The sequence below is a fragment of the Pseudoxanthomonas helianthi genome, from assembly GCF_017939625.1.
Taxonomy (GTDB): domain Bacteria; phylum Pseudomonadota; class Gammaproteobacteria; order Xanthomonadales; family Xanthomonadaceae; genus Pseudoxanthomonas_A; species Pseudoxanthomonas_A helianthi.
Genome location: NZ_JAGKTC010000001.1, coordinates 590,519 through 705,861, shown reverse-complemented (window position 1 = coordinate 705,861; position 115,343 = coordinate 590,519). Strand labels below are relative to the sequence as shown.

97 protein-coding genes and 3 pseudogenes (1 of these 100 cut by a window edge) are annotated in these 115,343 nt (G+C 66.4%); 64 read left to right on the top strand and 36 right to left on the bottom strand.

Annotation, left to right across the window (positions count from 1 at the left end):
- The 7 genes from J5837_RS03295 to J5837_RS03265 form a co-directional block, all read left to right on the top strand.
- On the top strand, positions 1–1,181 hold the final stretch of the coding sequence (locus J5837_RS03295; RefSeq protein ID WP_210535290.1) for a TonB-dependent receptor plug domain-containing protein. It extends 1,654 nt beyond the left edge of the window; only the last 1,181 of its 2,835 coding nucleotides appear in the window; its start codon lies beyond the left edge, outside the window; its stop codon occupies positions 1,179–1,181.
- Between the two features lie 159 nt (positions 1,182–1,340).
- Complete coding sequence (locus J5837_RS03290; RefSeq protein ID WP_244755568.1) at positions 1,341–5,627, top strand: Ig-like domain-containing protein; 4,287 nt, start codon at positions 1,341–1,343, stop codon at positions 5,625–5,627.
- Positions 5,628–5,680: 53 nt separating this feature from the next.
- Positions 5,681–7,261 carry a family 43 glycosylhydrolase gene (locus J5837_RS03285; protein WP_210535289.1) on the top strand — a complete coding sequence of 527 codons (1,581 nt, stop codon included), beginning with the start codon at positions 5,681–5,683 and terminating at the stop codon, positions 7,259–7,261.
- Between the two features lie 136 nt (positions 7,262–7,397).
- Positions 7,398–8,216 (top strand): hypothetical protein, encoded by an 819-nt coding sequence (locus J5837_RS03280; protein WP_210535288.1) that lies wholly within the window; start codon positions 7,398–7,400, stop codon positions 8,214–8,216.
- 308 nt (positions 8,217–8,524) lie between these two features.
- Complete coding sequence (locus J5837_RS03275; protein WP_210535287.1) at positions 8,525–11,485, top strand: TonB-dependent receptor; 2,961 nt, start codon at positions 8,525–8,527, stop codon at positions 11,483–11,485.
- Positions 11,486–11,627: 142 nt separating this feature from the next.
- Positions 11,628–14,018: a glycoside hydrolase family 127 protein gene (locus tag J5837_RS03270; protein WP_210535286.1), complete on the top strand. Its 2,391-nt coding sequence runs from the start codon at positions 11,628–11,630 to the stop codon at positions 14,016–14,018.
- Positions 14,019–14,088: 70 nt separating this feature from the next.
- A complete protein-coding gene (locus J5837_RS03265) occupies positions 14,089–15,666 on the top strand; it encodes a glycoside hydrolase family 27 protein (RefSeq protein WP_210535285.1) in 1,578 nt (525 codons plus the stop codon).
- 68 nt (positions 15,667–15,734) lie between these two features.
- On the opposite strand, the gene J5837_RS03260 is transcribed toward J5837_RS03265, so the two are convergent.
- The 5 genes from J5837_RS03260 to J5837_RS03240 all read right to left on the bottom strand — a co-directional run bounded on the left by J5837_RS03260 (position 15,735) and on the right by J5837_RS03240 (position 21,122).
- Complete coding sequence (locus J5837_RS03260; RefSeq protein ID WP_210535284.1) at positions 15,735–17,372, bottom strand: family 43 glycosylhydrolase; 1,638 nt, start codon at positions 17,370–17,372, stop codon at positions 15,735–15,737.
- Positions 17,373–17,535: 163 nt separating this feature from the next.
- Positions 17,536–18,450, bottom strand: coding sequence for a 2-dehydro-3-deoxygalactonokinase (locus tag J5837_RS03255; protein ID WP_210535283.1), 915 nt, complete (start codon positions 18,448–18,450; stop codon positions 17,536–17,538).
- Positions 18,447–19,346, bottom strand: coding sequence for an SMP-30/gluconolactonase/LRE family protein (locus J5837_RS03250; RefSeq protein ID WP_210535282.1), 900 nt, complete (start codon positions 19,344–19,346; stop codon positions 18,447–18,449). The genes J5837_RS03255 and J5837_RS03250 overlap by 4 nt, the downstream gene beginning before the upstream one ends.
- A 4-nt stretch (positions 19,347–19,350) precedes the next feature.
- Complete coding sequence (gene dgoD, locus J5837_RS03245; RefSeq protein WP_210535281.1) at positions 19,351–20,502, bottom strand: galactonate dehydratase; 1,152 nt, start codon at positions 20,500–20,502, stop codon at positions 19,351–19,353.
- A complete protein-coding gene (locus tag J5837_RS03240) occupies positions 20,499–21,122 on the bottom strand; it encodes a 2-dehydro-3-deoxy-6-phosphogalactonate aldolase (RefSeq protein WP_210535280.1) in 624 nt (207 codons plus the stop codon). Before J5837_RS03240 ends, dgoD begins: the two co-directional genes overlap by 4 nt.
- 256 nt (positions 21,123–21,378) lie before the next feature.
- Here J5837_RS03240 and J5837_RS03235 point away from each other — a divergent pair, with 256 nt between their 5' ends.
- The 10 genes from J5837_RS03235 to J5837_RS03190 all read left to right on the top strand — a co-directional run bounded on the left by J5837_RS03235 (position 21,379) and on the right by J5837_RS03190 (position 41,574).
- Complete coding sequence (locus J5837_RS03235; RefSeq protein ID WP_210535279.1) at positions 21,379–22,332, top strand: LysR substrate-binding domain-containing protein; 954 nt, start codon at positions 21,379–21,381, stop codon at positions 22,330–22,332.
- Positions 22,333–22,578: 246 nt separating this feature from the next.
- On the top strand, positions 22,579–25,602 hold the full coding sequence (locus J5837_RS03230; protein WP_210535278.1) for a TonB-dependent receptor: 3,024 nt from the start codon (positions 22,579–22,581) through the stop codon (positions 25,600–25,602).
- Between the two features lie 103 nt (positions 25,603–25,705).
- A complete protein-coding gene (locus J5837_RS03225; RefSeq protein WP_210535277.1) occupies positions 25,706–27,919 on the top strand; it encodes a WD40/YVTN/BNR-like repeat-containing protein in 2,214 nt (737 codons plus the stop codon).
- A 187-nt stretch (positions 27,920–28,106) separates the two neighbouring features.
- Positions 28,107–29,951 carry a sialate O-acetylesterase gene (locus J5837_RS03220; RefSeq protein ID WP_210536116.1) on the top strand — a complete coding sequence of 615 codons (1,845 nt, stop codon included), beginning with the start codon at positions 28,107–28,109 and terminating at the stop codon, positions 29,949–29,951.
- Positions 29,941–31,632, top strand: coding sequence for a GH35 family beta-galactosidase (locus J5837_RS03215; protein ID WP_210535276.1), 1,692 nt, complete (start codon positions 29,941–29,943; stop codon positions 31,630–31,632). The genes J5837_RS03220 and J5837_RS03215 overlap by 11 nt, the downstream gene beginning before the upstream one ends.
- 15 nt (positions 31,633–31,647) lie before the next feature.
- Complete coding sequence (locus J5837_RS03210) at positions 31,648–34,476, top strand: TIM-barrel domain-containing protein (protein ID WP_210535275.1); 2,829 nt, start codon at positions 31,648–31,650, stop codon at positions 34,474–34,476.
- Between the two features lie 54 nt (positions 34,477–34,530).
- Entirely contained in the window at positions 34,531–35,868 is a 1,338-nt protein-coding gene (gene xylA, locus J5837_RS03205; protein ID WP_210535274.1) for a xylose isomerase, read from the top strand.
- Positions 35,869–35,976: 108 nt separating this feature from the next.
- Positions 35,977–37,416, top strand: coding sequence for a sugar porter family MFS transporter (locus J5837_RS03200; protein ID WP_210535273.1), 1,440 nt, complete (start codon positions 35,977–35,979; stop codon positions 37,414–37,416).
- Positions 37,413–39,971 (top strand): glycoside hydrolase family 3 protein, encoded by a 2,559-nt coding sequence (locus J5837_RS03195; RefSeq protein ID WP_210535272.1) that lies wholly within the window; start codon positions 37,413–37,415, stop codon positions 39,969–39,971. The genes J5837_RS03200 and J5837_RS03195 overlap by 4 nt, the downstream gene beginning before the upstream one ends.
- A gap of 40 nt (positions 39,972–40,011) precedes the next feature.
- Positions 40,012–41,574: a sodium/sugar symporter gene (locus J5837_RS03190; protein ID WP_210535271.1), complete on the top strand. Its 1,563-nt coding sequence runs from the start codon at positions 40,012–40,014 to the stop codon at positions 41,572–41,574.
- Between the two features lie 12 nt (positions 41,575–41,586).
- Here J5837_RS03190 and J5837_RS03185 read toward each other — a convergent pair whose 3' ends face one another.
- The 5 genes from J5837_RS03185 to J5837_RS03165 form a co-directional block, all read right to left on the bottom strand.
- Positions 41,587–42,207, bottom strand: coding sequence for a DUF2894 domain-containing protein (locus tag J5837_RS03185; protein WP_210535270.1), 621 nt, complete (start codon positions 42,205–42,207; stop codon positions 41,587–41,589).
- Positions 42,197–42,847, bottom strand: a complete 651-nt coding sequence (locus J5837_RS03180; RefSeq protein ID WP_210535269.1) for an OmpA family protein — start codon at positions 42,845–42,847, stop codon at positions 42,197–42,199. Before J5837_RS03180 ends, J5837_RS03185 begins: the two co-directional genes overlap by 11 nt.
- A complete protein-coding gene (locus J5837_RS03175; RefSeq protein ID WP_210535268.1) occupies positions 42,844–44,940 on the bottom strand; it encodes a DUF802 domain-containing protein in 2,097 nt (698 codons plus the stop codon). The genes J5837_RS03180 and J5837_RS03175 overlap by 4 nt, the downstream gene beginning before the upstream one ends.
- On the bottom strand, positions 44,937–45,557 hold the full coding sequence (locus J5837_RS03170; RefSeq protein WP_425504811.1) for a DUF3348 family protein: 621 nt from the start codon (positions 45,555–45,557) through the stop codon (positions 44,937–44,939). Before J5837_RS03170 ends, J5837_RS03175 begins: the two co-directional genes overlap by 4 nt.
- 171 nt (positions 45,558–45,728) lie before the next feature.
- On the bottom strand, positions 45,729–46,082 hold the full coding sequence (locus tag J5837_RS03165) for a hypothetical protein (protein ID WP_210535266.1): 354 nt from the start codon (positions 46,080–46,082) through the stop codon (positions 45,729–45,731).
- A gap of 193 nt (positions 46,083–46,275) precedes the next feature.
- On the opposite strand from J5837_RS03165, the gene J5837_RS03160 reads away from it, so the two are divergent.
- The 3 genes from J5837_RS03160 to ligD are packed head-to-tail and all read left to right on the top strand — an operon-like array spanning position 46,276 to position 50,252.
- Positions 46,276–46,725 (top strand): hypothetical protein, encoded by a 450-nt coding sequence (locus tag J5837_RS03160; RefSeq protein ID WP_210535265.1) that lies wholly within the window; start codon positions 46,276–46,278, stop codon positions 46,723–46,725.
- 41 nt (positions 46,726–46,766) lie between these two features.
- Complete coding sequence (gene ku / locus J5837_RS03155; RefSeq protein ID WP_210535264.1) at positions 46,767–47,675, top strand: non-homologous end joining protein Ku; 909 nt, start codon at positions 46,767–46,769, stop codon at positions 47,673–47,675.
- 51 nt (positions 47,676–47,726) lie between these two features.
- A complete protein-coding gene (ligD, locus tag J5837_RS03150; protein WP_210535263.1) occupies positions 47,727–50,252 on the top strand; it encodes a DNA ligase D in 2,526 nt (841 codons plus the stop codon).
- A gap of 10 nt (positions 50,253–50,262) precedes the next feature.
- Here ligD and J5837_RS03145 read toward each other — a convergent pair whose 3' ends face one another.
- Complete coding sequence (locus J5837_RS03145; RefSeq protein WP_210535262.1) at positions 50,263–51,261, bottom strand: DNA topoisomerase IB; 999 nt, start codon at positions 51,259–51,261, stop codon at positions 50,263–50,265.
- Between the two features lie 3 nt (positions 51,262–51,264).
- Positions 51,265–51,555 (bottom strand): hypothetical protein, encoded by a 291-nt coding sequence (locus J5837_RS03140; RefSeq protein ID WP_210535261.1) that lies wholly within the window; start codon positions 51,553–51,555, stop codon positions 51,265–51,267.
- Between the two features lie 169 nt (positions 51,556–51,724).
- Here J5837_RS03140 and J5837_RS03135 point away from each other — a divergent pair, with 169 nt between their 5' ends.
- The 5 genes from J5837_RS03135 (at position 51,725) to J5837_RS03115 (ending at position 55,573) form a co-directional block, all read left to right on the top strand.
- Positions 51,725–52,699, top strand: a complete 975-nt coding sequence (locus J5837_RS03135) for a magnesium transporter CorA family protein (RefSeq protein ID WP_210535260.1) — start codon at positions 51,725–51,727, stop codon at positions 52,697–52,699.
- Between the two features lie 153 nt (positions 52,700–52,852).
- Positions 52,853–53,062 (top strand): KGG domain-containing protein, encoded by a 210-nt coding sequence (locus J5837_RS03130; protein ID WP_210535259.1) that lies wholly within the window; start codon positions 52,853–52,855, stop codon positions 53,060–53,062.
- Between the two features lie 72 nt (positions 53,063–53,134).
- Positions 53,135–53,644, top strand: a complete 510-nt coding sequence (locus tag J5837_RS03125) for a ferritin-like domain-containing protein (protein WP_210535258.1) — start codon at positions 53,135–53,137, stop codon at positions 53,642–53,644.
- Entirely contained in the window at positions 53,641–54,780 is a 1,140-nt protein-coding gene (locus J5837_RS03120) for a DUF3182 family protein (RefSeq protein ID WP_210535257.1), read from the top strand. Before J5837_RS03125 ends, J5837_RS03120 begins: the two co-directional genes overlap by 4 nt.
- Positions 54,770–55,573, top strand: coding sequence for an alpha/beta hydrolase family protein (locus tag J5837_RS03115; RefSeq protein ID WP_210535256.1), 804 nt, complete (start codon positions 54,770–54,772; stop codon positions 55,571–55,573). Before J5837_RS03120 ends, J5837_RS03115 begins: the two co-directional genes overlap by 11 nt.
- 69 nt (positions 55,574–55,642) lie before the next feature.
- On the opposite strand, the gene J5837_RS03110 is transcribed toward J5837_RS03115, so the two are convergent.
- Positions 55,643–56,509 (bottom strand): SDR family oxidoreductase, encoded by an 867-nt coding sequence (locus J5837_RS03110; RefSeq protein ID WP_210535255.1) that lies wholly within the window; start codon positions 56,507–56,509, stop codon positions 55,643–55,645.
- Between the two features lie 160 nt (positions 56,510–56,669).
- On the opposite strand from J5837_RS03110, the gene J5837_RS03105 reads away from it, so the two are divergent.
- The 4 genes from J5837_RS03105 to J5837_RS03090 are packed head-to-tail and all read left to right on the top strand — an operon-like array spanning position 56,670 to position 59,923.
- Entirely contained in the window at positions 56,670–57,278 is a 609-nt protein-coding gene (locus J5837_RS03105) for a ferritin-like domain-containing protein (RefSeq protein ID WP_210535254.1), read from the top strand.
- Positions 57,279–57,321: 43 nt separating this feature from the next.
- Positions 57,322–57,831 carry an MgtC/SapB family protein gene (locus J5837_RS03100; protein ID WP_210535253.1) on the top strand — a complete coding sequence of 170 codons (510 nt, stop codon included), beginning with the start codon at positions 57,322–57,324 and terminating at the stop codon, positions 57,829–57,831.
- Positions 57,806–58,219, top strand: coding sequence for a CBS domain-containing protein (locus J5837_RS03095; protein ID WP_210535252.1), 414 nt, complete (start codon positions 57,806–57,808; stop codon positions 58,217–58,219). The genes J5837_RS03100 and J5837_RS03095 overlap by 26 nt, the downstream gene beginning before the upstream one ends.
- A gap of 24 nt (positions 58,220–58,243) precedes the next feature.
- On the top strand, positions 58,244–59,923 hold the full coding sequence (locus J5837_RS03090) for an ABC1 kinase family protein (protein ID WP_210535251.1): 1,680 nt from the start codon (positions 58,244–58,246) through the stop codon (positions 59,921–59,923).
- A gap of 30 nt (positions 59,924–59,953) precedes the next feature.
- On the opposite strand, the gene J5837_RS03085 is transcribed toward J5837_RS03090, so the two are convergent.
- From J5837_RS03085 to J5837_RS03065, 5 genes are all read right to left on the bottom strand, one after another.
- On the bottom strand, positions 59,954–61,117 hold the full coding sequence (locus J5837_RS03085) for a zinc-dependent alcohol dehydrogenase (protein ID WP_210535250.1): 1,164 nt from the start codon (positions 61,115–61,117) through the stop codon (positions 59,954–59,956).
- A 15-nt stretch (positions 61,118–61,132) separates the two neighbouring features.
- Entirely contained in the window at positions 61,133–61,711 is a 579-nt protein-coding gene (locus tag J5837_RS03080; protein WP_210535249.1) for a hypothetical protein, read from the bottom strand.
- Positions 61,712–61,716: 5 nt separating this feature from the next.
- Positions 61,717–62,988 (bottom strand): BON domain-containing protein, encoded by a 1,272-nt coding sequence (locus J5837_RS03075; RefSeq protein ID WP_210535248.1) that lies wholly within the window; start codon positions 62,986–62,988, stop codon positions 61,717–61,719.
- A 160-nt stretch (positions 62,989–63,148) separates the two neighbouring features.
- Complete coding sequence (locus tag J5837_RS03070; RefSeq protein WP_210535247.1) at positions 63,149–63,424, bottom strand: hypothetical protein; 276 nt, start codon at positions 63,422–63,424, stop codon at positions 63,149–63,151.
- 1 nt (position 63,425) lies between these two features.
- Complete coding sequence (locus tag J5837_RS03065; RefSeq protein ID WP_210535246.1) at positions 63,426–63,872, bottom strand: RES family NAD+ phosphorylase; 447 nt, start codon at positions 63,870–63,872, stop codon at positions 63,426–63,428.
- 103 nt (positions 63,873–63,975) lie between these two features.
- Between J5837_RS03065 and J5837_RS03060 the strand changes: the two genes are divergently transcribed.
- The 6 genes from J5837_RS03060 to J5837_RS03035 all read left to right on the top strand — a co-directional run bounded on the left by J5837_RS03060 (position 63,976) and on the right by J5837_RS03035 (position 67,419).
- Positions 63,976–64,239: a hypothetical protein gene (locus J5837_RS03060; RefSeq protein WP_210535245.1), complete on the top strand. Its 264-nt coding sequence runs from the start codon at positions 63,976–63,978 to the stop codon at positions 64,237–64,239.
- 35 nt (positions 64,240–64,274) lie between these two features.
- Entirely contained in the window at positions 64,275–64,937 is a 663-nt protein-coding gene (locus J5837_RS03055) for a DUF6766 family protein (RefSeq protein WP_210535244.1), read from the top strand.
- Positions 64,938–65,019: 82 nt separating this feature from the next.
- Positions 65,020–65,391 (top strand): response regulator, encoded by a 372-nt coding sequence (locus tag J5837_RS03050; protein ID WP_210535243.1) that lies wholly within the window; start codon positions 65,020–65,022, stop codon positions 65,389–65,391.
- Positions 65,392–65,394: 3 nt separating this feature from the next.
- The gene (locus J5837_RS03045) at positions 65,395–66,420 is read left to right on the top strand and encodes a sensor histidine kinase (protein WP_210535242.1); all 1,026 of its coding nucleotides are present in this window, start codon (positions 65,395–65,397) and stop codon (positions 66,418–66,420) included.
- Between the two features lie 128 nt (positions 66,421–66,548).
- Positions 66,549–66,908, top strand: a complete 360-nt coding sequence (locus tag J5837_RS03040; protein WP_210535241.1) for a BON domain-containing protein — start codon at positions 66,549–66,551, stop codon at positions 66,906–66,908.
- 16 nt (positions 66,909–66,924) lie between these two features.
- On the top strand, positions 66,925–67,419 hold the full coding sequence (locus tag J5837_RS03035; protein ID WP_210535240.1) for a hypothetical protein: 495 nt from the start codon (positions 66,925–66,927) through the stop codon (positions 67,417–67,419).
- A 43-nt stretch (positions 67,420–67,462) separates the two neighbouring features.
- Here J5837_RS03035 and J5837_RS03030 read toward each other — a convergent pair whose 3' ends face one another.
- The 5 genes from J5837_RS03030 to J5837_RS03010 form a co-directional block, all read right to left on the bottom strand.
- Positions 67,463–67,813: a hypothetical protein gene (locus J5837_RS03030; RefSeq protein WP_210535239.1), complete on the bottom strand. Its 351-nt coding sequence runs from the start codon at positions 67,811–67,813 to the stop codon at positions 67,463–67,465.
- Between the two features lie 46 nt (positions 67,814–67,859).
- Positions 67,860–68,198, bottom strand: coding sequence for a hypothetical protein (locus J5837_RS03025; RefSeq protein WP_210535238.1), 339 nt, complete (start codon positions 68,196–68,198; stop codon positions 67,860–67,862).
- A 198-nt stretch (positions 68,199–68,396) separates the two neighbouring features.
- Positions 68,397–68,603, bottom strand: a complete 207-nt coding sequence (locus J5837_RS03020; protein WP_210535237.1) for a hypothetical protein — start codon at positions 68,601–68,603, stop codon at positions 68,397–68,399.
- Positions 68,596–69,909: a sigma-54-dependent transcriptional regulator gene (locus tag J5837_RS03015; protein WP_210535236.1), complete on the bottom strand. Its 1,314-nt coding sequence runs from the start codon at positions 69,907–69,909 to the stop codon at positions 68,596–68,598. The genes J5837_RS03020 and J5837_RS03015 overlap by 8 nt, the downstream gene beginning before the upstream one ends.
- 129 nt (positions 69,910–70,038) lie before the next feature.
- On the bottom strand, positions 70,039–70,503 hold the full coding sequence (locus tag J5837_RS03010; protein WP_210535235.1) for a DUF4142 domain-containing protein: 465 nt from the start codon (positions 70,501–70,503) through the stop codon (positions 70,039–70,041).
- A 336-nt stretch (positions 70,504–70,839) separates the two neighbouring features.
- On the opposite strand from J5837_RS03010, the gene J5837_RS03005 reads away from it, so the two are divergent.
- Positions 70,840–71,118 carry a hypothetical protein gene (locus tag J5837_RS03005; RefSeq protein WP_210535234.1) on the top strand — a complete coding sequence of 93 codons (279 nt, stop codon included), beginning with the start codon at positions 70,840–70,842 and terminating at the stop codon, positions 71,116–71,118.
- Between the two features lie 130 nt (positions 71,119–71,248).
- On the opposite strand, the gene J5837_RS03000 is transcribed toward J5837_RS03005, so the two are convergent.
- Positions 71,249–71,623: a sensory rhodopsin transducer gene (locus tag J5837_RS03000; RefSeq protein ID WP_210535233.1), complete on the bottom strand. Its 375-nt coding sequence runs from the start codon at positions 71,621–71,623 to the stop codon at positions 71,249–71,251.
- 99 nt (positions 71,624–71,722) lie between these two features.
- Between J5837_RS03000 and J5837_RS02995 the strand changes: the two genes are divergently transcribed.
- Both J5837_RS02995 and J5837_RS02990 read left to right on the top strand, forming a co-directional pair.
- Entirely contained in the window at positions 71,723–72,679 is a 957-nt protein-coding gene (locus tag J5837_RS02995; protein WP_210535232.1) for a TIGR03885 family FMN-dependent LLM class oxidoreductase, read from the top strand.
- 5 nt (positions 72,680–72,684) lie between these two features.
- Positions 72,685–73,206 (top strand): hypothetical protein, encoded by a 522-nt coding sequence (locus J5837_RS02990; RefSeq protein WP_210535231.1) that lies wholly within the window; start codon positions 72,685–72,687, stop codon positions 73,204–73,206.
- A 3-nt stretch (positions 73,207–73,209) separates the two neighbouring features.
- On the opposite strand, the gene J5837_RS02985 is transcribed toward J5837_RS02990, so the two are convergent.
- The 3 genes from J5837_RS02985 to J5837_RS02975 form a co-directional block, all read right to left on the bottom strand.
- Positions 73,210–74,736, bottom strand: a complete 1,527-nt coding sequence (locus J5837_RS02985; protein WP_210535230.1) for an FAD-dependent oxidoreductase — start codon at positions 74,734–74,736, stop codon at positions 73,210–73,212.
- A gap of 141 nt (positions 74,737–74,877) precedes the next feature.
- Entirely contained in the window at positions 74,878–75,486 is a 609-nt protein-coding gene (locus tag J5837_RS02980) for a mechanosensitive ion channel family protein (RefSeq protein ID WP_210535229.1), read from the bottom strand.
- 168 nt (positions 75,487–75,654) lie between these two features.
- Positions 75,655–77,235: an alpha-amylase family protein gene (locus tag J5837_RS02975; protein ID WP_244755542.1), complete on the bottom strand. Its 1,581-nt coding sequence runs from the start codon at positions 77,233–77,235 to the stop codon at positions 75,655–75,657.
- A 155-nt stretch (positions 77,236–77,390) separates the two neighbouring features.
- On the opposite strand from J5837_RS02975, the pseudogene J5837_RS02970 reads away from it, so the two are divergent.
- The 3 genes and pseudogenes from J5837_RS02970 to J5837_RS02960 form a co-directional block, all read left to right on the top strand.
- Positions 77,391–77,561, top strand: a pseudogene (locus J5837_RS02970) (HupB); the annotation flags it as partial.
- A 100-nt stretch (positions 77,562–77,661) separates the two neighbouring features.
- Complete coding sequence (locus J5837_RS02965) at positions 77,662–78,918, top strand: PQQ-dependent sugar dehydrogenase (RefSeq protein ID WP_244755781.1); 1,257 nt, start codon at positions 77,662–77,664, stop codon at positions 78,916–78,918.
- 101 nt (positions 78,919–79,019) lie between these two features.
- Complete coding sequence (locus J5837_RS02960; RefSeq protein WP_210535225.1) at positions 79,020–79,529, top strand: DUF6496 domain-containing protein; 510 nt, start codon at positions 79,020–79,022, stop codon at positions 79,527–79,529.
- On the opposite strand, the gene J5837_RS02955 is transcribed toward J5837_RS02960, so the two are convergent.
- A complete protein-coding gene (locus tag J5837_RS02955; protein ID WP_210535224.1) occupies positions 79,530–79,991 on the bottom strand; it encodes a BON domain-containing protein in 462 nt (153 codons plus the stop codon).
- Positions 79,992–80,240: 249 nt separating this feature from the next.
- On the opposite strand from J5837_RS02955, the gene J5837_RS02950 reads away from it, so the two are divergent.
- A complete protein-coding gene (locus tag J5837_RS02950) occupies positions 80,241–80,636 on the top strand; it encodes a hypothetical protein (protein ID WP_210535223.1) in 396 nt (131 codons plus the stop codon).
- 151 nt (positions 80,637–80,787) lie between these two features.
- Here J5837_RS02950 and J5837_RS02945 read toward each other — a convergent pair whose 3' ends face one another.
- Positions 80,788–81,267: a DUF305 domain-containing protein gene (locus tag J5837_RS02945; protein ID WP_210535222.1), complete on the bottom strand. Its 480-nt coding sequence runs from the start codon at positions 81,265–81,267 to the stop codon at positions 80,788–80,790.
- Between the two features lie 172 nt (positions 81,268–81,439).
- Between J5837_RS02945 and J5837_RS02940 the strand changes: the two genes are divergently transcribed.
- A complete protein-coding gene (locus J5837_RS02940; RefSeq protein ID WP_210535221.1) occupies positions 81,440–81,661 on the top strand; it encodes a hypothetical protein in 222 nt (73 codons plus the stop codon).
- A 66-nt stretch (positions 81,662–81,727) separates the two neighbouring features.
- On the opposite strand, the gene J5837_RS02935 is transcribed toward J5837_RS02940, so the two are convergent.
- Positions 81,728–81,937 (bottom strand): hypothetical protein, encoded by a 210-nt coding sequence (locus J5837_RS02935; RefSeq protein WP_210535220.1) that lies wholly within the window; start codon positions 81,935–81,937, stop codon positions 81,728–81,730.
- Between the two features lie 347 nt (positions 81,938–82,284).
- Between J5837_RS02935 and J5837_RS02930 the strand changes: the two genes are divergently transcribed.
- The 7 genes and pseudogenes from J5837_RS02930 (at position 82,285) to J5837_RS02905 (ending at position 90,966) form a co-directional block, all read left to right on the top strand.
- Entirely contained in the window at positions 82,285–82,983 is a 699-nt protein-coding gene (locus J5837_RS02930) for a TorF family putative porin (protein ID WP_210535219.1), read from the top strand.
- 120 nt (positions 82,984–83,103) lie between these two features.
- Entirely contained in the window at positions 83,104–84,918 is a 1,815-nt protein-coding gene (gene kdpA / locus J5837_RS02925) for a potassium-transporting ATPase subunit KdpA (RefSeq protein ID WP_210535218.1), read from the top strand.
- Between the two features lie 10 nt (positions 84,919–84,928).
- Entirely contained in the window at positions 84,929–86,983 is a 2,055-nt protein-coding gene (gene kdpB, locus J5837_RS02920) for a potassium-transporting ATPase subunit KdpB (protein WP_210535217.1), read from the top strand.
- 9 nt (positions 86,984–86,992) lie between these two features.
- Positions 86,993–87,607, top strand: coding sequence for a potassium-transporting ATPase subunit KdpC (gene kdpC / locus J5837_RS02915; protein ID WP_210535216.1), 615 nt, complete (start codon positions 86,993–86,995; stop codon positions 87,605–87,607).
- Positions 87,576–88,628, top strand: a pseudogene (locus tag J5837_RS16605) (histidine kinase); the annotation flags it as partial. The gene kdpC and the pseudogene J5837_RS16605, both read left to right, overlap by 32 nt.
- Before the next feature lie 219 nt (positions 88,629–88,847).
- A pseudogene (locus J5837_RS16600) lies at positions 88,848–90,269 on the top strand (sensor histidine kinase); the annotation flags it as partial.
- Positions 90,259–90,966, top strand: coding sequence for a response regulator (locus tag J5837_RS02905; RefSeq protein ID WP_210535214.1), 708 nt, complete (start codon positions 90,259–90,261; stop codon positions 90,964–90,966). The pseudogene J5837_RS16600 and the gene J5837_RS02905, both read left to right, overlap by 11 nt.
- Here J5837_RS02905 and J5837_RS02900 read toward each other — a convergent pair.
- The 3 genes from J5837_RS02900 to J5837_RS02890 are packed head-to-tail and all read right to left on the bottom strand — an operon-like array spanning position 90,950 to position 92,345.
- Positions 90,950–91,474 carry a DinB family protein gene (locus tag J5837_RS02900; protein ID WP_210535213.1) on the bottom strand — a complete coding sequence of 175 codons (525 nt, stop codon included), beginning with the start codon at positions 91,472–91,474 and terminating at the stop codon, positions 90,950–90,952. The two genes, J5837_RS02905 and J5837_RS02900, sit on opposite strands and share 17 nt — an antisense overlap.
- A 34-nt stretch (positions 91,475–91,508) precedes the next feature.
- A complete protein-coding gene (locus J5837_RS02895; RefSeq protein ID WP_210535212.1) occupies positions 91,509–91,955 on the bottom strand; it encodes a hypothetical protein in 447 nt (148 codons plus the stop codon).
- 48 nt (positions 91,956–92,003) lie between these two features.
- Positions 92,004–92,345 carry a cupin domain-containing protein gene (locus J5837_RS02890; protein ID WP_210535211.1) on the bottom strand — a complete coding sequence of 114 codons (342 nt, stop codon included), beginning with the start codon at positions 92,343–92,345 and terminating at the stop codon, positions 92,004–92,006.
- Between the two features lie 105 nt (positions 92,346–92,450).
- Between J5837_RS02890 and J5837_RS02885 the strand changes: the two genes are divergently transcribed.
- Both J5837_RS02885 and J5837_RS02880 read left to right on the top strand, forming a co-directional pair.
- Positions 92,451–93,074, top strand: coding sequence for a TetR/AcrR family transcriptional regulator (locus J5837_RS02885; RefSeq protein WP_210535210.1), 624 nt, complete (start codon positions 92,451–92,453; stop codon positions 93,072–93,074).
- 304 nt (positions 93,075–93,378) lie between these two features.
- Positions 93,379–94,617, top strand: a complete 1,239-nt coding sequence (locus tag J5837_RS02880) for a sugar MFS transporter (RefSeq protein ID WP_244755540.1) — start codon at positions 93,379–93,381, stop codon at positions 94,615–94,617.
- A gap of 193 nt (positions 94,618–94,810) precedes the next feature.
- On the opposite strand, the gene J5837_RS02875 is transcribed toward J5837_RS02880, so the two are convergent.
- Both J5837_RS02875 and J5837_RS02870 read right to left on the bottom strand, forming a co-directional pair.
- Positions 94,811–97,255, bottom strand: a complete 2,445-nt coding sequence (locus J5837_RS02875; RefSeq protein WP_210535208.1) for a glycoside hydrolase family 2 TIM barrel-domain containing protein — start codon at positions 97,253–97,255, stop codon at positions 94,811–94,813.
- Between the two features lie 105 nt (positions 97,256–97,360).
- Positions 97,361–97,651: a hypothetical protein gene (locus tag J5837_RS02870; protein WP_210535207.1), complete on the bottom strand. Its 291-nt coding sequence runs from the start codon at positions 97,649–97,651 to the stop codon at positions 97,361–97,363.
- A gap of 60 nt (positions 97,652–97,711) precedes the next feature.
- On the opposite strand from J5837_RS02870, the gene J5837_RS02865 reads away from it, so the two are divergent.
- The 11 genes from J5837_RS02865 to J5837_RS02815 all read left to right on the top strand — a co-directional run bounded on the left by J5837_RS02865 (position 97,712) and on the right by J5837_RS02815 (position 114,365).
- A complete protein-coding gene (locus tag J5837_RS02865; protein WP_210535206.1) occupies positions 97,712–98,032 on the top strand; it encodes a hypothetical protein in 321 nt (106 codons plus the stop codon).
- Positions 98,033–98,122: 90 nt separating this feature from the next.
- On the top strand, positions 98,123–99,757 hold the full coding sequence (locus J5837_RS02860; protein WP_210535205.1) for an alpha-L-fucosidase: 1,635 nt from the start codon (positions 98,123–98,125) through the stop codon (positions 99,755–99,757).
- On the top strand, positions 99,754–102,717 hold the full coding sequence (locus J5837_RS02855) for a glycoside hydrolase family 31 protein (protein ID WP_210535204.1): 2,964 nt from the start codon (positions 99,754–99,756) through the stop codon (positions 102,715–102,717). Before J5837_RS02860 ends, J5837_RS02855 begins: the two co-directional genes overlap by 4 nt.
- A 16-nt stretch (positions 102,718–102,733) precedes the next feature.
- Complete coding sequence (locus tag J5837_RS02850; RefSeq protein WP_210535203.1) at positions 102,734–104,653, top strand: glycoside hydrolase family 97 protein; 1,920 nt, start codon at positions 102,734–102,736, stop codon at positions 104,651–104,653.
- A 49-nt stretch (positions 104,654–104,702) separates the two neighbouring features.
- Positions 104,703–107,129, top strand: a complete 2,427-nt coding sequence (locus J5837_RS02845) for a glycoside hydrolase family 127 protein (RefSeq protein ID WP_210535202.1) — start codon at positions 104,703–104,705, stop codon at positions 107,127–107,129.
- A gap of 5 nt (positions 107,130–107,134) precedes the next feature.
- On the top strand, positions 107,135–107,296 hold the full coding sequence (locus J5837_RS02840; RefSeq protein ID WP_210535201.1) for a hypothetical protein: 162 nt from the start codon (positions 107,135–107,137) through the stop codon (positions 107,294–107,296).
- A 35-nt stretch (positions 107,297–107,331) separates the two neighbouring features.
- Complete coding sequence (locus tag J5837_RS02835) at positions 107,332–108,672, top strand: alpha-L-fucosidase (RefSeq protein ID WP_210535200.1); 1,341 nt, start codon at positions 107,332–107,334, stop codon at positions 108,670–108,672.
- A gap of 87 nt (positions 108,673–108,759) precedes the next feature.
- Positions 108,760–109,968: a glycoside hydrolase family 27 protein gene (locus tag J5837_RS02830; RefSeq protein WP_244755538.1), complete on the top strand. Its 1,209-nt coding sequence runs from the start codon at positions 108,760–108,762 to the stop codon at positions 109,966–109,968.
- A gap of 137 nt (positions 109,969–110,105) precedes the next feature.
- The gene (locus tag J5837_RS02825) at positions 110,106–111,656 is read left to right on the top strand and encodes a GH39 family glycosyl hydrolase (protein ID WP_210536114.1); all 1,551 of its coding nucleotides are present in this window, start codon (positions 110,106–110,108) and stop codon (positions 111,654–111,656) included.
- Positions 111,656–112,714, top strand: a complete 1,059-nt coding sequence (locus tag J5837_RS02820) for an alpha/beta hydrolase (RefSeq protein WP_210535199.1) — start codon at positions 111,656–111,658, stop codon at positions 112,712–112,714. The genes J5837_RS02825 and J5837_RS02820 overlap by 1 nt, the downstream gene beginning before the upstream one ends.
- Before the next feature lie 127 nt (positions 112,715–112,841).
- Positions 112,842–114,365, top strand: coding sequence for an alpha-N-arabinofuranosidase (locus J5837_RS02815; RefSeq protein WP_210535198.1), 1,524 nt, complete (start codon positions 112,842–112,844; stop codon positions 114,363–114,365).
- A gap of 7 nt (positions 114,366–114,372) precedes the next feature.
- Here J5837_RS02815 and J5837_RS16595 read toward each other — a convergent pair whose 3' ends face one another.
- Complete coding sequence (locus J5837_RS16595) at positions 114,373–114,723, bottom strand: phage integrase N-terminal SAM-like domain-containing protein (protein ID WP_425504826.1); 351 nt, start codon at positions 114,721–114,723, stop codon at positions 114,373–114,375.
- Positions 114,724–115,013: 290 nt separating this feature from the next.
- Here J5837_RS16595 and J5837_RS02805 point away from each other — a divergent pair, with 290 nt between their 5' ends.
- Positions 115,014–115,340: a hypothetical protein gene (locus J5837_RS02805; RefSeq protein WP_210535197.1), complete on the top strand. Its 327-nt coding sequence runs from the start codon at positions 115,014–115,016 to the stop codon at positions 115,338–115,340.
- Positions 115,341–115,343: the final 3 nt, after the last annotated feature.

The window sequence follows — 115,343 nt, the reverse complement described above, 5'->3', positions numbered from 1 at the left end:
TCCTCAACCAGGGTCGCGAAGAGTTGGTCAAGGAAGCCTATGCGGAATTCCTGATCCCGCTGCTCAAGGGCGCGCCGATGGCCGATACGTTGAACCTCAACATCGGCTCCCGCTACTCGAAGTACAACGCCTGGGGCAGCACCACCAACAGCAAGGTCGCCATCGAATGGCGGCCCATCTCCAACCTGCTGGTACGCGCGACGGCGTCGGAAGTGTTCCGGGCGCCGGCACTCGGCGATCTGTACGGCTCTCCGTACAACGGCATCATGGATCCCGCCGAGGAATACTACGATCCCTGCGCCGGCTACACCGGCGGCGGCAATCCCGCGGCGTGCGTCAACGTCCCCACCGACGGCAGCTTCGTAAACACCTCGCAGGTGACGGTGATCACCTCCGGTTCCGCGAACGTCGGCTTCGACATCCAGCCGGAGAAGGGGCGCTCCTATGACGTTGGTTTCGTCTACGACCCGGGTTGGGCCGAAGGCCTGTCCGTCAACATGGACTGGTGGAAGGTCGAACTGGAAGACATGATCAACGGCACCTGGTATGCCGAAGTGCTGGACAAGTGCTATGCCGGCGACAACGCATTCTGCGGATTGATCGAGCGCGATGCGAACGGCCAGCTCGTCACCATCTCGGTGCCCTATGCGATCAATACCGGCAAGGTCGACGTGCGCGGCATGGACGTGGGCTTGCGCTACAAGCTCGCGGAAACGCGTTACGGCGACTTCCGCCTGGGCCTGGACGCCACCTTCATGCAGCAATACCGCATCGCCGGCATCGACCACAACTACGTCGGCGAGTCGTCCAGCCAGGGCAACCTGCCGCGCTGGCGCGGTTCGGTCAACCTGGGCTGGGACCGCGGCCCCTGGCATGCGTCGTGGAATTCCCGCTATATCGGCACCACGACCACCAGCAGCCCCTTTGAAGGGTATTGCGACAACACCGCGGCCGACGGATCCTGCGTGTACTTCGACGTCGGCTCGGTCGTCTATCACGACCTCTCGGTGGGCCGGAAGATCGAAAGCCTGCACCTGAATCTCTCCGGTGGCATCAACAACGTGTTCGACCGCAAGCCGCCGGTGTTCTACGGCTGGACCTCCAGCGCCGCGAATACCGATGCCAGCACCTACGACACGATGGGCCGCTACCTGTGGGTCAAGGCCCGCCTGGAGTTCTGATGGCGCTGCCCCCGGGCGCGACCGGCACGCATGTCGGTCGCGTCCCCGGGACCGGGGAAAGGCCTTTCGGCTCGCCGCATGGTTCCGGCAAGCCGCGCTTTTCGCGAGGGTCTGCTTGAAGCTTGTTCGGGATGTCGGGTGTCAGTGGCGATGATGCGTATGGGCCGGGTACACAAACATGCGCTGTTCGTCGCGATCGGCATCCTGGGGCTAACACTGTCTGCAGGGCCGAGGTCAGCGCAAGCCGAATCGTCGGCGAACAGCAACGCGCAGATCGGCTACCCCGTGTTCAAGGGGCTGGCCGAACCCGTGCCCGATACGGGCGTGGCATTCGTGCCGGGCGCCCATCTGGCGAGAATATTCGCCCTGGACCAGGCCCACGGGGCCGGCCAGCTGCCCGGCAACGATTTCTGGATCGACCGCATGCTTGCGCGTGAAGGCAGCGCGGGCGGTTTCGGCGACGACAACAACTGGCTGTTCACCCGCGGGCGCGCGGCCTACCTGTACACGCATAAGCCGGAACAACCGGGCTTCGTCGGCGAAGCCGCCTATTGGCACAAGACCGGCCACGATGCGTTGTTCAGGCTGCAGGTCGAGCAGGACGGCAAGACGCTGGTACTCCGGGAACTGGCGGCGCAGCGCCGGCAGACGCCGAGCTACTTCAGCAGCATCTACGAAGATGCCGCTGCAGGCGTGCGTCTGCGACTGACCAAGTTCATCACCCGGGAAAACGTGGCGGTGGCGAATGCAGTCTTGTTTTCGACGGATGGGAAGGCCCGCACGCTGACATTGAAGGCATGGTCGCCGATGGCCACCCACGCCGACGGCAACGAGCTTACCGGCGCCTTCGCGGCGCGCAACGGCATCACCACGGTCTTCCCGCGCCTGTCGGGCGATGGCTTCAAGGTCGACGGCGCGGCCATCGTCCGCAGCGTGCGGGTGCCGGCGAACGGTGTCGCGCCGGCCGTGAAGGTGCAACTGGGCCTGGTCACCCGCGAAATCCCGGCCTCGCTGGACGAATACCGCCGTACCGTCGCGCAGGCGCCGCAGCAGGCCTACGCGCGCCACGTGACCGACTACAACCGCTGGTGGGTAGACAACATCCCCTGGCTGGATACGCCGGAAGACAACATCGACAAGACGTTGTTCTATCGCTGGTGGCTGCTGCGCTTCAACTTCCTCGATGCCGACGTGCCGGGCAACGACTACCAGTTCCCGGTGGCGATCGAGGGCGTGCTCGGCTACAACAACGCCATCGTCCTGACCACGTGCATGTTCATCGACGACCTGAAGTACCTGCGCGACCCGACCTACGCCTACGGGTCGTGGATCGGAGCGGGCGAGGTCGCGGCCGGCGGCAAGTACGTGGACAACCCCGGTTCTCCGGAGAACTGGTCCAATTCCTACGCGCAGTACATCACGGCCGCGGCCTGGCGTTCGTACCAGGTGCATGGCGGCCCGGCGGCGATCGCGGCGAAGCTCGCCCGCTACGGCCGCGACGACGTCGATGGCCTGCTGAAGGCCTACGACCGTAACGGCAACGGACTGATCGAGTACGACTGGGCGGCGATGACCGGCAACGATGCGGACGCGGTGTCGTTCGACTGGGCCAAGCGCCACGGCATGGCCCGGATGGACCGCACCGAAAGCGCCTACGTCTACGCCAATGCGGTGGCCGCGGCGCAGGCGGCGCGTCTTTCCGGCGATCCGGAGATGGCGGCGGAATTGGAGGCGACGGCGAGCCGGATCCGGGACGCGGTGCTGAAGGTGCTGTGGCAGGACGAAACCCGCGCGCCGGATTCGATGGGCTTGCGCGGCAACCTGCTCAAGCATCGCCAGGCCGCAGGCCCCGGCTCGCTGGTGGACTGGAAAGAAACCAACAACTATTACCCGTTCAGCGTCGGCCTGATGCCGAAGGTCGGCGACCCGGACTACGACCGCAAATACAGGGAAGCATTGCGCTTGTTCGCCGATGCTGGCCAATACCCTGTGTTCCCGTTCTACACGGCCAACCAGGCGGACAAGCATGCCCGTGGCGAGGAGGGCAGCAACAACTTCTCCGTGATCAACTCAACCGTCGCGTTTCGCCTGTTCGCCTCGGCGCTGCGCGACTATCCGAGTCCCTACCTGGACGCACAGTCGTACCGCAAGCTGCTGTACTGGAACGCGTGGGCGCATTACATCGACGGCGACAACCGTTATCCCGATCAGAACGAGTTCTGGGCCAAGGGCAGCGCCGGCCGGGGAGGCAGCATCGGCTACCGGTCATGGATCCACCACACGCAGCTGGGTGCGACCAACTTCACCATGATCGAGGACGCGATGGGTTTGCGCCCGCGCAGCGACGCGAAGATCGAACTGTATCCGGTCGATATCGGCTGGGACCATTTCGCCGCGGACAATCTGCGCTATCACGGCCACGATCTGTCGATCACGTGGGATCGCGACGGCCGCCATTATGGCGGAGCGATCCCGCGAGGCTATTCGGTTTTCGTCGATGGCAAGCTGGCGTTCACCGTCGATCGCCTGGCGCACGTGGTCTACGATCCTGCGACCGGCGAAGTCGAGACGGCAGCGGATGCCATCAATCCGTCGCAGGCGCGGATGGTTTCGGCACGGCCCGTTAAATTGGAAAGACCGGAACAGGTGGCAATCGCGCCGGACGCGCGTGTTGCCGACGTTCTGGGCAAGGCGGGGATCGGCGTCGACTTGCGGCAAGCCGACGATCGCAACCTGGCCCAAGGTGCGAAGGCCTCGGCGAGCTACGCCGCACCGGGTTTTGCGCCGGAGACAGCGGTCGACGGCAGCACCGCCAACGAGCCGTTCTGGGGCAGCGCCGGTTCGCCATCGCCCCAGGACTGGGTCGAACTCGACTTCGGCCAGCCTCGTTCCTTCGACGACGTGCGCGTGTACTTCTATCGCAGCTCGTCGCCGGCAGGCGAACAGCATGGCTTCTTTTCCGGAACCCGCGCGGCTTATGCGCCACCGTGGATGTATTCGTTGCAATACCTCGACGGGACGCAATGGAAGGCCGTCCCAGGTCAGTTGCGCGACGACCCGATCGTGCAAGGCAACCTCAATCGCGTGCGCTTTCCGGCAATCACCGCCTCTCGCCTGCGCCTGCTGGTAACCCATGCCGGAACCATGCGCACCGGCATCAAGGAAGTCCAGGTGCGGGCGACGGGAGCGAAGGTTCCCGCGCGCGCCGCGAACCTGGCGCCTCGCGTCGAGGCCTGGCAGGAAGATCGCCCGGGCGCCGCTGCCGCAGTGCGCGTGGTCGGTCGCATCGGCGACGATGCCCTGCCGCGTGGAACGTTGGCGTTGCGCTGGTCGATGGTTTCGGGACCGAAGGAGGGCGAGGCGATCTTCGAGGATGCCGCCGCGGCCACTGGCACCGTCCGCTTCACGCAGCCGGGCGACTATGTGCTAAGGCTGACTGCGGACGACGGCGCGTTGCAGGGCCATGCGGATGTTCGCGTAAATGCGCCGGCTCCGGAATCCGGGCGTGAGGTCGAGATACAGGGCGAAGCCGTCGCCAGCGCCGAGTTCACCGCCTCGCACCACCGCGTGCAGGCCTTGAACGATGGAATCGTGCCGACGCCGGGCAACGAGCTCTCCGCCGATCGGCGTTGGGGTAGTTGGGGGCGGCAGCAACCCGCGACGGTATGGCTGCAATACGAATGGCGGAAGCCCGTGCGGATATCCGCCAGCGCACTGCATTTCTGGGACGACCAACCGGAAGGCGGCGTCGCGCAGCCGGTTGCATGGCGACTGCAGTATCGCGCTGGAGGCCAATGGGTCGATATCGTGCCCAAGGGCGGCTATGCGATCGCGGACAAGGACAGGGCCAGTCTCGCGCGTTTCGCGCCGATCACGACCGACGCGTTGCGCGCCGTCGTCGCGACGGCCAGCCATGATGGCGGCCACGCGGCATTGGGCGTGGACGAGTGGCGGGTCTTCGCCGATGTGCCGGTATCCGTGGCTTCGGTCGACGTGCGTACTGGAATCGGCCGAGCGCCAAACCTGCCCCGGCAAGTGGACGCACGTTACGCCGACGGCACCACGATGAAGATCGACGTGATCTGGCCGCAGGTGGATGCGTCTCAATTGAAAACCGACGGGCGCATCGACGTGCACGGCCTGGCCGATGGCGGCCTGCCGGTATCGGCGAGCGTCTGGGTGCGCGCGGCCGAGCCGGGACAGATCAACACCGTCGACGCGTTGCCGCCGGTGAAGACGCTCGTCCGCCGCATGCCGACGCTGCCGGACCTGGCCACGGTCCAGTACAACGACGGTTCGCGCGAATTGCGCGGCATCGAATGGGCTCCGGTCGCGGCGAACAGCTATGCCCGCGCCGGCCGCTTCGTCGTGGAGGGCCATGTGGCGGGCCGGGGTGGCAGCGGGCGACTGCCGATCCGGGTCGAGGTCCTGGTCGAAGGCGAATGAACGCGCCGCGAAGCGTCGTGCACCAGAAAGTCCATCGTTACGGGAAAGCCAGCATGCCGTCGTTGCAGAACAAATTCCTGGCGTTGTGCACTTGCCTCGCCACCCTCGTGCCTGCCGCTTCCGCGAAGGCGCCGGCGCGAGCCCTCCATGCAGAACGCAATCCGATCCTGTCCGATGGCGAGTACTACTCGGCCGATCCGGCGCCGCTGGTGGCCGATGGTCGGCTCTACATCCTGGCCGGACGCGACGAGGCGCCGGAGGACGTCAACGATTTCATCATGAAGGAATGGCAGCTGCTGGAGACCGCGGACGTCGCTGGCGGAAACTGGACGCACCATCCTTCATTGCTGCGGCCGGAGCAGGTGTTCGCCTGGGCGGCTCCGGGACGGGCCTACGCCAGCCAGATCGTGCGCGGGTCGGACAAGCGCTACTACCTGTATGCGCCCGTGGAAGAGCGCGATTCGTCGAACAAGGATCCATTCGCCATCGGCGTGGCCGTCGCCGACAGTCCGCTCGGGCCGTGGCGGGATGCGCATCCGCAAGGCCCGATCGTGTCGCAGTCCCTACCAGAACCGAACCACATCCAGAACATCGATCCGACCGTGCTGCTCGATGACGACGGCCGCGCCTACCTGTACTGGGGAACCTTCGGTCAGCTGCGCGGCATCGAGCTGGACCGCGACATGGTCACGCCGAAAGGCAAGACAGTGACTGTATCGACGCTGGACGGCTTCTTCGAAGCGCCCTGGCTGTTCAAGCGCAACGGCGTCTATTACCTGGCCTATGCCGGCAACAAGGCGGGTCCCGATTCCGAATGCACACCGGCGCTGTATCACGCCTGCGTCGCCTACGGTACTGCGCCTTCGCCAATGGGACCGTGGACCTATCGCGGCGTGGTCCTGGCGCCGGTCTCCTCGACCACGTCGCATCCGGGCATCGTGCAGTTCAAGGGACAGTGGTATCTCGTCTATCACACCGCCGATGCGAAAGGCGGTGGCCATTTCCGCCGCAGCGTGGCCATCGACCGGCTCGAATGGGACGACAGTGCGTCGCCCGCGCGCATGCTCCCGGTGACGCCGACGCGTCCTCCCACGCCGCCGCAGGCCGCCACGCGCAACGTCGCGCCGGCGGCATGGGCATCGGCTTCCAACAGTCCGGATGTTCCGGTGCAGTACTGGATCCGCGCCTTGAACGACGGAATCGTCAGGAAATCGCCGTTGCCGCCGGACATGTGGGGCAGTTGGACGCCACACAATCCGCCACGGCAATGGATCCAGTACAGCTGGGATCGGCCGGTCGCCATCGATGCCACGCGGATCATGTTCTGGGCCGACCAGCCGGCTGGCGCCAACGTCGGCGTCGCGCCGCCCAAGGCCTGGCATCTCGAATATTTCGACGAGGGATCGTGGCGGCCGGTACGCGATGCCAGCGCCTACGCCAGCCGGCCCGGCCGTTTCGAGCAGACGACCTTCGCCCCCGTGACCACGCGTTGCGTGCGTGCGGTCTTCGACGCGTCGGGCGACGACAAGGGCCATGCCGCTATCGCGGTACAGGAATGGGAAGTGCTGGCGGTCGAGCCGCAACGGCTGCTCACGGTTTCATCCTCAGCGGCACGGCACTGCGATGCGCATTGAACGCGTTCGATCGCACAAGCGGCGCCCGGGAAGATCGGCGGGTGCGGCCATCTGGCCGAAGCGGTTGCTTGCACTCGCGGCGCTTGCCACTGGCTGCGCATGGGCAGGGGAGTCGGCTCAGGCCCCGCATGCCCTGGTGCGCTCGTATGCCTCGTTCACCGTCGCCGCGCCACCGGCGGCGCTTGGCCTGGATCCGTTCTACGCCAAGCACGTCGATGCCGGCGGCATCCCGGTGGTGTCCTCGGCCAGGGTTTCGGACGACGCATTGCTGATCGCCCGCGACATCGTCGACGCCATGCTCGCCCATCGGCCCGACGTGCGTGTGGACATGGTCGGTCGCGGCGTGCGCGTGGGCGTGATGGCGATCGACGAAGGCACGATGGATCTTCCCGAGCAGCGCGACTGGAAGAAACCGGCCAAGGACGATCCGCGCCTGACCTTTTGCGAACGCAAAAACTACGCACGCATCGCGGCGATGACCGACGCGCAATACTGGAACGGCCGCGCACGCGGCATGGGCGGTGATTACACCACGGTCGGCGAAGAGAACCTGCTCGGCGTGGCGGGCTCCCGTTACTTCGGCGAAAGCATCCTCGTGCACGAGTTCTCGCACAACATCCTGTCCACCCTGCAAAGAATCGAGCCGGATTTCCATCGCGAAGTCGAAGCTGCCTACGGGCAGGCGATGCGCAAGGGTTTGTGGGCCGACTCGTATGCGATGACGACGGTGCAGGAGTACTGGGCCGAAGGCACGCAATTCTGGTTCGACTCCAACATGGCGTATGCGAACGGCGCATCGACCATCGCCGACGATCAGGATCTCGCCCGATACGATCCCGTGCTTCATCGGCTGCTGGGCAGGGTCTACGGCGACACGCATCGCATCCCCGCGGACGTGTTCCACATGAGTCCGGCGCGATTGCTCGTGCATCCCGTCGGGTCGGGCGGTTGTTGATCGGCCGGGACGCTTTGGGGCAGCGTCTTACTAATACGTATAAAAATATCGATATATGCCTAAATAATAATTTTTGCATATATCAGCGTGGAAGCTGATTGATTTCCGCAAGACGCTTGAAGGCCCTTGGGTGACGCTTGGTTCAAGACAGGCTTCCGGCCTGCTTCGGGGGAGTAAGCGGTGTCAGCCGCCGGTCGAGTGCATAGCTGGGGAGGGTGCCCGGGCATGCGGCCCCTGGATTGTTCTTTTACCCCGTCACGAGGTCATTCATGAGCAGATCCAGTCAGCTTCAACCCCGGGGCAGCCGCATGCGACCCGCATTGTTGTGCGGCGCCGTGCTCGCGGCCCTTTTGCCGATGCTGTCCGCCCAGGCGCAGGACGCAACGGGTGGCATCGGCGGCTCGGTCGCCGGTGCCGTGCCCGCCGACGCGCGCATCGTCATCCGCAATCTCGGCACGGGCGCGTCGCAGGAAAGCCGGCCCGATGCCTCCGGTGCCTACGTCCGCGAAGGCCTGAATCCGGGCGAATACGAAGTGGTGCTGATGAGCGGCGATCGCAGGCTCTCGTCCCGCCGCGTCAGGATCGAAGCGGGCAAAGTCGCCTCGTTGGCCTTGTCCGCCAGCGGCGCGATGCCGAGCGACGCGGACGCGCAGGAAATGGACAAGGTCGTGGTCAAGGGCATTCGCGGCAGCCTGGAATCGGCGCAGGAAAAGAAGCGCAACGCGAAGAACATCGTCGACGCGATCGTTTCCGAAGACGTCGGCAAGTTGCCCGACAACAACGTCCCTGAGGCATTGTCGCGAGTGACGGGCGTGCAGCTCGACCGCATCCATGGCGAGGGCTCGGGCGTCTCCATCCGCGGCCTCACCGACATCCAGACGACGATCAACGGCAACATGTCCAGCGTCGGCGAAGGGCGTGCGACCAACCTGGCCGACATCCCTGCCGAATTGCTGAAGTCGGTGGAAGTGCACAAGAACCGTACCGCCGACCAGGTGGAGGGTGGTATCGCCGGCACCGTCAACGTGGAATTGCGCCGCCCGCTAGACCTGCCCAAGGGTTCGACGGTCGCCGGCAGCCTGCGCACGGTCTACAGCGACATCGGCAAGGACTGGAGCCCTTACGGCAGCGTGCTGTGGTCGAACCGGTTCGACACCGGGCACGGCGAATTCGGCGTCCTGCTCAACGCCTCGTATACCGAGAACAACTACGAGGAGAATTTCGTAGACAGCGAATCGCCCAGCCTGTTCTTCGCCGAGACGTACGACAACATGCCGGCGAACTTGCGCGATGTCGCCATTGCGCCCTATGCGGTGAACTACGGCGTCGAGAAAGGTTCGATCAAGCGCCCCTCGTTGAATGCCGCACTGCAGTGGAAACCGTCCGAGAACCTGGATTTCCTGCTCGAAGGCTCGTATTTCGGCAGCAACGAGAAGCGCCAGCGCGACCGCCTGCACCTGGTGGTCCGGGAATGGAACTACGATCTTTCCGACATCCAGCTGGCGCCCGATGGCCAGACCGTGCAGTCGGTGACCGTGTCGCGCCCCGATGGGGTCAATGGCGGGCCCGAGTCCTATTTCGAGATGGTGGACTCTGACAACTACACCACAAACTTCGAAACCCACTGGCACAACGAATCGTTCAAGGTCGATGGTGGCCTGCAATACAACTGGAGCAAGACCCAGTACTACGGCATCCTGCAGATCATGCGGTTGGCCGGCGCGACCAGCGCCAGCATCGACGTGAATTCGCCCAACGTTCCCGGCGGCGGGCCGTACATCGATTTCATCGGGGCGGATCTGGACGACTTGAGCAGCTATCGGTTGCTGCAGTTGCACGACGAACTCGCCCGCGCCAAGTCCAATGAACTGATCGGTCACCTGGACCTGACCTATACGCCCGCCGGCGACGGGTTCGTCCGCTCGGTGCAGACGGGCGTTCGTTTCACGGATCGGGATACTGAACGCTTCTATGGCTATCGGGATGCGATACCGATGCAGGACGGGCAATCGCCTTCCCTGGTCGATTTCCCCACGGGCGGCAACATCCTGACCACCCAGCTGAACCTCGACGGAGCGGCCAACCTGCCCAGTTGGTACCACCTGTCGGGCGCGGACTTGTACTCGCAATGGGGCTCGGTGCTGTCGTACCTCGCCACCAACTATCCGGGGCAATGGTGGTCTTCCGAATGGAGCAGTTACCGTCCCCAGGCGAATCGTGGCGGCAGTTACGTCTCCAACGAAAAGACTGCGGCGGCCTATGTGAATTTGAACTTCGGCTTCGACGCAGGCGTGCCGGTCGATGGCACAGCCGGCGTTCGTGTGGCCAGAACGGAGGGCGTGAGCACCAGCGCCAACTACCGGCCGGATACGGTCAATGGCGGTCCCGATATCATCCAGAATGCGACCGGCAAGGGCAGCTACACCGATGTGATGCCCAGCATCAACGGCATCGTTCATTTCACTGACAAATTACAGTTGCGCCTCGCGTATACCAAGAATGTGGAGCGGCCACCGTTCTATGAGCTTCGCCCATTCGCCTATTACGAAACCCGCGCCAATCCGCCAGCCGTATACGCGGGGAACCCGGATCTCAGGCCGAATCGCGAGAGCAGCTACGACATGTCGCTGGAGTATTACTTCGGTCGGGCGGGGTCCGCCAGCCTCGCTACGTTCGTCAAGAAGCCGGATGGCTTCATGTATTACGGCGTCGAGGAAGAATATGTGCCGGAGCTTGGCACCAACGCCCTGGTCTTCCAGAACCGCAATGCGGGCCCTGGCGAATTCCGCGGTTACGAATTCTCGGTGCAGAGCTTCTTCGACTTCCTGCCGGGCAAATGGTCCAACTTTGGCGCCAGCGCCAATTTCACCTATCTGGACAAGTTCGAGATCCTGTTCCCGTTCAGCGAGGAGGAAGCGCAGATCCCGGGCATTTTCGATGCCCCGGGTACATCCAAATCAACCATGAACCTGGCGCTGTACTACGACACCCCGAAGTTCAGTGCGCGACTGGCCTACAACCAGCGTTCCAAGCGCAAGGATTTCGTCTGGACCGAGCAACCGGCCTATTCGCCCTACACCATGGAAACATCGCGGCTCGACGCGGCGCTCAACTACACTCCGTACAAGTTCGTCACCTTCAGCCTGGAAGCGACCAACCTGCTGGGCGACAGGACCGAGCGTTACTTCGGCAACACCAAGTATCTGCCGCTGGGGCCGCGTTACGAGGCCAAGACCTACCAGTTCAGCGTGCGCATGCGCTGGGATTGAGGAAGGGCGCCTGAGCCGATAAGACGATTGAACCAGTATGGGACGCTGCCTCTCCCTCCCAATCGTCCTGGCCCGGCCGGGCGTTGAGGCAGCGTCCACTTTTCTTTCCGGTATGACCGGGCCGTAGCCGAGGCGCAACACGATGACGAAACCCCACACGTGCCCCCATTCTCCCGCCGATTCGTCGATCGAAAACGCCGCGCGCCGCCGCTTCATGCAATGGAGCGCGCTGGCCGTGGCCGCCGGCTTGCTGAAATTCCCGCTTGAGGCCGCCGCGTCGGAAGCGGGGAAAGTCACGGCGGTGCCGCTGCAGGCCGTTCGGCTGAAGCCGTCGCTGTTCCTGGATTCCCTGCTGGTCAACCAGCGCTATCTGTTCGAGCTGGAGCCGGACCGGTTGCTGCATACCTTTCTCAAGTATGCCGGGCTGGAGCCGAAGGGCGCGATCTACGGCGGCTGGGAAGGCGACACCATTTCCGGACATACCCTGGGCCATTACCTGAGCGCGTTGGCCAAGCTGCATGCGCAGACCGGCGATGCCGAAGCGAAGACGCGGATCGACTACATCGTGTCCGAACTGGCGCGCGCGCAGGCGCGCGACGGCGACGGCTACGTCGGCGGGTTCTCGCGCAAGAACGACAAGGGCGAAATCGAAGGCGGCAAGGTGGTGATGGAGGAAGTGCGCCGCGGCATCATCAAGGGCAGCGCCTTCAACCTCAACGGCAGCTGGTCGCCGCTGTATACCGAGCACAAGTTGTTCGCCGGCCTGCTCGATGCGCACGAACTGGCGGGCAACCGGCAGGCGCTGGAAGTCCTAGAGAAAGCGGCGGCGTATTTCGCCGGCGTGTTCGACGCGCTGGACCACGAGCAGATGCAGAAACTGCTGGACAGCGAGTTCGGCGGGTTCAACGAGTCGTACATCGAGCTGGGCGCGCGCACGGGCAACCCGCGCTGGATCGCCATCGGCAAGCGCCTGCGCCACGAAAAGGTGGTGGACCCGGCCATCGCCGGCAAGGACGACCTGCCGCACCGCCACGCCAACACCCAGGTGCCGAAGTTCATCGGCGAAGCCCGCCAGTTCGAAGTGGCGGGCGATGCGGACTCGGCGGCGGCGGCGCGCTTCTTCTGGGAAACGGTCACCGCGCACTACAGCTACGTCATCGGCGGCAACGCCGATCGCGAATACTTCCAGTCCCCCGACACGATCTCGTCGTTCCTGACCGAACAGACCTGCGAGCACTGCAACAGCTACAACATGCTGAAGCTGACCCGGCACCTGTACCAGTGGACGCCGCAGGCGCGCTACTTCGACTACTACGAGCGCACCCTGCACAACCACACGATGTCGGCCCACCATGCCGACACCGGCATGTTCGCTTACATGCTGCCGATGATCACGGGCGGGGAACGCGGGTTCTCCGACAAGTTCGATTCGTTCTGGTGCTGCGTTGGCAGCGGCATGGAGGCGCACGCGCAATTCGGAGATTCCATCTATTGGCACGATGCCGAATCGCTTTACGTCAACCTGTACATTTCATCGGTACTCGACTGGAAGGAACGCGGCCTGGCGCTGCAGCTGGACAGCGGCGTGCCGGACAACGGCAAGGTGCGCCTGAAGATCGACCGCGCGGGCAACAACGCTCCGTCTCGCCTGATGTTGCGCGTCCCGGCCTGGAGCGAGGGACGCTACACATTGCGCGTGAACGGCCAAGCGCAGAAGGCGAAGGCGGCGGATGGCTATCTGGCCTTGTCGCGCGCCTGGCAGGCGGGCGATGTCGTCGAAGTCGAATTCGACACGCCTCTGCGACTGGAACACGCCGCGGGCGACGAAAACTGCGTCACCGTGATGCGGGGGCCCTTGGCCATGGCCGCCGACCTGGGGCCGGTCAGCGCGCCGTACGACCAGCCGGACCCGGCCCTGGTCGCCGACGTGTCTCCCCTGTCGGGTTTCGCCGAGTTGCCGCAGCCAGGACGCTACCTGGCCAGTACCACCCGGCCGGAGCCGCTGACCTTCGTGCCGTTCTTTTCCCAGTACGACCGCCGCAGCGCGCTGTACTTCCGCTACATGACGTCCGCGCAATGGACGCAGGAAGTTGCGCGCCGGGAGAAGGTCAAGGCCGAAAGCCTTGCGCTGCGCACCAGCGCGGTGGACATGATCCAGTTCGGCAACGAGGAATCGGAGAAGGCGCACAAGCTGGTCAGCGACACCTCGTTCGGCGGTTCCTATCGCCGCCAGCAATGCCGTGACGTGCGCGGCAAGGGCTTCGTCGAATTCGAGATGAAGGGCAGCGACAAGCCGATGGCCTTGCGCCTGCGCTTCTGGGGCAGCGACAAGGGCCGTTTCAATATCCTGGTCAACGGGAAGCTGGCGGTGCAGGTCACGGTCGAGCGCGGCCAGGTCATCGATTTCGTCGACCGCGACTATGCGTTGCCACAGGAACTGACCCGCGGCGCGCAGGCGCTGAAGATCCGCCTTGAACCGCAGCACGGCGATACCGCCGGCCCGCTGTTCGGCGGCTGGCTGATTCCCGCCTGATCCGGAAGGCATTGAAATTGCCCGCTTCGCCGAAGTCGCTCGTTTCCCCATAGGTCGCAGGAATCCGCACATGAAACGGTCGCGCCACGGCTGGACACTCAGGGCCGGCTTACAGGCAATTTTCTGCTGCGTGCTGGCGCTGGCGGGGCCGACGGTCTTTGCCGGCGAGCCGGCGCCAATCGGAAAACCCGATCAGGTGGCCGGCAAGTTCGAAGGCGTGTGGGTATTCGGCCAGGGCCCCGACTTCCCGGGATTGCGCTACATGCGCATTGCCTGGAAGGAAGGGAATGTCGTCGGCGCCATCACCACCGACTGGTATGGCGACATACCGATGAGCAAATTGCGCATCGAAGGCGACACCGCCCGGTTCGAGATCGACAACGGCAATGCCAGGCTGCCGCCCAAGGAGTGGAAGGCCACGCTGACGGCCGGCCGGGTCCGGGTCGCTGGCGACATCTGGTATCAGCGAGTGGACCTGCAGGCCGAACGCGGCACGCTGGCTGATGCCAAGCGGCTGGCTTTTGCCGTTGCACCTTTGCCGCAACCCCAGAAGCTGCCACCCGATGGGCAGGCGCAGACGCCCCCGATGGGATGGAGCAGCTGGAACAAATTCGCCGAACGCATCGACGACCGCACCATCCGGGGCATTGCTGATGCACTGGTGTCCACGGGCTTGCGGGATGCCGGTTACGTCCATGTCAACATCGACGATGGCTGGCAGGGCGAACGCGACGCCAATGGCGTGCTGCAGCCGAACGGGCGTTTTCCCGATATGAAGGCGCTGGCGGACTACGTGCATGCCAGGGGACTCAAACTGGGCATCTACAGTTCGCCGGGTCCGAAAACCTGTGCGGGCTACACGGGCAGCTATGGCCACGTCGAGCAGGATGCCGAGACCTGGGCGCAATGGGGCATCGACTACCTGAAGTACGACCTGTGTTCGGGCGAAGGCATCTTCCGCACGCCCGAACAGGTGCGGTTGGCCTACCAGCAGATGGGCGAGGCGCTGCGCGCCACGCATCGTCCGATGATCTACAGCCTGTGCCAGTACGGCCGCGACCAGGTCGGCACCTGGGGGCGCGATGTCGGTGGCCATCTGTGGCGCACTACCGGCGACATCGAAGACAGATACGAAGTGATGGCGGGCATCGGTTTCGCCAGGAATGGCGATCCGGCCAACGCGGGACCGGGCGGCTGGAACGACCCCGACATGCTCGAGGTGGGCAACGGCGGCATGAATGCGGACGAATACCGGACGCACATGAGCTTGTGGGCGCTATCGGCCGCGCCGCTGCTGCTGGGCAACGACCTGCGCGAGATGTCCGCCGGGACGCTGGCATTGCTGTTGAACCGGCAGGTCATCGCAATCGACCAGGATCGTCTGGGACGGCAGGGCAAGGCGGTGCGCAAGGACGGATCGACGGAAATCTGGGTCAAGCCGCTGGCCGATGGCGCGGTGGCCATCGGCCTGTTCAATCGCGACACGGTTGGTCGTGAGATCGCCTTTTCCCCGGCTGATGCGGGTTGGCCCGAAGGCAAGGTTTCGGTCGTCGACGCCTGGAGCGGCAAGCCGGTGGCGTCGGGCGTGCGCAACATGCACGTTCCTGCCCATGGCGTTGCGCTGTTGAAGTTGACGCGTGGCGGGTAAGTGGGAAGAAGAGTGGCCAGAACCGGTAATGCCGCCGGCATCGTCAGGCGACGCTAGCGTCGGGAGAGTCAGGCCGGGCCCGCGTGCCATGTGAGTCCAAGTGCGCGATAGGTGAAATCGCTCAATCGCACGGCGCCGTCGCCGGCGCTGTAGATGCCGATCCTCAGGCTGAGGAAGCCGCCGAACACGTTGTGGTTGAGCCCCGAGACCTCCATGCGCGTGTCCAGTCGCGTCCAGGTGCGGCCTTCGTCGTGGGAATGGTGGAAGGTCACTACGTTCTGTTCGTTGGTCATCCGGATGCGCACGCGCCGGGTGGGGATTTTCTGCCGTGCCCAGGTCTGTTCCTCGGCGTACTGGAACACGCGTAGTTCCTCGGCAGTGAAGCCGATGCCGACGAAGGCTTTGTGGTTGTAGAACAGCAAGAGGCCGCCTTCGCCGTTACCGATCAATTCGAGCGTGACTTCGGCCCGGTAGGAACGATCGCCGACGATGCAGGTGAGCGGGCTGCTGTCGGCCGGCGAAGTGCCGGCGCCGGCCAGTTGCAGCGTCTTGTCGCCGCGGACGACGCGCCGCATCTCGTCGGGGTGCGGATCGTGGAACGACCACTGCGTGCCGAAGCGGTCGCGGGAAAAGTCGTCGGACAACGCGAGGCCGGCCGATCCCGGCTTGCCTTCCGCCGGTTTGCGCATGGGCTTGGACAAATCGCCGCCCTTCGTCCTGAACCAGCCGTCTTCGGTCCATTCGATCGGTTCCAGCAAGGTCTGCCGGCCCAGCGTGCGGAAACCATTTTCGTAGCCGTGGTACACCATCCACCAATCGCCCGCCGGACCTTCCACCAGCGTCGCGTGGCCTCTCGACCACCAGGGCTCGGCATCGGAGAGCGTGCGCACCAGCGGGTTGTGCGGGCAGTGTTCCCAGGGGCCGTGGATCGAGGCCGAGCGCGCTGAGATCACCATGTGGCCGGTGGCCGGGCCGGCGGTGCCGCCTACCGCCGTGACGAGGTAGAACCATGGGCCTCTGCGTAACAGTTTCGGCCCTTCGGGCGCGAAGTTCTCCGTGATCCAGTCGTCGGGATAGCGCCACGGACTGTAGGCGGGTTCTAGCGCGCCGTCGGTCGCCAGCCCGTCGTCGGTGAGGCGGATCTTGCGAATGCCGTTGACGAACAGGTAGCGCTTGCCGTCTTCGCCGACCACGTGGCCGGGATCGATGCAGCCGTCGATCTTCAGGTCGACCGGTTCGCTCCACGGACCGCGGATGTCGTCGGCCCAGATGACATGGATCTTCCATGCCTCGCCTTTGGCGAGCGTGGGCAGGTAGATGAAATAGCGCCCGGCGTGCTTGCACAGGTCGACCGCCCACACGGTGCCGACGGGCTCGCGCAGCGCCGGCGCGAGCGGTGTCCAGTTGACCAGGTCGGTCGAATGCCAGATCACCAGGCCGGGATAGGCATCGAACGACGAGAACGTCATGTAGTAGTCGTCGCCATCCTTGAGGATGGTCGGGTCCGGATGGTCGCCAGCGACGATCGGATTCAGGTACGTGCCGTCGCCGAGGTCTGCCTTGCGCTGGTCCTCGAGGCCCGGTTTCCATCGTGGCGGCATGGCCGTCGGGCATGTCGCTTGCGCGGTCCCGATGCGCGGCAGGGGAGCAGCGACTGCCCCCGCGAGTGCTGCCTTGAACAGGTTCCGGCGAGTCGTGTTTGTCATTCAGGGTCCTTCGCACCGGGCGTCAGGGACGATAGGCGCAGGAACAGGCGCGAACTTGGCGACGCGCACTTCGCCGGCATGGTCGACAACGTTGCCAGGCCAGTCAGCAACCTCCATGCGAACGGTTTGGTCATCGGGATTTTCTCCAGGTCGCGACGCCGGCTCACGCCGACGTCGCGGCCGTGGCGGAGCGACGTCGCCACAACGCGTGCAGGCCGCGCGCGGCGAGATCCTCGGGGTGGCGTTGCACGCCGATGCCCAGGGTCCGCAACGCATGCGCGTACGAAGCGAGCAGCCGCTCGTTGCCGATCAGGTGCACCAGCGCGGGGCGCGGGGATTGCGGGAACAGACCGGACGCGCGGATCTCGTGACCGATCAGGATGCCGGAAAGATACGAAGGCAGAGCGGCCTCGCTGAACTGCTGGAACAGCCCCGCGGTGCGCACGCCGAACAGATGGTGCAGCAGGCCGCCGTTCTCCGCGCTGCGCCGGAGCCCGGCGTCGAACGCATAGGCATCGAAGCGGCCGTCCGTGGCGGGCATCAACTGAGCCAGGATGCTGTGCTGGCGCAATGCGGCATAGACTTCCCCGGTCATCGCGGTGGTGATGCGGCAAATGCGGCCATTGCGCACCGTCACCCATTTGCTGTGCGTGCCAGGCAGGCAGACCATGTGGCTGCCGCCGGGCAAGACGTCGAGCAGCGCGGCCAGCTGCGTCTCTTCGCCGCGCATCACGTCGGGTACCGCGTCGGCGCTGGCGTCGCGCAGGCCTGGCATGATCCACAGCGAACGCCCGGGGAATTCGCTGGACGGCATCGGCCGCATGCCGAGGGCCAGTTCCGCGTTGCCGACCGGGCAGACCACGTAAGGCGCTTCCTGCCAGCCGCCGCGCCCGCCGACCATGCCGCACATCAGGATCAACGGGTCGTCCCAGCCGGAGATTTCCCGCGCGAGCACTTCGGCGAAACGGCCCTTGCTGGCCAACGCACCGTGGTCGCTGCGTCGGCGTTCGTGGACCAGGCCGTCGTCGTCCATCCGATACAGCCGCAGGCTGCTGGTGCCCCAATCCACCGCGATCATGGCAGTCGCACCCGGTCTTCGCCGCGCGCGAGAGCGCGGTCGAGCCGATGCGCGAACACGCCGCCAGACAGCGGATGGGCGGCCAGCGCCTCCGCGTCCAGGTCGACACGCGCGCTGCTGACGTACAGCGTGTCCCCGCGCAAGGTGCAACAGGAAGTCTGCGGCGCGGGCACATGCACGATGCGGTCGATGCTGCCGTCGGGCCGATAGCGGACCACGCGCCCCGCGCCCCATTGCGCATTCCACAACGCGCCCTCGCGATCGACGACGGAACCGTCCGGCTCCGCACCGGGCAGGTCGATGTCGATGAAGGTCTCGATGTCCGATACCGTCGCCGTGCCGGCGTCGTAACGGCATTGCCGGATGCGCAGTTCGACCGAATCGCAGAAGTACATGCGCTTTCCGCTGGCGTCGAAGCAGATCGAGTTGGGAATGGCCGCGTGCGGCAGCGCGAGTTCGCGCAGCCCGTGCAGGGCGGTGTACTGGTAGAAGCGGCCGCCGCGATGCGTGCCGCCGCGTTCGTCCTTGGTGCCGAACACGAACCCGCCCTCGCGATCGGCACGGCCGTCGTTCATGCGGGTGTGCGGAACGCCGGCTTCCACCTCGGCCAGTCGATGCAAGGTCAGTTCGTGCGCCTCAAGCTGCGACTCGACATCGCTGGCGTACAGGCCTTTGGCCAGCCCCAGTAACAAACGGCCATCCTCGGCCAGGGCCAGGCAGCCAAGAGATTCGGGCAGCGACCACGTGTGCGAGCGCCCGCTGGCCGGATCATGTCGCCACAGCTTCGCGGAGAGGATGTCGGCCCAGTACAGCACCTCGCGACGTTCGCACCAGAGGATGCTTTCGCCCAGGACGCAGCGGCTGTCGACGGCGAGACTCGCCAGCGCCTCCGTCACGACGTCACCACTCGGCCACGCTGCCGTCGCCGTGTCGCCACAGCGGGTTGCGCCAACGCGGCGGCCGGCGGCTGGCTTCGATGAGGCGCTGCTCGTCGATTTCGACGCCCAGGCCCGGTTTGGGCAGCGCGGCGATGCTGCCGGTGTCGTCGCAGCGGAAATCTTCCTTGTTGAGCACGTAGTCGAGCAGGTCGGTGCCTTCGTTGTAGTGGATGCCGATGCTCTGTTCCTGCAGCACCGCGTTCCAGGACACGAAGTCGACCTGCAGGCAGGCGGCCAGGGCCACCGGTCCCAGCGGGCAGTGCGGCGCGAAGGCCACGTCGTGGGCTTCGGCCATCGCGGCGATCTTCGCGCATTCGGTGATGCCGCCGGCGTGAGACAGGTCCGGTTGCACGATCGCCAGGCCGCCGGCCGCCAGCACCGGCTTGAATTCCGTGCGCGAATACATGCGCTCGCCCGCCGCCAGCGGGATGGACGTGGCATCGGACAGGGGGCGGTAGTACTCCCATTGCTCGGGCAGCACCGGTTCTTCGACGAACAGCGGCTTGAACGGCGCCAGTTCGCGCAGCAGCACGCGCGCCATCGGTGCGCTGACCCGGCCGTGGAAGTCGATGCCGAAATCGACGCTGTCGCCCATCGCCTCGCGGATCGCCGCGACCTTGGCGATGGTGGCGTCGATCGCGCGCGGGCTGTCGATCAGCTTCAGTTCCTCGGTGCCGTTGAACTTGAAGGTGTCGAAGCCCTGCGCCAGGTGGTTGCGCATCTGCGCGACGATGTCGGCGGGGCGGTCGCCACCGACCCAGCGATAGGTCTTCATGCGGTCGCGGACCAGGCCGCCGAGCAACTGGTAGACCGGCACGCCCAGCGCCTTGCCCTTGATGTCCCACAGCGCCTGGTCGATGCCGGCGATGGCGCTCATCAGGATCGCGCCGCCGCGATAGAAACCCGCGCGGTACAGCGTCTGCCACAGGTCGTTGATGCGCGCCGGATCCTGGCCGATGAGGTAATCGCCCAGTTCGTGCACGGCGGCCTCCACCGAGGCGGCGCGTCCCTCGATGACGGGCTCGCCCCAGCCGGTGATGCCCTCGTCCGTTTCGACCTTGAGGAACAGCCAGCGGGGCGCTGCGTGGTAGGTGCTCAGGCGCACGATCTTCATGCGAAGTGGTCCAGGTAGGCCTGGCGGAAACGGCGCGCGCGTTCGCGCGTGCGTTCGACCGCCTGGCCAGGTTGATAGAGTTCGCCGCCGATGCCGGCGCCGTGGCAGCCCGCGGAGAGGTAGGCGGGCAGGTTTTCCGGCGTGACGCCACCGACGGCGAAAAGTGGAACGGGCGGCAGCACGCTGCGCAGTGCGCGCACCAGGGCCGGTCCCTGCACGGAAGCGGGGAACAGCTTGAGCGTCTGCGCGCCGGCATCGAGCGCATCGAAGGCTTCGCTGGCGGTAGCGAAGCCGGCGGCGACATGCAGGCCGCGATCCACCGCGTAGCGGATCAGCGGCGGGCGCGTGTTCGGCGTCACCATCAGTTTGCCGCCCGCATCGACCAGCGCATCCACGTGCGCCTGGGTCAGCACGGTGCCGGCACCGATGGTCGCGTGCGCACCCAATTCACGCGCGCAGTCCGCCACGCTGGTTTTCCAATCCGGCGAATTGGTCGGGATTTCGATGGCGTCATAGCCTTCTTCCACCAGCGCGCTCGCGTGCGGGAGCGCTTCGCCCGGCGTGATGCCACGCAGGATGGCGACCAGCGGCAAGCGGAAGGGAAGGGGCGATGCGTCCATGCGTTTAGTCGTGATCGCGCTGCGGTATGGCCATGAATCCTCCTCCCTGGCTGGATCGATCAAATCGCAGGTCCCCTGGAACGGCGGCCCTGCGACGACCTGCGGGCGTCTGCCCGGACCGCGCGGTTTGGCTGTGCCCGACCCGTTGTTGGAAGCGTGACATAGCCTCGCGTCCCCATCTATGTACGACAAATGAAATTTTTGTCGTAGGCTATTCCGTGTACGAATAGCAAAGCTTCCCACTTCCGGAGGTTTCATGGTTCAGCCCACCACCGGCTGGTTTGGCGCCACCCGGCTGAAGACACGCCACCTGTCCCTGTTGCTGCATCTGTACGAACAACGTTCGGTGCTGCGTGCCGCCGAGGCGGCCAACATGACCCAGCCGGCCGCGTCCAAGTTGCTGGCCGAAATGGAGGCGCTGCTGGGGGTGCCGCTGTTCGAGCGGCATGCGCGCGGCGTCGAGCCCACCTGGTACGGGCAGGCGCTGATCCGGCGCGCACGCTCGGCGCTGTCGGAAATCGGACGGGCCCATGACGAGATCGCTGCGCTGCGCGACGGCCGCATGGGCCAGGCAGCGATCGGCACGGTGGTGAACCCGGGCACCAACCTGATCCCCCAGGCCATTGCCGCGGTCAAGCGCGACTTCCCGGACATCCTGATCAAGGTGGAGATGGACTACAGCCGGCCGCTGGTGGCCAAGCTGCTCGATGGCCAACTGGACATCGTGGTGGGCCGCATCCTGGGTCCGGAAGGCGCCGGGGAGCTGGATTTCGAGCCACTGGCGGACGAACCCCACGCGGTCATCGCGCGTGCCGGCCATCCCTTGGCGGGGCGGCCCCAGGTGACCCACGCGGACCTCGTGGAATATGGCTGGATCATGCCGCCGGCCGCCAGTGTGCTGCGTTCCCGCCTGGATGCCGCGTTCCTTGAGCAGGGGGTAACGCCCCCGCAGGACATCGTGGAAACCGCGTCGCTGCCGGTGATCATCCATCTGTTGCGGCACAGCGACCTGCTGACCGCCCTGCCCGTCGAATCCGTGGCGCCATACCTGCAAACCGGGCAGATGGGCGTGTTGCCGGTGGACCTGGGGGTGCGCATGGAGTTCTTCGGCATCATTCGCCGCCGCGATCAGGTCCTGTCTCCCGGTGCCGAGCGGGTGTTGCAGGCCTTGCGGACGACTGCCCGCCGCCTGTACCCGGACCGTGGATGAGCGGGCGGGCGGCACCGGTCTGCTCATTCCGTGCGCCCCGGACGAACATAAGCGGGCTCTCGGCTCTGTGTCCATTTCCATGTATTCCAACAGAATATATGTTCTAACGAATATTTCATTGGTATGGCATGTCTTGCTTCTTCTAAGCTCCGATCCAGCCCGGCAGATGGCGGTTGATCGTGCGTCCTGCCGAGGTAGCGCTACCTAAATTCAATCGCATGCCATGTGTCCTGGGAGGGAACATTCATGTCAACGCTCCGTAGCCGCCCGGCCAATCCGGGCGCACGCGCCGCTTCCACCCGCGCTCTGAAGCACACGGTCATCGCCCTGACCATCGCCACCCTTTTGGGAGCCAATGCCCACGCGCAGGAAGCGTCGACCGGCGAAGACAAGGAAAAGAAAGAGGTCACCGACCTCGACAAGGTGCAGGTCACCGGCATCCGTGCTTCGGTCTACCGCGCCCAGGACATCAAGCGCGACGCCGAAACCTTCGTCGATTCGGTCACCGCGCAGGACATCGGCGCATTGCCCGATCGCAGCGTCACCGAGACCCTGTCGCGCATTCCCGGCGTCACCATCGATCACTTCCTGTCCGTTGGCGACCCGGAACACTTCTCGGCCGAGGGCAACGGCGTGCAGGTGCGCGGCCTGACCCAGGTGCGTTCCGAGTTGAACGGGCGCGACAGCTTCTCCGCCTCCGGCGGCCGCAGCCTCAGCTTCCAGGACGTGCCGTCCGAGCTGATGTCCGGCGTCGACGTCTACAAGAACCAGAAGGCCGACATGATCGAGGGCGGCCTGGGTGGTTCGGTCGACCTGCGCACCTTCATGCCGTTCGATTTCAAGGATTCGAAGTTCGCCGTGTCGATGAGCGCGAACAAGGGCGACTTCGCCAAGAAGCTCGAGCCTTCCGGTTCCGTGCTGTACAGCAACCGCTGGAACACCGACGCGGGCGAATTCGGCGTGCTGGTCGACATCGCCCATTCGGGATTGGCCACGCGCACCGACGGCATGTTCCTGCGGCCGTTCTTCGAGACCCGCAACACCGATCTGAACGGCGATGGCGTCAAAAACGAAACCCTGTGGCTGCCGCGCGGCGCCGACTGGCGCACGCTGACCTACGACCGCGAACGACAGGGCGGCTATCTGGCCTTGCAATGGCGCCCCCGCGCCGGCCTCGAGTTCTATGCCACCGGCTTCCAGAGCCGCTACGACGAGTTGTGGTACGAGGATGCCATCTTCGTCGGCAACGACCCCACCCAGGTGGCGCTGGACGCGAGCCAGCCCTACGAGCTTGACGGCAACGTTTTCCGCTCCGGACGGCTGGTCCAGACCGGCGACATTCCGATGGGCACGGACATCCGCGCCTCGCACCGCAAGTCCAAGACCACCGACTTCTCGGTGGGCATGAAGTGGCAGTTCAGCGACGCCACCGACTTTTCGACCGATTTCCAGTACATCAAGGCCACCACCAAGGGCCTGGATTCCACGGTATCGCTGGGCGTGAACGTTCCCTACATCGACGTCGACCTCGGTGGCGGCCTGCCGTCCATCGGCGTGGATCCGCAATTCACCACGAACCCCGCGAATTACTACTGGGGCTTCACGATGGATCACCGCGACGACAACCTGGGCAAGGAACTGGCCTGGCGCGCGGATCTGAAGCACAGCTTCGACAGCGGCTTCATCAAGTCGTTCAAGGTCGGCGTGCGCGCAACCGACCGCGACGCTACCAACGTCAACACCGGCTACGACTGGCAACCGGTTTTCCAGACCTGGATGCAATGGTGGGCGCTGCCCGGTAACGAGCCGTTGCCCGGGCTGGACCTGAGCAGCACGGTCAACACCAGCCTGACCCACCTGAACCAGTTCTCCAATTTCTACCAGGGCAAGGCCAATACCCCGGGCCAGTTCTACGCGCCGATCCTGGCGACCGCGCTGGGGTTCCCGGTCAGCTACCAGGACATCCACGCCGCGGCGGCTCCCTACTACAACTGCTGCTACGGCGCGATCACGCCGCGCAAACTGACCGATCCGCAGTGGCGCAACGTGCAGGGTGAGCGCACCTACGCGGCCTACGCCATGCTGAACTTCGGTGTCGATGACATGCGGTTGGATGGCAACGTCGGCGTGCGCGTGATCCGCACCGAGAACGAAGCCAACGGCTTCGTGGTCTGGCCGAACACGAGCACAGCGCCCTACCTCGGCCATGGCCAGAGCGAGCCGATCGCCGCCCAGAACAGCTACACCGACGTGCTGCCCAGCGCCAATATCAAGTGGGAACTGGCCGACAACCTGATCCTGCGCTTCGCTGCGTCCAAGGCCATCGCCCGGCCCAGCTTCAATGAGCTGCAGGCGTATCAAACGCTCAGCGTCGCCGTCAATCAGGACCATGTGGTCGGTGGAGTAGCTTGCCGCGATATCCAGAACGGAGGCACTCCGAACGACCCCAGCGACGATCCGACGGTCTTGCCTGCGGGATGCATGGATCTGACTAGCGATGTCTACGGCAATCCGCACCTGACGCCGATGAAGGCCAACCAGTTCGACCTGTCGCTGGAGTGGTACTTCAATCCGGAACATGGCGGCATGGCGTGGATCAACCTGTTCCGCAAGGATCTGAAGGATTATTTCCGCCGCCAGGCGCGGTTCGAAACCTACAAGGGCGACGACGGCAACGATTACGAGTACCTGGTCACCCGTCCGGTCAACACCGGCACGGCCAAGATCCAGGGCGCGGAAATCGGCTGGAACCAGTTCTTCGACTTCCTGCCGGGACCGTTGAATGGGCTGGGCATGTCAGCCAACTACACCTATATCGACAGCAGCACCAACGTGCCGAACGACCCGAGCGTGGTGCCCCGCGACACCGACGGCTCCTCCTACGGCAAGCTGCCGGCCGATGGCCTGTCCAAGAACTCCTACAACGTGGCCGTGTTCTACGAGAAGGGTCCGTGGCAGGTGCGTTTTGCCTACAACTGGCGCAGCGAGTTCCTGTTGTCGGTGGGCGCCAACGGCTACAACGGCACCAACAACAATCTGGATCAGGAATCGATCGCCTGGAAGCTGCCGGTGTACAGCGACGCGTACGGCCAGCTGGACGGTTCGATCTTCTACCGCTTCTCGGACAACGTGCAGATCGGCCTGGAGATGAACAACCTCAACAACGCCGAACAGCGCACGATCATGAAGCAGAACGGAGCGGGCAGCCATGTCACGTCCTGGTACGTGAACGACCGGCGTTACGCAGCGACCCTCCGCTTCACGTTCTGATCGTCAGGCGGCCGGGCAGGGAAGTTCGCTTCCCTTCCCGGTCCCTCTCGAGAGTGTGCTCCACGCAAGGCGCACCGGCTCTCCCTCCGTACCGGAGAATCCGATGCACAGGCTTTTCCCCACATTCGCCCTTCTGCTCTTCCTGCTCGCGCCCGCCGTGTTTGCGCAGGAAGCCCCCGCGGGCTACCGCTGGTACAACGTTCCCGTCGGCGGCGGCGGTTTCGTCAGCGGACTGGTATTCCATCCGGGCGAAAAGGGGCTGCTCTACGCACGTACGGACATGGGCGGTGCGTACCGCTGGCTGCCGGACGCACACAGATGGCAGCCGCTGCTCGATTGGATGGGCGAAGAAGATAAGGGTCGCTTCGGCGTGGAGAGCATCGCGCTGGATCCTGCCGATCCGGAGCGCGTCTACCTGGCCGTCGGCACCTACACCACCGAGCGCTCCGGCAATGCCGCGATCCTGCGCTCGAGCGATCGCGGCCGCAGCTTCGCGCGCAGCGATCTGCCATTCAAGCTGGGCGCCAATGAACTGGGCCGCGGCAACGGCGAGCGGCTCGCAGTGGATCCCAACGACGGCCGCGTGTTGATGCTGGGTTCGCGCACGCACGGGTTGTGGCGCAGTGGCGATCGCGGCGCGCATTGGTCGCGGGTGGAAAGTTTCCCGGCCATCGCGACGTCGCCGTCGGCCAGCGCGGAAAACCGCTGGCGCAGGCAGCAGATCGGCATCGTCTTCGTCGTGTTCGAGCCCGACAGCGGCAAGCCGGGTTCGCCGACGCCGCGCATCTATGCCGGCGTGTCCACGCGCGAGACCAGCCTGTACGTCTCCGAGGATGCCGGCGCGAGTTGGCATCCGGTCGCCCGCCAGCCCGTCGGCCTGCGCCCCAACCACATGGTGCGCGCCGGCGACGGTGCGTTCTACCTGAGTTATGGCGACGAACCCGGCCCCGACGTCATGCACGATGGCGCAGTGTGGAAGTTCGAGCCCGCGCAGCAACGCTGGACCGAAGTGACCCCGGCGCCTCAATCGATCGACTCGGAAGGCGATGGCTTCGGCTGGGGCGCGGTCGCAGTGGACCCGCGCAATCCACGCACGCTGATCGCCAGCACGTTCTGCCGCTACGGCCCCCGCGACGAGCTGTTCCGCAGCGTCGATGGCGGCAAGACGTGGAAGGCGGTGTTCGCGCATTCGGACTTCGACCACAGCGCGTCCCCGTGGACCGCGCAGGCCACGCCGCACTGGCTGGCCGACCTGGAGATCGATCCGTTCGATTCCGACCGCGCGCTGTTCGTCACCGGCTATGGCATCTGGGCCTCGCGCAACCTCGGCGCGTTCGACGGCGGCGGCCGCGTGCAGTGGCGGTTCGACAACATCGGCCTGGAGGAAACCGTGCCGTTGGCGCTGCTCAGTCCGCCGCAGGGCGCGCACCTGATCAGCGGCCTGGGCGACATCGACGGTTTCGTGCACGATGCGCTGGACAAGACCACGGTGCAGTTCGCGCGGCCGCCGCGTTACAACAATACCCATGACCTGGCCATGGCCGGGCAGGCGACCGGGGTACTCGCCCGCACCGGGTATTTCCACGACGATCCCGGCAACGTGCCGCATGCGGCGTACTCGCGCGACGGCGGACGCAACTGGCACGTGTTCGCCAGCGATCCGCCCGGCGGCGGCGTGGCCGGGCGCATCGCCCTGTCCGCCGACGGCAAGCGCGCGATCCTGCAACCGCGTGGGGGCGAGCACTGGCTCACCGCGGATTTCGGCGGGCACTGGCAATCCGCGCGTGGCCTGCCGAAAACCGCGGTAGCGGAAGGCGACCGTTTCGACGCGAACCTCTTCCACGCTTTCGACACCGCCACCGGCGCGCTGTTCGCCAGCGTCGATGGCGGCATGGAATTCCGTCAGGTCGCGGCCGCTGCGGAAGACGCGGCTGCGGTTGGCGACGACACGCGCGTCGAATTGCATCCGGATCCAAGGCACGACGGCGGCGTGTGGATCGCCGCCGGGTCGCGCGGCCTGCAACGTTGGGCAGCCGGCAAGCTGGTGCGGCTGGCTGGCGCGGACACTGCGCAGTCGCTGGGGCTGGGCAAGTCCGCCAGCGAGGGCGGCTCGCCGGTGTTGTTCCTGTTCGGTCGCGTCGCGGGCAAGCTGGGCCTGTATCGCTCGGACGACGAAGGCCGGCAGTGGCGGCGGATCGACGATGACGCGCATCGTTTCGGCGGTGTCATCCGCCACGTGACCGGCGATCCTCGCGTGCCGGGTCGCGTGTATTTCGGCACCGAAGGCCGGGGCATCTGGTACGGAGATCCGCGGTGAGGCGGCCGCTTCTGGCCGCGGTGCTTGCGTGCGTGCTTGCCGAACATGGCGAGCGTAACCTCGCTTGGCAGGTCATCAGAGACTACTACGCTGCAATCCAGCATCGGGAGAACGATTCTTGAAACGACACTTCGCTCCGCTAGCCATCCTGTGGCTGGCAACATCTTCCGCGCACGCCAAGATCGAGATGCCGCTCGTGTTTTCGGACGGCGCCGTGTTGCAGCGCGACCAGCCGCTGCCAGTGTGGGGCCGGGCGACGCCCGGCGCCAGGATCCGGGTCAGCTTCGATGCGCGCGAGACGACCACTACCGCCGCCAGCGACGGCACCTGGCGGGTCGAGCTGCCGGCGCATGCCGCAGGCGGTCCGTTCCAATTGCGCGTGCGCGAGGGCGAGGCGGAGGAGGTTGCCATCCGCGACGTGCTGGTTGGCGAGGTCTGGCTGGCGTCGGGTCAGTCGAACATGGAGTGGCCGCTGTCGCAGGCGGCGGATGCGGAAGCGGAGATCGCCCGCGCGAACGATCCGCTGGTTCGCCACTTCAAGGTTCCGAAGTCGTGGTCGGACGAAGCGCAATGGCAACTGGCCGGCGGTGAATGGGTCGCGGCCTCGCCGCAGACGGCGGGCAACTTCTCGGCCGTCGCCTATTTCTTCGCGCGCCAGATGCGGCAGAAACTCGGTGTGCCGATCGGCATCATCGACAGCAGCTGGGGCGGCAGTTCCATCGAGGCATGGAGCGATGCGAAGACGTTGGGCCTGTCGCCGCAGCAACTGGCCGAACGCGGCCGCGAAATGCGCGAAGCCAACCAGGCGGCGCTGGCGAAGACGCGGGAAAAGCTGGCGCGCTGGAAGTTGCCCGCCGACGACGGCGGCTGGCAAGCGGCCGACGCGGACGAATCGCAGTGGGCGCCGATCGCTGTGCCGGGCCTGTGGGAATCGGAGGGCTACAACGGCGTGGACGGCATCGCCTGGTATCGCGCGCAGTTCACCCTGACCGAAGCGCAGGCGCGCGCGGGCGTCACCCTGGGCGTGGGTCGCGTCGACGACACCGACACCACCTGGGTCAACGGCGTCCAGGTCGGACAGACCCGGCAGCAGTACAACGTGGCGCGCGTGTACGAGGTTCCGGCCTCGGCGCTGCATGCCGGCGTCAACCACGTCGCCGTACGGGTGGAAGACACCGGCGGTGGCGGCGGCATCCACGGCGCACCGTCCGAAGTGTTCGTGCAACCGGCGCAGGGCGCGCGCCTGGCCCTGCAGGGCTGGCGCTTCCGCCCCGCGCAAGCCAGCGTGAGCATGATGGACGACAAGAACCAGGTGCCCACGCTGCTGTACAACGCGATGATCCATCCGCTGCAGCCCTACGCCCTCGCCGGCGCCATCTGGTACCAGGGCGAAGCCAACGCCGGCACCACGGCGCAGGCGTTGGCGTACCGGCAACAGTTCACGGCGCTGATCGGACAATGGCGCGCGCAGTGGCATGCGCCGAAGTTGCCGTTCCTGTGGGTGCAGTTGGCCAATTGGGTTTCCGGCGCCGACCAGGGCGACAGCAGTCCGTGGTCGGTACTGCGCGAATCGCAATCGAAGACCCTGTCGCTGCCGGCCACCGCGCAGGCGGTGACCATCGACATCGGCAACCCGGACGACATCCATCCGCGCAACAAGCAGGACGTCGGCAAGCGCCTGGCGCTGGCGGCGCGCCATGTCGCCTACGGTGAAACTCTGGTCTACAGCGGGCCGGTGTTCACCGGCATGCAGGTCGAGCATGGCACGGCGACGCTGTCGTTCGCCGCGGGCAACGGCGCGCTCGCCGTTCGCGGCGGTGGCAACGAAGTGCATGGGTTCAAGTTGGCCGGCGCGGATCGCGTATTCCATCCGGCGAAGGCGATGGTTCGCGGCGACAAGGTGGTGGTGCAGAGCGATGCCGTTCCGGTTCCGGTCGCGGTGCGGTATGCGTGGAGCGACAACCCGGCCGATGCCGACCTGGCGAACGACGTGGGCCTGCCCGCATCGCCGTTCCGCAGCGATGCCTGGTGAGGAAGGAGCGAACGCAATGAAGCGACATCATGGCCATTGCCTCCTGCGCACGCTGTTGCTGCTTGCGGCAATCGGCCTGCTGGCGGCCTGCCAACCCAAGGGCAAGGATGTGGCGACCGGAACGGTGCAAGCGGCCGCCGGCGAAAATCCGATTCCGCGCATCGTCAGCAAGGACGGCCGGCATGCATTGCTGGTCGATGGCGCGCCCTTCCTGATCCTCGGCGCGCAGGTCAACAATTCCAGCAACTGGCCGGCGGCGCTGGACGAGGTATGGCCGGCGATGGCCGTGCTCAAGCCGAATACGGTGATGGTGCCCGTCGCCTGGGAACAGGTCGAAGCAAAAGAGGGCAAGTTCGACTTCTCCTTCGTCGACACGTTGCTGAAGCAGGCGCGCGAACACGACGTGCGCCTGGTGCTGCTGTGGTTCGCCACCTGGAAGAACAACGGGCCGAACTACGCACCGCGCTGGGTGAAGCTGGACAACGCGCGCTACCCGCGCGTGGTCGCCGCCGACGGGCGCACGCTGAATTCGCTGTCGCCGCATGCGCGGGCCACGCTGGATGCCGACCGCAAGGCCTTCGTCCAATTGATGAAGCACCTGAAGGCGGCCGATCCGCAACGCACCGTCATCATGGTGCAGGTAGAGAACGAGCCCGGCACTTACGGCAGCGTGCGCGACTTCTCGCCGCTGGCGCAGAAGGTCTTCGAGGGCCCGGTGCCCGAAGCGCTGCTGAAGAAGCTCGGCAAGCAATCGGGCAACTGGCGCGACGTGTTCGGCGCCGATGCCGACGAGTTCTTCCATGCCTGGCATGTCGCGCATTACATCGACCAGGTCGCCGAAGCCGGCAAGGCCGCGTATCCGCTGCCGATGTACGTCAATGCCGCGTTGCGCGGCCCGTTCAATCCGGGCCAGCCGGGCCAGTACGAAAGCGGCGGCGCCACGGACAACGTGCTGGACGTGTACAAGGCGGCAGCGCCGCATATCGACCTGCTGGCGCCGGACATCTACATGTACGACTACGCCAGCTACACCACGGTGCTGGACCGCTACTCGCGTGCGGACAATCCGTTGTTCGTGGCCGAAACCGGCAACCGTGCCGAATACCCGCGCTATTTCTTCTCCGCGTTGGGCGAGCAGGCGATCGGCTGGTCGCCGTTCGGCATCGACTACACCAGGTACTCCAACTATCCGCTCGGCGCCAAGGTGATGAATCCGGAAACGCTGGAGGACTTCGCCCTGAACTACCGGCTGGTCGCACCGGCGATGCGCGTGATCGCGAAGGCCGGTTTCGAGGGCAGGGTGCACGGTACCGCCGAGCAGCCCGGGCAGGCGGTGCAGACGCTGAAGATCGACGCGCGTTGGAACATGCGGGTTACCTACGGCGTGCCGCAGTTCTGGTTCCAGGGCGAACCCCCGGGCAATCCGGAACCGATCGGCCGCGCGCTGGTGGTGCAGCTGGGGCCGGACGAATTCCTCGTCACCGGCGCGCACGCGCGCATCAACATCGAAGCGGCGGACCCGGCCGTGGCCGCGCGCCAGATCTACGACTACGTGGACGAAGGGACTTACGTAAACGGCAAGTGGCAGTTCCGTCGCCGCTGGAACGGCGACCAGACCGACTACGGCCTCAACTTTTCCAGCGCCCCGCAATTGCTGCGGGTCAAGCTGGCGACTTATTGACGAGCGGAGCGAAAGATGAAGCACCTGAGGACAGTGCCCTTGCTGTTGACCCTGGCCGTGATGTCGGCCTGCGGCACCGGGAAGAAGGACTACGAACAGTTCGCCAACGGCGTGATCGTGCGGCCCAGCGACGCCGACGCCGCCGACGTGCGCATCGAAGTGGTGCGCAATGGCATCCTCCGGGTGACCGCCGACCCGGACGGCGATTTCGCCCGCACGCCCAGCCTGATGCGCGTGGATGCGGGCAAGCCGCCGGCATTCGAGATTTCGCAGGTCGGCGGACAGGTGAAGCTGTCCACGCAGGGCATTTCCGCCAGCGTGGATCCGAAAACCGGGCAGGTCAGCTTCTTCGACGCGGCCGGCAAGCCGCTGCTGCAGGAGCACGCACGCAGCTTCCAGCCGGTCAAGATCGAAGGCAAGGATTACTACAGCATCCGCCAGCGTTTCGAATCGCCGGCGGACGAAGCCTTCTACGGCACCGGCATGCACCAGCAGGGCTGGATGAACCTGAAGGGCCGCGATGTCGAGCTCCTGCAGCACAACATCGACAAGCCGATTCCGTACCTGGTTTCCAGCCGCCATTACGGCATCCTGTGGGACAACAACTCGATCACCCGCTACGGCGATCCGCGCGGCCTGCGTCCGTTGCCGGAGTCGCTGGACCTGTTCGACGCCGAGGGCAAGCCGGGCGCGCTGACCGCGACGTACGCCGTGGATGGCGTGCAGAAGCTGCGTCGCGACGAAAAGCAGGTCAACTATCAGTTCCGCGAGGACTACGCGCACTTTCCCGCGGAGGCGGTGCCGCCCAAGGGCAAGCGCACCGTGGTCACGTGGGAAGGCGCCTTCAGCGCGAAGAACGATGGCCGCCACACGTTCTCGCTGTTCAACAGCGAGTACGCGAAGCTGTGGATCGACGGCAAGCTGGTTCAGGACACCTGGCGGCAGAACTGGAACGCCTGGCACCACGAATTCGCATTGGATCTGAAGGCCGGCGAAAAGCACACGCTCAAGCTGGAATGGAACATGATCGATCCGGCCTACGTCGCCCTGCTGCACCGCGATCCGCAGCCGGCCGACGTGGCCAAGGACTTGTCGATCTGGTCGGAAGCCGCGCAGAACATCGATTACTACGTCGTCGCTGGCGCCAACGCCGACCAGGTGCTGGCCGGCTACCGCACGCTGACCGGCAAGGCCACGCTGCTGCCGAAGTGGGCCTACGGCTTCTGGCAGAGCCGCGAGCGCTACAAGACCGGCGACGAGATCACCGGCACCGTCGACGAGTACCGCAAGCGCCAGCTGCCGCTGGACAACATCGTGCTGGACTGGTCCTACTGGCCGGTGGATGCGTGGGGCTCGCATGATTTCGACAAGCAGTTCTTCCCCGATCCGGACGGCATGATCCGCCACGTGCACGGCCAGCACGCGAACTTCATGATCTCGGTATGGCCGAAGTTCTATCCGACCACCGACAACTACAAGGAACTCGACAAGGCCGGCCACATCTACCAGCGTCCGATCAAGCTGGGCGTGCGCGACTGGATCGGCGAGGGCTACGTCAATTCGTTCTACGACCCGTATTCCAAGGAGGCGCAGGACATCTTCTGGAAGCAGGTCAATGCCAAGCTCAACAGCAAGGGCGTCGATGCGTGGTGGCTGGACGCCAGCGAGCCCGACCAGCAGGACAGCATCAACATCGACGAACGCAAGGCGCGGACCACGCCGACCTCGCTGGGACCGTCGGCGGAGTTCTTCAACTCCTATCCACTGGTGCACACCGGCGGCGTGTATCGCGGTTCGCGCGAAACCACGCCCGACAAGCGCGTTTTCATTCTTTCGCGCGGGGCCTTCGCCGGGCAGCAGCGCAACGCGTCGGCGTTCTGGAGCGGGGACATCGTGCCGCGCTGGAGCAACATGGAACAGCAGATCGCGGGCCTGGTGAACGCGTCGATGGCGGGCATTCCCAACGTCAGCTTCGACATCGGCGGCTTCGCGCCGGAGCAACGCTACATCGACGAGAACCCGGCCGACGTGCCCGAATGGCGCGCGCTCAACCTGCGCTGGTTCCAGTACGGCGCCTTCGTGCCGATCTTCCGCCTGCACGGGCAGGCGCCGTATCGCGAGATCTGGAACATCGCCCCGCCCGGAACGCCGGAGTACGACAGCTTCGTCTATTACTTGAAGCTGCGTTACTCGCTGCTGCCCTACGTCTACACCCTGGCCGGCGATACCTACCAGAAGGACGGCACCATCCTGCGCGCGCTGGCGATGGATTTCCCGGACGACGCGAAGGCGCGCGACGTGGCCGACGAGTACCTGTTCGGTCCGGCCTTTCTGGTCGCGCCGGTGACCAGGTTCAAGGCGACCTCGCGCCCGGTGTACCTGCCGGCGGGCAGCACCTGGATCGACTTCGAAACCGGCAAGCGCTACGACGGCGGGCAGACCATCGAGGCCGCGGCTCCGCTGCAGCGCATGCCGTTGTTCGTGCGCGCCGGCTCGATCGTGCCGCGTACCGTGGTCCAGCAGTACGTGGACGAACAGCCGGGCGCGCCGCTGACCATCGAGGTCTACACGGGCGCCGACGGTACGTTCTCGCTGTACGAGGACAACGGCCGCAGTTACGGTTACGAGCGAGGCGAGTTCAGCCGCATCCCGTTGGCCTGGAACCAGGCGAAGGGCGAGCTGAGCATCGGCAAGCGCGAAGGCGCCTACCCGGGCATGCCGGCGCAGCGCGAGATCCGCGTGCGTTTCGTCGACGGTCCACGCGGCGACAACGGTGCGTTGGAGCCGGCGGCCGACGTCACCGTGCGCTACGACGGCAACGCGCAGGTCGTGGGCAAGCGGTGATCGCACGATGACGTCCCCGCGCGACACCTCGCCCAACCACAGGAACACCGTCCCATGAGCACGCAACCTTTCATCGGCGCCAAGGAATACTTCCCCGGCATCGGCCGCATCCCGTTCGAGGGTCGCGGCTCGGACAACCCGCTGGCCTTCAAGGTCTACGACGCGCAGAAGCGGATCGGCGGCAAGACCATGGCCGAGCACCTGCGCTTCGCCACCTGCTACTGGCACACCTTCTGCAACGCCGGCCACGACCCGTTCGGTCCGGGCACGCGCAAGTTCCCGTGGGAAGGCGCCAGCCCGCTGGCCACGGCCGAGGCCAAGGTCGATGCCGCGTTCGAGTTCTTCAGCAAGCTGGGCGTGCCGTACTGGTGCTTCCACGACATCGACCTGTCGCCGGACGAGGAGGACATCGGCCAGTACGAGAAGCACCTCAAGCACATGGTCGGCCTGGCCAAGGCACGCCAGCAGGCCACCGGGGTGAAGCTGCTGTGGGGCACGGCCAACCTGTTCTCGCACCCACGCTACATGAACGGCGCGGCGACCAACCCGGACTTCGCGGTGGTGGCGCGTGCGGCGGTACAGGTGAAGAACGCGCTGGAGGCGACCGTCGAGCTGGGCGGGGAGCACTACGTGTTCTGGGGCGGCCGCGAAGGCTATGCCAGCCTGGTCAACACGAACATGAAGCGCGAGCTGGACCACTTCGCCCGCTTCCTGACCATCGCCCGCGACTACGGCCGCAGCATCGGCCTGAGCGGCAACTTCCTGATCGAGCCCAAGCCGATGGAGCCGATGAAGCACCAGTACGACTTCGACAGCGCCACCGTGGCCGGCTTCCTCAAGGCACACGGGCTGGAGAAGGACTTCAAGCTCAACATCGAGGCCAACCACGCCACCCTGTCGGGGCACACCTTCGAGCACGACCTGCAGGTGGCCAGCGACCATGGCCTGCTGGGCAGCATCGACGCCAACCGCGGCAACGCGCAGAACGGCTGGGACACCGACCAGTTCCCGACCGACCTGTACGATACGGTCGGTGCGATGCTGGTGGTGCTGCGCCAGGGCGGTCTGGAAGGCGGGCTGAACTTCGATGCGAAGGTGCGCCGCGAGTCGACCGACCTGGAGGACCTGTTCATCGCCCACATCGGCGGCATGGATGCGTTCGCGCGCGGGCTGGAGGTGGCCCATGCGCTGCTGACCGAATCGCCATGGGAACAATGGCGAAAGGACCGCTATGCCAGCTTCGACGGCGGGGCGGGCAAGGACTTCGAGGACGGCAAGCTCGGCCTGGCCGACCTGCATGCCCTCGCGGTCAAGCAGGGCGAGCCGAAGCAGGCCAGCGGCAAGCAGGAGCGCTATGAGAACCTGCTAAACCAGTATTTGCTCCGCGTGTAATGCAAGCCCCTTTCCTTGCGTAGGCAGGGGGAATGGTTGGAAGAGGAGAGGGGCAATCGCGCGCGTCGCGGTTGCGAGGTTTCCACAACGACATACAGGCACTCCAGCATGAACAACGGCTCGCTTGGCAAGACCGCGTCCACGAGCGCGGAAAATACGGCATTCGTCGTCCTCATCAGCTGTGTCGCCACCATCGGCGGCCTGCTTTTCGGCTACGACAGCGGTGCGGTCAACGGCACCCAGCCCGGCCTCCAGAGCGCCTTCGCCCTGGATGAGGCCGGCCTGGGCTTCACCGTCGGCTCGCTGCTGATCGGCTGCGTCATCGGTGCGTTCTTCGCCGGCACGCTGGCCGACCGCATGGGGCGTCGCAACGTGATGCGGCTGGCCGCCGTCCTGTTCCTCATCGGGGCGGTCATCCAGGGCCTGGCCCACAACCATTCCCTCTTCGTCTTCGCGCGCATCCTCGGCGGCATGGCCGTGGGCGCCGCCTCGGTGCTTTCGCCCGCCTATATTTCCGAAGTCGCGCCGGCGGCCATCCGCGGCCGGATGACCACGGCCCAGCAGATCATGATCATCACGGGCCTCACCCTGGCCTTCGTGGTCAATTACTACCTCGCGGCGGCTGCGGGCAGTTCGACCCAGCCGTTCTGGGGCGGGATCGAAGCGTGGCGCTGGATGTACCTGATGCAGGCGATCCCGGCGGCGGTGTTCCTGATCACGCTGTTCTTCATTCCGGAGAGCCCGCGCTATCTCGTCTCCAAGGGTCGGCACGAGGAAGCCAGCGCGGTGCTCGTCAGCCTGCTGGGCCCTGCCGAAGCGGCCACCAAGCTCGACGAGATCAAGGCCAGTTTCCTGGCCGACCACCGGCCGCGCCTGAGCGACGTGCTGACGCCTGCCGGAGGCCGTGGTTTCCTCGGCATCCGCGCCATCGTCTGGGCCGGGCTGCTGCTGGCGGTATTCCAGCAGCTCGTGGGCATCAACGTGATCTTCTACTACGGGTCGACGCTGTGGCAGCTTGCCGGCTTCACCGAGGCCGACTCGCTGCTGATCAACATCGGCTCCGGCGTGGTGTCGATCGCGGCCTGTTTCGTCACCATCGCGGTGATCGACAGGATCGGCCGCAAGCCGCTGCTGCTGATCGGTTCGGCAGGCATGGCGGTCACGCTGTTCGCGATGGTCTATGCCTTCAGCCAGGGCACCCTCGACCCGGCGGGCAAGTTGGTGCTTTCGCAGCAGATGGGCGTGGTCGCGGTGATCGCCGCCAACCTCTACGTGATCTTCTTCAACGTCTCCTGGGGTCCGGTGATGTGGGTGATGCTGGGCGAGATGTTCCCGAACCAGATCCGCGGCTCGGCGCTGGCGGTGTGCGGCTTCGCCCAGTGGTTCGCCAACTACCTCATCGCGCAGAGTTTCCCCCTGATGGCGTCGGGCCTGGGCCTGGCCGCCAGCTACACCTTCTACGCGGTTTGCGCGGTGATCAGCTACTTCCTGGTGCGGCGGTTCATCCACGAAACCAAGGGCAAGGAACTGGAGCAGATGGAAGGATGAAACCCATGAAGCGCATACCCCTCCGCAAGCCTGCCCTGGCCGTCCTGGTCGCACTGGCCCTGGTGTCCTGCCAGCCCGAACACGGACCTGCGGCGACCCAGGCCGCCGCACCGTCGTCGCCGTGGCCGGAGGTGAAATGGCCATTGGCCGAAGACCCGGCCCTCGAGAAGCGCATCGCCGACTTGCTGGCGACGATGACGGTGGAAGAAAAAGTCGGGCAGCTGGTGCAGGGCGACATCGCCAGCCTGACCCCCGAAGACGTGCGCAAGTACCGGCTCGGCTCGGTGCTGGCCGGCGGCAATTCCGACCCGGGCGGCAAGTACGACGCCAGCCCGGCGCAGTGGCTGGCCCTGGCCGATGCGTATTACGCCGCATCGATGGACACCTCGGGCGGCGGCAAGGCGATTCCGATCCTGTTCGGCATCGACGCGGTGCACGGGCAGAGCAACATCGTCGGCGCGACGCTGTTCCCGCACAACATCGGCCTGGGCGCGATGCGCGACCCTGAGCTGATGCGCAGGATCGGCGAAGTCACCGCCATCGAAACCCGTGCCACCGGCATGGAGTGGGCGTTCGCGCCGACCGTGGCGGTGCCGCAGGACGATCGCTGGGGGCGCAGCTATGAAGGCTATTCCGAATCGCCCGACGTGGTCGCGAGCTACGCCGGTGCGATGGTCGAGGGGTTGCAGGGCAAGGTCGGGTCGCCCGCATTCCTCGACGGTCGCCACGTCATCGCCTCGGTCAAGCACTTCCTCGGCGATGGCGGTACCAGCAACGGCAAGGACCAGGGCGATACCGCCGTCGACGAAGCGACCCTGGCGCGCATCCATGGCGCCGGTTATCCGCCGGCCATCGCCGCCGGCGCGCAGACGGTGATGGCCTCGTTCAACAGCGTCAACGGCGAGAAGATGCACGGCAACCGGCACCTGCTGACCGAAGTGCTGAAGGGACGCATGCACTTCGGCGGTTTCGTGGTCGGCGACTGGAACGGGCACGGCCAGGTCAAGGGCTGCACCGCCACCGATTGCCCGGCGACGATCAACGCCGGCCTCGACATGGCCATGGCGCCCGACAGCTGGAAGGGTTTCTACGAATCCACGCTGGCCGCGGTGAAGGCCGGCAAGATCAGCCAGGCGCGGCTGGACGAAGCGGTCGCGCGCATCCTGCGGGTGAAGTTCCGCCTGGGCCTGTTCGAAGCCGGCAAGCCGTCCGCGCGCACGGTCGGTGGCCAGTTCGCGCTGCTCGGTGCGCCCGAGCACCGTGCTGTCGCGCGGCAGGCGGTGCGCGAGTCGCTGGTGCTGCTGAAGAACAACGCGGGCCTGCTGCCGCTGTCGCCGAAGCAACGCATCCTGGTCGCTGGCGACGGCGCCGACAGCGTCGGCAAGCAGGCCGGCGGCTGGACCCTGAACTGGCAGGGTACCGGCACCACGCGCAAGGACTTCCCCAACGCCGACACCATCTACGAAGGCATCGCCGCGCAGGCGAAGGCCGCCGGCGGAACCACCGAACTGGCGGTGGACGGCAAGTACAAGGCGAAGCCCGACGTGGCCGTGGTGGTGTTCGGCGAGGATCCGTACGCCGAATTCCAGGGCGACATCCCGAACCTGTCGTACAAGCCGGGCAACGATGCCGACTTGGCGTTGATCAAGCGGCTGAAGGCGGAAGGCATCCCGGTGGTCGCGGTGTTCCTCAGCGGACGTCCGTTGTGGGTGAACCGCGAGATCAACGCCGCCGATGCGTTCGTCGCGGCGTGGCTGCCCGGTTCCGAAGGCGCGGGCATCGCCGACGTGTTGTTGCGCAAGGCCGATGGCAGCGTGCAGCACGACTTCAAGGGCAAGCTGAGCTTCAGCTGGCCGCGTACCGCGACGCAATACGCCAACAACGTGGGGCAGAAGGATTACGACCCGCAGTTCAAGTTCGGCTACGGCCTGACCTATGCCGACGAGGGCGACCTTGCGCCGTTGCCGGAAGAGTCCGGCATCACCGGCGAGCAGTCGGCCAGTGGCGTGTACTTCGCCAAGGGCAAGCCGGCCATCGGTCTGGCGCTGCAACTGTCCAGCGCCTCGCAGGCCAACATGCCGGCGACCACCATGCCGGTGGCGCTGGCCGATGGCAGCCTCAAGCTCAGCGCGGTCGACCACAAGGCGCAGGAAGACGCACGCCGCCTGCAATGGTCGGGCGCGCAGGCCGCGCGTTGGGTGCTGGCATCGGCCACGCCGATCGATGTCACCCGCGAAAGCAACGGCGATGTGCAACTGCAACTGACCCTGCGTCGCGACAGCGCGATCACCGCGCCGGTCTGGCTGGGGGTGGGCTGCGGGGAAGGTTGCTCGGGTCGCGTCGACCTGCGCAAGACCCTGGCCTCGCTGCCGCAAGGGCAGTGGAAGGTGGTGGGCGTGCCGCTGAAGTGCTTTGCCGTGGCCGGCGCCGACGTCGGCAAACTGGTGCAACTGCCGGTGCTGGAAAGTGCGGCGGCGTTGGACCTGTCGGTATCGCGCATCGCGCTGGGCGCGTTGAACGAAGCGGAAGTCACCGTGGATTGCCCGGTCAAGTGACCGGGCTTTCGCGCCATCGATAACAACAGGGGAAGGCGGCATGGGTCTGTCGACACTGGATATCGCCATCGTGCTGGTCTACCTGGCCGGCGTGTTCGCGCTGGCGCAATGGGTATCGCGCGAGAAGGCCGGCCACAGCAAGGACGCCAAGGACTACTTCCTGGCCAGCAAGTCGTTGCCGTGGTGGGCGATCGGCGCTTCGCTGATCGCTGCCAACATTTCGGCCGAACAGATCGTCGGCATGTCGGGTTCCGGCTATGCCATCGGCCTGGCGATCGCCTCGTACGAATGGATGTCGGCGGCGACCCTGCTGATCGTCGGCAAGTGGTTCCTGCCGGTGTTCCTGCGCAACGGCATCTACACCATGCCGCAGTTCCTCGAGCAGCGTTACGGCAACCGCATCCGCACGCTGATGGCGGTGTTCTGGCTGGGCCTGTACGTGTTCGTGAACCTGACCTCGATCCTGTGGCTGGGCGCGATCGCGGTCAGCAAGGTCACCGGCATGGACCAGATGCTGGCGCTGGCGCTGATCGGCATGTTCGCGCTGGCCTACCAGTTGTACGGCGGCCTGAAGGCGGTGGCGCTGACCGACATCGTGCAGGTGTCACTGCTGGTGCTGGGTGGGTTGCTGGTGGCGGCGCTGACCCTGGACCGGATCGGCGAAGGCGCGGGCATCGTCGCCGGTTTCCACAAACTGTGGGCCGCGCATCCCGAGCACTTCCAGATGATCCTCGACAAGGACAATCCCTTCTACAAGGACCTGCCGGGCCTGAGCGTGCTCGTGGGCGGCATGTGGATCGCCAACATCAGCTACTGGGGCTTCAACCAGTACATCATCCAGCGCGCCTTGGCCGCGAAGGACATCGGCGAAGCGCAGAAGGGCGTGCTGTTCGCCGCCTTCCTCAAGTTGCTGATGCCGGTGATCGTGGTGCTGCCGGGCATCGCCGCGGTGGTGCTGGCGCCGGGACTGGACAAGCCCGACCAGGCCTACCCGACGATGATGCGCCTGCTGCCCACCGGCATCCTCGGCCTGGTGTTCGCTGCGCTGGTCGCGGCGATCGTCGCCTCGCTGGCCTCGAAGATCAATTCGGTGGCGACCATCTTCACCCTCGACTTCTACGCCAAGCGCAACGCCGGCGCCGACCAGGCGAAACTGGTGCGGGTCGGCCGCATCGCCGCCGTGGTCGCGGTGCTGCTCGGCATCGTGACCGCCAAGCCGCTGCTGGGCAGCTTCGACCAGGCCTTCCAGTACATCCAGGAGTACACCGGCTTCTTCACTCCGGGCATCGTGGTGATCTTCGTGCTGGGCCTGTTCTGGAAACGCGCCAACGAAGCCGGCGCGTTGTCCGCGGCGATCGGTTCGTTCGTGCTGTCGATCGCGTTGAAGAGGTTCGTCCCCGAACTACCCTTCATGGACCGCATGGGCCTGGTCTTCCTGCTCGCACTGGCGCTGGCCGTGGTCGTGTCGCTGGCGACGCCGCACCGCCCGGAGAAGGACATCGTGCAAACCCACGACGTCGATTACCGCACCAGCGGCGCGTTCAACATCGGCGCCCTGGCCGTGGTCGCCATCCTGGTGGCGCTGTACGCGTCGTTCTGGTGAATCCGGCAGGCGTCAGGACCGTTGCCGCGTCTGTTTCGGTTTGCTCCGGGCGCGGCTTCTGACGGGCGCGGCGGGTGTTTTTCCGGGATCCGGGACGATTTCCGCGAGCCAGGACAGCGCATCCGCGTACGACAGGAAGTGGCGCAGGTACTCGGGCGAGGTGTCGCGCATCAGCTTCAACGCGCGATGCACCAGCTGGGCGGAGTTGAGCGGGCCGGCGCCCGTGGGCTCGGCGGCAAGCGCTTCCCGCGCTTGAGTTTCGCTGCGTAGTCGGGACCAGAGTTGCCTGGCCTCGCCCAGGACATCCATCGGCGGAACGTTCGACCGGGTGATCGCAAGCGGCTCCGTATCCGGACCGCCATCGGATGTTCGCGAATGCGTCGCGATGTGCTCGAGCAGCATGCGCAGGCTACCTTGCGATGCCGGCGCGGCAGCGCGATCGGCTGCAGAATCGACAGGTGAGGGCGCCGCAGCCGCCAGCGCGGAGAGCCGGGCCAGCACGTCTTGTTTCGCGGCACCTTGCAGGTTCGCGGCACGGCGTTCCATCGCCTCGATCACGCGTTGCCGTGTCGATGCACCGCGCCCTTCGACGCGTTGCGCGGATGGGCGGGCAGGGGAGCCGTCACCGCTCATGCGCGACGGCCTTCGCCTTCGTCAATCGTGGCACCGGCGCAATCTCCACGCGCCGGTTCCTGGCGCGCCCCGCTTCGTTCGCATTCGACTCCAGCGGCTGCTGGGAACCGAAAGCCGCGGCGAACACCGAAGACGCGGGTACGCCATCGTCGACCAGGGTGCGCGTCACCGTCAGCGCACGCTGTGCGGAGAGTTCCCAGTTGTCGGCGAAGTCGCGGCTGCCGGCGCGCACCGCACGATCGTCGGTGAAGCCGCTGATCATCAGGGCTTCGTCGCGCGTGCGCAGGTAGCCGGCCAGCGGTCGGGCCAGGCTTTTCAGCAGCGCCCGGCCTTCGGGCTGCAGCTGGTCCGAGTTCAGCGCGAACAGCACGTTGCCGCGGATGCCGATGCGCCCGTCGACCAGGGTGATGCGGCCTTCGGCCAAGGGTTCGGCCAGCACCTGCTCCAGCGTGCGCCGGCTCTGTTCGTCGAGCTGGCGCTGGCGCATTTCCTGGTCCAACCGGTGCGACAGCTGCAACTGCACGCCGATCAGGCCGACCAGCAGCAGCGCGAATGCGCCGACCAGCACCGACATCAGGTCGCCGAACGCGGCCCACACCGGGGTCGCCGAATCGGCGTCGAGTTCGATCTCGTCGCTCATGCCGCCTCGCTGTCCACCAGCGTGCGCTGGCCGCCGAGCCGTTGCAGGTCGTCGATGATCTGCTTCTGCGACAGCAGGCTGAGGTCGATGACTTCGCGGGCCTGAGCAACGTAGTAGGCAAGTTGTTCGTCGCTGCGGGACAGGGACTGGTCCAGTGCGCCGCCGATGCGGTCCAAGCGTTCCATCAGCGCTTCGTTCGATTGCCCGAACGCATGCACGGCCGCACCGAAGGCTTCGCCGAGGCTGGCGACCTCGACCACGCTGCCGGTGATTTGTGCCGCCGCGGTATCGAGCCGCGCGGTTTCGGCTTCGACGCGTTCGGCCAGGCGGTTGCCCACGCGCTCGAGCAGGTCCGCCGACGTGGCCACCAGCGCATCGACCGCGGTGCGCTGTTCGGTGGAGGCGTGGTTGACCGCGTCGAGCAGGGTCTCCAGCGTGCCCAGCAGGCGGCTGCGCTCTTCCAGCATCGCGGTGTCGCGCACCATGCTGTCGGAAAGTTTCTGGCGCAGTTCCGCGACGACGTCGGCGGCGGCCTTCGGTGCTTCCGAAGCGGCCTGCACCAATCGGGAAATCTCGGCGATGGTGTCGCGGGCGTGGGCCTGTGATTGCGCCGAGATATCGCTCGCGGTGCGGGCCAGGGTGTCGCAGATCTCGCGTTGGCGTTCGCTGGCGGCGTCGCCGGCCTGGCGCCAGTTGCGGTCCAGTTCCGCGGTCATCGCGGCCAGCGTCCCCGACCAGGCGGACAGGCGCTCCTGTTCGCGCGCTTCCAGTGCGGCCTGCAAGTTGGCATGCGACTGCTGCAGGCCCTGGGCCAGCGAGGTCGCCTGTTGCCCGAATGCCGCGGCGGCCGAGGCCAGCGCATTGCGGTTGCGCTCGGAAAGCTCTTCATGCGCGGCGTTCTGGCGTACCAGCGCGCCGTCCCATGCTTCGGACGCGCGCGACGCAGCGGATTCGAAGCGCGACGACAGGACTTCGACCAGGGTTTCCGAACGCTGGCCGAAGGCTTCGGCGAAGCCGTCCTGGGTGGCGCGCAGCTCCTGCAACAGCGATGCATTGGCTTGCTGCTGCCGCTCCAGCGCCACATTCCACTGGCCGGCGATGTCGTCGGTGGCGGTGCGCAGATGCGTCGACAAGCCGTCGACCTGCCGCTGCGCCATCTGGTGCACGGCATCCTGCAACGCGGCGGTTTCGCGGGCGATGCCGGCCATCGTCGCTTCGACCACCGGTTGCAGCGTGGTGCCGACGATGCCCGCGCTCTCGGCGACGCTGGCCTTCAGCGATTGTTCCACCGACGCCGCCAGACGGGTGTAAACGGCTTCCGTGCGGGCATGGAAAGCCTTCTGGTCGGCGACCAGGCGTTCTCCCGCGGCCAAGTGCTGGCGTTCCAGCGTTTCCATCATCGCCTGCAGGCGGTCGACCAGGACCGGCATCGCCTCGGTCTGGCGTTGCAGCAGCTTGAAGGCTTCCGCGCGCTGGTGCGTCTGCGAATAGGCATGCAAAGTCGTCGCGATCTTCGCGTCCAGCGCATGCACGGCCTGCAAGCGTTCGCGCCGGCACAACGCAGAGAGCAGGCCCAGCATCGCGGAAGCCGCAACACCGGCGATGGAGGTGCCGAAGGCGAAGCCCAGTCCCTTCACCGGCGCGGCCAGCGAACCGCGGATGGCCTGCAGGTCGGTCGCGCTTTCCAGCGCCAGGCCTGTGCCGCGCAAGGTCGCCATCATGCCCAGCAGCGTGCCGAGCATGCCCAGCAATACGAGCAGTCCGATCAGGTAGGGCGTCAACGTGGGCGCGGGCAGCGCCGCGCGCGCGCCTTCGATGCGCAGACGCACTGCGTGGCGCAAACCCGCAGGCAACTGCTCCAGCCATGCATCGAGGGAAGATGGCGGCGCGGCCAAGGCTGCCACGGCCGCATCGAGCGAAGCGGTCGCGCGCTGGTAGCGATGCAGTTCGATTCCGCCCGCCACGTAGCAGATGCCGATCACCAGGGCGACCGTCGCACCAAGCGGGTTCGAGCCAAGGTAGCCAGCGGCGATCCAGCAGATGACGGCGAGGCCGGCGAAGAAGAGGAGATGCTTGGGCAGGTTCCGGGTCATGGGGTCTTTTGCGTGGAAGTTCGAAGCGCGGCGAGCAGGCCTTCGATCGGTTGGAAACGGACGTCGAGTTCGGCCTGCAGCGCTTCCTGCATGTCGCGGCGGAACCCATCCACCCACGCCGGAGAGGCGTTTGCACTGCCCAGACGTTCGAAGTGGGCCTGCAGGATGTCGGGAACGCGAGACAGCAAGGTCAACTCGCGCGGGCTGAGCACGCGCTCCATCACCGCATCCACCTCGGCCAGCCGGGTCATGCCGGCCGCGGCCAGCATGTCGCGCAGGCGACCGCGCAAGCGACCGGTCACGACCTGGATATCCCGCTGCAGGCTGACATAGTGTTTGCGGAAGGCAGTTCCATCGGGAAGCTTGTCCGCGGTTGGCTTCGGCGGCGTGCACGCCCGCGACTCCGCGACCCGTGCCTCCAGTCCAGCGCGTGCGCGAACGCATTCGTCGTCGACGGCCGCGTCGAAGTAGGCTCCAGTCGCGGGATCGGGAGAGGCATCCAGCGCCGTGTACAGGGCGACGCCGCGCGGCCAGTCGATCCAGTCGGTCAACCGGTCCGCCAAGGCGGGAGGGGAAGGAGGGTCGAGGCTGGCGACGCGGGACAGCAGGCGAACCAAGGTCGGGCTGCTGACCGCTGCCCGGGGACGAGGTTCCGGCATGCTGAGGCCACAAAAGAAGGGAATTTTACACGGATACGTTTCCCGCAGCAGGCGAGGAACTTCAGGTCCTCGCATTCCCCGCAAGCGGATCCCTGATGCGGTGGCCGCCCTGATCGGCCCGCCGGCATCTCAGGCGAAAGCGGCCACGCCCAGGAGGACGAAGGCGACCACCGCGGCGATTGCATGCGCGATCACCAGCCATGCGGGCAGCAGGCGTTGCCGCCATTTGTAGGCCAGACTCATCACTGCGCCGCCCATGGCCGCGAGCAGGAACAGGGCCAGCGCGGCCATCGCCAGCTGCGGCACCGGCGAAGTGCACAGCGCATACAAGAGCAGGGTCAGGCCCGAGGCGGCTAGCAAGCCGTGCCCCATGGCCAGCCATGCCGGCGGATTGTGCCCGCGGGCGAAACGAATGCCGGCCATGGTCAACCCGCCAAGGGCTGCGATCGCGAACAGGATCGCCGCAGTCTGGAGCATGAGCATGGGTCTCACCTCCACAGGGGAACGACGCCAGCCTAGGAACGCAGGGGTGAATGCCGCGTGTGTTCGAGGTGAAGCGGCGGCGATCCTGGCGCTTTCCGTTATGCGCAGGTGATGCCTGTCGGCGGATATCTCACTCGCTCGTTACTGTCCGGTTTATAGGGTGCCCTTGGTAAATGCAGAAGGGAGAGCCGCAATGAAGTCTCCATCCAAAAGCAGATACGTGCTGGCGGCGCTGGTGGGCAGCCTGGGCCTGGCGCTGGGTTCCGCGACGGCCGCCGAGAAGGATCTCGAATGCAAACTGGACTACACGCTGGACGGCTGGTCGCTGGTCTACGAGGAGGCGACCGGATCCGGCACGGTCCACTGCGGCAAGGAAAGCCTGCCGGTCTCCATCAAGGCGCGCGCGATCGGCGCCACGGTGGGGAAATGGAAGGTGGACAAGGGGCGCGGGCGGTTCACCGACGTGCACGCCATCGACGAAGTGCTCGGCAAATACGTCAAGGCCGAAGCCGATGTCGGCGTGGTTAAAAGCGGGTCGGCGCAATTGCTGACCAAGGGCACGGTCTCGCTCGCGCTGGCCGGAACCGGTGAAGGCGTGACCATCGGCGTGGACGTGGGCCAGTTCGAGCTGAGCCCCCGCTAGCGCAAGCCCGGCAGCGGTATTCCCAAACGCTGAGGTGACATATGGCACGACCCATCTGGTCGGGGACGCTGGCATTCGGTCTCCTCAATATCCCGGTCTCGCTGATGCCCGGCGAGCGCAAGGTGGACATCAGCTTCCGCATGCTGGATTCGCGCGACAAGAAGCCGATCCGCTTCGAGCGGGTCAACGCGGACACGGGCGAAGAGGTGCCCTGGAAGGACATCGTCAAGGCCTTCGAGTACGACAAGGGCAGTTACGTCGTCATCGAGAAGGAGGACATCGCCTCCGCCGCGCCGCAGACCCATGAGTCGGTGGACGTGGAGGCTTTCGTGGATCGCGAGGAAATCGGCGTCCGCTTCTTCGAGAAGCCCTACATCCTGGTGCCGGGGAAAAAGGCCGAGAAGGGTTACGTGCTGTTGCGGCACACGCTCGAGGCCGCGGGGAAGGTCGGCGTGGCGAGGGTGGTGATCCGCACGCGGGAGTACCTGTGTGCGGTGATGCCCGAAGGCGACGCGCTGGTGTTGATGATGCTGCGCTACCCGCAGGAACTGGTGGACCCCGAGGAGTACAAGTTGCCCACCGGCAAGCCGTCGGATTACCGCATCAGCGCCAAGGAGACCGAGATGGCCAAGAGCCTGATCGATTCGATGGTCGTGCCTTGGCAGCCGGACGATTACCACGACGAATTCCGCGAACGCTTGCAGGCGATCATCCGCAAGCGCATCAAGGCCAAGGGCGCCACCACGAAGATCGCCGAGGAAGAGGCGCCCGGACGCGAGGACGTGGCCACCAACGTGGTCGATTTCATGGCCTTGCTGCGCAAGAGCCTGGACGAGAAGAAGCGCACGCCGGCCAAGGCCAGGGCGGAAAAGAAGACGGCCAGGAAGAAGACGGCGCGCAAGGCGGCGAAGAAGACGCGCAAGTCCACGCGCAAGACGGCGTCGCGATGAACCGATGGCGCAAGGTCCCTTTCCCACGGCCCGGTCGACGGAGGACGCACGGTGACGCTGCAGGAATACCGGCGCAAGCGCCGGTTCGATAACACGCCGGAACCCGAGGCCGACCGGCAGCGGAGACGCGGACGCCGTCCGATCTTCGTCGTGCAACTGCACCATGCCAGTCGGCGCCATTACGACTTCCGCCTGCAGGTCGGCAATACGCTGAAGAGCTGGGCGGTGCCCAAGGGGCCGAGTTTCGATCCGGCGGTCAAGCGCCTGGCCGCGGAGGTGGAGGACCATCCGCTGGATTACGCCAACTTCGAGGGCGACATCCCGAAAGGGCAATACGGCGGCGGGCACGTCGCCATCTTCGATCGCGGATTGTGGTCGACGGACGAGGATCCGGAAGCGCAGCTGGCGAAAGGCCATCTTCGCTTCCATCTGTTCGGCGACAAGCTCAAGGGCGGCTGGCATCTGGTACGCACGCACAAGCCCGCGCGGCAGCCGCAGTGGTTGCTGTTCAAGGAAAAGGACGACTATGCAGGGAAGCGCGAGGCCGACGACCTGTTGCAGGGCGTGGCTTCATCTCCGGCCGCTTCCAGGCGCGGCACGGCCCGCAAACAGACGCGTCCGTCGAAGAAGCGGACACGAAGCGGAACCCGCTGGGCGCAGCATGCCGCCGAACTCGAGGGCGCACGCAAGGCGCGGCATCGTCCCGCTTTCGTGGCGCCGCAGCTGGCGACCTTGCAGGCGCAGGTGCCCGAGGGCGAGCGGTGGCTGCACGAGGCGAAATGGGACGGCTACCGGCTGATCGCGCAAATCAACGGCGGGACGGTCCGGCTATGGTCGCGCAACGAACTGGAATGGACGGCCAAGGTGCCGGAAATCGTTTCGGCGCTGGAAACCTTGGGCCTGGCCGACGCGGTGCTGGACGGCGAATTGGTGGCCGGCGCCGGGCGCCAGCAGGACTTCTCCTTGCTGCAGGCCACGCTGTCGGGGGAGAAGAACGCGACGCTGTCCTATGTGCTGTTCGACGTCCTGCAGGTCGGCGAAGTGGACCTCACGAACAGCCCGCAATCGCAGCGCAAGGCCCTGCTGGCGGAAATCCTCGCGGACCCTCCGGACCGACTGGTGTACAGCTCGCATATCGAGGGGCGCGGCGACGAAGCGCTTGCCATGGCCATCGAGCGCGGCCTGGAGGGCATCATCTCCAAGCGGGCCGATGCGCCTTACCGGAGCGGACGCGGCGATGCGTGGCGCAAGATCAAGCAACGGGCGTCCGACGAATTCGTCGTCGTCGGCTACACGGCGCCGCGGGGCAGCCGCCTCGGGCTTGGCGCGCTGCTGCTGGCGGCGCCGGACGCCGAACACGGCTGGCGATATGCGGGTCGCGTGGGCTCGGGCTTCAGCGATACCTTGCTGGCCGAGCTGTCGGAGCGCCTGTCCGGCTCTGCGCGGAAGCCTGCCGATGTCCATGTCGATGTCGACGATCCGGATCTGCGGCGCGCACACTGGGTGAAGCCGGAACTGGTGGTGGAGGTATTCCATCACGGTCGCGGCAACCAGGGATTGTTGCGCCAGCCATCGTTGAAGGCGATCCGCCGCGACAAGGAGGCGAGCGATCTGCGTGAAGCGGCGCCGGGCACACACAAGGCGGAGAAAACCATGTCGACCAGACGCGGCAGATCGGCGAAGAAGCCCACGCCGGTGGAACTGACCAGCCCCGAGCGGGTGGTGTTTCCCGACAGTGGCATCACCAAGGCCCAGGTCTTCGACTATTACCAGCGGATCGCGCGCTGGCTGCTGCCCGAGATCGCGGGACGCCCCGTATCGGTGGTGCGCTGTCCGCAGGGCGCGGCGCGGCCTTGCTTCTTCCAGAAGCACCACACGGCCGGCATGGAACGCGTGGACAGCGTGCCGTTGGAGGAAGAGGACGGGACGCGGGCGGATTATCTGGTGGTGCACGACGAGACCGGCCTGCTGGAACTCGTGCAATTCAACGCCCTCGAATTCCATCCCTGGGGCTCGCAGGCCGACTCGCCGGACCTGGCCGATCGCATCGTCTTCGACCTCGACCCGGGGCCGGACGTGGCCTGGAAACAGGTGGTGGAAGCGGCGCGACTGGTGCGCAAGCGGCTGCGCGCCCTGGGCCTGGTTTCCTACGTGCGCACCTCGGGCGGCAAGGGCCTGCACGTCGTGGTGCCGCTGAAGCCGGCCTGCCCATGGACGCGGGTGAAGGCATTCGCGCACGCGTTCGCCGAGTCGATGGCCGGATCCGATCCGCTGGCGTACGTGGCCACCGCGAGCAAGAAGTTCCGCAACGGCCGCATCTTCATCGATTACCTGCGCAACGGCCGCGGCGCGACCAGCGTGGCGTCGTTTTCGCTGCGCGCGCGCGAAGGCGCGCCGGTGGCGATGCCGCTGCGCTGGGAAGAACTGGGGCGGATCAAGGGCGGCAACGCCTACGACATGGCGTCGGCCTTGCGCCGCATGAAGCGCACGCGTTCGCATCCGTGGAGCGGCTTTGCGCGGCTCCGCCAGAACCTGGACAAGGTCGGGGAGAAACTGGCCCTCGCCGACGAGCGCTGAAGGGCCGGCGTCATCCGGCGCGATGCATCCGTTTCAGGAAACGGATCGCGGCCTGCTCCCACTGGCGCGGCCCCCGGGCACGGCGGGCCGCCTGTTGCAGCCGACCACGCTCCCAGCCATCGAACACGCCGGGATCCACGTAGCTCTTCGCGCAGATCCGCGGCGTGTTGCCCAGTAGCGCCGCGGTCTGGCGCAGCACCTCCTGGCGGACGCGGGTACGGCCGGCTTCGTCTTCCTGCGGCGGCGGGTCGATCGCGGCCAGCAGTTTGAACGCGAACAGCGTCGCGCCCCAGGTGCGGAAATCCTTGGCCGTGAAAGGTCCGCCCAGGTGCGTGCGCAGGTACTCGTTCACATCGTCCGAACCGATGCGCTGCACCGTGCCGTTCTCGCGGTACTGGAACAGCGCCTGCCCGGGAAGCTGCTGGCAGCGCCGGACCAGCCGGACCAGGCGCGCATCGTTCACCACCGCTTCCACCGGCTTGCCGCCCTTGCCGCGGAAGGCGAACTGCACGCGTCCCGAAGCGACAAAATGCGTGTGCACGTTGCGCAGCGTGGTGATGCCGTACGAGCCGTTCTGCTTCTGGTAGCTGGCATTGCCGACGCGCAACAAGGTTTGGCCGAGCAATGCCACCACCAGCGCGACCACCTTCTGCCGGGGGAACCCGGGCAGGGCCAGGTCGGCGTTGATCCGCCTGCGCAGCTGCGGCAGCGCTTCGGCGAAGGCCACCATGCGGTCGTACTTGTGCTGGCCGCGCTCCGACTGCCAATCGCGATGGTAGCGATACTGCTTGCGTCCGCGGGCATCGCGCCCGGTGGCCTGCAGGTGTCCATGCGGATCCGGGCAGATCCACACGTCTTCGTAGGCGGGCGGTATCGCCAACTCGCGGATGCGCGCCAGCGTCTTCCTGTCCCGCAGCGGACGCCCGTCCGGCCGGATGTACACGAAGCCCCGCCCCGCACGCCGCCGGCGCAACCCCGGCTGCGTGTCGGAGGTATAAACCAGCGCCATCGCTCAGAAGTCGTCCACGTACTCGAGCACGAGGCCTTGCCGCGCGGCCACCTCGTCGGAGATGGTGCGGACCGTTTCCGCGAAGGGCGGGCTCACCTCGATCTCCAGCGCGTGCAAGCCCGCGCCCGCTGCATCGTCGACCAGGCCGGCCGAACTGGAATCCTCGTCGTCCAGGTGGGGCATGAGGTCGGCTACCTCTTCGACGCTTTGCACGCCCTCCAGCCCGTGCAGAGCGATGACCAATACTTCGAAGCCGCTTCGGGGTCCGGTGGCGCGGAGCCTGACGTGTGCCATGACATGCCTCCTGGTGCGGCATGCGCATGCGATGCCGATGCGGCAACAACCTAGGCGCGGGTGGATTACCAGTTCGTGAAAAACACGCATCCGGAATTCACGGGCGGATTCACGCGCTGGCAGCGGATCGCGTGAATAGTGGAGGACAGCAATGCCAGGCGGGCCTCGGATGACCAGTACGAACGAAAGCAAGGCCCATTTGTTCGGACGCGAGGCCCGCGAGATTCCGCTTCCGTCGGTAGGCGAATACGAGCCCGCGGAAGATTCCCTGTTGTGGGTGGACATGGCGGGCGAAACCGAGGCCACGCTGGATCGGCTGTGGCAGGACCTGCGCCTGCCGGGCGAAGCGCTGGCGATATGGCGCGAGCGGCGCATCGCGCCATTGCTGGGGAAATCCGATGGCGCGATCTGGCTGCAGGCCTTCCTGCTGCGGCAGGGAAACGGCAGCGCGTTCGCGAGCGTTCCGGTCATGGTGGTGGCCTCCTCGAATACCGTGGTGACGCTGCATGACGAAGCGCTCGAGGAGCTCGCGAGCCTGAAACGGGAGCTGGCGGCGGAACGCGATGCAGGGACCCTGACCGCCGAGCATTTGACCGCTTTCATCCTGGACCGCCAGATCGGAACCTATTTCCATGCGGTGTCGGCTTTCGAATCCGAAGTCGAGTGGCTGGAGGAAAAGATCCTCGACGACGAGCCGCGAGACTGCCTGCCCGACCTCCGTCGCCTGTGCATGGCCGCGTCGAGCCTGCGGCGCACGCTGGCTCTGCATCGCGCGGTGTATTCGGAACTGGCGCGGCCGGGATTCCATCCCGGAAATCCCGAGCGGGTCCAGCGGGGATTCCGGTCGATCGACGAGCGATTCGAGCGCGCGCTGGATATGGCCGAGAACGCGCGCGACCTGGTGATGGAGAGCTTCGGCCTGTTCAGCGCAAAGACCAGCCTGGACACCAACAACTCGATGCAGGTGTTGACCTTTGCCACGGTGGTGGTGGGCTCCCTGTCGGTGATCGCCGGCTGGCTCGGCATGAATTTTCTGGCGCACTTCTACACCAGCGGAGAAGCCGGGTTCGCCATCGCCGTGCTCGGCTCGATCGCCCTTGCCTTGAGTCTGGTGATGTGGGCGCGTCACAAACGCTGGCTCTGAGAAAATTATGCGTATTGCGGAAAGAAATTCTTCATCTTCGGGACGGCGGCCGGTTTCCGTTTCTCGGGTGCCGCGCGCCAGGCGAAGTTGGCACGGCGATTGCAGAAGACCCGGGTGGGTGCGACGTGCACCGGTAAACCAGGAGTTAGAGAAATGGCTACCAACCAGAACCGCAATCCGCAGAACGCCCGGAGCGGGGGGCGCGGCTTCGCCGGCATGGACGATCAGCGCCAGCGCGAGATCGCCAGCAAGGGCGGCAAGGCTGCGCACCGCAGCGGCAACGCACACGAATTCGATTCGGATGAGGCGCGCCGGGCTGGGCAGAAGCGCGGGCAGATGGGCAATCGTCGCGAAGGCGAGTAGCGACTTCGTCGGAAGCGTGAAGCCCATTCATCAGGCGGATCGGGCCACCGCCGCGATGAAAAGGCAAGAGTGATGATCTCCCGTTCCAGCGATCGTCTCGTGGCATGGTTGAGGCAGGCCTACGTGATGGAAAGGGAAGCCGAAGCCATGCTGTCCGTGCAGGTCCGGCGCATCGATCATTACCCGATCCTCGCCCGGCGCCTGCAACAGCACCTGTACGAAACGCAGGAACAGGCACGCAAACTGGAGGCATGTCTGGCGCGCCATGGCGCGTCGGTCCCGTCGGTGAAAGGCGCCACGGCGAGCTTCATGGCCGCCATGCATGCCGCCTGCAACACGCTGGTGTCGGACGAAGTGATGCGCGACGTCGTCGTCGACTACGCGTTCGAGCACATGGAAGTCGCGATCTACGAAACGCTGGTCGTCGCGGCGGAAGCCGCCGAGGACCTGGAGACGCGCGCGGTCTGCCTGGAAATCTTCGAGCAGGAGCGGACCATGGCCTCCTGGCTGGTGGAGCACCTGGAATCGACCGCGCGCCAGTTCCTGGACATGGAGCAATCCGAGGTGGAAGCGAAGCGATGAACCCGGGCAATGCGATCGGGGAACAAACGGACCTGGATGACGGGGACGGCACGGGCATCGCTTCGCCCGCTCGCCTGCGTCGCCTGGCGATCGTCTGGAGCGAGACGGAACCGTGCGCCAGCCATGAGATCGTCACCCTGCGTTTCGCCGCGGCCCGGCTCGCCGCACTGCTGGGCCTGGAGTACGACGATGCGCAGGCCGGCGCCGGTGAGGGCGACGCGACCTACTACCTGCCGATGTTCACCCTGACCCGCGAGGAGGCGGACGCTCGCGGCATCGTCATGGAGTCCCAGTTGTGGGGCGGCATCGTTCCGCACGGATTCGTCGCGACCAAGCTGGTCAGCCACCCGCCTTGGGGAAGGCCGGAGGCCATGCCGGAAGGATGGAAGCACATCGCCGGCATCGAGAAGTACACGCTGCCGGGCTATTCCGTGTTCGCCCGCGACGATGCCTGGCAGGCCGGCAAGGCGCTGCTGCAAGACGGCGCGGTGCGGCTGAAGTGGCCGTTCGCGCGAGGCGGAGGAGGGCAGGCCATGGTGCGCGACCAGCACGAGCTGTCGGCATGGCTGGATGCGGCAAACGACTCCCTGTTTCCCGGCGGGCTGGTGGTCGAGCGCCATCTGGAAAGCGCGAAGACCTACAGCGTGGGAAGCTCGAGCCTGCCGGGTTACGACATCGCCTATTGGGGCGAACAACACAACGTCCTCGACCCTTCCGGCTCGGAGGTATACGGCGGTTCCGCGCTGACCGTGGTGCGCGGTTCCTTTCCGTCGGCGCTGGCGGCCGGCAGCGACGTCGTCCGCGCCATCGTCGCGGCCAACGCCTACGACCGTCTGGTGCGCGGGGCTTACGGCGTGGTGGCGTCGCGGCGGAATTACGATGTCATCGTCGGCGTCGACGCCCGCGGCGACCGGCACTTGGGCGTACTCGAGCAGTCGTGGCGGTTCGGCGGGGCCAGCATGGCCGAGGTGTTCGCGCTGGAGTGGTTTTCCCGCAATCCGGGCAGCAACTCGGTAGCTGCGGAAACCGGGGAATCCTACGGCGACGAGCCGTTGCCCGAGGGCGCGGTCCTTTATTGCCATGGCGACGCGGAGTCGCCGCGGAAGTACGCGAGGATCATCCCCTATGGATGTTGAGCTGGACCATTGCCGGATCGACGTAACCGACGACGAGAATGTCGAGGCCACGGTACTTTCGCCGCAGCGCGAGCTGCCCGGCGTGCTGTTCGTGCACGGCTGGGGCGGCAGCCAGGAACACGATCTCAGCCGCGCGCGGGAAGCGGCCGCCCTCGGTTGCGTATGTCTGACCTTCGACCTGCGCGGCCACAGCGCGCGGGCGGCGAGCCGGGATACGGTGACGCGCGCGCAGAACCTGCAGGACCTGTGCGCCACCTACGACTGGCTCGCCCGGCAGTCGCATGTCGACGACGAGGCGATCGCGGTGGTCGGCATCAGCTATGGCGGCTATCTTGCGGCGATCCTGTCGCAGGTCAGGCCGGTGCGCTGGCTTGCGCTGCGCACGCCCGCGATCTACCTGGACAAGGATTGGGAGTCGCCCAAGCGCCGCCTGCACGAGGATCCCGAGCTGTTGCGCTATCGCCATCGCCCGGTGGCGGTGGAAGAGAACCGCGCGCTGCGCGCATGCGCGCAGTTCGAAGGGGATGTCCTGCTGGTCGAGGCGGAGCACGACGAGATCATTCCGCGGCAGGTCATCGAAAGCTATGCCGCGGCGTTCGGCAGCGCGCGCTCGATGACGCGGCGGCTGATCCGCGGCGCCGACCACGGCTTCAGCGAGAAGAACGCGCAGAAGGACTACACCGACGTGCTGATGGCGTGGATGACCGAGATGGTGGTCGGTTCGCGCGGCGCGATCGCCGAGCGCAAGGTGCGTGCGTACAAGGAGGAAGGGCGCATCGATGGGGTGACGTAAGGCTTGGCTTCGATCCCGAGAGGACCGCGGGATCCGGGCCGGCACGGCGTCGATGCGCCCGCGACGCGGTTACAGGGTCACCGCGCCGCCGGACACGTTCAACAGCGCGCCCGAGGTGTAGCTGGCGGTATCGGCGGCGAGCATGACGTAGGCGGAAGCCAGTTCGGCCGGTTGCCCGGGCCGTCCCATCGGCACGTGGTCGCCGAAGTTCACCAGTTCCTCTTCGGACATGCCGGCGGGGATCAGCGGCGTCCAGATCGGGCCGGGCAGTACGGCGTTCACCCTGATGCCCTGCGAGGCCAGCATGCCGGCGAGCCCGATGGTCAGGTTGGCGATCGCGCCCTTGCTGGTCGCGTAGGGAAGGATGCTGGGGTTGGGTTTCTTCGACTGCACCGAGGCGGTATTGATGATCGCACCGCCTTCCTTCAGGTGCGGCACGGCCAAGCGCACCAGGTTGAACGGGGCATGCACGTTGGTCGCGAAGGTCTTGTGCCATTCGTCGAGGGTGATCTCGTCGAAGTTCTCGAAATAGCGCTGGTACGCCGCGTTGTTGACCAGCACGTCCAGGCCGCCGAGTTTCTCCACCGTGGCGCGGACGAGCGCTTCGGCCTGCTCGGGATCGCTGACGTCGCAGGGATGCCCGTAACCGTTGCGGCCGGCATCGCGGACGTACTTGAGGGTGTGGTCGGCGTCCTTCTGTTCGGTCGGCAGGTAGGCGATGGCGACATCGGCGCCTTCGCGCGCGAAGGCGATCGCCACGGCCGCGCCGATGCCGCTGTCGCCGCCGGTGATCAGCGCGCGCTTGCCGACCAGCAGGCCATGGCCGATGTAGCTTTCCTCGCCGTGGTCCGGTCGCGGTTCCATCTTGTCCGTCTTGCCGGGGAATTTCTGCTGCTGCGGCTTGAAAGGCGGCTTGGGATAGCGCGGTACGCTCATTTCGACATCTCCACCATGGACTGCGGCCACTATTCCGCAGCGCGCATAAGCAGGATGCGAACGCAGGCGCGGCGATCGTCTTCACCCGGCGATTCACCCTTTCTTTCCGCTTGCCTTCCTACAACAGGGCCATCCCCGACTCGCGACCCGGAGGTCGACCATGGCACGTTCTTCGCTTACCGATCAGCCTGGCATCCATGAGCTGCTGTTGCAGGCGCTGGAAACGGAGCAGGGCGGCATCCAGGTCTACACCGCCGCCCTCGGCGCGGCGCAGAACGAGGACCTGGTGCAGGAATGGCAGGAATACCTCGAGCAGACACGACGCCATGAACAGATCCTCGTCCGGGTATTCGAGGACCTGGGCAAGGATCCCGACGAGAGCAGCCCCGGACGCGAAGTCGTCGCGAGCCTGGGCCAGTCGCTGGTGACCGCCATCGAGATGGCCGTGGCCAACGGCGATCCGGCCGCGGCCGAACTGGTCGCCGCCGAATGCGTGGTGCTGGCCGAGACCAAGGACCACCAGAACTGGGAACTGATCGGACAGGTCGCGGCGAAGGGCGGCAAGGAAGGCAAGCTGCTGCAGCAGGCGCATTCCGAAGTCGAAAAGGAAGAAGACCACCACCTCTACCACACCAAGGGTTGGGCGCGCGAACTGTGGATGCAGTCGCTCGGCCTGCCGGCAGTGCTGCCGCCGCCGGAAGAACGCAAGCACGTGGAAACCGCCATCGGCGCGGCGCGCGCCGAGCAGGAGCGCAAGCGGATGCTGTGAGCATGCCTGCGATCCGATCCATCGCATCCCGGAGGCGAGGCGCATGCCGGACATGGATGCGCAAGGCGAGGTGATCGCCAAGATGGCCTTCGCGATGCTGCTGGGCGGCGCGATCGGCCTGGAGCGCGAGATCAAGGACAGGCCGGCCGGCTTCCGCACCCACATGCTGGTGGCCGCCGCCGCGGCGATGCTGACCGGGATGGGCAGCATGATGCTGGCCACGCTGGACCGGACCGGCATGCAGATCAGGATCGATCCGTTCCGCCTGATGGAAGCGGTGATCTCCGGCGTGGCCTTCATCGGCGCGGGCACGATCTTCGCCCATCGCGGCGCGGCCGTGGTCGGCATCACCACCGCCGCGTCGCTGCTGATGGTGGCGGTGATCGGCATCGCCTGCGGGCTCGGCTATCCGTGGCTCGCGCTGCTGGCGACCGCGCTCACGCTGGTGGTGCTGACGATTCTTTCCTGGGTCGACCGCCGCATGTCGCGCAGGCAATCCCCTCACCCCCCGCAACCTGGAGAAGGACATGAAAGTCGGACACATGATGAGTAGCGATGTTTGCGTGGTCTCGCCTGACGACAGCCTGCGCGAGGCCGCGAAATTGATGGCGGAATACGACATCGGCAGCCTGCCAGTGGGCGAGAACGACCGGCTGGTCGGCTTCCTGACCGATCGCGACATCGCGATCCGCGCGGTGGCGCGCGGCCTGAGTCCGGATTCGCGCGTGCGCGAGGCGATGTCCAACGACGTGAAGTACTGCCACGAGGACGACGACATCGAATCGGTCGCCAAGAACATGGCCAGCCTGGAAGTGAGGCGCCTGCCGGTGGTGAACCGCGACAAGCGCCTGGTCGGCATCGTCTCGCTGGGCAACTTCGCCGGCAGCGGCGATTCGCGCGCCTCCCAGGACCTGCTGCAGGGCGTGGCCGCACCCCACTGACATCCCCAAGGACGCAGGTCGGACATGGACACCGAACGCGCCGCGGGTCGCGCAGGGACGGGGAAGATGACCCGCCGCGCGGAGATCGTGCGTTTCCTGTTCCGCTACCGCAACGCGGGGATCTTCCATGGCGTGCGCCTAGACAGCATCCCCGACGACGCGAGCGAAGGCAGCCCCGAGGAATTCGCGCGCGAACTCGAGGCGATGGGGCCGACCTTCGTCAAGCTGGGACAGATGCTGTCGACCCGTCCGGACCTGGTTCCGCCGGCGTACGCGGTGGCGCTGGAGCGGATGCAGGAAAGCGTCGCGCCGGTGCCGTTCGACGCCATCCGCGAGCGGGTGGAGCACGAGCTGAGCGTCCGCATCGGCAAGGCGTTCGCCGCCTTCGACGAACAGCCGCTGGGCAGCGCATCGCTGGCCCAGGTGCATCGCGCGGTGTTGCGCGACCGCAAGGAAGTCGCGGTGAAAGTGCAGCGCCCGGGCGTCGCGGAGCAGCTTATCCGCGACCTGGACGTGCTCAGGGAATTCGCCGACGCCGCCGACCACATGACCGAGCTGGGTCGCCACGTCCGCTTCGCCGACTGGCTCGGGGAGTTCGGTCGCACCCTGATGGCCGAACTGGACTACGTGGCAGAAGCGGAGAACCTGGACCGCTTCCGCGAGCACCTTGCGCCGTTCCCTCTGCTCTGGTTGCCGCGGCCGATCTGGGATTACTGTGGCCGGCGCGTGTTGACCATGGACCTGGTGCATGGCATCCGGGTCGACGAGGTGCCAGGCATACGCCGTGTCGAGGAACCGATGACGCCGCTGGCCGAAGAACTGCTGCGCGGCTATCTCGACCAGGTGTTCGTGCATGGGGAAATCCATGCCGATCCGCATCCCGGCAACCTGCGGGTGACGCCCGAGGGACGCCTGGCGATCTTCGACCTGGGCATGGTCACCAACGTGTCGCCGAAGCAGCGCGATCGCCTGCTCAAGCTGCTGTTCGCCGCGGTCGACGGGCGCGGCGAACAGGTCGCGGAAGAGGGCATCGACCTGGGCGTGCGCCTGGCCGACTACGACGAATCGCGCTACATGCGCGAGATCAGCCAGCTGATCGCGCGTTACGCCGCGCATCGCGCCTCGATGTCCGAGGGCAGGGTGTTGCTGGAACTGGTCCGCATCGCCACCCGCTGCGGCCTGCGCGCGCCGCCCGAGTTGAGCCTGCTCGGCAAGACCCTGCTCAACCTGGATGCGGTCTGCGATGCGCTGGCGCCGGAGCTGGATACCCAGCGGGTCATCGAGGACCAACTGCAGCACGTCATGCGCGCCAACCTGCGCCGTTCGCTGTCGCTGCCGGCGCTGGCCAGCGAACTGCTCGAGGTGCAGGGATTGCTGCGCGACGGTCCGCGCAAGTTCTCCGACATCCTGTCGCTGCTCGCGGAAAACCGCCTGCAGTTCCGGGTGGTGGGCCTGGACGAGTCGCGGATGATGGAGAACCTGCAGAAGATCGCCAACCGCATCGCCATCGGCGTCATCACCGCCGCGCTGATCCTGGCCTCGGCGCAACTGATGCGGGTGCCGACGCCGCACACGCTGTGGGGTTATCCGATCGTCGCCCTGGTGCTGTTCGTGCTGGCCGCGGCGCTGGGCTGCGGCATCGTGCTCAGCGCCTTGCTGCGCGATCATCGCGCACGCGACCGGGAAGAACGGGGCCCGCGCTGAAGGCGGGCAGATCCTTCGGCTCACCCCGTGTCAGGGCGTCAGGATGACCTTGCGGCAATCGTCCTGCTTGTCGTTGAACATCGCATAGCCCTTGGCCGCCTCCTGCAGCGGCAGCTGGTGCGAAATGATCGCTTCGGGATGCAGCCGGCCTTCCTGCACGGCATACAGCAGCTCCGGCAGATAACGCTGCACGTGGGTCTGGCCCATCGCGAAGTGCAATCCCTTGTCGAACGCGTCGCCGAACAGGAAGGCATGGAGGACGCCGGCATACACGCCCGCGACGCTGATCACGCCGCCGCGCCGGCATGCCGCGATGCATTGGCGCAAGGCGGTGCCGCTGCTGCCTTCCAGTTTCACCGTGGTGAGCACGGTTTCGGCGATCGAACCCTTGGCTTCGAAACCGACCGCATCGATGCAGGCGTCCACGCCGCGGCCGGCGGTGGCTTCGACGATCTCCGCCACCGGATCGTCCTGTTCGTCGAAGTTGATGGGCTGCACGTCGTAGGTGCGCGCGGCGAAGTCGAGCCGGTAGGGATGGTGGTCGACCATGAAGATGCGTTCAGCCCCCATCATCCGGCAGCAGGCCGCGGCCATCAGCCCGACCGGCCCGGCGCCGAAGATCGCCACGCTGGTTCCGCGCCTGACCGCGGCATTGATCGTCGCCTGGTAGCCGGTGGGCAGGATGTCGGACAGGAACAGCACCTGTTCGTCGGACAACTCGTCGGGGATACGCAACGGGCCGACGTTGGCGTGGGGCACCCGCACGTATTCGGCCTGTCCGCCGGGAATGCTGCCGTAAAGCGAACCGTAGCCGAACAGCGCGGCGGGCGGGCGGACGTCATGGCGGTTGAGGGCGGTGCCCGATCCGGTATTGGTGCATTCGCAGGCCGCGTGTTCGCCCAGCTTGCAGAAGAAGCATTCGCCGCATGCGATCACGAACGGGATCACCACGCGGTCGCCCTTGGCAACCTCGGTGACGCCCCGGCCGGCGGATTCGACCACGCCCATGAACTCGTGGCCGAGCACGTCGCCTTCGCGCACGCCCGGTATCTTGCCGCGGAAGATGTGCAGGTCCGATCCGCAGATGGCGGTGGCGGTAACCCGGAGGATGATGTCGTCCGCATCGCGCAGCTCGGGGTCGGGCACGGTTTCGACGCGCACGTCCTTGTTCCCGTGGTAGGTCAGTGCATGCATGCGTCGGGTCTCCGGTCAGGCGGGCGAGGGTGCGGCCGCCAGCCGTTCGCGCTGGCCGTACAGGTCGATGTCGCAGGCCGATGCTTCCAGCAAGGCGATGGCCCGGTGCGCCCGGCGGCGGATCTGCGCGGAGTTCGACAGCGCCAGCCCGTTGCACAGTCCGTGCGCGGTTTCCAGCCATTGGCGCATCTCCCCGGCCGCGCGCCGGTCGAAGTTGGGGCTGGGCAATCCCTCGACCGAACGCATCGATGCGTAGGGCAGGTCGGCATGCGCGGGCAGGATTTCCGCCAGTTCGTCCCATGCGCCGCCGGGCGCCAGCGCGCTCTGCCAGCGTTCCGCAGCCGCGCGCAATTCCTCGTCGGACGCGCGCTGTTCGACGACTTCGGCCAGTGCCCTGGCCGCGGCCAGGTGACCGGCCATGCGCACCATCCGCGCCAGGCCCGCCGCGTTGTCGGCGCGGCGTTGCTCCACCAGCGTGCGGACCACCCAGGCGATGGCCAGCGCGGACAATCCCCAGGCGAGGGGACGGAGGCGCCGCGCGCCGGATCGCCGGTCGGAACCTGCTTCCAGCGTGCGGGGCCTCGCGTGCGGCATGCCCATCAATGCGTGGTTCCGCCCACCGCCGTGGTGCCGGGCGCCTGCGGGACCTTCTGGGAACGCTGCTCATCGCCCGTGGTCTTCGCACCGGACGTCGTCGCTCCGGACGTCGTTGCCCCGGATGTCGTTGTCCCGGATGTCGTTGTCCCGGACGTCGCCATCGACCCCGTCGCTTCCGAGCGGGTCTGCTGGCTGCCGCTTACCCGGATTTCGTTGCGCACGTCCTTGACCCCGCTGCAGGCGTCGGCGATGTCTTCGGCGCGGTGCTTCATCCAGCGGTTCTCGACGGTGCCCTGCAAGGTCGCGACGCCGTCGCTGACGCTGACGTTGATGTCGCTGGCGTCGAGCAGCGCATCCTCGGTGAACCGTTCGTTCAAGTCCTCGGTGATGCGTTCATCGGAGCGCCGGTAGTTCCTCGGGCCGCGTCCGCGATGCTCGCCCATGCGCTGGGTCTGTCCGCGTTCGCTGTATCCGCGTTCGTTGTAATAGTCGTTGCCCAGGCCGGCGTAGCCGGTGTCGTAGCGCGAACCCGTGTCGTACCGCGAACCGGTGAAGCCGCGATCCTGTTCGGAATAGCCGCTGCCCAGGTAATCGTTGTATCCCGTGTCCGGGCCGCGTCCGTAGTTGCCCTGGTCGTAGCCGCCCTGGCCGTATTCGCGCTGGCCATAGCTGCCCTGGCCGAGGTTCTGCTCCGGCCGGCGGCCATAACCCTGGCGTCCCTGGCTGTAGCCGTAGAGGCTGTCCTCGTTGCGATAGCCGCCGCGGCCCTGGCCGTACCGGCTGCCGCTCTGCTCGGTCCTGCCGCCACTGCCATAGCCATAGCCGGTGCTTCCATAGCCGTATTCGCGTCCGCGGGCGCCCTCGCCCATGGCCTCGTCGTCCTCGAACCGGGCGCGTCCGGCACGCGAAGTTTCCGCGCCTGCGCCGGAATAGAACTCGGTTTCATCGAAGCCGCGTCCGTATTCGCGTTCGCGTCCCGGTTGCGGTCCGTACGGCCCGCGTTCGCCGCGGGCGATGTGCTCGCGGTAACCGCGATCGCCGCGGTAGGCCTGGCCTTCTTCGCGTTCCGTGCCGCCGGTGGCGCGCGAAATCCCGTATCCCTCGCCGTACCCGCGTTCGCCATGCTCGCGGGATGCTTCGTAACGCCGATGTTGCTGGTTCATGTCGTCCCTCCGGTTGTCCCACCATTCGCGGCCCATTTCCGCCACACGGACGGCCAGGTTCTGCAGATCGCTGAGGGCCGCTTTCAGCTCCGTTCCCACTTGTTTGTCCATCACGATGGTTCCTCTTGTGGTTGGCCCCGGTCGGTATGCAATAGCCATGCCAAGGCGCGGGACCTGATCCTTGGCGCTCGCGTCGCCGCGCCGTTCCGTCGCAGCGAAAAAATTTCCGCACGGTTGCAGCTCTTTCTTCCTCGCGTGCGCAGCGGCGGATTCATCCGTCGTCGTCCTCCAGGTTGGCGGCGTGGTGGCTGCTGTGCAGCGCGATGTGGGCCATCTCTTCGACCAGCTGGTATTCGGCCGCCATGTGCAGCAGCATTTCGGTCAGCGCGATGTGCGCGGTGTTGGGCGTGTGCGCATACAGCTCGTCGACGGCGGGCTCCAGGTGCGCCATGACCCCGAAGATGTCGGTGTCGGCGGCATCCTGCAGCGCGGACGGCAGGAAGGTGTGCAGCCGCTTGCGGATGTGTTTGGGAATCTGGGTCTGCATTTCAGGCAAGCCGGCTGTCGAGACGGTAGACCTCGCAATGTTCCGTGGTGCACGCCCGCCACTCGGGACAAGCGGGATTGATGATCAGGTTGTACGCACCCGGCACCAGCACGCTGGGCACCCGCAACACCGGCGAACGGCATGAAGCCAGCCAGCCGTCGCCCATCTGCTGGACGTCGCTCCGGTAAGGCCAGTCGCGCCAGCCTTCCGGCAACGATTCCGGCTCCTCGATCCATTCCCGTCGCAGCGCGGTGCGCGCGCAACAGATTCCGTCGTGCGCCTGGCCGTGCAGGTGCGCCAGGAATTCCAGCATCGCCGTGGACGGCTCGCACGACGCATAGATCGCGGGGGCGTTGCCGCTGGTCCAGCGGCCCGGCTTGTCCTGTGCGGCGAACGGCGTCTTTTCCGGGTCGTTCTCGAACACCTGGAAAGCCCTGACGATCTCCATGCGTTCTCCTGGATGTCCGCGGCCAGCTTAGGGGCGGCCCCGATAACAGGATGTCGAACGCGGCCTCACGACGAGGCAACACGCGATGGCCGATGCTCGGGCCATGACCGAGGTGTTTTCGTTGATCGTCACGCCGCGGCGCGTGGAATGCGTCGTGGGCCGGATCGACGACCCCGCCGATCCGGAGGGTGGCGAGGTCGCATGGAACGGACGCAGGCTGCGCCTGGTGCACGAGCAGCGGGAGAACGGCGAGGACCTGGTCTGGTTCATCTATGGGGACATCGCGCTCTCCAAACCGGAAACCCTGTCCCGTGCCGCGCAGTGGGCCGAATCGACGCGGCGACGGCAGCGCCCCACGCTGCATTGACATCCTGCTCACGGGGGACTGTTAGCGTCGAACGCATGAACAACGCCTCCGCGCACCCGTGGTACGTGCGCCATGGACTCGGCCTCGCCTTGCTGGCGATCTGCGTGGTGAGCCTTGTCGGGCAGGTCCTGGCCGGACACGCCGCCTGGAACGAAGAGCGCGCCGACGAGGGCATGTCGCCGCTAAGCCTGGTGGCCTATCTGGAAACCGGCCATTTCGTGTCGGCCACGTTCGAGAACTGGGAAAGCGAATTCCTGCAGATGGGCATGTACGTGCTGCTGACCGTCTGGCTGCGCCAGCGCGGGTCCGCGGAATCGCGTCCGCTCGATCCCGCCGAGGAAGAGGAGCGCGTGATGCCGGGACCGGCACCCGCCTGGGCGACGGCGGGAGGCTGGCGCGAATTCGTCTATTCGAACTCGCTGGCCATCGCCTTTTTCCTGCTGTTCGCCGCGTCGTTCCTCGCCCACCTCGAAGGCAGCTGGCGCCACGAACTGGACGAGCGGGCGATGAAGGGGAAGCCGCCGATAGCGCTGTGGGACCACTTCACCGGCAGCCAGTTCTGGTTCGAGTCGTTCCAGAACTGGCAAAGCGAATTCCTGTCGGTGCTCGCCATCGTGGTGCTGTCGATCTTCCTGCGCCAGCACAACTCGCCGCAGTCCAAGCCGGTTCGCGCACCGCATCGGCAGACGGGGACATGAGCCGTCGTCGCGGCGGGATTTTCACGCGATGCTTACGCCCCGTCGGCAAAGTGTTGCGCCGGTTGCATCAAGGGCACGACACGTGACACTTCCGCTGGCTGGGCGGCGCATTTTGGTTGCCGAGGACGAATATCTGTTGGCGCAAGCCTTGGCCGACGCCCTGCAGGACGCGGGCGCCTCGGTCGCCGGCCCCGTCGGCGGCGTGAACGATGCGCTGCGCTCGCTGGCCGGCCCGCCGTTGCCGGACGCGGCCATCCTCGACATGAACCTTGGCGGCGAGAGCGTGTACCCGGTCGCCGACCGGCTGCTGGAGCAGGGCATCCCCTTCGTGTTCACCTCCGGCTACGACCGCGACATGGCCCCGTCGCGCTATGCCCACGCACCCCATTGCACCAAGCCGATCCTCGCCGACGAGGTGATCGCCGCGGTGGCCGGGCTGTTGGCGCAGGGGTAGGTGATGGATCGGCCGGTCGGCCAACGCAAACTGCGCGAAAGCGATACGCGTTTCCGCCAGTTCGGCGAGGCCTCGTCGGACGTGTTGTGGATACGCAACGCCGACACCCTGGAGCTCGAGTACCTCAGCCCCGCGTTCGACCACATCTACGGCATGGACCACCGTTCCATGCTGGCGCGGCCTGCGCTGGAAAGCTGGATCGAACTGATCCTGCCCGAGGATCGCCACATGGTTCATGAGGCGATCGGGAAAGTCCGCAACGGCCAGCGGGCATTGACCGAATATCGCATCTGGCACCCGGAAGGCCGCGTCCGCTGGATGCGCAACACCAAGTTCCCGTTGCTGGACGACGACGGCAAGGTCGTCCGCATCGGTGGCATCGGCCACGACGCCACCGAGGAAAAAGAGGCCGCCGACCGGCTGCAGGTACTCATCGCCGAGTTGCAGCATCGCACCCGCAACCTGATGGCGGTGGTGCAGGCGGTTTCCGAACGCACCCTGCGCGAATCCGCCACGCTGGCCGAGTTCGGTCCGGCGTATTCGGACCGCCTGCGCGCGATCGCCCGCGTGCATGGGCTGCTGTCGCGCCTGACCGATGGCGACAAGGTTTCGTTCGACGAACTGCTGATGGAGGAACTGCGGGCTCACGGCGTCAATGGCGAGCGCGTTCTCCTGGACGGACCCTCCGGTGTACGGCTCCGCTCCACCACCTTGCAGACCTATGCGTTAGCCCTGCACGAGCTGGCGACCAACGCGACCAAGTACGGCGCCTTGTCGACGGATTCCGGCCGGCTCGCCATCCGCTGGCGTACCGCCTCGCGCGAGGACGGCACTCCGGTCTTGCAGATGGAATGGCGCGAGCAATTCGAAACGCCTTCGGAACGGCCTGCGGACGGCGTGCACTCCGGCGGCTACGGGCGCGAGCTGATCGAGCGCGCCCTGCCCTACCAGCTCAAGGCGAGGACTTCCTACCGGCTGGAGCCGAACGGTCTGCTTTGCACCGTCGAAGTGCCCCTGCCGACCGATTGAACGCGGCCTGTCGGTCACGTCGCTTTTCACCCGCTCGGAATCCCGCGCATTGCACCCTGCCCGCAACTGCGCGGCATTGCACGTTCGGAGGCGGCGCACCTCGCAACCAACGAATGCAGGAGGTTCCCATGAAAGTCGCGCGCATTTCCCGGCTCCTCGCGACCGCCGCGCTGTCTCTCGCGGTGACGGCCACTTCCGTCTTGGCGGTGGCCCAGCAGGCCATTCCGCGGGATACGGTCGGCGACAAGAACAAGACTTCGCAGCCGATCGGCGACGCCTGGATCACCACCAAGGTGAAGTCCGAGTTGATGGTCGCCGACAACGTGCCGGCGAAGGACATCGAGGTCGAAACGACCAACGGCGTGGTCAGGCTCAGCGGCATGGTCGCCGACCGGGCGCAGAAGGACAAGGCCGTCGACGTCGCGGGCCGCATCGACGGCGTCACCCGCGTGGACGCCAGTGCATTGATGGTACAGCCCGCGCGCTGACCGCACCGGCACCGCCATGAAACACCGACAGGTCTTCCTCACCCAAGGCATGGAGCAGGCGCGCGATGCGGCGCAGGCGGCGCGGGACTGTCGCGTCGCGGACGACGACATCTCGTTCGTCGCCCGCCGCGACATGGAGATCAACCGCATCAGCAACCGGCGCAAGATCGCCGACAGCGACTTCGTCCCCGCCGCGTTCCGCGGGGCGCTGTATGGCGCCGCGCTGGGCCTGGTGGGCTCGCTGGTGGTGCTGACTGTGTTCGGCGGAACGCATTGGTGGGGCCTGGCGCTGGGCATCGCGATGGGCGCCGTGCTCGGCGCCTGGGCCTCGTCGCTGATGGGGGCCGCGATCGTCGATCCCGTGCATCGGCGCTTCGCCAGCGAGATCGAGGCGGGCAACGTCCTGGTCGTGGTCGATGCCGAAGAGTCGATGCAGGAGGAACTGGAAGCGGCGATGGCCAGGGTCGACGCGCGGAAGCTGGATTACGACACCCCATCGGTAATGAGCTGAACGGGGAAACGATTCCTGCGTGATCGCGTCATGTGTGATCGCGTCATGTGTGATCGCGTGGCGCGCGCGACTGCTTGCGCTTTACTTCTTCGCGCTGGTCGCGTTCGCCGCGATCCTGCACCGACTCCTTCGTCGACTTCCCCGGCCTGTCCGGATCGGACTTGACGGTCGCGGCGCGCCGCTTGGGTCCCTTGAACACCGGGGGAGTCGCGGCAACCGGCGGCGATCTGGAGGGAATGAAGGGCGAGGGCGGGTCGCTGGCGGGAAACGATTCCTCCAGCGCTTCGTCGTGGTTCTCGCTCTCGTGGCGCTTGCGGTGATGCCGCTCGACCGGCGATTCCGGGCGGTTGCGGTTCTCGCCCGGAGCGGGCGGATCCTTTCGATCTCGGTTCATGGCGTGCTCCTCGGGGGCAGGTGCTGCGATGGCCGCGACGCGTCGGCTAGGCAGGCCCTGCTGCGGTAGCGGATCCTTGCAGCCGTGCTTCTGCAGGGAGGGTCTTGCGCGCCGCGTGCCGCTGCCGACCCGCGACCATGGCGACCAACTGCGGCGCGCGCATCTTGCTCCAGCGGGCGCCCCATCTCATGCCCGCATCGATCGAACGGACCACGATCACCGGATGGGGCTGCACCGAATCGTTCAAGTGCACGCGTACGACCCAGCCCAGGCGTTGCTGGCGGACTTCCAGCACTTCGACGTCGTCCAGAAACAGGCGTCGCCGATCCTTTTCCTTCAACCAGCGGAAGCATTCTGGCAATTTGCTCGGTAGCGCTTTGGTCATTTCGGATTCCTCTTGCGTTGCCGGTGGTGCACCGGTTCCGCGTGTCGGAAAGGAAACGACGGTCCGGTGCTTACCTTGGCATACGCAATTCCCGTGCCATCGCCGCCGGGTTCCCATGGATGAGTTGCGATGCGCCGAGACGCGCAGGTTGTGCCCGCGAGTGAAATTTTTTCTTCACGCGATGACCGGAAAGCCGGCTCAGCGGGAAGGAAGTTCGCCGGAAGGCGGGTCCTTCTTGCGGACCAGCGCCGCGCACTCCGCGATGGCCGCTTCCATCTTGCGCAGGACTTCCATGGCTTCCCGGCGTTCGGCGCCGGAGAGACGCAGCTTGTCCTTCAGGATCAGCACGCCGATGGAGATGATGTTCAATTCGTTGCGCAGCCGGTGCAGCGATTGCTCATCCATGGGAGCGCAGCCGTGCCAGGTGGTTGTGGATCGTGCGCACGCTGACCCCGAGGCTCTTCGCCGCCGCGGTCTTGTCGCCGCGATGGTAGGCCAGGGTATGCCGCAACATCTCGTCCTCCATCTGGCGGAAGGTCATGCCAGGACGGAAGCAGATGCGGTCCGCTTCGATGGCGGAATGTTCACGGCATCCGATCGGAGTGACGTGGACCAGGCTGTTCGGCGATCGCAAGTACGCGCGTTCGGTGGCGGACATCAATTCGCGGACGTTGCCGGGCCACGCGTAGGCGAGCAGGCGCGGGAGACAGGCCGGGTCCAGTCGCCTGTCTTCTTCGTATTCCCGGTTCAGCGCGTGGACGAACGAGTTCGCCAGCAACTCGATGTCCGCGCCGCGCGCGCGCAGCGGCGGTATCTCGATGGGAAAGCGCGCCAGCCGGTAGTAGAGGTCGTCGCGCAGCGGACCGGGTTCGCCGGTCTGGATGCGATGGGTCGCGGCGATGATGCGCACGTCCAGTGCCACTTCTTCCGTGCCGCCGACGCGGACGATGCTGCCGGTTTCCAGCGCGCGCAACAGGTAGACCTGCAGCGCGGCGGGCATTTCGCCGATTTCGTCGAGGAACAGGGTGCCGCCTTCGGCCTGCTCGAAGTAGCCGCGGTGGCGGCTGTTCGCGCCGGTGAACGCACCGCGTTCATGGCCGAACAACTGGCTGGCGAGGAGATCCGCGGGAACTGCACCGCAGTTGACGCTGACCATGCGGCCGCGTCTTCCACTCTCCTGGTGGATGGCGCGCGCCACCATTTCCTTCCCCGTCCCGGTTTCGCCGGCGATCAGCACGCTCAGCCGGGTCGGGGCGACGCGCCCGATGTCCTCGCGGACCTGCATCATCGCCGCGCTTTCCCCGATCAGCAGGCGACCATGGTCGAGCTGGCCCTTCATCCTGCTGGAGAATCGCGCATGCGCCTGGCTAAGCAGGCGATCGATGGCGCCTTCTTCCAGCGGTTTGCCCAGGAACTCGTCGGCAGGAGAGGCGACGGCGCGGCGGATTTCATCGGCATCGCCGGTGCCCGATACGAACACGATCCGGCCGCGGTGTTCGGGCGGACGGCTTTTCAACACATCGAAGCCCGTGCCGTCGGGCAGGGCCATGTCCAGCATGGTCAATTCCGCGTCGTTCCGGTTCAACCAGGGACAAGCTTCCGCGACCGTGTGGAACTGTTGGGTCTGGAAGCCCCTGCGCTTGGCGATGGATGCGAGAAACAAGCCGAAATCATGATCGTCGTCGACGATCGCCAGCGTGGGCGCGTTCATATTTGTCTCCGTGCCTTCAGCTATGCGGAAACTATATGAAAAGGCCCGTTACCGTCGCGCGAATGGTTGAGCAAGATCCCGCGTCGCGGGTTTGCGGCAGGCCGGGACAGGCGTCGGGGCGACGGTGACCTATCGCGACTTCATTGCCGAAATGATTTCCCTGGCCCTTGCGAGATGATGGGCCACGGCTTCGCGCGTTTCCGCCAGATGCGTCTGCACGGCGGGAGTGGTCGCCTGCGGGATGAGTTTCGAGTCGAGGACGGACAGCGCCTCGGCATGGCCCTGGACCATCGCGTCCATGTAGGCGCGGGCATAGGTGGGGCCGGACATGGCCGCCAGCTTGGCGAGTCCGGCTTCGCCGGCCTTGCGTTGCTTGACGGCGTCTTTGCCGGTCTGGTTGGCGCCCAGGGCCGCGGTCTTCTGCTGGTTGTCGGTGTGCTGCTCGAGCATCATCCGGGCGAAGGCTTCGACATCGGCGGTGACGCCCTTGTCCAGCGCCTGCTGCGCGGCGGCGATCTCGTGTTCGTTGATCGCGTTGAGCACGCCCAGCGCGTCGCGTTCCTCTTCGGTCGCGACCGACTCGTTCGTGTCCACCGGATTGTTCGCCGCTGGCGAGGGCGCAGGATTGATCGTGGCGTCTGCGCTTGTGGCGGGTGGCGCCGGCATGTTCGGGTCGCGGCAGCCAGCCAGAATGGCGAATCCCAGGACAACCAGGCCTCGCGTGATTTCATTTCCCATCTGCATGCCCCTTCGGGGGAATCAGGCCTTCCTTATCCTTGTCGATCGAGGAAGAGAAGATGAAAAGGCGCATGTGACCTTCTCGAACAGGCGCGGGGCAGACGGCGTCGTTGCCGGTCCATTTCCATTGTTTTCACCGGCGGGCAACCCGAGGGAATTCATGCTTCGGGCACCAGAGAACGGAGACGGACGATGGCATCGCACTCTTCCAGGCAAACCACGGATCACGCGCGCATCCGCGAATGGGCGGAACAACGCGGCGGACGCCCCGCCAGCGTACGCGGCACTGAACAGGACGAGCATGTCGGCGTCCTGCGGATCAAGTTCAGCGAAGACGAGGATCTCGAAGAGATCGATTGGGATGAGTTCTTCCAGAAGTTCGATCAGGAACGACTGGCCTTCCTGTATCAGGACGAGACGCTCGACGGCGGGCAGAGCCGCTTCTTCAAATTCGTGGATCGTCAGTCCTAGAAACCTTCCGACCTCTCCGGACCGGGTCGTTCGCCGGTCGGCATCTTTTGCGCTGCCCTATCGACGCGCGGTGCCTTCGCGGTTGCCGCGTCGAATATGTTTCGGTCAATTGGTCGCGCTGCGCGCGTCTTCAACCCGAATAGGCGATGGTCGTCATCAAGGCGTTCGCCGCCTGCCGCGAATCCAGGCGCGTGTGCTGCACGACGATGGGAACATCCGATTCGATCGTGCTGGCGTACGGCGTGGCCCGGGGTACGGGTTCCGGATCGGTCAGCGCGTCGAAGCGCAGGTGCAGGGTACGGCGCGGCTCGACGCGTGCGCGATAGGGACCGGCAGGATCGCGGTCCTCGAAGTAGAGCGTGATCGCCAGATTCGCCGGCGCATCGCCGGCGTTCAGTACGCAGCACGTTTCATGGCTTTGCAACGCCGGGTCTTCTCCCGTGCTCCAGCCCGGCAGATATCCCTCGGCGATCGCCCAATGCCTGCTTCCGATCGAGTTGGCCATGCACCGGATTTAACACGCGGAATGCTCATCCCGCGTCACAAGGCTGCATCCATCGCCTTAACAGCGGCGGATTAAGCTGGGCCGGAAAGGAGTCATGAAATGGCCATCGTCGGCTTCCATGCATCCCACGAGCAATTCGCCCCGAGCGAATTGTTGGCGCTCGTGCAACAAGCCGAACGGGCCGGCTTCCAGGCGGTCACCTGCTCGGACCATTTCCATCCTTGGAGCCGCGAGCAGGGCCAGAGCGGCTATGCATGGAGCTGGCTCGGCGCGGCGATGGCGCTGACCCGGCTGCCGTTCGGCGTGGTCTCTTCGCCAGTGGGCCGTTATCACCCGGCCGTGGTCGCGCAAAAGGCCGCGACGCTGGCGGAGATGTTTCCGGGCCGGTTCTGGATGGCCGCCGGCAGCGGCGAAGCGCTCAACGAAGCGATCACCGGTGAGGCCTGGCCGACCAAGGAGGCGCGCAACCAGCGCCTGCTCGAAGCGGTAGAGGTGATGCGTTCGCTGTGGTCCGGGCGGCAGGTCGACCATGACGGTGCGTTCAAGGTGCGCCACGCGAAGCTCTACACCTTGCCGCCACGTCCATCGCCACTGGTGCTGGCGGCGCTGACGCCGGAGACCGCGCGCTGGGGCGCGGCGTGGGCGGACGGACTGATCACGGTCAGCATGCCGAAGGAGCGCCTGCGCGCCATCGCCGCGGCGTACCGCGACGCGGGCGGGCGGGGCGAGCTGCACCTGCAGGTCAAGTTGTCCTATGCGCGCGATGCGCGAACGGCATCGCGCGACGCGTGGACGCAATGGCGGACCAACGTGCTGCCGCCCGATGTCTCGGAAAACCTGGGCGTTCCCGAAGAATACGAGGCCGCGGCCGCCTCGGTCAGCGAAGCCGATGTGCGCCAAGCGGTGCACGTCTCCGACGATCCCGGCCAGCACGCCGCATGGTTGCGCGAGTACATCGCCCTGGGCTTCGAAAACCTGTACCTGCACAACGTCAATCGCGACCAGGGCGGTTTCATCGCCGACTTCGGCGACGCGGTGTTGTCCCGCCTGCGTTGACCGCCATGCCTGCGAATAGCCGCCCCTCGTCATGGCGCAGGCAATGGGTGCCGCTCGCGAAGCGGGCGTTCGTTTCCGGGTCGGTGGCCAGCGTGGTCTCCACGCTGGTGATTTCGCTGTGCGGACGCCGCCGATCGGGCAGCCTGAGCGCAGGAACCAACGCGACCAGCCACTGGCTGTGGGGCGATCGCGCCAGGCACCGGGCCCAGCCCTCGCTGCGCCACACCGCGGTGGGCTACGCGATCCACCACGCCAGTTCGGTGTTCTGGGCGGTGTTGCACGAACGGGCGGTCCGCAACAGGCACGACAGCCTGGCGATCGCATCGAGCGCCGGCGCGATCGCCGCCGTGGCCTATGTCGTGGACTATCACGTGGTGCCGCGCAGGCTCAATCCCGGCTTCGAAAGCCGGCTGTCGCCACCGGCGATGCTGGCGACGTATTCGGCCTTCGGTGCCGGACTGGGCCTGGGTGCGCTTATCGCCAGACGCGTCATCGGCGGACAGCGTCCGGGCGCGTCGCGCCGATAGCGATCAATCCGGGCCGCGGTCCTCGAGGGGCCATGCGCTGGGTTGCAGCGGCGCGTTGGCCGGTCCGTTGAGCACGGCGCCGGTCTGCGCATCGAAGCGCGATCCGTGGCAGGGACAATCCCAGGATTTTTCCTGTGGGCTCCAGCGCACCGCGCAGCCGAGGTGCGGGCATTGCGCGGAAAACGCCGCGAAGTCGCCATCGCCTTTCCGGTAAACCGCGATCCGGTGCATGCCGTGGCGGACGACCGCGCCTTCGCCGGGCGCCAGTTCTTCCGGCCTGGCGATATCGCCGGACTCGACCCAGTCGCGGTATTGCAGCGCGACGTTGGTGTTTTCGCGTATCCAGTCGCCGGAGGCCCGGAGCAGCTTGCGCTTCGGATCGTAGAGCGTGGCCCATGCGTTGTCGCGGCCGGCGATCAGGTCGGCGATCAGCAGTCCGCCGAGGGTGCCGTGGGTGATTCCGTTGCCGGAATCGCCGGTGATCACGTAAAGATTCTCTTCCCCGCCGGCATCGGCACCGATGAACGCCAGGCCGTCGGCCGGTTCGATGATCTGTCCCGACCAGGCATGGGTGAAGGAGTGCACGCCCGGCAGCTTTTCCCGGGCCCATTCCTGCAGGCGCACGAAGGCCTTCGGATCGTGGTCCTGTCCGGTCTTGTGATCCTCCCCGCCGACGATCACCCATTTGCCGTCGGCCGTGTCGAGGAGACGGATGTAGTGGTACGGATCGCCGTCGTCCCAGATCAGCGCGTCGGGCAGGGCGCCCTCGTCGACCGGTCCCGCCACCACGTAAGTGCGGTAGGCCGCCTGCTTCGTGTGGACGGCGAAGCGCTCGTGGAAAGGCACGTCGGTCGCGATAACCACCGCGGCGGCGGGCAGGCGCGTGCCCGCCGCCGACACCACGGTGGGCGAATCGCCGCCGGTGGCTTCGGCGATTTCGTCGAGGCAGAACTTCACCCCCGATGCCCGGCAGGTTTCGGCGAGAATGCGCAGATAGCGGCCCATGTCGATGCGCGCCTGGTTTTCGAAACGCAACGCCGGGCCGAGGTTCGGCAACTGCGGGATACCCGCTTCGAAGCTCACCTCCAGGCCTGCATCGCGCGCGGCGCCAAGCTCCTTCTCCAGGCGATCGGTCTTGCCGTCGTACGAAAACAGATAACCGGGCACGCGCCGGAAACCGCAATCGTCGTCCGCGGACATCGCCAGGCGCTCTATCCAGTCGATCGCGGCCGCATGGCTTTCCGCCGCACGCCGCGCGCCCTCGGCGCCATGCCAGTGCGCCAGATGATAGAAACGGTCATCCAGCGCCGAGGCCAGGTGCGCGGTGGTGCGCGAAGACTCGCCCTGGCCGATGCCTTCCCGATCCACCACGCAGACATCGCGACCGTCCTGGGCCAGCCGGCAAGCCGTGGTCAAACCCGCGACACCGGCGCCGACCACCACCACGTCCGCCGAGGGCGGCAGGCCGGGACGGAAGCCGTCGCTGATGCGGTCGAGGGTCCAGATCGGAAGCGTGCGAGCGCTGCTCATGTGAGGCCTCCTGTGCGGACGAACTTAAGCACCGCAGGGTCAATACAATGCGAAACATGTTGTCGAGGAGCGCCTTGTCGAGAATCGCCTTGTCGAGGACCGCCGCGAAACGGAAAAGGTTTTCACGGCGCAAGTCGGCGTTCAGGACGACGAGGTCCCACGCCAGCGCCGTATCGTCCGCTGGAAGAACTGGCTGTTCGGTATCTGCAGGGTGATGTCCTCGCCATCGGCGCGGGTTTCCTGCAGGGTCGTGTAGATGAAGTTGACGTCGATCACGCGGCCCTGCATGCCGGGCTTTTCGCCGTTCTCGATCAGTTCGATGTGGTCGTGCAGGCGGAACGGCCGGATCACCAGGATCAGCAAGGTGCAGAACACGTTCGACAACACGCTCCAGGCGGCGAAGAAGGCGATGGCGGCGACGGCGGTGAACCCGGTCAGCGCGGTCCACAACGACGCGCGCGACACGCCCATCCGCTCCAGGATCAGCAGCAAGGCGGCGGTATAGACCAGGAAGCCGGACACCCTGCGCGCGCCGACCGCCATTTCCGGGGACATTTCGTAGCGTTCGCAGATCCACTGGACGACCTTGCGCAGGAACGTGCGCAGCACCCAGGCCACGCCGAGGATCAGCAGGGCCTCGCCCAACGGCGCGATCACGGTGACCCAGTCGCGGATCCAGAAGGGCAACGATTCCAGCGAGGGCAGTCGCTGCAGGTCCGGATGACTATTCGCAGGTCCGGCAATGGACATGGCTTGCGGGTCGTGGCTGCGGCCGGGTTCGAGGGCTCATGCGGCCTTCCTGGGTGAACGTGGATATCCAGTTTCGGGTCATATCCGTAAGCTCGCGAGAAAAGCGGCGGATTCGGCCGGAGACGCCGATTTCACGAACGCGTTGCGCAAGAGCCGGTCCGCCCTGCGTCAGGCGCTCAACCAGGCGTAACCGTAGGCGCTGAGCCGCGCACTGGCCGGATCTGGAAAGTCGACATCGCTCGCCAGTTCAACCTGAAAATCGCCTGACCCGCCGGGCAGGGCGATCCGCTGCGCGTCGGCGGAAACGTTGACCAGGGCGAGCAGCCGGCTCCCGTTGTGCTCGAACAGCGCCGCGAATACCGCCCGGTTGCCGACATCGACGATCCGCGGAGCCTGCGACAGCGCTTCGCAGTGGCGACGGGCATGCAGCAGGCGGCGTATCCGCGACAGCAGGGAATCGTTCTGCTGCCTCTGTGCGCGCACGTTGAGCCGTTCGTAGCCATAACGACCGCCCGCGATCGGCTTGCGCCAGGGCGCCGGTCCGTCGGTGAAACCGGCATGCGTCCCCGCATGCCATTGCATCGGCGTGCGGCCGGATTCGCGCTCCGGAAATTCCAGTTCATCGCCCACGCCGATTTCGTCGCCGAAACGCAGCACGGGAATCTGGCCGAGCGAGAAGAGCAGGGCATGCGTCATCGAGATGCGCTGCGGGTCGCCGTCCAGCATCGGCGCGAGGCGGCGTCGGATGCCGCGATGGTAGAGCTGCATCCACGGTTCGGGCGCGAACGCGTCCATGACCTCCTTGCGTTCCTCGGGACTGAGCTGTTCCAGGTCGAGTTCGTCGTTGTTGCGCAGCCAGGCCACGCGCCGCGCGGCGGGCGCGTCCTCGCCGTACTCGGCCAGCGTTCGGGCGAGTTCGCTCGCGTCCTGCCGGGCCAGCACCAGGAACAGATGGTTGTTCAGGTGGAAGTCCAGCACGTGGGTCAGGCGCCTGCCGTCGTCGAGATAGGTGCCGTATTCGCCTGCCGCGATGTCGGCTTCCCCGATCAGCACGGGGTCGCTGCGCGCGCGCCGCGCCTCTGCATTCATTTCCCGCAACAGCCAGCGGCCGCCGTCTTCCGGGTCGGCCCGGGCGGCGCGCTCGACCATGTAGGGAATCGCATCGACGCGGAAGCCGGCGACGCCGCGGTCCAGCCAGTGGCGCATGATCCGCCGCGCCTCCTCGCGTACCTGCGGGGTGGCGAGTTCGAGATCGGGCTCATGGGCGTAGAACCGGTGCCGATAGTATTGCCCCGCGATCGCGTCCCAGCGCCACACGCCCGATTCGATGGGCGGAAAGATCGGCTTGGATCCGTCCGCCTCGGGTTGGTCGCGCCAGATGTAGTAGTCGCGATAGGGCGATTTCCTGTCGCGCTGGGCCGCCTGGAACCAGGGGTGGCGATCGGAGGTGTGCTGCATCACCAATTCGGTCACCACGCGCAATCCACGCCGCTCGGCGGCGCGCACCAGCCGATCGAAACTCGCCTCGTCGCCGAGGCGCGGATCGATGGCGCAATGATCGACGACGTCGTAGCCGCCATCCCGGTCGCCGGAACGATAGAACGGCAGCAGCCATATCACCGTTGCGCCGAGCCAGGCCAGGTAATCGAGTTTCTCGGTGATGCCGTCCAGCGTGCCCCAGCCATGCCCGTTCGCGTCGCGGAACAGGCGCGGATCGATCTGGTAGATGACCGTGTCGTGGGGGCGCATGGACGAACGAATGAGCGGTTCCGGTGGATTCATCGGAAAGATAGGTCGCGTTCGATGGAGAGGTCGTTAAACCCCAACATCCGCTTGACGCGCGTATCACAACGGGAAGCTCACCATTCCTGCGTCGGCGATTGCCGACGTAGCGGAGATGCGCAATGTCCCGCGGAGACAAATCCAGCTATTCGGACAAACAGAAACGCCAGGCGAAGCACATCGAGCACCGCCAGGAAGCGGCGGGCAAGAGCAAGGAAACCGCCGAACGGATCGCCTGGGCGACGGTCAACAAGCAGGACGGCGGCGGCAAGAAGTCCGGCCACGGCCATCGCGATCATCGCTAGCGGTTGCGCGACGTACGCAACGAGCGATCCGTATCGGAGGTGCGGCATGAGTTCCTCCCGAGGGTTGGCGGCGCTTGCGCTGGGATGGATGCTGCTGGCCGGCGAAGCCGGGGCGCAGCAGCAGACGGGGGCGAATCCGGTCCTGCCCGCGCCGGAGAAGAAGCATGTGTTTCCCATCGTCCACGTGGCGCCGGCCAAGGGCTGGACGGCCGGCGAAGCGCCGGTCGCGGCGCCTGGACTCAAGGTGCAGGCGTTCGCCCAGGACCTCGACCATCCGCGCTGGCTGTACGTGCTGCCGAACGGTGATGTGCTGGTGGCCGAAACCAACGCGCCGCCCAAGCCGGCGGAGAAAGGCCTGCGTGTGTGGGTCATGAAAAAAGTCATGGGCCGTGCAGGCGCGGCGGCGGACAGCGCGAACCGCATCACGTTGCTGCGCGATGCGGATGGCGATGGTATTGCCGAAACGCGCAGCGTTCTGCTCGAAGGGCTGCATTCGCCGTTCGGCATGGCGCTGGTCGGCGATCGCCTGTACGTGGCGAATGCCGATTCCGTGGTCAGCGTCGCATGGAAGCCGGGCATGGACTCGATCACGGAGCCGCCCCGCAAGCTGGCCGACCTGCCGGGCGGGCCGCGCAATCACCACTGGACCAAGAGCCTGCTCGCCAGCCGCGACGGCCGGCATCTGTACGTGGGCGTGGGTTCCAACAGCAATGCGGCCGAAAACGGAATGGACGAGGAAACCGAGCGGGCCAACATCCTCGAGATCGATGTCGCGACGGGTGCGCGGCGGATATTCGCCTCCGGCCTGCGCAATCCGGTCGGCCTGGCGTGGGAGCCGGCAACCGGCGAACTGTGGACGGTGGTGAACGAACGCGACGAACTCGGCGATGAGCTCGTTCCCGATTACCTGACTTCGGTGAAGCGCGGTGCGTTCTATGGCTGGCCCTACAGTTACTACGGCCAGCACATCGACCAACGCGTGCAGCCGCAGCGGCCCGAGCTGGTCGCGCGGGCGATTCCGCCGGACTATTCGCTCGGCTCGCACGTCGCTGCCCTGGGATTGGCCTTCGCGCAGGGAGCGCGCCTGCCCGGCTACGAACGGGGCGCCTTCATCGGCGAACACGGCTCCTGGAACCGGCGTGAGTTCAGCGGCTACAAGGTCGTGTTCGTATCGTTCGAAAACGGCAAACCGCAGGGATCGCCACGCGACGTGTTGACGGGGTTCCTCGATCAGCAAGGCCACGCACGCGGCCGTCCGGTCGGCGTAGCAGTCGCCGCCGACGGCGCATTGCTGGTAGCCGACGATGTGGGCAACCGGATCTGGCGCGTCTCCGCCGCGAATTAATGCCGACTGTGGCGAGGCGTGCCGTGTTCACGGGACTTTTCTCCCGCCGGTAACCGAACCGCGAATAGTTTTCCCGTGTCATCCCTCGCAGGAGATCGGTCATGCCCGAGAAAAAAACCGTCAAGCGCGCCAGGCAGGACAAGCGCGAGGGCAAGTCGGCCAGCACCCAGGCAGGGGAATTCGTGCACGAAGAGATGGAGCACATCCGCGAAGGCAAGCACGGTGCCCGCTCCGCCAAGCAGGCGATCGCGATCGGCCTGTCCAAGGCCCGCCGCGCAGGCGTCGATCTGCCGCCACCGGAAAAGGGCAAGAGCAGCGCCAAGACCCGGCAAAAGGCCAAGAAGGACCTGGAAGCGGGCAAGAAATCCGGGAAGTCGGCGAAGAAGGTCTCGCGGACCCGCTCGCATGCGACGAGCGAGGCGCTCGAACGGGAAGGTTCTTCCGCCGCATCGAAACGCGCCCTGGGGCGCCAGGCCAAATCCGCCGCGCGCAAGCGCAGCGCCGCGGATCGTTCGGCGGCGGCCAAGAAGGCAGCTCGCACCAAAGGCGCCAAGGGCCGCTCGGAAGCGGCCAAGAAGGCGGCGCGCACGCGCGCGAAACGTTCGGGCTGATCAGTGCTGGGCCGACGGCGGCCGGGCGTCCTCCGCCTCGTGCATCGAGAACCGGTAATTGATGCCTTCCACGCCCTGCATCGCGGCCACGCTGTCCACCAGCTCGTCCACCTCGCTCGTGGAGGCGCTGCCGGTCAGTTCGACATGCCCGTCGTTCACCTTCACTTCCACGGCGCCGGGGTGCTCGACGATGTGGCCGAGCCGGGCACGGATGCGCGCCTGCAGGGTGTCGTCGTCTATCGGCTGGTGGGAAAGACGCGATCGCGCCCTGGCCAGCACGCCCAGCATCCGGTTCGCCGCGCGCCGCGACCTGGCTTCGGCGAAATGCTTGGCCTTGCGGCCCACCGCCGAACCCTGATCGCGCGCCAGGGCGCGGCGACGCCGCCCGGCGACCGGATCCAGCCAGTACATGACGGCGGCGCCCGCGGCGAATCCCGCGATCAGCCTGAGTGCGGTTTTCATGAGGTGTCTCCTTCTCTGCCAACCGCGTCGATCGTGCCATCCGGCTTGCAAAGCCCCCGCGAAAAACAATGGCAATAACCTGGCGCGCGGCGATCAGGCGCGGGCAAGACGGAACTGCCTGGCAGGAGAAACACGAGTCCCGTGCCGCGGATCCCCCAAGCTGAATACGGCCGCCGGGCAATTTCTCATCCTGTCGACATGGCGCCCCCGAGTATGGAGCGGCCGCAAAGGCAACCACAGGAGAACGTCATGAACTTCAACAAGGCTCTGCTCGTCGTGGCACTCGGGCTCGCGCTTGCGGCCTGCAACAAGGGTCAACAGGCAGCGGATTCCGCGAACGAAGCCCAGCAATCGGCGGGCGAAGCGCAACAGGCGGCGAGCAATGCCGCCGCGACTGGCGACGCGGCCGCAGCCGATGCGGCGCAGACGGCAGCCGACGCAGCGGCGGCTTCGGCCGATGCCGCGAGTACGGCGGCCGGCAATGCGACCGCTGGCGACGCCACGCGCCGCGACGATATGGCCGATTCCGCCGAGCAGTCGGCAGATGCAGCGAAACAGGCTCAGGATGCTGCCGAAGAGGCCAACGCCGCGAGCGACGGAAAGACCAACAACGACGATGGCAAGAAGGATCCGAGCAAACCCTGATCCGTCGTTTGCATGAGGAGTTGTTCTTCCGCCCTTTCCGGGCGGATACAGGCGGCACCGCCCGGCATCTCGTCGTCCGGGCGGCTGTCGCCTGACTTGTTTCCGGGCTTGGCCGAGTTCGTCGCTGCCGCCTTCCGATACGGCGCCGGAATCAGCGCAACTTGGATCTCATCAGGCCGATCTCGGACTGCTGGGAAGCGACGATCTCGCGGCACAGGCGCTGCAGGTCCGGATCGGTCAGCCTGTTTTCCCGGCACATCAGCAACGCCCCGGCGTGGTGCGGGATCATCGAACGCAGGAACTGCTGGTCGGATATCGCGGCCTGCTTGCGGATGCCGCACCAGCACAGCAGCATGATGACGAGGCTCGCTGCAACCAGTGCCGCGTTGAGCGCCTTGCGCGGATACATCGAGCGCATCAGCGCCAGTTCGATGAGCACCATCGGCGCCGCCATCAGCCCGGCCATGTAGACCTGGTTGAGGTTGTGGTAGACGTTAGCAAGCGCATCGACCATCGCATACATCAATGCATACATGGCAATGAACGAGAGGGCGGCCATGATCGCGAGGCGGGCGTAGTGGCCTGTTCCCGCGGCGGATCCGTAGCGGCCATGGTCTTCATGGGATTTCATCCTCGCCTCCGTCCGTCGTGGTTTCCCGGCACTGTCTTCCGGTGCGCGTGGCGATCATGTGAGCCAGGCGCATCGGAACCGGTAACACCGGGGCTTTCATCACGGTCGGTCCACTCCGGATTAACGGTCCCGGACGAACACTCATGCCCCGACATCCAGAGCGGAGAACGTCATGGCCGATCCCGTGCAATATTCCGAATCCGATCCACGCCACCACACCGCGAAGATCAAGGGCATGCTCGATGCGCTGACCGAACACCTGCGCGAGGATGTCGGCAAGGTCTCCGACCCGAAGGCGCAAGCCCTGTTCGAAACCTCGGCCGAGGTGTTGACCGGATTGAAGACGGCCTACCAGCACTTCGAGCAGCGCAGCGAAGAAGCCTGGCGCCAGTAGGCGATCCGGCGCCTGCGTTCGCCTGCCCCGGCGCACGGGAGCACCGGCTTCAGCTCGGAGCGCGGCTCAACAACGCACTTGCCGTCGCTGCCATTCCGCCCGCACGCGCTCCTTGATGCTCTCCCAATCCCCATCTTCCTCTTCGCGACACTCCATCCAGATGCGCTCGGCGCATCTTTCGATGTCATTCCAGGGTTCGTCGCCGAAGGCTTTCTCGAGCGCAGCAATATAGGTGGAGAACACGAGTTCCCTCGTGCCCGGATCGCGATTGTTCATGTGGGCCAACCGGCAGGGACTGCACGGAGGCCCGAGGTCGACGGCGCTGTGAAATCGCCGTTGTGCACCTCCACTTAACACACTTGCCGTTACCGAAGCGTGACGTGTGGCAGGTCCCGCTTTTCCGGCGCGCGAACGGCTCATTTGATCGTGCTTGCGGGGCGTCGGACCACGCATGACTCAACGCTTTCCGCCGGAATTTACGCGGAATTTACGCTGCGGGCGCCTGCGCGGCATGGCGGCTTTACGTCTCCGACGCGGAAAATTTCTTCGTCGGCCGATCCGGCCGCGCGGACGAATTCCCCATGTCGTTTTCCCGATTCCGCCGCCTTTTCCGCACCCGGGAGATGGCGGCTCCCTTGGCCACGGCCATCGGCATCATCGTCGTGGCCCTGGCGGCTTCGCCTGCCGATGCCGCCGAACTAAGCGGCAATGCCGCTCTCACCAGCGATTACGTCTGGCGCGGCAGCACGCAGACGCACGGCGATCCGGCCGTGCAAGCAGGTGTCAAGGTGGTCGGCAATTCCGGTTTCTACGCATCGGCCTGGGGCTCGAACGTCGAGTTCGCTCCCGAAACCCATGCCAGCAGCGAACTGGATTTCACCATCGGTTGGGGCAAGCGCGTCGGCGATGGTTGGGCACTGGACCTCAATGTGTTGCATTACCGCTATCCGTCGACCACGGTCGATCTGGACTGGACCGAACTCAACGGCACGCTCGCGTACAAGGACCGTTACTGGCTGTCGGCGGGCTATTCGAACAAAGCGCTGGGTTATGACGGAAGCGGCGTGTACACGCAGCTCGGCGCCCGGTTCCCGGTCAACGATCGGTTCCGCTTCGAAGCCGTCGTCGCCCACTATTTCCTCGACGACGAAGTGGTCGCCGAAGACGGCTACTCGCATGGCCAGCTGAGCGCGATCTGGGCGTTCAAAGCCCCGTTCGAGGCACGCCTGACTGCGCACGCGACGGACGCGGACGCGAAACGCATCTTCGGCGAAGACTTCGCCGGTTCGCGCATCGAAGCGGCGCTGCAGGCGTCGTTCTGAGGCGAACGATGGCCGCCGACTTCCTCTGCATGTCGCTGACCCTGGCGGGTGTGCTCGCCGGCGCCCGCGCCATGTTCGCCGCGATCACGCGCAAACCACGCAGGACGATGGGGAAAAACCATGACTGAATTCTTTTTCGTATTCGCGCTCGCCATCGCGCTGGGTTGGCCGCTGGGCCGTTACCTGGCCGCGGTGATGCGCGGCGCGCCGATGCGCGGCGACCGCCTGTTCGGCTGGATCGAACGTCCGCTGTACCGGCTGCTCGGCGTCGACCCGGCGCAGGACATGGGCTGGAAGCGCTATGCCGGCGCCTTCCTGCTCAGCAACCTGGTGCTCGGCGCGCTGGCCTGGCTCGTGTTCATGACCCAGGCCTGGTTGCCGCTGAACCCGAACGGCGCGCCGAACATGCGCTGGGACCTGGCGTTGCACACGATGGTCTCGTTCCTGACCAACACCAACCAGCAGCACTACTCGGGACAGGCGCAGCTGTCTTACCTGGCGCAGATGACCGCCATCGTCGGTTTGCAGGTGATCACGCCGATGATGGGCCTCGCGCTGGTTGCGGCGACGCTGCGCGGGCTGTTCGGCGGGCGAGCGAACGCGCTTGCAGGCGATGCCCTATCGGCATCGCCTGCGTTCGCGAGCGCCCGGCCAGGGATGGCCGGGCCGGACGATCCGCAAGCCGCGATGTCGCGCCATGGACGGCAGCCACAGGAGCAATTCGGAACGACGGATCGCGAAGCCGACGTCGGCAACTATTGGGCCGACGTGATCCGCCCCGCCGTGCGCGTGTTCCTGCCGCTGGGCTTGCTGCTGTCGCTGTCGCTGACCTGGCAGGGCGTGCCTTCCACGCTCGACGGCGGCCCGGTGGCCACGCCGATCGACGCGGCGGTGGAAATGAAGCAACAGAAGATTCCGCTGGGCCCGGTCGCGCCGATGGTGGCGGTCAAGCAGCTCGGTACCAACGGCGGCGGCTGGTACGGCCCCAATAGCGCCGTGCCGCTGGAGAACCCGACCCCGCTGGCGAACGTGCTGGAGACCTTGGCGATCATCCTGCTGCCGGTGTCGGTCGCCTTCATGGTCGGTGCGTTCACCGGCAGGAAGAAGTTCACCGCATTGGTGTTCGGCAGCATGCTGGCGATGTCGTTGGCGTCCACCGCACTGGCGCTGTGGGCCGAAGGTCATTCCGCGGCTGCGTCGGACATCGCATTGATGGAAGGCAAGGAAGTGCGCTTCGGTGCCGATGCCTCCGCGCTGTGGGCGGCCGTGACCACGCAGACCAGCAACGGTTCGGTCGACGCGATGCACGATTCGCTGGCGCCGCTGACCGGCCTGGTGGCGATCAGCGACATGCTGGTCAACGCGATCTGGGGCGGCATCGGTTGCGGCCTGCAGCAGTTCCTCGTCTATCTGCTGCTGAGCGTGTTCCTCGCCGGCCTGATGACCGGTCGCACGCCGGAGTTGTTCGGACGCAAGATCGAAGCGCCTGAAGTGAAGCTGCTCGCCGTGCTGGTGCTGCTGCAACCGCTGGTGTTGCTGGGCTTCACCGCGATCACCCTGGCGGTTCCGTCGATCACCGGCAATTCCAACCCCGCTTTCCATGGCATCAGCCAGGTGTTCTACGAGTACGCCTCGGCTTTCGCCAACAACGGTTCCGGTTTCGAAGGGCTGGGCGATGCGACCTACTGGTGGAACCTGAGTTGCGCCGCGGTGCTGGCGCTGGGCCGCTATCCGGCGCTGATCCTGCCGCTGGCCATCGCCGCGATGCTCGCGCGCAAGCGCGTCGCGCCCGAAGGCGCCGGCACCTTGCACGTGGAAACCCCGACCTTCGCCCTGACCCTGATCGCGGTAGTCGTGATCCTGACCCTGTTGCAGTTCATGCCCGCGCTGGTGCTGGGGCCGGTCGCCGACCACCTCGCGCTGACCGCGAACTGAGGAATTCCCCATGACCGATGCTTCCCTCTCCACCGCTTCGCGCGGCCACCGGCCCGCATTGCTCGACGCCGCGGGATTCCGGGCCGCCGTGGTCGCCTCTTTTTCCAAGCTGTCCCCGCAGCACGCCCTGCGCAATCCGGTGATGGCCGTGGTCTGGCTGGGCACCGTGCTGTGCGCGGGACTGACCCTGGCCGGCAAGGCACCGCCCGCGCTGGGCTGGGCGGTGACCGCGCTGTTGTTCGTCACCGTATTGTTCGCCAACTTCGCCGAAGCGGTCGCCGAAGCGCGCGGCCGCGGACAGGCCGCGTCGCTGCGCCGCGCACGCAAGGACCTGGTCGCGCGGCGCGTCGACACGGTGTTGCAGGGCGCCAGCGAAGCGACGCTTCCGGCCGCCGAGCTGAAGCCCGGCGACCTGGTCGTGGTGTCCGCCGGCGAACTGGTGCCGGCCGACGGCGAGATCGTGCGCGGCCTGGCCACGATCAACGAATCCGCGGTGACCGGCGAATCCGCGCCGGTGCTGCGCGAAGCCGGCACCGACCGCTCCGGCGTGATCGGCGGCACCAAGGTGCTGTCCGACGAAATCGTCGTGCGGGTCACCGCGCAACCGGGCAACAGCTTCCTCGACCGCATGATCGCCCTGGTCGAAGGCGCCAACCGGCAGAAGACCCCGAACGAAATCGCGCTGGGCCTGCTGCTGGCGACGATGACCCTGACCTTCCTGATCGCGGTGGTGACGTTGCCGTTCATCGCCGGCTTCGTCGGCGCGAAACTCGATCCGTTGTTGCTGGTCGCGTTGCTGGTGTGCCTGATCCCGACCACCATCGGCGGACTGTTGCCGGCCATCGGCATCGCCGGCATGAACCGCGCGTTGTCGTCGAACGTGCTGGCCAAGTCCGGCAAGGCGGTGGAAGTGGCTGGCGACGTCGACGTGCTGCTGCTGGACAAGACCGGCACCATCACCCACGGCGACCGCCAGGCCACTGCGTTCCATCCGCTGGCCGGCATCGACCTGGCGCGCCTGCGCGAAGCGGCGCTGCTCGCCTCGCTGGCCGACCCGACCCCGGAAGGCAAGTCCATCGTCAAGCTCGCGCGCCGGCCCGGCGAACCGGTCGAGGAACCCCCCGACGCGCATTTCGTCGCCTTCAGCGCGCAGACCCGCATGTCCGGCGTCGATCTCGCCGACGGGCGCGGCATCCGCAAGGGCGCGATGGACGCGATCGTGCGCCACGTGGCCGCATTGGGCGGCGAAATGCCGGCGGAATTGAACGGGCGCGTCGAGCAGGTCGCGCGCGGCGGTGCCACGCCGCTGGTGGTCGCCGACGGCCGCCACGTGCTGGGCGTGGTCGAACTGTCCGACGTGGTCAAGCACGGCATCAAGGAGAAGTTCGCCCAGTTGCGCGCGATGGGCATCAAGACGGTGATGATCACCGGCGACAATCCGTTGACCGCAGCGGCCATCGCCGCGGAGGCCGGCGTCGACGACTACATCGCCGAGGCCCGACCCGAAGACAAGCTGGCGCGCATCCGCAGCGAACAGGCCGGCGGTCGCCTGGTCGCGATGGTCGGCGATGGTACCAACGACGCCCCCGCGCTGGCCCAGGCCGACGTCGGTCTGGCGATGAACTCGGGCACGCAGGCGGCGAAGGAGGCCGGCAACATGGTGGACCTCGACAGCGATCCGGCGAAATTGCTGGCGGTGGTCGAAGTCGGCAAGCAGCAGCTGATCACTCGCGGCGCGCTGACCACGTTCTCGCTGGCCAACGATGTGTCGAAGTACTTCGCGATCCTGCCAGCGATGTTCGCCGGTGCGATTCCCTCGATGGCCGCGCTGAACGTGATGCACCTGTCCAGCCCGACCAACGCCGTGCTGGCGGCGCTGGTGTTCAACGCGATCATCATTCCGCTGCTGATCCCGCTGGCCTTGCGCGGCGTGCGCTTCCACCCGGCCGGTGCCACCGCGCTGCTGCGCCGGAACATGCTGGTCTACGGCGTCGGCGGCGTGCTGTTGCCGTTCCCGGCGATCAAGCTGATCGACCTGCTGCTGGCCGCCACGATCGGCACCTGAGGAGACCCAATGAATACCGAAACTTCCACCGCCGCTTCGCATGATCGCTCGTTGCTGCGCGCTTCCATCGGCCTGTCGCTGGCGACGCTGCTGCTGTTCGGGCTGGGTTATTCGCTGCTCGCCGCGGGCCTCGGTCGCGCCCTGTTCCCGCACGAGGCGACCGGCAGTCTGGTCGAACGCGGTGGCAAGATCGTCGGCTCGGCGCTGGTCGCGCAACCGTTCGCCGATGCACGCTATTTCCAGCCGCGCCCGTCGGCGTCGAACTACGACCTGATGGCGTTGGCCGGCAGCAACCAGGCGCGGACCAACCCCGACCTGCGCAAGCGCATCGACGAAGCGCGCGCAAGCGTCGCCGCGCGCGAAGGCGTCGATCCAGCCGACGTTCCCGGCGATCTGGTCACCCAATCCGGTGGTGGCATCGATCCGCAGATCAGTCCGCAAGCCGCGCGCATCCAGATCGCGCGGGTGGCGCGTGCGCGCGGCCTCGATGCAGCCGTGGTGCGAACGCTGGTCGCGAAGCAGACCGAAGGTCCGCAATTGGGCCTGTTCGGTCAGCCGCGCGTCAATGTGCTCGCGCTGAACCTGGCGCTGGATGCGCTCGATGCCGGCCGCGGCGCACAATGAGCGCATGAGCGAGGATCGCGAAGCGAAAGCCGATGCGCTGGCCGGCGAGTTGCGCCGGCAGGGCGCCGGACGGCTCACCGTCTATCTGGGCGCGGCGCCGGGCGTCGGCAAGACCTACGCGATGCTGGCGCGCGCGCGCGAACTGCGCCGGCAGAGCGTCGATGTCGTGGTCGGCATCGTCGAGACGCACGGGCGCGGGGAAACCGCGGCCCTGCTGGAAGGCCTGGAGGTCCTGCCGAGGCAGCGCATCGCGTACCAGGGGCATGCCCTCGAGGAACTGGACATCGACGCGGTGCTGGCGCGTCGTCCGCGCGTCGTCCTGGTCGACGAGCTGGCGCATCGCAACGTGCCCGGCAGCCGCCATGAGCGGCGCTGGCAGGACGTGGTGGAACTGCTCGATGCCGGCATCGACGTGCATACCACCATCAACATCCAGCACCTGGAAAGCCTCAACGATGTCGTCCATCGCATCACCGGCGTGCGCGTCGGCGAGACGGTGCCGGATGCGGTGTTCGACCGCATGCGCGACATCCGCCTGGTCGATCTGCCGCCGCGCGAGCTGATCGAACGCCTGAACCAGGGCAAGGTCTATCTGCCCGAGCAGGCCGAGCGCGCGCTGCAGGCGTTCTTTTCGCCGTCCAACCTGGCCGCGCTGCGTGAGCTGGCGATGCAGGCCGCGGCCGACCGCGTCGACGAGGATTTCCGCGAATCGCAGGCCGCGCGCGGCCTGCCGGGGATCGCCTTGCGCCGGCACGTGCTGGTCGCGATCGATGGACGCGGCGCGTCCGAGTACCTGGTCCGGGTCGGCCGGCGCATCGCCGAACGCCGCGACGCGCCATGGACCGTGGTCACCGTGCAGGGAGGCGCGCTCGATACGCAACGCCAGGCCGAGATCGACCAGGCTTTCGCGCTCACGCGCCGCCTGGGCGGGGAAACGGCGGTGCTGCACGGGGCGAATATCGTCGATGCATTGCTCGATCACGCCGGCCGCATCGGCGCCTCTGGCATCGTGCTGGGCCGCACCCGCGAGCGGCCGTTCGCGCGCATGTTCAACCGCACCCTGACCCAGCAGCTGCTGCAGCGCGGCGCGCATTACGAACTGACCATCGTCAGTCCGCCGGAAGCGCGGGCCCGCGCGCGTCGCACGTTGCGTCGCACCGGCCTGGGCCTGGGTTTCGCCGATCTGGTGCTGCCGGTCGCAACCGCCGCCATCGCCACCGCGGTGGGCTGGCTGCTGCAGCGCTTCGCCGGGCTGGAAGATCTGTCGATGGTGTTCATCGTCGCCGTGGTACTGGTCGCCGCGCGCACGCGCATGGCCGCGGCGGTGGTCGCGGCGACGCTGTGTTTCCTCGCCTACAACTTCTTCTTCATCGAGCCGCGCTTCACCCTGCTGATCGGTGCGCGCCAGGGCGTGGCCACCGTGTTCCTGTTCCTGGTTGCGGCACTGGTCGCCGGTCGGCTGGCTTCGCGCCTGCGCGCGCAGGTGATCGCGCTGCGCGCGGCCAACGCGCACGCCACCGCGTTGCAGGCGTTGGGCCGGCAACTCGCCGGTGCGGCCGATGTCGGCCAGGTGGTCGAAGCGGGACGCCTCGCGTTGCAGCGCTATGCCGGCGGCGATGCGCTGCTGCAGCTCGGCGACGATCCGTTGCCGCGCGATGGCGCGTTCGCGGTCGGCGACCGGGATCGCGCTGCCGCCGACTGGGCGCGCAAGCATGGCCAGCCCGCCGGGCGTTTCACCGACACGCTGGCGAACGCCGACTGGTGGTTCCTGCCGCTGCTGGCCGACGGCAAACCGCTCGGCGTGATCGGCCTGCGCCTGCCCGCCGACGCACAACGATTGGGCGCGGAACAACGGCGCCTGGTCGAAGCGATGGCGCTGGACATCGGCGAAGCGGTGGTGCGCACGCGCCTGGTCGCCGACCTGGAGCAGGCGCGCGTCGGCAACGAAACCGAGCGCCTGCGTTCGGCGCTGCTCTCGTCGGTCTCCCACGACCTGCGCTCGCCGCTGGCCGCCATGGTCGGCTCGGCCGGCAGCCTGGCCAACTACAGCGATGCGATGAGCGCCGAGGACCGCAAGAGCCTGCTCGACACCATCCTGCTGGAAGGCGACCGCCTCGATCGCTACATCCAGAACCTGCTCGACATGACCCGGCTCGGGCACACTGGGCTGAGCCTCAATCGGGACTGGATCGGCGTCGACGAATTGATCGGTTCGGCGACCGGTCGCCTGCGCCGTTACCAGCCGGATGTCGTGCTGCGTGTGGAACTCGCGCCGGACCTGCCGCCGATCTGGGTGCATCCGGCGCTGGTCGAGCAGGCCCTGTTCAACGTACTGGAGAACGCGGCGAAGTTCTCGCCGCCCGGCAAGGCGATCGAAGTCGCGGCGCGGCTGGCGGAGGGCGGCTTGCAGGTCGATGTGCGCGACCACGGTCCGGGCATCCCCGAGGAAGAACGCAAGCGCATCTTCGACATGTTCTACAGCGTGGAGCGCGGCGATCGCGGGCGCCACGGTACCGGCCTCGGGCTGACCATTGCGCAAGGCATGGTCGGTGCGCATGGCGGCAGCGTCGAAGCCTTGCCGGCGCCGGACGGGCAGGGCACGCTGGTACGCATTACCCTGCCGCTGATGACGCCATTGCCGAAGGAACCGGATGCCGACTGAAGCCACGACCACGCCGGCACGCGTGCTGGTGATCGACGACGAACCGCAGATCCGGCGGTTCCTCGACATCAGCCTGCGTGCGCAGGGATACGAAGTGGCCCTGGCCGCAACCGGCAGGGAGGGACTCGAATCGGCGGCGGCGCAAGGTGCCGATCTGGTCGTGCTCGATATCGGCCTGCCGGACATTGATGGCCATGAAGTGCTGCGTGAGCTCCGCCAGTGGACGCCGGTTCCGGTGATCATGCTGACCGTGCGCGCGGGCGAGGCCGAGAAGGTCGCCGCGCTCGATGCCGGCGCCAACGATTACGTGACCAAACCGTTCGGCACCCAGGAACTGATGGCGCGCATCCGCGCATTGCTGCGCCAGCATGCAGGTGCCAAGGAAGAGAACGTCGTCTTCGACGATGGTCGCCTGCACATCGACCTGGCCCGCCGCGAAGTGCGGCTGGACGGCGAACTGCTGGCCCTGGGCCGCAAGGAATACGCGCTGCTCGCGCTGCTGCTGAAGAACGCCGGTCGCGTGGTGACCCAGCCGCAGATCCTGCGCGAGGTCTGGGGTTCGACCCACGTCGACGACACCCATTACGTGCGCATCCTGGTCGGCAAGTTGCGGCAGAAGCTCGGCGAGAGCGCGGTATCGCCGCGCTACATCGCGACCGAGCCCGGCGTGGGGCTCAGGTTCATCGAGTCGAAGTAGCGGCGGCCTGCTCGCCGCGCCCCCGCAAGGAAGCTTCGGCTGCATGCAGGTAGGTGGTGAATCCGTCGTTCGCGGGGGGAAGGGAATTCAGCAGCATGAGGGCGCTGACCTGGCCCCGATGCCCCGCGCCGTGGACGATCAGGTGCATCAGCATTTCCTCGCGCGACATGCGGCCCGGCGCGTCGTCGGTGAAGATGAAGTCGATGCGTTCGGCCATTTGGTCTGCATCCAGTGTCGATACGTATTCGACGTAATCGCGGTCGGATCTCCGGATGTCCGCGGACAGGTCGGTCAGCATCGGCAGCTGGCTCGCGTTGGCGGATGCGTAGGAATGGTTGCCTCGCCGCAGGTGGGCGGCGAAGATCCGGTCGACGATGTAGGTGTGGCTCAGTGCCTTCACGGCGAGCTGCGTGATCTGGCTTTCTTCGCCGAGCCTGGCCAGGGACGTCAACAGCGCATCGTTCGCCCAGGCCTTGTATTGGAACAATCGTTTCAGCGTCGCCTGCATTGCAGTACTCCGGTGGTGGTTTCGCGGCCGAGGGCTAGAAACCCAGGCGGGGCTTCACGATCATCAGCAAGACGACCAGGCCAAACAGCCCCATCATCGCGGCGCGTCCAAGCAGGGCACGGGTGTCGCGGACAAGAACCCTGACGTCGTCGCTGGACGCGGTTCCTTCCAACAGCGGCCGGGAACGTGCCCGCCATGGACTGACGAAGCGGCGCTCCACCACGATCAGCAGTGCGACCAGGACCAGCGAGGCGACCAGCCACGCGGTCAAGGGCCAGCCCCCGGCAAAGAACAGCGCGATGCCGGCCAGCACGCCAACGGGGACCACGATCCCGGCGTATCGGCCCAGATGGAGCGCCGCACGCGCAGGCGTGGCCTGGCCACGGCGGGCGACGATGAGCAACAGTTCGCTGGCCACGAGGAGGAGCAGGGCGAGGCACATGCCATAACCATGGACGCCCAGCAGGATGGGATAAAGCATGAGGCCGATCTCCGTACTTTCAGGATGACTTGTCCGCATCGCCAGTGGTTAGACCCATATCTCGGCAGGCATTACGGATGCGCCGCGCTCGATCTTCGGCTCGACCAGCATGACCGAGCACTCGTCCGTCGCCAGCGGGTGATGCTCCATGTCGCGCGGGACCACATACATCTCGCCGGCCGAAAGCCACACGGCGCCATCGTGCAATCCCAGCATCAGTTCCCCATCCAGCACGAGGACGATCCTGTCCGCGGGAAATCGCCAGACTTCCTTGCCGAGCAGTTTGACCAACTTCAACTGGCAGTTGCCGGTCTCGGCGATGACCCGCGGGGATCCGAGGTCGGCGAACTTGGCGAATTTGTCCCAGAGGTTTATTGCGGCGTTCGGCATGGCTGAAGTTGGAAAGGCGAGTGGGCGGCTCGACGCGTGTTCGGCGACAGGGATAAAATACGAGTGATAGCTCGTATTTCCTACTCGCATTCCGGATGACGCGACATGGCCGGCAAACCGCTTACGAAACCGCGAAAAAAAGCCTCCCAGGAGCGATCGCGCGCGACGGTCGATGCCTTGGTCGAGGCGACTGCTCGCATTCTGGTGAAGGAGGGCTTCGACAAGGCCAGTACCAACCGGATCGCGGAAGTGGCCGGGGTCAGCGTGGGCTCGCTGTACCAGTACTTCCCGAGCAAGGAGGCGCTCGTCGTCGCCGTCATCGGCCGCCACAACCACTCCACCATGCAGCTCGTTCGATCGGTACTTTCCGAGGTCGCCGACCAGCCCATCGAGCATGCGATTCCGAGAATCGTCGCGGTCGCGATCCGTGCGCACCGGATCGATCCGAAGTTGCATCGCGTCCTGACCGAACAGATTCCGCGCACCGGACAGCTCGAGAATGTCGAGGCGTTCAACCGGGAGTACTTCACGCTCTTCCGCGAGTACCTCGCCAACCGCCGGGGCGACTTGCGCCCGGTCGACCTGGATCTGGCTGCCTATGTGTGCGTGACCTCGATAGAGGCATTGGCCCACAACGCGGTGCTGCGCAGCACCAGGCTGACGGACCAGGAAGCGGAAGCCCTGGTGGACGAGGCTTCGCGGATGATCGTCGAATACCTGTCGCGGTAACCGCCTGGTCGGAGTGCGCGGAAGAACCCGCTCGGCGAGCGACCGGCTCTGCCGCCATGTGGTTTTCCGCTCCCTCGTTGCGCACCGGCCTCCGCGGGGTATGCGTCCAGGGAATTGCTCCCACCGAAAGCTTCATTGGAACGCGGCGAAGGCAGCGGCCTATGCTGCGCCAGCCGTCTGAATCTTGCCTTCATCCGGCGCTTCCAAATAAGCGGGAAACCCCATGCCTGTCGATTTCCGAGGCGATGCGAACGCGATGGCAGGGCAGGGAACGGAGCCCGGGCGCCACCGCGGCGCGCTCGCCATGCTCGCGACCCTGTTCTTCATGTGGGGGTTCATCACGGTCATCAACAACACGCTGTTGCCGCATTTGCGCAGCGTATTCGATCTTTCCTACACGCAGACCACGCTGATCGAGTCGGTGTGGTTCATCGCCTACTTCGTCGCCTCGATCCCGTCGGCCAAGCTGATCGAACGGATCGGCTACAAGGCCGCGCTGGTCGTCGGTCTGGCCGTGATGGCCGCCGGTGCGTTGTTGATGGTCCCTGCGGCGAAGATCCCGTCCTATGCCGTGGTATTGACCGCGTTGTTCGTGATTGCCTCCGGCATCACCCTGTTGCAGGTCGCGGCCAATCCCTACGTGGCGGTGATCGGTCCGCCCGCCACCTCGTCGGCACGGCTCAACCTGGTGCAGGCGTTCAATTCGCTGGGGACCACGCTGGCGCCGCTGTTCGGCGGCTACCTGATCCTGGGACGCAGCGCATCCGGCACCGCGGAAGCCGGCGCGGTATCGCTCACGAGGGAGATGAGGCTGGCCGATGCGCAATCGGTGGTGCTGCCCTACATCATCGTCGCCGTTGTTCTGGTCGCGCTGGCGTTCGCGATCGCGCGTTATCGCCTGCCGGCGCTGGGCGGGCCGTCCCGTCCTGCGGCAGCGGAACGCAAGCTTCGTTCATTGTGGAAGCATCGCAACCTGGTTTTCGGTGTGCCTGCGATCTTCATCTACCTGATCGCGGAGATCGGCGTCTCCAACCTGTTCATCAACTTCGTCTCGGCGCCGGAGATCGGCAACCTCACCCACGAACAGGCATCGCGCTATCTGTTCCTGCTCTGGGGCGGCATGATGGTCGGCCGTTTCTTCGGTAGCTTCCTGATGCGTCGCGTCGCACCGGAGCAGGTGCTGGCGGTGGCCGCGATCGGTGCTTTCGTGGTGACGACAGTGGCCGCGACTGCCGGCGGTTCGTTGGCGATGTGGGCGCTGATCTCCGTGGGCCTGTTCCACTCGATCATGTTCCCGACGATCTTCACCCTCGGCATCCGCGGACTCGGTGCGCTGACCGAGGAAGGCGCGGGCCTGCTGATCATGGCGATCGCCGGCGGCGCGCTGGTGGTGGTGCAAGGTTGGATCGCCGACGCCTGCGGGCTGCAGTCTTCCTTCCTGCTGACCGCGGCGTGCGAACTCTACGTGCTCTTCTATGCGATCTGGGGTTGCAAACCCGCTGCTACGCCCGGCGATGTCCGGGTGGGCGAGGCCGAAACCTAGGGAACTCCGAACGACGCGCTTTTGCTCGTCATGAGCCGCCATGCGTCGGTGGAAAGTCCCGTGAGCGCGCGAACCATGGATTGGTATTGCAAAGAGATAACGTCCATGGACCCCCGCTTTCGCGGGGATGACGACACATCCAGAGGTCCCGAGGGCGGTCTGGGCTGCACCGCGCGGGGTCAGATCGGTGCGCTCAGTGCTGGCGGGGCGCGACCGCGTGCAAGCGCAGCTGGCGGGACGGCAGGCCTTCCGCGTCGATGTCGATGACGATGGGGCCGGGCTGCGTGCCGGCACGGACGACGGCGACCACGCGCCCGTGGAAGGTGTCGCGTTCGCCGGACTGGAAGCTGGAAACGTCCACCGGGTTTCCGTTGCCGATGCCGGCCAGCGTTCCCGCTCCGCGCACGCGCACGCGCACCTGCCGGTCGTCCTTGCGCGCGTAGACCGGCGTGCCGTCGGCGTCGTGCAATTCCACCGTGACGTAGGCCAGGTCGTCGCCGTTGGCGGCGAGCCGGGAACGGTCCGCCGACGCAACGGCGGTTGCAGCCGGACCCGCCGTGCGCAATTCCCAACGCCCGGCCTCGCGTCCGTCGCGATAGCCGACGGCAAGCAGGCGTCCCGGTGCGTAGGGCACTTCGTAGACGGCCTTGTATTCGCTGTCCACGCCCACCGGTTTGCGGCCGAGGCTCTTTCCGTTGAGCAGCAGTTCCACTTCAGGGAATTCGGAATAGACCAGCACTTCCTGGCGGCGGCCTTCCTGTCCAGGCCAGGTCCAACTGGGATGCACGTCGTCCAGCGACCAATCGTTGTGCGGCGGCACGATCGGGTAAAAGTGGCGGTCGGGCAGATCTTCGGTGCCCTTGGGTTGCCTGACGAACGCGGAAATCGGCGTGATGCCGGTCTTCCAGACCACCTGGCGATAGTATGCGGCCGGTCGCATGCGTCCGGTCGCGTCGATCTCGCCGCAGTAAGCCAGGTGCCAGGGGTAGGGGCCGAGTTTCTGCCAGTCCTGGCTGTAGCCCATCCAGCCGATGCCGGATTCGCCGAGGTAGTCCACCGCGGTCCAGACGAAGTCGCCGATCACCCACGGCTTGCTTTCGACCGCGCGCCAGTAGGGGAACAGGTCTTGCGGCAGGGACTCGGAGGTGTACATCGCCAGCTGGGGAAGCCGTTCGTGTTCGGCGTCGAAAAGATCGGCGTGGTAGTTGTAACCAACGACGCCGAGTATCGCGGCCTGATTCGTGCTTCTCGGCGGACCGGCGTTGATGGCCTGGGTCACGAGGCGGGTCGGATCGAGGCTGTGCACGCGTGCGGCAAGCTTGCGGCTGGTTTCGACGCCTTCGGGCGTGCCGTCTTCGGGGATCTCGTTGCCGATGCTCCAGAACAGCACGCTGGGATGGTTGCGGCCGCTGACGACGAGACTGTCGATATCCTGCGGCCAGTCTTCCGCGAAGAAACGCGAATAATCCTGCGATTTCTTGTGCTTGTTCCAGCTGTCGAAAGCTTCGTCGATGACCAGCATGCCCAGTTCGTCCGCCGCGTCGAGCGTGGCCTGGCTGGCCGGATTGTGCGCGCTGCGGATGGCGTTGTAGCCGGCCGCCTTCATCAGCGCGATCTTGCGGGCGTCCGCGTCGGGCGCGCCGGCGGCGCCAATCATGTAATTGTCGTGGTGGATGTTGCCGCCGCGCAGCAGCACCCGTTGGCCGTTGATGCGCAGGCCGTTGGCGGCGTCGAGGGAAACCTCGCGGATGCCGATGCGGGTGCGTCGCTCGTCGACGAGCGCACCACCAACGCGGACCTGTTGCACCAGCGTGTACAGATTCGGGGAATCCGGCGACCACAGGCGCGGCCGTGCCACCGCGAGTTCCTGCGACAGTGCGGCGCGCGCGCCGGCGGGAAGCGCCTGCGTCCGCCGTGCTTCGGCGACCGTTTCGCCGTTCGCCGCAAGCAATTTCCCAACCCATTCGGCGGATTGCGCCCTGCGCGAACGGTTGACGATGGCGGCCGTCACCGAAACCACGGCCCGCGCCTCGCTCACCGCCGGAGTGGCGACGAAGACGCTCGCGGGCTCCACGTGGACAGGATCGAGGATATCCACGGTGACCGGCCTGATCAGGCCGGAGCCGGCGTACCAGCGCGAAGACGGATCGGCGTGATCGACGCGCACGGCGATGGTGTTGTCGCCGGCGCGGACCTTGCCGGTCACGTCGACGGAGAACGCGCTGTAGCCATAGCGATGCCGCGCCAGGCGCTCGCCGTTCACCCAGATCTCGGCATCCATGTACACCGCTTCGAAGTTCAGCAGCACGATGCGCGAAGCCTCCTCCGCGGTCAGCGGCAGGTGCCGGCGATACCAGCCGATCCCGCCCGGCAGATAGCCCGAATCCTGGCCGCTGAGGGTGGCAGGGTCGAATGGCGTGCGCTGGGCGGAGTCGTTTCCGCGCGCCTTGTCCATGATCGAGAAGTCGTGCGGCACGGCTACCCGGAGCCAGGATCCATCGTCGAACGCGCTGCGTCCGGCGCCTTCCGCTTCGCCGGCATGGAAACGCCAGTCCTGCGACAGGTTGCGGATTTCCGCCCGGGCCTGCCATGCGATTAGCGCCAAAAACAGTGCGGTTACCAGGCGATACGTCGTCATCGAATTCGTTCTCACGCGCTTCTTCCCATGCTGTTGCCCGTCGCGGGGCCTGCGTTTTCGTCGTGTGCTTGCGGTAACGAAGCGGCGGACACGCCGCCGGTCGTTTCAGTGCGAATCGCGCCCGATACCATCGCCGCTGCCGCCGACGAGGATGTCGAGGCCGGCGCCGAGATGCGCCTGCTGCACGTGGTCGACGTGGAGCTTGGCCCATCCGCGCTCGGGGCCGGCGCTTCGAAATAGTATCGCGTCCTGACCGAGCAAATTCCGCGCAGCGGACGGGTCGAGAATGTCGAGTCGTTCAACCCGGAGCATTTCGTGCTCTTCCGTGAGTACCTCGCCAATCGTCAGGTTGATTTGCGCACGATCCCTGGTAGACGAGGCTTTGCGGATGCTCATGGGCTGCCTGTCGCGGTAGCCGCCTGGCGGGAGTGCAGCGGCGAGTTCGGTGGATGATCGATGGCGACTACCGCCGTGCATCTCTCCATTCCTTTGTTGCGCAGGATTCTGCGCGAGGTATGCGCCCAGGGAATTGCTCTCACCGAAAGCTTCATTGGAATGCGACGAAGACAGCGGCCTATGCTGCGCCAGCCGTCTGAAACCGTGCATTCATCCGGCGCTTCCAAAAAAAGCGGAAAAACCATGGCTGTCGATATTCGAGGCGACGCAAGCGCAATTGCTGGGCAGGGGGTGGAAGGACGCCGACGTGGCGTGCTCGCGTCGAATTCGCTATCGATGGATGCCATTCTCGATATTGGTGTGCCGCATGCTTCGCGGTGAATCTAGACGATCCGCGGATGGCAGGCATCGGCGCCACGAACTCCCTGCGTGATGCCAACGGATATCGGCGTTACCACCATTTTCCCAGCCATGAAACTGTCCAGACGATCTTTTCTTGGATCCGCCGCCGCGGCCACGTTTCCCTTGTGGGGCGCGAGAGCTTCGGCGCTCGCGCCCACATTCGCCCCGATCTGGCGCTCCCTGGTGGACGGCTACCGCGCGCCCGACTGGTTCCGCGACGCTAAGTTCGGCATCTGGGCGCACTGGAGCGCGCAATGCGTGCCCGAGATGGGCGACTGGTACGCGCGCCACATGTACCGCCAGGGCCACCCGCAGTACGAGCACCACCTGAAGACCTACGGCCATCCGACCAGGACGGGCTTCATGGAGATGCAGAACCGCTGGAAGGCCGACGCCTGGGAACCCGAGGCGTTGATGGACCTGTACGAGAAGGCCGGCGCCAGGTACTTCGTCGCGCTCGCCAACCACCACGACAACTTCGACGCCTACGAGTCCAGGTACCACGCATGGAATTCGATGCGCGTCGGCCCCAGGCGCGACATCGTCGGCACCTGGGCCAAGGCGGCGCGTGCGAGAGGGCTGCGGTTCGGTGTCAGCAACCACTCGGCGCACGCCTGGCACTGGCTGCAGACGGCGTACGGCTACGATCCGGAGGGTCCGCTGGCCGGGCAACGCTACGACGCCTATCGGCTGACCAAGGCCGACGGCAAGGGCACCTGGTGGGAAGGCCTCGATCCGCAGGAGCTGTACACCGGCCGCAACATCGTCATGCCCGATGGCATCACGACCATTCGCACCGCCAACGAATGGCACGACGAGAACACCGGCTTCTGGGACGAGAAGCCTCCGGCAGCGAACCCGGCCTTCGTGCGCCAGTGGTACCTGCGTGCGCGCGACCTGATCGACCGCTACCGGCCCGACCTGGTCTACTTCGACGATACCGGCCTTCCGCTCGGCCAGGCCGGCCTGGACATCACCGCGTACTACTACAACGCCAGCATGGCCTGGCACGGCGGCAAGCTGGAAGCCGTGGTCAACGCCAAGAAGATGCCGCCCGAACGTCGCGCGGGCCTGGTCGAGGACATCGAGCGCGGCCAGCGGGACGGCATCGAGCCGTTGCCGTGGCAGACCTGCACCTGCATCGGCGACTGGCATTACAACCGCTCGCTGTTCGACAACCACCAGTACAAGTCGGCTACGAGCGTGATCCATCGCCTGGCGGACATCGTCGCCAAGAACGGCAACCTGTTGCTGTCGATCCCGGTGCGCGGCGATGGCAGCATCGACGCCGACGAGCGCAAGTTCCTCGCGGCGATGGCCGACTGGATGGGGCGCAACGGCGAAGCCATCCATGGCACGCGGCCGTGGCGCAGCTTCGGCGAAGGCCCCACGCGGGTGGGTAGCGGGGGTTTCAGCGAAGGCCAGGCGCAATCGTTCACCGCCGAGGACATCCGCTTCACCAGCAAGGCGGGTGCGCTGTATGCCATCGGGCTGGGCTGGCCGCGCGATGGCGTGCTGCGCATCGCCTCGCTGGCGGAGGACTCGGCCCTGGCGCCGGGCGCCATCGAGCGCGTCGAGGTGTTGGGTTCGACCGAAGCCCTGTCGTTCGAGCGCAGCCGCAAGGGGCTGGAGATCAGGCTGCCGGAGGGACTCGCCGGACAAGCGGCGATCGCGCTGAAACTGAGGGGACCGGGACTCGCATGAGCGTGGCCTCGCGAGTATCCGGAGCGATCCGCGCCGCCGCGCGGCACGCGCTCGCAGCGATTCTCGTCGGCACCGCGCTGGCGGGTGCCGCAACGGCCAGCGCGACAGAGCTGCCGAACGCGCTCGACGCCGCGGGCCAGCTGCAACGGTTGCCCGTCGCGACGCATGCGGGCTTCGGATGGACTCGCGCCTCTGGCGGAGTCGTGTTCCAGGTGAACGGCATGCTGAAGAGCGTGCTGTTCTACGGCGACGGCATCGTGCGCGTCTCGGCGCACAAGGGCGAGGCGTACACCCGGCAGCGCAGTCTGGTCGTCGTCGCGTCGCCGCAGGAACCGCAATTCGACATCGCAGAATCCGTCGACGAACTCGCCATCCTCGGTCCCGGGTTGCGCGTCGTCGTCGACAAACGCAGCGGAACGCTCGCATTCCAACGACCGGACGGCACGCCGCTGCTCCGCGAGCAACAGGCGCCCGTGCTCACGCCGGGCACCGAACCTTCGGGAACCGCGACCTACGCCATCGAGCAGCGTTTCGCACTGACCCCCGACGAGTCGCTCTACGGCCTGGGCCAGTACAACGAACCGTACATGGACTACCGCGGCCGCGACGTGCTGATGGTGCAGACCAACATCGGCATCGTCGTACCGTTCCTGGTGTCGACCCGCCGCTACGGGTTGCTGTGGGACACGTATTCGAAGATGACGTTTTCCGACGGCCCGCAGGGTGCCGTCTTCCGCGCCGAAGACGCGCCTGCCGGCGTCGATTACTACTTCGTGGCCGGCGACACGATGGACGAAGTGATCGCGGGCTACCGCCACCTCAGCGGCGCCGCGCCGATGTTCCCGAAATACGCCTTCGGGCTGTTCATGAGCAAGGAGCGCTATGCCACGCAGCAACGCCTGCTGGAGGTGACGCGGCGCTTCCGCGAGGAACGGTTCCCGCTGGATGTCATTGTGCAGGATTGGCAGTACTGGGGCGGCGAGAAGAACGGCCAGTGGGACGGCAACTGGAGCGGCATGATCTGGGATCGCGAACGCTATCCGGATCCGGTCGGCATGGTGCGCACGCTGCATGACGATCTGCACGCGCGGTTGATGGTCTCGATCTGGCCCTCGGTCGGCAACGACACCGAGCTCGCCCATGACCTCGATGCCGAGGGCTTGCGTTTCGAGCCGCTGCACTGGATTTCCAAGCGCGCGCGCATCTACGACGCCTTCAGCGACGAAGGCCGGGCGATCTACTTCAAGCACCTGAAGAAGGGACTGCTCGATATCCGCGTCGACGCGCTATGGATGGACGGCGCCGAGGTGGAGGTGGGCGGCGCCGCGCACGATCCGGGCGAGGTGGAGGCCGACATCAAGCGCCTCGGCCGCAATGCAATGGGCGACTTCGCGCGCTACCTCAATGTCTACAGCCTGCTGACCACGCGCGGCGTCTACGAAGGCCAGCGCGCCAGCGCCGACCTCGTCGACAAGCGCGTGTTCACCCTCACCCGTTCCGCCTGGGCCGGGCAGCAGCGCTATGCCGCGATGCCATGGTCGGGCGACACCACGGCCAGCTGGGAGGCACTGCGTGCGCAGATCGCCGGCGGCCTGAACGTTTCGATGGCCGGACTGCCGTACTGGACCCAGGACACCGGCGGCTTCTTCGTCAACGTGTCCGGCGGTGAACGCAACCCGGGCTATCGCGAGTTGTTCGCGCGCTGGAACCAGTTCGGCATCTTCAATCCGGTCTATCGCATCCACGGCACGTCGATCGAGCGCGAGCCTTGGGCATTCAAGGCACTCGACCCGGAGGTCTACCGCTCGATCCGCCGCGCCGCCGAACTGCGCTACCGCCTGCTGCCCTACGTGTACAGCCTGGCCTGGGCCAGCACGCACGACGGCTACACGATGATGCGCGGCCTGGCGATGGATTTCCCGGACCAGGTCGCGTTGCGCCACGTGGACGACACCTACATGTTCGGTCCCGCGTTCCTGGTGCAGCCAATCACCAAGGCGATGTTCCATGCCGAACTGCCGCCACCGTCGACGGTACCGGCGGCGCAGCTGCGCACGCCCGACGGCCAACCGGGCCTGGCGCTCGAGTACTACCGTGGCGTGAACTTCGACGCGCTCGCCAGCCGCACCATCGACACGCAGGCCGAACATCATTGGCCCGATCCGCCGCTGGGCAGCGTGCCGCCCGGACTGGAGGGCTTGCACGGCTTTTCGGCGCGCTGGCAGGGCCAGATCGTCGCAGCGGAAGACGGCGAGTACGAGATCGGCGTGGAAGGCGACGATGGCTTCCGTGTCTGGCTCGACGACAAGCTCGTCGTCGAAGACTGGAAGGAAGCCGGTGCGCGCTTCGCAGGGGCACGTGTCGTCCTGCGCAAGGGGCAGGCAGTGCGCGTGCGCGTCGATTACTTCCAGAAGGGCGGCGGACGGGTGATGCGGCTGGCCTGGCGCACGCCGGGCGAACGCGACGCGCTCGCGAATCGCCAGCTCGATCAGCAGCAGAGCACGCTGCTGCCGGCGGGAACCGACTGGTACGACTTCTGGAACGGCCAGCGCCATGCCGGTGGCGCCAGCACCACACGGCCCTACGCGATCGACGAGTTTCCGCTGTTCGTGCGCGCAGGCTCGATCGTGCCGCTGGGTCCGGTGGTCCAGTACGCGAACGAGAAACCCGACGCGCCCTACGAGATTCGCATCTATCCCGGCGCGGACGGCCGCTTCACCCTGTACGACGACGACGGCGAAACCTACCGCTACGAGAAAGGCGAGTACGCCACGGTCGCGCTCGCCTGGGACGATGCCGCGCATGCCCTGCGCATCGGTGCCCGCGAAGGCCGCTTTCCCGGCATGGCGGCTACGCGAACGCTGAACGTCCGGCTGATGCCATCGCGCGTCGGCGACCGCGAACAGACCAAGACGGTGCGCTACGACGGCACGCCGGTCGAACTCCACTTCACGCCATGAAGGTCATCCCATGAAGATGCACAAACAACCCCTCGCGACGATCGCCGCTCTGTCCCTGGCGGCAGCGGCAGGATCCGCCGTCGCCGGCCAGCAAAGCGTCGCATCGCCGCACGGCAACGCGGTCATTCGCGTCGAAGACGACGCCAGCCGCTTCTCCGTGCAGTGGCGCGGGGAAACTGTCGTCGCCGCATCACCGCTGGGACTCCAGCTCGAAGGCGCGCGCCCGTTCGGCGCCATGACGCTCGCAAGCCGCGAAGACACCGAGGTTGACCGCGACATTCCGCTGGTGGCGACCAAGGCGGCGGTGGCGCATGACCGCTACCGCGGTGCGACGCTCACGTTCCGCGAAACCGGAGCGGATGCGCGCAAGCTCATCGTCGAGGTGCGCGCCTACGACGATGGTGTCGCGTTCCGCTACCGCATCGACGACCCGGCGCCGGTGCGCCTGCTCGGCGAGCGCACCGCCTTCATGCTGCCCGCGGATTCCGAGTGCCTGGCGAGCAAGGTCGATTCCGCGCACGAGGCGCTCTTCGAACGCCTGAAGTTCGCGCAGTTGGCCGAAGGCCAGCGCTACGACGTGCCCCTGGTCTGCACGGACCGCTCGGGCCGCGCCTCGCTCGCCATTACCCAGGCGTACCTGGAGGGCTACGCCGGCGCATCGCTGCAACGCGAAGGCGAAGCGTTGCACCTGCGGCTGTCGGCGGTGCCGGGCAGGGCGGGCCCGGCCTTCGTTTCCGAGCACGGACTGCGCACCGCATGGCGCGTGGTGATGCTGGGCGACCGGGTCGGCGACATGATCGGTTCGACCTTGATCGGCAACCTCAATCCATCTCCGGCGAGCGACTTCGGCTGGGTCAAGCCGGGCAAGGCGGCCTGGGATTGGTGGTCCGGTCCGCTGGAGGGCGTGAAGCCGGATCTGGCGACCTACCACCGCTTCATCGACTTCGCGGCGGAGTCGGGCTTCCCTTACTACCTGATCGATGCCGGCTGGGCCTGGGGCGCCGGCCCCTGCTGCGATCCGTTGCCCACCACCGACATCACCCGCGCCGCCGAAGGCATCGACATGCCCGCCCTGGTGCGCTACGCCGCCGACAGGGGCGTCGGCCTGCTGCTGTGGGCGCACTGGGAACACCTGGCGCCGCGCATGGACGAGGTGCTCGATACCTACGCGCGCTGGGGCATCAAGGGCGTCAAGGTCGATTTCATGAACCGCGACGACCAGGAGATGGTCGCGTTCTACCAGCGTCTCGCCGCCGCGACGGCGAAGCGCCACCTGCTGCTGGACATGCACGGCGCCTACGTGCCCGCCGGCCTTCAGCGCACCTATCCGAACTACATCACCCAGGAAGGCGTGCTCGGCGCCGAGTGGAACAAGATGGACAAGCGCATCACGCCCGAGCACAACCTGATGCTGCCGTACACGCGCATGCTGGCCGGGCCGATGGATTACACGCCGGGCGGCTTCCGCAACGTCGCGCCGCAGGCGTTCGAGGTGCGTGCCCGGATGCCGCTGGTCCGCACCACGCGTGGCCAGGCGCTGGCGATGTACGTCGTCTACGACAGCCCACTGCAGATGGTGTCGGACGACCCCGACGCGTATCGCGGCGCCGATGGTTTCGAGTTCATCAAGCGCGTGCCCACCGCGTGGGACGAAACCCAATTCCTTTCGGGCGAGCCCGGCCGCGACATCGTGCTGGCGCGACGCTCCGGCACGGCCTGGTACGTAGGCGCGATGACCGCCGACGAGGGACGCAATGCAAGCGTGCCGCTGCGCTTCCTGCCTGCGGGCCGGTACCGCGCGACGGTGTGGGAAGACGGCGACGCGCCCGATCGCGTCCGCCGCAGCGAGCGGATCGTCACCCAGCGCGATGCGCTCGCCCTGCGCCTGTCGCCGGCCGGCGGCGCGGCGGTGGTGCTGGAGCCCGTCGGCCGATGAGGGCGAAGGTTCCCGATCGCGGTCGCCGTCCGTTCCGACTTCGGCCGGCATGAAACTCGGCCACGCCAACGGTTTCGGCCGGCGCAGCTTCGTCAAGTCCGTGGCCTTGGCGGCGGCCCTGCCGCGCCTTGCCTGGGCCGGCAGCGCCACCGCTGCCGGCACCGGCGTTACCCGCATGTTCGCGCTTGCCGATATCCGTCTGGGCGAAGGCGTGTTCGCCCATTCCCATGCGCTCAACCGTCGCTATCTTGCCGCGCTGGAAGTCGATCGCCTGGTCGCGCCGTATCGGATCGAAGCGGGACTGGCGCCGCGCGCATCCAAGTACCCCAACTGGGAATCGATGGGCCTGGAGGGGCATACCGCCGGGCACTACCTGTCGGCGCTGGCGCAGGAAGCCGCACAGGGCGACGACGAAATGCGCCGGCGCCTCGACGCCATGGTGGCGGAACTGGCCGCTTGCCAGCAGGCGAACGGCGACGGCTACGTCGGTGCCGTGCCCAACGGACGCGCGCTGTGGAGCAAGGTCGCGGCGGGCACCATCGATGCCGGTTCGTTTTCGCTGGGCGATGCGTGGGTGCCGTTCTACAACCTGCACAAGATGTTCGCCGGCCTGCGCGATGCCTGGCTGCATGCGGGCAACCGGCAGGCGCGCGGCATGTTGATTGCCTTCGCCGACTGGGCCGATCGCCTGGTCGCCGGACTCGACGAACGACAAATGCAGGCGTTGCTCGCCACCGAACATGGCGGCATGAACGAAGTGCTCGCCGACGTCCATGCCATCACCGGCGACCGGCGCTACCTGGCGCTGGCCCGGCGTTTTTCCCACCGTGCCTTGCTCGACCCACTGCTGCGCCGCGAAGACGCGCTGGACGGCCTGCACGCCAACACCCAGATCCCGAAAGTCATCGGCTTCGCCCGCATCGGCGAACTGGATGGCGACCAGGCCTGGATCGACGCCGCGGCCTTCTTCTGGGAAACGGTGACCCGGCGGCGCAGCATCGCCTTCGGCGGCAACAGCGTGCGCGAGCATTTCAATCCCGTTGCCGACTTCGGCGCAATGCTGGAATCGCCGGAAGGCCCGGAAACCTGCAACAGCTACAACATGCTGCGCTTGAGCATGCAGTTGTACCGGCTGGATCCGCAGCCACGCTACGCCGATTTCTACGAGCGCACGCTGTTCAACCACATTCTCTCCAGCCAGCACCCGCGGCATGGCGGCCTGGTCTATTTCACTCCGATCCGCCCGCGCCACTACCGGGTCTATTCGCAACCGCAGGAATGCTTCTGGTGTTGCGTCGGCACCGGCATCGAGAACCATGGGCGCCATGGCGCGTTCGCGTATGCGCACGACGGGCAATCGCTGACCGTCAACCTGTACATGGCTTCGCAACTGCAATGGCGCGAGCGCGGGCTGGTTCTGCGCCAGGACACGCGATTCCCGGACGAGGCATCGAGCCGCCTGTCCCTGCAGCTGCGCAAGCCGCAGCGTTTCCGCCTGCGCCTGCGCCATCCGCACTGGCTGGAAGGGCCGCTCGACGTGCGCGTCAACGGCAAACCCTGGCCGCTGCAGTCCAAGCCGTCCTCCTATGCCGGCATCGAGCGCGAATGGGCCGATGGCGATCGGGTCGAGATCGACCTGCCCATGCGCACTCGCGCGGAAGGATTGCCGGACGGCTCGGACCACGTGGCGCTGATGCACGGCCCGATCGTGCTGGCCGCGCGCACCGGCACCGAGCATCTGGACGGATTGATCGCCGATGCCGGCCGCGGCAGCCACGTCGCGGGCGGACCGTTGCTGCCCCTGGATGGCGCGCCGATCCTGGTCGGCGATCGGAATGCGTTGGCAGAGCAGGTCAGGCCTGTTCCGGGACGCCCGCTCACCTTCGAGGCAGGCGCGCTGATCCGGCCCGCAGCGTTCGAATCGCTGCAACTGGAGCCGCTGTTCCGCGTGCATGACGCGCGTTACGTCGTGTACTGGCGCACGGCCACCGCGTCCGCCTATCCCGCGCTGGTGCGGCGGATCGAGGCCGACGAACGCCGGCGACAGGCGCTGGAAGATCGCACCCTGGATCGGGTAGCGCCCGGCGAACAGCAGCCCGAAGTCGAGCACCAGTACCAGGGCGAGGACAGCAACACCGGTGTCCGCATGGGGCGCCACTGGCGCGATACGGGCCGCTGGATGTCCTATCGGCTGAAAGCCCGCGACGGTACCGATCCTGCCACTGCGGTCGAGTTGCTGCTGAGCTTCCATGGCGCGGACCGCAACCGGGGTTTCGACCTGCTGGTCGACGGCCGCCGGTTGGAGACCGTCAGCTTGCAAGGCGATGCGGGCGACACCTTCGCCGAGCGCAAGATCGCATTGCCGAAGGCGCTCGCCCGGACCGCCGTTCGCCGTGGCATCACGGTCAAGCTGGTCGCCTTTCCCGGCCGCCGGACCGCCGGCCTGTTCGATCTTCGCCTGGTGCGAGGCGAATGAAGCGCATGGCAACGCAGGATGTCCAACAGCATGCGCAGGCGAACCTGCAGTGCACGGTCGAGACCGGCCACGCGATGCTGCGCGCCCGCAGCGACGAACTGGCAGGGGCAGAAGGGGTGATCGAGGTGGCGCTGATGATTTCGACAAACGTCCGAGCAACCCAATGACTTCCACCCACCTGGAAACCGGATCAGCTCCTTCCATGAAGCCTTCCCGCCTGCTCTCCCTGATCGCGCTTGCCTGCAGCCTGCTGGCCGGCATCGCGCTGGCGGCCGAGCCCCAGGTCAGCGACGAGCAGCGTTCCGCCCTCAAGACCGCCAACGCCGACCCTACGCTGGCCCCCGACCTGCTGCTGCCGGCAGAGGACATGGCCTGGTGGCGCGACGCCAAGTTCGGCGTCTTCGTGCACTGGGGCCTGTACGCCATTCCCGCCAAGGGCGAATGGCACATGTTCAACGACAAGGTGCCTGCCGCCGAGTACGCCAAGCTCGCCCAGCGCTTCAACCCGCAGCATTACGACCCCGACGCCTGGGCCCAGCTCGCCGCCGACGGCGGCGCCCGCTACATGGTGCTGACCGCCCGTCATCACGACGGCTTCTCGCTGTTCGCCAGCAAGGCGAGCTGGGGCCAGTTCGACGCGCCGCATTCCGCAGCCAAGCGCGACCTCGTCGCGCCCTGGGTGCAGGCAGTGCGCCGCCACGGCCTGCGCGTGGGCCTCTATTACTCGCCGCTGGACTGGCGCTTCCCGGCCTATTTCCACCCGAAGGAAATGCCGGAGAATGCGCGCGAGCTCAAGCAGCAGACCTACGGCCAGATCCAGGAGCTGATGAGCCAGTACGGCCGCATCGATATCCTCTGGTACGACGGCGGCTGGCTGGCCCACCAGGGAACCGACGCCGATGCCGCGTGGTTCTGGGAGCCGGACCGCCTCAACCGCATCGTGCGCAAGCTGCAGCCCAAGATCGTCATCAACCCGCGCTCGGGCTGGCAGGGCGACTTCGACACCGTGGAAGGCGACGCCCCGATCGAGGGCCCGATCCGCGCGCGCCCCTGGGAGAAGACCTTCTCGATCAACGGCGCCTGGGGCTATGTGCCCGAAGGCAACGTGAAGAGCGCCGACCAGGTCGTGGACGCGATGGTCAATGCGGTCGTGCGCAATGGCAACCTGCTGGTCAACCTGGGCCCCGACGCCGACGGCGTCGTGCCGCCCAAGCAGAGCGAGACGCTGCGCGGTGTGGGCCGCTGGCTGCATCGCTATGGCCAGGCGGTCTACGGCACGCGCCCGGGGCCGCTGCAGCCGGTGGACGGCATCTACGGCATGACCCAGCGCGGCGACAAGCGCTACCTCTTCGTGCAGCGCTGGCCTGACGCCGAGCTGGCGCTGCCGGTGCTGCCCGGGAAGGTGACGGGCGTGCGCAACCTGTCGGGTGACAAGGTGGCCTGGCGCGACGGGCCGCAGGGCCTGAGCGTATCGGTGCCCACGAGCCGGCGCGGCGAGCCGTTCACCGTGCTGGAGATCAGCATTGCGGCCGACTCCCGCTGAGGTACTACGCGACCCCTCGATGACGAGCCGCACAGAGCGACACACATGCACATTCCCTTCAAGGCCATTCCTTCCAGAGGTTCGCCCATGCATTTCCTGATCAGACGTGCCGCACATGTCGTCGCCTTACTCGGCTTGATCGCCCTGGCGCCCGTGCAGGCCCACGAAACGCTCAAGCTCGACACGCCCAAGCCATCGCTCGCGCTAACGCCGCCGATGGGCTGGAACTCGTGGAACAAGTTCGCCTGCAACGTCAGCGAGCAACTGATCCGCCAACAGGCCAATGCGATGGTGGCCTCGGGCATGAAGGACGCCGGCTACCGGTACATCGTCATCGACGACTGCTGGCAGAAGAGCCGTGACGCCGACGGCAACATCGTCGCCGATCCCGAGCGTTTCCCCAGCGGCATCAAGGCGCTCGCCGACTACGTGCATTCGAAGGGGCTGAAGTTCGGCCTTTATTCCGACGCCGGCGTGCTGACCTGCGGCGGCCGACCTGGCAGCGCCGGCCACGAGTTCCAGGACGCGCGCCAGTATGCGAAGTGGGGCGTGGATTACCTGAAATACGACTGGTGCAACACCGGTCCCCGCAACGCGGAAGCCGCCTACACCATCATGGCCAAGGCGCTGCGCGAATCGGGGCGCGACATCGTGCTGTCGATCTGCGAATGGGGCGACAACCACCCCGAACGCTGGGCGCAGCCGGTGGGCCACCTGTGGCGCACCACCGGCGACATCTTCGACGCCTGGCAAGGCAAGGAAAAATGGTCGCACGGCATGACCGACATCCTCGACCTGCAGGCCGAACTCTGGCGCTATTCGGAGCCGAACGCCTGGAACGACCCCGACATGCTCGAAGTCGGCAACGGCGGCATGACCACCACCGAGTACGAATCGCACTTCTCGCTGTGGGCGATGCTGGCGGCGCCGCTGATCGCGGGCAACGACCTGTCGAAGATGGACGCGGACACGCGCCGCATCCTCACCAATGCCGACGTCATCGCGGTCGACCAGGACCCGCTGGGTCGGCAGGCGCGGCGCATCTGGAAGGAAGGCGATCTGGAGATCTGGGCGCGCCCGCTGAAGGGCGGTGAGCAGGCGGTGGTGCTGTTCAACCGTGGCAAGGCGCCGGCCACGATGAAGGTCGGCTGGGACCAGCTCAACCTGCCCGAGGGCCTGACGGCCGACGCCAAGGATTTGTGGAACAAGCAGGTCTCGAAGGGCCTGCGCGGCAGCTATGCGGGGACGGTCGCTCCGCACGGCGTGATCATGCTGCGCATCACCCCGGTGCCATGACCAACACGCGCAATGGGGCGTCGACCCGCGGTCTTCGCGTCGCGTCGCCCGATACGAACCAGGAGAACGAGATGCAAGCACCCCTGTTGGAACCGCGGCGCGCGTGGCCATCGAAGGCCTGGTCGCTGACTGTCGTGATGGCGGCGATCCTCGGCGCCGTACCCATCGCGGCGGCCGCGGCCGAAGCCGCACCACGCGAGATCACGGTCGACCTGGCGCGCGCGCAACGTCCGCTGGACCGCTTCTTCGACCTGTCCGTGGGTTCGGATTTTCCGGGCACCTTGATAAGGCCGGACAGCCAGGCGCACCTGAAGCTCGCCGTGGACGAACTGGGATTCCGCTACGTCCGCTTCCACGACATCTTCCACGATGCGCTGGGCACAGTGCGGGTGGTGGATGGGCGCACCGTGTACGACTGGACCAGGATCGACCAGCTCTACGACGACCTGTTGTCGAAAGGGATCAAGCCCTTCATCGAACTTGGATTCACGCCGCAGGCGATGGCCACTTCGGAGCAGACCATCTTCTACTGGAAGGGCAATACCTCGCATCCGAAGCTGGCGCCGTGGCGCGAGCTCGTCGATGCGTTCGTGCGCCACCTGCGCGAACGTTACGGCGTCGCGGAAGTACGGCAGTGGTATTTCGAGGTCTGGAACGAGCCCAATCTCGCCGGATTCTGGGAAGGCGCCGACCAGCAGGCCTACTTCGAGCTCTACGCGGCGACCGCCAGGACGATCAAGGCGATCGACCCGACGTTGCAGGTCGGCGGCCCCTCGACCGCAGGTGCGGCGTGGGTGCCGGAATTCCTCGCCTACGCGCACAAGAACGGCGTGCCGGTGGATTTCGTGACCACGCACGCCTACGGCGTGGACGGCGGTTTCCTCGACGAGAAGGGCGAGTCCGATACCAAGCTTTCGCCATCCCCGGACGCCATCGTCGGCGACGTGCGCCGGGTGCGGGAGCAGATCGGCGCCTCGCCATTCCCCTCGCTGCCTCTGTACTTCACCGAGTGGAGCACCAGCTACACGCCGCGCGACGCCGTGCACGATTCGTATGTCAGCGCGCCGTACATCCTCAGCAAGCTCAAGGCCACGCAGGGCATGGCGCAGGGCATGAGCTACTGGACCTACACCGATCTGTTCGAGGAACCCGGCCCGCCGCCGACGCCGTTCCACGGCGGCTTCGGGCTGCTCAACCGCGAAGGCATCCGCAAGCCGGCGTTCTTCGCCTACAAGTACATGCACGCGCTGCGCGGCAAGGAGATTCCGTCCGCCGATCCCGAGTCGCTGCTGGCGACGGATGGCGCCAGTACTTCGGCATTGATCTGGAGCTGGAACCAGCCCCGGCAGGACGTCAGCAACCGGCCGTTCTACACCCGGCTCGTTCCCGCCACGCCGGTATCCACGGCGCGGCTCACGTTCAAGCACCTCGCGTCGGGTGCGTACCGGCTCCAGGTCAAGCGCACCGGGTTCCGCGCCAACGATGCGTACTCGGCCTACATCGAGATGGGCGCACCCGCTTCCCTGAGCGACAGCCAGATCGGCAAACTGCACGAACTGACCCGCGACTTGCCGGAGACCGATCGCAGGGTACAGGTCGGGCCCGCCGGCGAGTTCGGATTCGAGGTGCCCATGCGCAGCAACGATGTCGTGCTGGTGACGCTGACGCCGGAGCCGGGCCAACGCTGATGCGTGGACCGTGCCTGCTTTATGACGCGTCGCCTGAACATGATCGCAAGAGAGAGCGAGGTAATCCAATGAATCAGAACCGCATGCGCAACCCGTTGGTACGCCAGGAATGTTCCCGCGAGCGAAACACAGCCCTGCGCATGACGTCGATCGGCGTCGCCGCTTGCCTTCTGCTGATCGCCATTGCCGTCCCTTCGTTCGCGCGCCAGGTGGAGCAGGTCACCCCTGATCGGGCACGCGCCAATTTCGCCCGTCCCATCGTGCTGGCCCCCGACGATGTGCGCGCGTTTCCCGATGCGCCGGCAGGGTTCAGGGAGGCGCGCCCGGGCGGCGCGCAGGGCAGGGTGGAGGAACTGGTCTATGCGTCGGGCGTCACCGGCACGCAACGCCGGGCCAACGTCTACCTGCCGCCCGGATACTCGGCCGACCGCAAGTACCCGGTGCTCTATCTGCTGCATGGGATCGGCGGCAACCAGGACGAGTGGCGGGGCTACGTCCGCGCGAACACCATCCTCGACAACCTGATCGCCGACGGCAAGGCGGTGCCGATGATCGTGGTCATGCCCAACGGCCGCGCGCTGGCGGACGACCGCAGTCCGCCGCAGGATCGGGTGTTCACCGAGGAGAACGCGGCCGGTTTCGCCAAGTTCGAGCGCGACCTGCTGGAATTCCTGATCCCGGCGGTCGAGAAGAAGTATCCGACGTACGCGGACCGCGAGCATCGCGCCATCGCCGGCCTGTCGATGGGCGGAGGACAGGCATTGAACTTCGGCCTGGGCCATTCCGATACGTTTGATTGGATCGGTGCCTTCTCCCCGGCCCCCAACACGCGTCCGCCGGCGGAACTGCTGCCGAAGCCGGAGGAGGCGCGCCGGCGATTCGCACTGCTATACCTGTCGTGCGGCAACCGCGATGGCCTCATCAACGTTTCGCAGGGCGTGCATGTGTATCTGAAGCAACACGATGTTCCGCATGTCTGGAACGTCGACGACCGCGGCCACGATGGCGACAGCTGGGCCAACAACCTCTACCACTTCGCGCAGAGGATCTTCCGCTGAGCGGGTGAGAGTTCCCGATGCCGCGCAACCCTTCACCGCCGCGCACCGTTGCCTGATCGTTCCGACGAGCACCGCGGGCCAACCGAAAAACCACCGACCGACCACGAGAAATCCCATGAAATCGACGATGAAACGCTTGCTTCCCACTGCGGCCCTGGCGTTGTCCCTGTGCACGACCGCGACCATCGCCGCCGAGCCCGCGCAGGTGCGCCTGACCGTCTCGACGGAAGCCGCAGGCCCGCGCATCGAACCTGAGGTCTACGGCCATTTCGTCGAACATCTCGGCACCGGCGTCTATGGCGGCCTGTGGGTGGGACCGGAATCTAAGATCCCGAATACCCGCGGCTGGCGCAACGACGTGGTCGAAGCGTTGCGCCGCCTCGAGGTGCCGGTGATGCGCTGGCCCGGCGGTTGCTTCGCCGACGACTACGACTGGCGCGACGGCATCGGCGATCCGGCCAAGCGCCCGGTTCGCTTGAACCGCTGGTGGGGCGGCGTGCCCGAAACCAACCGCGTCGGCACGCACGAGTTCATGGACCTGGCCGAGATGCTCGGCAGCGAGACCTACATCGCGGCGAACATGGGCTCGATGTCGCCGCGTGACGCCAGCCAGTGGCTGGAATACATGACCTCGGACAGCAAGTCCTCGCTCGCCGAGGAACGCCGCCGCAACGGCCGCGACCGGCCCTGGAAGGTGAAGTACATGGGCGTCGGCAACGAGAGCTGGGGTTGCGGCGGCAACATGCGCCCCGAATACCAGGCCGACCTGCACAACCGCTATGCCACCTACCTGCAAGGCACGCAACGCGTGGCTTCCGGCGACGGCCAGCAGGACGATCACCTGGTCGAAGTGCTGATGGAGCGCTCCGGCGCGCACATGGATGCGTTCAGCTTGCACTACTACACCATGGCCGGCCCCTGGGAAGACAAGGGACCGGCCACCGGGTTCGGTGCCGACCGTTGGGCGAAGGAGTTGCAATCCGCGCTGGGCATCGAGAAACGCATCGTCGCGGTGTCCAACATCATGGACAAGCACGATCCGAAGAAGCGCATCGCGCTGTATGTCGACGAGTGGGGGACTTGGCATGCTCCGGATCCGGGCACCAATCCGGGATTCCTGCAGCAGCAGAACACGCTGCGTGATGCGCTGGTCGCGGCGCTCACGTTCAACGTGTTCCATCGCCACACCGAGCGGGTGAAGATGGCCAACATCGCGCAGATGGTCAACGTCCTGCAGGCCATGGCGCTGACCGACGGGCCACGCATGACGCTCACCCCGACCTACCACGCGTTCGACCTCTACAAGCCGTTCCGCGGCGCGGTACCGCTGACGGCGAAAGTCGAGGCGCCGCGCTGGCACCAGGGCGAAGTCGAGCTGCCGGCCGTGGACGTGTCGGCGGCGCGGACTGCGGACGGCGGCACGGTGCTCGCACTGGTCAACCTCGACCCGGAACGGCCCGCGCGCGTGCAGACCAATCTCAGCGGCGCCGTGAGCGGTCGCATTCTGACGGCCGGTGCCATGGATGCGCACAACACCTTCGCCCAGCCGAATGCATTGGTGCCAGCGCCCTATAGCGCGGGAACGAAGGGAGCGCCGCTGGCGCTGGAATTGCCGCCGAAGTCGATCGTGGTGGTGGCCGTGTCGCAGTGAGTCTGCGTTACTTCGGTCGATGATTCGGGTAAGGCGGCTTGCGTGCCTGGCAAGCCGCTTGTGGCGCATATACGAAAACTCCGCTCCGGATCGGGATGCCGTCACGGTTGAGTGACGGCTTCCGGCCCGGAGAGGGCACGCGAGGGCCCTTCATCGATCCGATCGCCAGAACCTCCCGACAGAGGAATAGCAAGGCGGCCAAGGCCTGGTTCTGCGTGCTGGGGGCAACCCGGTGGCGGCGGGCCAGTTCGCTCAGGAAGTGTTCGATGGCGACTCCGTCTAAATCGCGCGGGTGTCGGCGACCATTGGCATGGATATACCTGCGAATCCAATACAGATAGGCCTGCTCTGTGCGCAGGCTTTAGTGCTTCAGCCGCAACTTGCGTCGAACTTCGTCGAACAACCGAGGCCTTTCGGCGGGCTCGGGTTGATTGCTTAGGGCTGCAGAATTCTCCACGTCGGGCATTAGACGGTCTCCTTACCGTATAACACCCTCAATGTTTCATCTGGGGCCACTGCAAGCTGCCCGTGCAACCCCCGGATTCTTGTAGGAAAAGTCTGATTGACTGGCTCACGAGGACGTGTCCAGAATCCGCGCTACACCCCACTTTGGGGTCTAATCGTAGTTAGGCCTCAATGGAGACTGCGTTGGAATTCGAAGACTTCATCAGCGCAACTTGCAACATCCTGGAAGAGGACGGATTTGCCGCCTATCTTCCGACGCTGTATGCCGGTGGCGAGATTCTCGTCGTGGAGGGCATTCCGTCGTCTGTCGCGGATACGGACGCCTTAAACAACCTTGGGCCCGATCATGGCCTTGGAGCACCAGGAACGTTCTTTGCCGTTCTCGCCTCCCCGAACACAGTTGTCGCCGGTCAGTTCGCCTCAACGGGTTGGCAATTTGTTGACATCCAACAAGGCGATTCCGGCTTTGTAGTCACGTCGGCTGAGCGGCCGTTGTGGTTCCGGCTTTGAGGC

What these genes read in the sequence shown, in the direction of transcription:
- J5837_RS03110 (WP_210535255.1), bottom strand. Translation starts at nt 56,509, where the DNA reads ATGAGCGTACCGCGCTATCCCAAGCCGCCTTTCAAGCCGCAGCAGCAG.
- J5837_RS02905 (WP_210535214.1), top strand. Translation starts at nt 90,259, where the DNA reads ATGCCGACTGAAGCCACGACCACGCCGGCACGCGTGCTGGTGATCGAC.
- J5837_RS02985 (WP_210535230.1), bottom strand. Translation starts at nt 74,736, where the DNA reads ATGAGCAGCGCTCGCACGCTTCCGATCTGGACCCTCGACCGCATCAGC.
- J5837_RS03125 (WP_210535258.1), top strand. Translation starts at nt 53,135, where the DNA reads ATGATCTCCCGTTCCAGCGATCGTCTCGTGGCATGGTTGAGGCAGGCC.
- J5837_RS02940 (WP_210535221.1), top strand. Translation starts at nt 81,440, where the DNA reads ATGGCCGATCCCGTGCAATATTCCGAATCCGATCCACGCCACCACACC.
- J5837_RS03025 (WP_210535238.1), bottom strand. Translation starts at nt 68,198, where the DNA reads ATGACCAAAGCGCTACCGAGCAAATTGCCAGAATGCTTCCGCTGGTTG.
- J5837_RS03095 (WP_210535252.1), top strand. Translation starts at nt 57,806, where the DNA reads ATGAAAGTCGGACACATGATGAGTAGCGATGTTTGCGTGGTCTCGCCT.
- J5837_RS03070 (WP_210535247.1), bottom strand. Translation starts at nt 63,424, where the DNA reads ATGCAGACCCAGATTCCCAAACACATCCGCAAGCGGCTGCACACCTTC.
- J5837_RS02820 (WP_210535199.1), top strand. Translation starts at nt 111,656, where the DNA reads ATGCGTGGACCGTGCCTGCTTTATGACGCGTCGCCTGAACATGATCGC.
- J5837_RS02815 (WP_210535198.1), top strand. Translation starts at nt 112,842, where the DNA reads ATGAAACGCTTGCTTCCCACTGCGGCCCTGGCGTTGTCCCTGTGCACG.
- J5837_RS03135 (WP_210535260.1), top strand. Translation starts at nt 51,725, where the DNA reads ATGACCAGTACGAACGAAAGCAAGGCCCATTTGTTCGGACGCGAGGCC.
- J5837_RS03180 (WP_210535269.1), bottom strand. Translation starts at nt 42,847, where the DNA reads ATGAGCGACGAGATCGAACTCGACGCCGATTCGGCGACCCCGGTGTGG.
- J5837_RS02935 (WP_210535220.1), bottom strand. Translation starts at nt 81,937, where the DNA reads ATGAACAATCGCGATCCGGGCACGAGGGAACTCGTGTTCTCCACCTAT.
- J5837_RS03190 (WP_210535271.1), top strand. Translation starts at nt 40,012, where the DNA reads ATGGGTCTGTCGACACTGGATATCGCCATCGTGCTGGTCTACCTGGCC.
- J5837_RS02975 (WP_244755542.1), bottom strand. Translation starts at nt 77,235, where the DNA reads ATGCGCCCCCACGACACGGTCATCTACCAGATCGATCCGCGCCTGTTC.
- J5837_RS03065 (WP_210535246.1), bottom strand. Translation starts at nt 63,872, where the DNA reads ATGGAGATCGTCAGGGCTTTCCAGGTGTTCGAGAACGACCCGGAAAAG.
- J5837_RS02875 (WP_210535208.1), bottom strand. Translation starts at nt 97,255, where the DNA reads ATGACGACGTATCGCCTGGTAACCGCACTGTTTTTGGCGCTAATCGCA.
- J5837_RS03020 (WP_210535237.1), bottom strand. Translation starts at nt 68,603, where the DNA reads ATGGATGAGCAATCGCTGCACCGGCTGCGCAACGAATTGAACATCATC.
- J5837_RS02900 (WP_210535213.1), bottom strand. Translation starts at nt 91,474, where the DNA reads ATGCAGGCGACGCTGAAACGATTGTTCCAATACAAGGCCTGGGCGAAC.
- J5837_RS03175 (WP_210535268.1), bottom strand. Translation starts at nt 44,940, where the DNA reads ATGACCCGGAACCTGCCCAAGCATCTCCTCTTCTTCGCCGGCCTCGCC.
- J5837_RS03040 (WP_210535241.1), top strand. Translation starts at nt 66,549, where the DNA reads ATGAAAGTCGCGCGCATTTCCCGGCTCCTCGCGACCGCCGCGCTGTCT.
- J5837_RS02965 (WP_244755781.1), top strand. Translation starts at nt 77,662, where the DNA reads ATGCTGCTGGCCGGCGAAGCCGGGGCGCAGCAGCAGACGGGGGCGAAT.
- J5837_RS03075 (WP_210535248.1), bottom strand. Translation starts at nt 62,988, where the DNA reads ATGGACAAACAAGTGGGAACGGAGCTGAAAGCGGCCCTCAGCGATCTG.
- J5837_RS03115 (WP_210535256.1), top strand. Translation starts at nt 54,770, where the DNA reads ATGGATGTTGAGCTGGACCATTGCCGGATCGACGTAACCGACGACGAG.
- J5837_RS02850 (WP_210535203.1), top strand. Translation starts at nt 102,734, where the DNA reads ATGCACAAACAACCCCTCGCGACGATCGCCGCTCTGTCCCTGGCGGCA.
- J5837_RS03030 (WP_210535239.1), bottom strand. Translation starts at nt 67,813, where the DNA reads ATGAACCGAGATCGAAAGGATCCGCCCGCTCCGGGCGAGAACCGCAAC.
- J5837_RS03130 (WP_210535259.1), top strand. Translation starts at nt 52,853, where the DNA reads ATGGCTACCAACCAGAACCGCAATCCGCAGAACGCCCGGAGCGGGGGG.
- J5837_RS03105 (WP_210535254.1), top strand. Translation starts at nt 56,670, where the DNA reads ATGGCACGTTCTTCGCTTACCGATCAGCCTGGCATCCATGAGCTGCTG.
- J5837_RS03260 (WP_210535284.1), bottom strand. Translation starts at nt 17,372, where the DNA reads ATGACAAACACGACTCGCCGGAACCTGTTCAAGGCAGCACTCGCGGGG.
- J5837_RS02880 (WP_244755540.1), top strand. Translation starts at nt 93,379, where the DNA reads ATGCTCGCGACCCTGTTCTTCATGTGGGGGTTCATCACGGTCATCAAC.
- J5837_RS03210 (WP_210535275.1), top strand. Translation starts at nt 31,648, where the DNA reads ATGAAGCACCTGAGGACAGTGCCCTTGCTGTTGACCCTGGCCGTGATG.
- J5837_RS02885 (WP_210535210.1), top strand. Translation starts at nt 92,451, where the DNA reads ATGGCCGGCAAACCGCTTACGAAACCGCGAAAAAAAGCCTCCCAGGAG.
- J5837_RS03045 (WP_210535242.1), top strand. Translation starts at nt 65,395, where the DNA reads ATGGATCGGCCGGTCGGCCAACGCAAACTGCGCGAAAGCGATACGCGT.
- J5837_RS02950 (WP_210535223.1), top strand. Translation starts at nt 80,241, where the DNA reads ATGAACTTCAACAAGGCTCTGCTCGTCGTGGCACTCGGGCTCGCGCTT.
- J5837_RS03055 (WP_210535244.1), top strand. Translation starts at nt 64,275, where the DNA reads ATGAACAACGCCTCCGCGCACCCGTGGTACGTGCGCCATGGACTCGGC.
- J5837_RS03160 (WP_210535265.1), top strand. Translation starts at nt 46,276, where the DNA reads ATGAAGTCTCCATCCAAAAGCAGATACGTGCTGGCGGCGCTGGTGGGC.
- J5837_RS03080 (WP_210535249.1), bottom strand. Translation starts at nt 61,711, where the DNA reads ATGCCGCACGCGAGGCCCCGCACGCTGGAAGCAGGTTCCGACCGGCGA.
- J5837_RS03120 (WP_210535257.1), top strand. Translation starts at nt 53,641, where the DNA reads ATGAACCCGGGCAATGCGATCGGGGAACAAACGGACCTGGATGACGGG.
- J5837_RS03290 (WP_244755568.1), top strand. Translation starts at nt 1,341, where the DNA reads ATGGGCCGGGTACACAAACATGCGCTGTTCGTCGCGATCGGCATCCTG.
- J5837_RS03165 (WP_210535266.1), bottom strand. Translation starts at nt 46,082, where the DNA reads ATGCTCATGCTCCAGACTGCGGCGATCCTGTTCGCGATCGCAGCCCTT.
- J5837_RS02840 (WP_210535201.1), top strand. Translation starts at nt 107,135, where the DNA reads ATGGCAACGCAGGATGTCCAACAGCATGCGCAGGCGAACCTGCAGTGC.
- J5837_RS02945 (WP_210535222.1), bottom strand. Translation starts at nt 81,267, where the DNA reads ATGAAATCCCATGAAGACCATGGCCGCTACGGATCCGCCGCGGGAACA.
- dgoD (WP_210535281.1), bottom strand. Translation starts at nt 20,502, where the DNA reads ATGAAGATCGTGCGCCTGAGCACCTACCACGCAGCGCCCCGCTGGCTG.
- J5837_RS02930 (WP_210535219.1), top strand. Translation starts at nt 82,285, where the DNA reads ATGGCGGCTCCCTTGGCCACGGCCATCGGCATCATCGTCGTGGCCCTG.
- J5837_RS02895 (WP_210535212.1), bottom strand. Translation starts at nt 91,955, where the DNA reads ATGCTTTATCCCATCCTGCTGGGCGTCCATGGTTATGGCATGTGCCTC.
- J5837_RS02865 (WP_210535206.1), top strand. Translation starts at nt 97,712, where the DNA reads ATGGCGACTACCGCCGTGCATCTCTCCATTCCTTTGTTGCGCAGGATT.
- J5837_RS03225 (WP_210535277.1), top strand. Translation starts at nt 25,706, where the DNA reads ATGCACAGGCTTTTCCCCACATTCGCCCTTCTGCTCTTCCTGCTCGCG.
- J5837_RS03015 (WP_210535236.1), bottom strand. Translation starts at nt 69,909, where the DNA reads ATGAACGCGCCCACGCTGGCGATCGTCGACGACGATCATGATTTCGGC.
- ku (WP_210535264.1), top strand. Translation starts at nt 46,767, where the DNA reads ATGGCACGACCCATCTGGTCGGGGACGCTGGCATTCGGTCTCCTCAAT.
- J5837_RS03270 (WP_210535286.1), top strand. Translation starts at nt 11,628, where the DNA reads ATGACGAAACCCCACACGTGCCCCCATTCTCCCGCCGATTCGTCGATC.
- J5837_RS03230 (WP_210535278.1), top strand. Translation starts at nt 22,579, where the DNA reads ATGTCAACGCTCCGTAGCCGCCCGGCCAATCCGGGCGCACGCGCCGCT.
- J5837_RS03100 (WP_210535253.1), top strand. Translation starts at nt 57,322, where the DNA reads ATGCCGGACATGGATGCGCAAGGCGAGGTGATCGCCAAGATGGCCTTC.
- J5837_RS03215 (WP_210535276.1), top strand. Translation starts at nt 29,941, where the DNA reads ATGCCTGGTGAGGAAGGAGCGAACGCAATGAAGCGACATCATGGCCAT.
- J5837_RS02960 (WP_210535225.1), top strand. Translation starts at nt 79,020, where the DNA reads ATGCCCGAGAAAAAAACCGTCAAGCGCGCCAGGCAGGACAAGCGCGAG.
- J5837_RS03145 (WP_210535262.1), bottom strand. Translation starts at nt 51,261, where the DNA reads ATGGCGCTGGTTTATACCTCCGACACGCAGCCGGGGTTGCGCCGGCGG.
- J5837_RS02870 (WP_210535207.1), bottom strand. Translation starts at nt 97,651, where the DNA reads ATGAGCATCCGCAAAGCCTCGTCTACCAGGGATCGTGCGCAAATCAAC.
- J5837_RS02995 (WP_210535232.1), top strand. Translation starts at nt 71,723, where the DNA reads ATGGCCATCGTCGGCTTCCATGCATCCCACGAGCAATTCGCCCCGAGC.
- J5837_RS02855 (WP_210535204.1), top strand. Translation starts at nt 99,754, where the DNA reads ATGAGCGTGGCCTCGCGAGTATCCGGAGCGATCCGCGCCGCCGCGCGG.
- J5837_RS03185 (WP_210535270.1), bottom strand. Translation starts at nt 42,207, where the DNA reads ATGAGCGGTGACGGCTCCCCTGCCCGCCCATCCGCGCAACGCGTCGAA.
- J5837_RS03200 (WP_210535273.1), top strand. Translation starts at nt 35,977, where the DNA reads ATGAACAACGGCTCGCTTGGCAAGACCGCGTCCACGAGCGCGGAAAAT.
- J5837_RS02830 (WP_244755538.1), top strand. Translation starts at nt 108,760, where the DNA reads ATGCATTTCCTGATCAGACGTGCCGCACATGTCGTCGCCTTACTCGGC.
- J5837_RS02835 (WP_210535200.1), top strand. Translation starts at nt 107,332, where the DNA reads ATGAAGCCTTCCCGCCTGCTCTCCCTGATCGCGCTTGCCTGCAGCCTG.
- xylA (WP_210535274.1), top strand. Translation starts at nt 34,531, where the DNA reads ATGAGCACGCAACCTTTCATCGGCGCCAAGGAATACTTCCCCGGCATC.
- J5837_RS03220 (WP_210536116.1), top strand. Translation starts at nt 28,107, where the DNA reads ATGCCGCTCGTGTTTTCGGACGGCGCCGTGTTGCAGCGCGACCAGCCG.
- kdpC (WP_210535216.1), top strand. Translation starts at nt 86,993, where the DNA reads ATGAATACCGAAACTTCCACCGCCGCTTCGCATGATCGCTCGTTGCTG.
- J5837_RS03140 (WP_210535261.1), bottom strand. Translation starts at nt 51,555, where the DNA reads ATGGCACACGTCAGGCTCCGCGCCACCGGACCCCGAAGCGGCTTCGAA.
- J5837_RS03060 (WP_210535245.1), top strand. Translation starts at nt 63,976, where the DNA reads ATGACCGAGGTGTTTTCGTTGATCGTCACGCCGCGGCGCGTGGAATGC.
- J5837_RS03265 (WP_210535285.1), top strand. Translation starts at nt 14,089, where the DNA reads ATGAAACGGTCGCGCCACGGCTGGACACTCAGGGCCGGCTTACAGGCA.
- J5837_RS03285 (WP_210535289.1), top strand. Translation starts at nt 5,681, where the DNA reads ATGCCGTCGTTGCAGAACAAATTCCTGGCGTTGTGCACTTGCCTCGCC.
- J5837_RS02825 (WP_210536114.1), top strand. Translation starts at nt 110,106, where the DNA reads ATGGCGGCGATCCTCGGCGCCGTACCCATCGCGGCGGCCGCGGCCGAA.
- J5837_RS03005 (WP_210535234.1), top strand. Translation starts at nt 70,840, where the DNA reads ATGGCATCGCACTCTTCCAGGCAAACCACGGATCACGCGCGCATCCGC.
- J5837_RS03255 (WP_210535283.1), bottom strand. Translation starts at nt 18,450, where the DNA reads ATGATCGCGGTGGATTGGGGCACCAGCAGCCTGCGGCTGTATCGGATG.
- J5837_RS03195 (WP_210535272.1), top strand. Translation starts at nt 37,413, where the DNA reads ATGAAACCCATGAAGCGCATACCCCTCCGCAAGCCTGCCCTGGCCGTC.
- J5837_RS03035 (WP_210535240.1), top strand. Translation starts at nt 66,925, where the DNA reads ATGAAACACCGACAGGTCTTCCTCACCCAAGGCATGGAGCAGGCGCGC.
- kdpB (WP_210535217.1), top strand. Translation starts at nt 84,929, where the DNA reads ATGACCGATGCTTCCCTCTCCACCGCTTCGCGCGGCCACCGGCCCGCA.
- J5837_RS02980 (WP_210535229.1), bottom strand. Translation starts at nt 75,486, where the DNA reads ATGTCCATTGCCGGACCTGCGAATAGTCATCCGGACCTGCAGCGACTG.
- J5837_RS03000 (WP_210535233.1), bottom strand. Translation starts at nt 71,623, where the DNA reads ATGGCCAACTCGATCGGAAGCAGGCATTGGGCGATCGCCGAGGGATAT.
- J5837_RS02955 (WP_210535224.1), bottom strand. Translation starts at nt 79,991, where the DNA reads ATGAAAACCGCACTCAGGCTGATCGCGGGATTCGCCGCGGGCGCCGCC.
- J5837_RS02890 (WP_210535211.1), bottom strand. Translation starts at nt 92,345, where the DNA reads ATGCCGAACGCCGCAATAAACCTCTGGGACAAATTCGCCAAGTTCGCC.
- J5837_RS02845 (WP_210535202.1), top strand. Translation starts at nt 104,703, where the DNA reads ATGAAACTCGGCCACGCCAACGGTTTCGGCCGGCGCAGCTTCGTCAAG.
- J5837_RS03090 (WP_210535251.1), top strand. Translation starts at nt 58,244, where the DNA reads ATGGACACCGAACGCGCCGCGGGTCGCGCAGGGACGGGGAAGATGACC.
- J5837_RS03275 (WP_210535287.1), top strand. Translation starts at nt 8,525, where the DNA reads ATGCGACCCGCATTGTTGTGCGGCGCCGTGCTCGCGGCCCTTTTGCCG.
- J5837_RS02860 (WP_210535205.1), top strand. Translation starts at nt 98,123, where the DNA reads ATGAAACTGTCCAGACGATCTTTTCTTGGATCCGCCGCCGCGGCCACG.
- J5837_RS02990 (WP_210535231.1), top strand. Translation starts at nt 72,685, where the DNA reads ATGCCTGCGAATAGCCGCCCCTCGTCATGGCGCAGGCAATGGGTGCCG.
- J5837_RS03240 (WP_210535280.1), bottom strand. Translation starts at nt 21,122, where the DNA reads ATGGACGCATCGCCCCTTCCCTTCCGCTTGCCGCTGGTCGCCATCCTG.
- J5837_RS03235 (WP_210535279.1), top strand. Translation starts at nt 21,379, where the DNA reads ATGGTTCAGCCCACCACCGGCTGGTTTGGCGCCACCCGGCTGAAGACA.
- kdpA (WP_210535218.1), top strand. Translation starts at nt 83,104, where the DNA reads ATGACTGAATTCTTTTTCGTATTCGCGCTCGCCATCGCGCTGGGTTGG.
- J5837_RS03085 (WP_210535250.1), bottom strand. Translation starts at nt 61,117, where the DNA reads ATGCATGCACTGACCTACCACGGGAACAAGGACGTGCGCGTCGAAACC.